Origin of the sequence: Bradyrhizobium sp. YCK136 (genome assembly GCF_044570075.1) — a bacterium.
Classification (GTDB): Bacteria; Pseudomonadota; Alphaproteobacteria; order Rhizobiales; family Xanthobacteraceae; genus Bradyrhizobium; species Bradyrhizobium diazoefficiens.
This window is the reverse complement of sequence record NZ_CP172424.1, coordinates 8,093,929-8,206,690: the sequence shown is the minus strand read 5'-3', so window position 1 is coordinate 8,206,690 and position 112,762 is coordinate 8,093,929. Positions and strand designations below refer to the sequence as shown.

The 112,762-nt window shown below is 60.8% G+C and carries 103 protein-coding genes and 15 pseudogenes (1 of these 118 cut by a window edge); 58 read left to right on the top strand and 60 right to left on the bottom strand.

The window, feature by feature from the left end; all coding sequences use genetic code 11:
* Window positions 1-200 precede the first annotated feature (200 nt).
* The 7 genes and pseudogenes from ACFLEY_RS39650 to ACFLEY_RS39620 form a co-directional block, all read right to left on the bottom strand.
* Window positions 201-434 carry a hypothetical protein gene (locus ACFLEY_RS39650; protein WP_396604402.1) on the bottom strand — a complete coding sequence of 78 codons (234 nt, stop codon included), beginning with the start codon at window positions 432-434 and terminating at the stop codon, window positions 201-203.
* 247 nt (window positions 435-681) lie between these two features.
* Complete coding sequence (locus ACFLEY_RS39645; protein WP_060912888.1) at window positions 682-978, bottom strand: DUF736 domain-containing protein; 297 nt, start codon at window positions 976-978, stop codon at window positions 682-684.
* A gap of 478 nt (window positions 979-1,456) precedes the next feature.
* Complete coding sequence (locus tag ACFLEY_RS39640; RefSeq protein ID WP_060910363.1) at window positions 1,457-2,467, bottom strand: tyrosine-type recombinase/integrase; 1,011 nt, start codon at window positions 2,465-2,467, stop codon at window positions 1,457-1,459.
* A 117-nt stretch (window positions 2,468-2,584) separates the two neighbouring features.
* Window positions 2,585-3,385 (bottom strand): annotated as a pseudogene (locus tag ACFLEY_RS39635) (tyrosine-type recombinase/integrase); the annotation flags it as partial.
* On the bottom strand, window positions 3,379-4,221 hold the full coding sequence (locus tag ACFLEY_RS39630; protein ID WP_249163667.1) for a tyrosine-type recombinase/integrase: 843 nt from the start codon (window positions 4,219-4,221) through the stop codon (window positions 3,379-3,381). The gene ACFLEY_RS39630 and the pseudogene ACFLEY_RS39635, both read right to left, overlap by 7 nt.
* 93 nt (window positions 4,222-4,314) lie before the next feature.
* Window positions 4,315-5,583: an IS256 family transposase gene (locus ACFLEY_RS39625; RefSeq protein WP_038952271.1), complete on the bottom strand. Its 1,269-nt coding sequence runs from the start codon at window positions 5,581-5,583 to the stop codon at window positions 4,315-4,317.
* Between the two features lie 37 nt (window positions 5,584-5,620).
* Window positions 5,621-5,995 (bottom strand): hypothetical protein, encoded by a 375-nt coding sequence (locus ACFLEY_RS39620; protein ID WP_396604401.1) that lies wholly within the window; start codon window positions 5,993-5,995, stop codon window positions 5,621-5,623.
* 500 nt (window positions 5,996-6,495) lie between these two features.
* On the opposite strand from ACFLEY_RS39620, the gene ACFLEY_RS39615 reads away from it, so the two are divergent.
* On the top strand, window positions 6,496-6,795 hold the full coding sequence (locus ACFLEY_RS39615) for a DUF736 domain-containing protein (protein WP_060910365.1): 300 nt from the start codon (window positions 6,496-6,498) through the stop codon (window positions 6,793-6,795).
* 36 nt (window positions 6,796-6,831) lie between these two features.
* Here ACFLEY_RS39615 and ACFLEY_RS39610 read toward each other — a convergent pair whose 3' ends face one another.
* Together ACFLEY_RS39610 and tnpC (ACFLEY_RS39605) are read right to left on the bottom strand one after the other, a co-directional pair.
* The gene (locus tag ACFLEY_RS39610; protein WP_396604400.1) at window positions 6,832-9,270 is read right to left on the bottom strand and encodes a TOTE conflict system archaeo-eukaryotic primase domain-containing protein; all 2,439 of its coding nucleotides are present in this window, start codon (window positions 9,268-9,270) and stop codon (window positions 6,832-6,834) included.
* A 176-nt stretch (window positions 9,271-9,446) separates the two neighbouring features.
* On the bottom strand, window positions 9,447-10,916 hold the full coding sequence (tnpC, locus tag ACFLEY_RS39605; RefSeq protein WP_396604399.1) for an IS66 family transposase: 1,470 nt from the start codon (window positions 10,914-10,916) through the stop codon (window positions 9,447-9,449).
* A 507-nt stretch (window positions 10,917-11,423) separates the two neighbouring features.
* On the opposite strand from tnpC (ACFLEY_RS39605), the gene ACFLEY_RS39600 reads away from it, so the two are divergent.
* Complete coding sequence (locus ACFLEY_RS39600; RefSeq protein WP_060909278.1) at window positions 11,424-13,529, top strand: recombinase family protein; 2,106 nt, start codon at window positions 11,424-11,426, stop codon at window positions 13,527-13,529.
* Here the strand turns inward: ACFLEY_RS39600 and tnpB (ACFLEY_RS39595) are convergent.
* A complete protein-coding gene (tnpB, locus tag ACFLEY_RS39595) occupies window positions 13,483-13,785 on the bottom strand; it encodes an IS66 family insertion sequence element accessory protein TnpB (protein WP_060909277.1) in 303 nt (100 codons plus the stop codon). The two genes, ACFLEY_RS39600 and tnpB (ACFLEY_RS39595), sit on opposite strands and share 47 nt — an antisense overlap.
* Window positions 13,782-14,180, bottom strand: coding sequence for a transposase (locus ACFLEY_RS39590; protein ID WP_026192391.1), 399 nt, complete (start codon window positions 14,178-14,180; stop codon window positions 13,782-13,784). Before ACFLEY_RS39590 ends, tnpB (ACFLEY_RS39595) begins: the two co-directional genes overlap by 4 nt.
* A gap of 548 nt (window positions 14,181-14,728) precedes the next feature.
* Here ACFLEY_RS39590 and ACFLEY_RS39585 point away from each other — a divergent pair.
* Window positions 14,729-16,072, top strand: a complete 1,344-nt coding sequence (locus ACFLEY_RS39585) for an IS1380-like element ISBdi2 family transposase (protein ID WP_060910105.1) — start codon at window positions 14,729-14,731, stop codon at window positions 16,070-16,072.
* Window positions 16,073-16,229: 157 nt separating this feature from the next.
* Here the strand turns inward: ACFLEY_RS39585 and ACFLEY_RS39580 are convergent, their stop codons facing one another.
* On the bottom strand, window positions 16,230-16,877 hold the full coding sequence (locus ACFLEY_RS39580) for an FkbM family methyltransferase (RefSeq protein ID WP_060909076.1): 648 nt from the start codon (window positions 16,875-16,877) through the stop codon (window positions 16,230-16,232).
* Window positions 16,878-17,826: 949 nt separating this feature from the next.
* On the opposite strand from ACFLEY_RS39580, the gene ACFLEY_RS39575 reads away from it, so the two are divergent.
* From ACFLEY_RS39575 to tnpB (ACFLEY_RS39560), 4 genes are all read left to right on the top strand, one after another.
* Window positions 17,827-18,141, top strand: coding sequence for a co-chaperone GroES (locus ACFLEY_RS39575; protein ID WP_011084856.1), 315 nt, complete (start codon window positions 17,827-17,829; stop codon window positions 18,139-18,141).
* Window positions 18,142-18,223: 82 nt separating this feature from the next.
* Window positions 18,224-19,864, top strand: a complete 1,641-nt coding sequence (groL, locus tag ACFLEY_RS39570; protein WP_396604398.1) for a chaperonin GroEL — start codon at window positions 18,224-18,226, stop codon at window positions 19,862-19,864.
* Window positions 19,865-21,216: 1,352 nt separating this feature from the next.
* Entirely contained in the window at window positions 21,217-21,645 is a 429-nt protein-coding gene (gene tnpA / locus ACFLEY_RS39565) for an IS66-like element accessory protein TnpA (protein ID WP_396604397.1), read from the top strand.
* Window positions 21,642-21,947 (top strand): IS66 family insertion sequence element accessory protein TnpB, encoded by a 306-nt coding sequence (tnpB, locus tag ACFLEY_RS39560; RefSeq protein ID WP_060909074.1) that lies wholly within the window; start codon window positions 21,642-21,644, stop codon window positions 21,945-21,947. Before tnpA (ACFLEY_RS39565) ends, tnpB (ACFLEY_RS39560) begins: the two co-directional genes overlap by 4 nt.
* Here tnpB (ACFLEY_RS39560) and ACFLEY_RS39555 read toward each other — a convergent pair.
* The 3 genes and pseudogenes from ACFLEY_RS39555 to ACFLEY_RS39545 all read right to left on the bottom strand — a co-directional run.
* Window positions 21,935-22,447 carry a hypothetical protein gene (locus tag ACFLEY_RS39555; RefSeq protein ID WP_171901084.1) on the bottom strand — a complete coding sequence of 171 codons (513 nt, stop codon included), beginning with the start codon at window positions 22,445-22,447 and terminating at the stop codon, window positions 21,935-21,937. The two genes, tnpB (ACFLEY_RS39560) and ACFLEY_RS39555, sit on opposite strands and share 13 nt — an antisense overlap.
* Window positions 22,444-22,923, bottom strand: a complete 480-nt coding sequence (locus ACFLEY_RS39550) for a hypothetical protein (RefSeq protein WP_396605011.1) — start codon at window positions 22,921-22,923, stop codon at window positions 22,444-22,446. The genes ACFLEY_RS39555 and ACFLEY_RS39550 overlap by 4 nt, the downstream gene beginning before the upstream one ends.
* A gap of 25 nt (window positions 22,924-22,948) precedes the next feature.
* Window positions 22,949-23,008: pseudogene (locus ACFLEY_RS39545) on the bottom strand (hypothetical protein); the annotation flags it as partial.
* 168 nt (window positions 23,009-23,176) lie between these two features.
* Between ACFLEY_RS39545 and ACFLEY_RS39540 the strand changes: the two are divergent.
* Window positions 23,177-23,356 (top strand): annotated as a pseudogene (locus ACFLEY_RS39540) (integrase core domain-containing protein); the annotation flags it as partial.
* A gap of 258 nt (window positions 23,357-23,614) precedes the next feature.
* Here the strand turns inward: ACFLEY_RS39540 and ACFLEY_RS39535 are convergent.
* On the bottom strand, window positions 23,615-24,637 hold the full coding sequence (locus ACFLEY_RS39535; RefSeq protein ID WP_038945046.1) for an IS110 family transposase: 1,023 nt from the start codon (window positions 24,635-24,637) through the stop codon (window positions 23,615-23,617).
* 79 nt (window positions 24,638-24,716) lie between these two features.
* Here ACFLEY_RS39535 and ACFLEY_RS39530 point away from each other — a divergent pair.
* Together ACFLEY_RS39530 and ACFLEY_RS39525 are read left to right on the top strand one after the other, a co-directional pair.
* Window positions 24,717-24,988 (top strand): annotated as a pseudogene (locus ACFLEY_RS39530) (transposase); the annotation flags it as partial.
* 88 nt (window positions 24,989-25,076) lie between these two features.
* Window positions 25,077-26,148, top strand: a pseudogene (locus tag ACFLEY_RS39525) (IS110 family transposase).
* A gap of 1,689 nt (window positions 26,149-27,837) precedes the next feature.
* Here the strand turns inward: ACFLEY_RS39525 and ACFLEY_RS39520 are convergent.
* From ACFLEY_RS39520 to tnpC (ACFLEY_RS39510), 3 genes and pseudogenes are all read right to left on the bottom strand, one after another.
* A complete protein-coding gene (locus ACFLEY_RS39520) occupies window positions 27,838-29,106 on the bottom strand; it encodes an IS256 family transposase (RefSeq protein ID WP_038952271.1) in 1,269 nt (422 codons plus the stop codon).
* Window positions 29,107-29,248: 142 nt separating this feature from the next.
* A pseudogene (locus ACFLEY_RS39515) lies at window positions 29,249-29,689 on the bottom strand (IS3 family transposase); the annotation flags it as partial.
* 156 nt (window positions 29,690-29,845) lie between these two features.
* Window positions 29,846-30,991 (bottom strand): annotated as a pseudogene (gene tnpC, locus ACFLEY_RS39510) (IS66 family transposase); the annotation flags it as partial.
* Window positions 30,992-31,100: 109 nt separating this feature from the next.
* On the opposite strand from tnpC (ACFLEY_RS39510), the gene istA reads away from it, so the two are divergent.
* Together istA and istB are read left to right on the top strand one after the other, a co-directional pair.
* Window positions 31,101-32,858: an IS21-like element IS1631 family transposase gene (istA, locus tag ACFLEY_RS39505; RefSeq protein ID WP_129557385.1), complete on the top strand. Its 1,758-nt coding sequence runs from the start codon at window positions 31,101-31,103 to the stop codon at window positions 32,856-32,858.
* 4 nt (window positions 32,859-32,862) lie between these two features.
* Window positions 32,863-33,630 carry an IS21-like element IS1631 family helper ATPase IstB gene (istB, locus tag ACFLEY_RS39500; RefSeq protein ID WP_038952109.1) on the top strand — a complete coding sequence of 256 codons (768 nt, stop codon included), beginning with the start codon at window positions 32,863-32,865 and terminating at the stop codon, window positions 33,628-33,630.
* On the opposite strand, the gene ACFLEY_RS39495 is transcribed toward istB, so the two are convergent.
* Window positions 33,627-34,106, bottom strand: coding sequence for a hypothetical protein (locus ACFLEY_RS39495; protein ID WP_396604996.1), 480 nt, complete (start codon window positions 34,104-34,106; stop codon window positions 33,627-33,629). The genes istB and ACFLEY_RS39495 overlap by 4 nt on opposite strands.
* Window positions 34,107-34,694: 588 nt before the next feature.
* Between ACFLEY_RS39495 and ACFLEY_RS39490 the strand changes: the two genes are divergently transcribed.
* A complete protein-coding gene (locus ACFLEY_RS39490; protein WP_396604396.1) occupies window positions 34,695-36,833 on the top strand; it encodes a recombinase family protein in 2,139 nt (712 codons plus the stop codon).
* On the opposite strand, the gene tnpB (ACFLEY_RS39485) is transcribed toward ACFLEY_RS39490, so the two are convergent.
* Entirely contained in the window at window positions 36,749-37,033 is a 285-nt protein-coding gene (tnpB, locus tag ACFLEY_RS39485; RefSeq protein WP_060909737.1) for an IS66 family insertion sequence element accessory protein TnpB, read from the bottom strand. The two genes, ACFLEY_RS39490 and tnpB (ACFLEY_RS39485), sit on opposite strands and share 85 nt — an antisense overlap.
* A complete protein-coding gene (locus ACFLEY_RS39480) occupies window positions 37,030-37,428 on the bottom strand; it encodes a transposase (protein ID WP_082757285.1) in 399 nt (132 codons plus the stop codon). The genes tnpB (ACFLEY_RS39485) and ACFLEY_RS39480 overlap by 4 nt, the downstream gene beginning before the upstream one ends.
* Before the next feature lie 702 nt (window positions 37,429-38,130).
* Between ACFLEY_RS39480 and ACFLEY_RS39475 the strand changes: the two genes are divergently transcribed.
* Both ACFLEY_RS39475 and ACFLEY_RS39470 read left to right on the top strand, forming a co-directional pair.
* Window positions 38,131-39,282: a GFA family protein gene (locus ACFLEY_RS39475; protein ID WP_014497805.1), complete on the top strand. Its 1,152-nt coding sequence runs from the start codon at window positions 38,131-38,133 to the stop codon at window positions 39,280-39,282.
* Window positions 39,267-39,944, top strand: coding sequence for a 2OG-Fe(II) oxygenase (locus ACFLEY_RS39470; RefSeq protein ID WP_060909070.1), 678 nt, complete (start codon window positions 39,267-39,269; stop codon window positions 39,942-39,944). Before ACFLEY_RS39475 ends, ACFLEY_RS39470 begins: the two co-directional genes overlap by 16 nt.
* Window positions 39,945-40,487: 543 nt before the next feature.
* On the opposite strand, the gene ACFLEY_RS39465 is transcribed toward ACFLEY_RS39470, so the two are convergent.
* The 8 genes and pseudogenes from ACFLEY_RS39465 to trpD form a co-directional block, all read right to left on the bottom strand.
* Window positions 40,488-40,955 (bottom strand): hypothetical protein, encoded by a 468-nt coding sequence (locus ACFLEY_RS39465; protein WP_060909069.1) that lies wholly within the window; start codon window positions 40,953-40,955, stop codon window positions 40,488-40,490.
* A gap of 467 nt (window positions 40,956-41,422) precedes the next feature.
* The gene (locus tag ACFLEY_RS39460; protein WP_304566497.1) at window positions 41,423-41,530 is read right to left on the bottom strand and encodes a hypothetical protein; all 108 of its coding nucleotides are present in this window, start codon (window positions 41,528-41,530) and stop codon (window positions 41,423-41,425) included.
* A gap of 138 nt (window positions 41,531-41,668) precedes the next feature.
* Window positions 41,669-42,508, bottom strand: a pseudogene (locus tag ACFLEY_RS39455) (IS630-like element ISRj1 family transposase); the annotation flags it as partial.
* 756 nt (window positions 42,509-43,264) lie between these two features.
* A pseudogene (locus ACFLEY_RS39450) lies at window positions 43,265-43,543 on the bottom strand (hypothetical protein); the annotation flags it as partial.
* Between the two features lie 317 nt (window positions 43,544-43,860).
* Window positions 43,861-44,640 carry a hypothetical protein gene (locus tag ACFLEY_RS39445; RefSeq protein ID WP_249163536.1) on the bottom strand — a complete coding sequence of 260 codons (780 nt, stop codon included), beginning with the start codon at window positions 44,638-44,640 and terminating at the stop codon, window positions 43,861-43,863.
* Complete coding sequence (locus ACFLEY_RS39440; RefSeq protein ID WP_171901141.1) at window positions 44,637-44,900, bottom strand: hypothetical protein; 264 nt, start codon at window positions 44,898-44,900, stop codon at window positions 44,637-44,639. Before ACFLEY_RS39440 ends, ACFLEY_RS39445 begins: the two co-directional genes overlap by 4 nt.
* A 612-nt stretch (window positions 44,901-45,512) precedes the next feature.
* Window positions 45,513-45,698 (bottom strand): hypothetical protein, encoded by a 186-nt coding sequence (locus tag ACFLEY_RS39435; protein WP_249163537.1) that lies wholly within the window; start codon window positions 45,696-45,698, stop codon window positions 45,513-45,515.
* A gap of 239 nt (window positions 45,699-45,937) precedes the next feature.
* Window positions 45,938-46,951 carry an anthranilate phosphoribosyltransferase gene (gene trpD / locus ACFLEY_RS39430; protein ID WP_060909067.1) on the bottom strand — a complete coding sequence of 338 codons (1,014 nt, stop codon included), beginning with the start codon at window positions 46,949-46,951 and terminating at the stop codon, window positions 45,938-45,940.
* 422 nt (window positions 46,952-47,373) lie between these two features.
* Between trpD and ACFLEY_RS39425 the strand changes: the two genes are divergently transcribed.
* Window positions 47,374-48,717, top strand: coding sequence for an IS1380-like element ISBdi2 family transposase (locus tag ACFLEY_RS39425; protein ID WP_039183842.1), 1,344 nt, complete (start codon window positions 47,374-47,376; stop codon window positions 48,715-48,717).
* Between the two features lie 911 nt (window positions 48,718-49,628).
* On the opposite strand, the gene ACFLEY_RS39420 is transcribed toward ACFLEY_RS39425, so the two are convergent.
* Window positions 49,629-50,693, bottom strand: coding sequence for an IS630-like element ISRj1 family transposase (locus tag ACFLEY_RS39420; RefSeq protein WP_026192128.1), 1,065 nt, complete (start codon window positions 50,691-50,693; stop codon window positions 49,629-49,631).
* A gap of 218 nt (window positions 50,694-50,911) precedes the next feature.
* Here ACFLEY_RS39420 and ACFLEY_RS39415 point away from each other — a divergent pair.
* Window positions 50,912-52,248, top strand: a pseudogene (locus ACFLEY_RS39415) (IS5 family transposase).
* 169 nt (window positions 52,249-52,417) lie between these two features.
* On the opposite strand, the gene tnpC (ACFLEY_RS39410) reads toward ACFLEY_RS39415, so the two are convergent.
* Complete coding sequence (gene tnpC / locus ACFLEY_RS39410) at window positions 52,418-53,962, bottom strand: IS66 family transposase (RefSeq protein ID WP_224517700.1); 1,545 nt, start codon at window positions 53,960-53,962, stop codon at window positions 52,418-52,420.
* A 588-nt stretch (window positions 53,963-54,550) separates the two neighbouring features.
* On the opposite strand from tnpC (ACFLEY_RS39410), the gene ACFLEY_RS39405 reads away from it, so the two are divergent.
* Window positions 54,551-56,740, top strand: coding sequence for a recombinase family protein (locus ACFLEY_RS39405; RefSeq protein WP_396604395.1), 2,190 nt, complete (start codon window positions 54,551-54,553; stop codon window positions 56,738-56,740).
* Here the strand turns inward: ACFLEY_RS39405 and tnpB (ACFLEY_RS39400) are convergent.
* The 3 genes and pseudogenes from tnpB (ACFLEY_RS39400) to ACFLEY_RS39390 form a co-directional block, all read right to left on the bottom strand.
* Window positions 56,684-56,911, bottom strand: a pseudogene (gene tnpB, locus ACFLEY_RS39400) (IS66 family insertion sequence element accessory protein TnpB); the annotation flags it as partial. The gene ACFLEY_RS39405 and the pseudogene tnpB (ACFLEY_RS39400) sit on opposite strands and share 57 nt — an antisense overlap.
* The gene (locus ACFLEY_RS39395) at window positions 56,908-57,306 is read right to left on the bottom strand and encodes a transposase (protein ID WP_026193420.1); all 399 of its coding nucleotides are present in this window, start codon (window positions 57,304-57,306) and stop codon (window positions 56,908-56,910) included. The pseudogene tnpB (ACFLEY_RS39400) and the gene ACFLEY_RS39395, both read right to left, overlap by 4 nt.
* Before the next feature lie 93 nt (window positions 57,307-57,399).
* A pseudogene (locus ACFLEY_RS39390) lies at window positions 57,400-57,564 on the bottom strand (transposase); the annotation flags it as partial.
* A gap of 84 nt (window positions 57,565-57,648) precedes the next feature.
* Here ACFLEY_RS39390 and tnpA (ACFLEY_RS39385) point away from each other — a divergent pair.
* From tnpA (ACFLEY_RS39385) to tnpC (ACFLEY_RS39375), 3 genes are all read left to right on the top strand, one after another.
* A complete protein-coding gene (gene tnpA, locus ACFLEY_RS39385) occupies window positions 57,649-58,089 on the top strand; it encodes an IS66-like element accessory protein TnpA (RefSeq protein ID WP_035693717.1) in 441 nt (146 codons plus the stop codon).
* Window positions 58,070-58,327: an IS66 family insertion sequence element accessory protein TnpB gene (gene tnpB / locus ACFLEY_RS39380; RefSeq protein WP_396604394.1), complete on the top strand. Its 258-nt coding sequence runs from the start codon at window positions 58,070-58,072 to the stop codon at window positions 58,325-58,327. Before tnpA (ACFLEY_RS39385) ends, tnpB (ACFLEY_RS39380) begins: the two co-directional genes overlap by 20 nt.
* Before the next feature lie 195 nt (window positions 58,328-58,522).
* Window positions 58,523-60,121, top strand: coding sequence for an IS66 family transposase (gene tnpC, locus ACFLEY_RS39375; RefSeq protein WP_018270215.1), 1,599 nt, complete (start codon window positions 58,523-58,525; stop codon window positions 60,119-60,121).
* Window positions 60,122-60,132: 11 nt separating this feature from the next.
* Here the strand turns inward: tnpC (ACFLEY_RS39375) and ACFLEY_RS39370 are convergent, their stop codons facing one another.
* On the bottom strand, window positions 60,133-60,270 hold the full coding sequence (locus ACFLEY_RS39370) for a hypothetical protein (protein WP_396604393.1): 138 nt from the start codon (window positions 60,268-60,270) through the stop codon (window positions 60,133-60,135).
* A gap of 176 nt (window positions 60,271-60,446) precedes the next feature.
* Entirely contained in the window at window positions 60,447-61,688 is a 1,242-nt protein-coding gene (ltrA, locus tag ACFLEY_RS39365; protein ID WP_060912726.1) for a group II intron reverse transcriptase/maturase, read from the bottom strand.
* Window positions 61,689-62,259: 571 nt separating this feature from the next.
* Here ltrA and ACFLEY_RS39360 point away from each other — a divergent pair.
* A protein-coding gene (locus tag ACFLEY_RS39360) for an IS3-like element ISRj2 family transposase (protein ID WP_396604974.1) occupies window positions 62,260-63,389 on the top strand; the annotation gives its coding sequence in 2 pieces (ribosomal slippage) (window positions 62,260-62,512 and window positions 62,512-63,389; 1,131 coding nt in all).
* 1,174 nt (window positions 63,390-64,563) lie between these two features.
* Here the strand turns inward: ACFLEY_RS39360 and ACFLEY_RS39355 are convergent.
* On the bottom strand, window positions 64,564-64,797 hold the full coding sequence (locus ACFLEY_RS39355; RefSeq protein WP_014497799.1) for a hypothetical protein: 234 nt from the start codon (window positions 64,795-64,797) through the stop codon (window positions 64,564-64,566).
* Window positions 64,798-65,027: 230 nt separating this feature from the next.
* On the opposite strand from ACFLEY_RS39355, the gene ACFLEY_RS39350 reads away from it, so the two are divergent.
* Together ACFLEY_RS39350 and tnpB (ACFLEY_RS39345) are read left to right on the top strand one after the other, a co-directional pair.
* Window positions 65,028-65,426, top strand: coding sequence for a transposase (locus tag ACFLEY_RS39350; RefSeq protein ID WP_026192391.1), 399 nt, complete (start codon window positions 65,028-65,030; stop codon window positions 65,424-65,426).
* On the top strand, window positions 65,423-65,731 hold the full coding sequence (gene tnpB, locus ACFLEY_RS39345; RefSeq protein ID WP_060907863.1) for an IS66 family insertion sequence element accessory protein TnpB: 309 nt from the start codon (window positions 65,423-65,425) through the stop codon (window positions 65,729-65,731). The genes ACFLEY_RS39350 and tnpB (ACFLEY_RS39345) overlap by 4 nt, the downstream gene beginning before the upstream one ends.
* A 278-nt stretch (window positions 65,732-66,009) precedes the next feature.
* Here tnpB (ACFLEY_RS39345) and ACFLEY_RS39340 read toward each other — a convergent pair whose 3' ends face one another.
* The 4 genes from ACFLEY_RS39340 to ACFLEY_RS39325 are packed head-to-tail and all read right to left on the bottom strand — an operon-like array spanning window position 66,010 to window position 70,334.
* A complete protein-coding gene (locus ACFLEY_RS39340; RefSeq protein WP_038952271.1) occupies window positions 66,010-67,278 on the bottom strand; it encodes an IS256 family transposase in 1,269 nt (422 codons plus the stop codon).
* 37 nt (window positions 67,279-67,315) lie between these two features.
* Window positions 67,316-67,609, bottom strand: coding sequence for a hypothetical protein (locus ACFLEY_RS39335; protein ID WP_396604392.1), 294 nt, complete (start codon window positions 67,607-67,609; stop codon window positions 67,316-67,318).
* Between the two features lie 35 nt (window positions 67,610-67,644).
* A complete protein-coding gene (locus ACFLEY_RS39330) occupies window positions 67,645-68,709 on the bottom strand; it encodes an IS630-like element ISRj1 family transposase (RefSeq protein WP_026192128.1) in 1,065 nt (354 codons plus the stop codon).
* Entirely contained in the window at window positions 68,706-70,334 is a 1,629-nt protein-coding gene (locus ACFLEY_RS39325) for a recombinase family protein (protein ID WP_396604391.1), read from the bottom strand. Before ACFLEY_RS39325 ends, ACFLEY_RS39330 begins: the two co-directional genes overlap by 4 nt.
* A 588-nt stretch (window positions 70,335-70,922) precedes the next feature.
* Here ACFLEY_RS39325 and tnpC (ACFLEY_RS39320) point away from each other — a divergent pair.
* Window positions 70,923-72,467: an IS66 family transposase gene (tnpC, locus tag ACFLEY_RS39320; protein WP_224517700.1), complete on the top strand. Its 1,545-nt coding sequence runs from the start codon at window positions 70,923-70,925 to the stop codon at window positions 72,465-72,467.
* Window positions 72,468-72,859: 392 nt separating this feature from the next.
* On the opposite strand, the gene ACFLEY_RS39315 is transcribed toward tnpC (ACFLEY_RS39320), so the two are convergent.
* The gene (locus tag ACFLEY_RS39315) at window positions 72,860-73,846 is read right to left on the bottom strand and encodes an AraC family transcriptional regulator (protein WP_271612777.1); all 987 of its coding nucleotides are present in this window, start codon (window positions 73,844-73,846) and stop codon (window positions 72,860-72,862) included.
* Window positions 73,847-74,081: 235 nt separating this feature from the next.
* On the opposite strand from ACFLEY_RS39315, the gene ACFLEY_RS39310 reads away from it, so the two are divergent.
* From ACFLEY_RS39310 to ACFLEY_RS39300, 3 genes are all read left to right on the top strand, one after another.
* Window positions 74,082-74,261: a hypothetical protein gene (locus ACFLEY_RS39310; protein WP_396604390.1), complete on the top strand. Its 180-nt coding sequence runs from the start codon at window positions 74,082-74,084 to the stop codon at window positions 74,259-74,261.
* Window positions 74,262-74,435: 174 nt separating this feature from the next.
* Window positions 74,436-74,792, top strand: coding sequence for a hypothetical protein (locus ACFLEY_RS39305; protein WP_396604389.1), 357 nt, complete (start codon window positions 74,436-74,438; stop codon window positions 74,790-74,792).
* 185 nt (window positions 74,793-74,977) lie between these two features.
* Window positions 74,978-76,321, top strand: a complete 1,344-nt coding sequence (locus ACFLEY_RS39300; RefSeq protein WP_060910107.1) for an IS1380-like element ISBdi2 family transposase — start codon at window positions 74,978-74,980, stop codon at window positions 76,319-76,321.
* A 229-nt stretch (window positions 76,322-76,550) separates the two neighbouring features.
* On the opposite strand, the gene ACFLEY_RS39295 is transcribed toward ACFLEY_RS39300, so the two are convergent.
* Together ACFLEY_RS39295 and ACFLEY_RS39290 are read right to left on the bottom strand one after the other, a co-directional pair.
* Complete coding sequence (locus ACFLEY_RS39295; protein ID WP_060909064.1) at window positions 76,551-77,555, bottom strand: methyltransferase; 1,005 nt, start codon at window positions 77,553-77,555, stop codon at window positions 76,551-76,553.
* Between the two features lie 606 nt (window positions 77,556-78,161).
* A complete protein-coding gene (locus ACFLEY_RS39290) occupies window positions 78,162-79,226 on the bottom strand; it encodes an IS110-like element ISBj4 family transposase (protein WP_011087397.1) in 1,065 nt (354 codons plus the stop codon).
* Between the two features lie 185 nt (window positions 79,227-79,411).
* Between ACFLEY_RS39290 and ACFLEY_RS39285 the strand changes: the two genes are divergently transcribed.
* The 3 genes from ACFLEY_RS39285 (at window position 79,412) to ACFLEY_RS39275 (ending at window position 81,569) form a co-directional block, all read left to right on the top strand.
* Window positions 79,412-79,690, top strand: a complete 279-nt coding sequence (locus ACFLEY_RS39285) for a hypothetical protein (RefSeq protein ID WP_396604388.1) — start codon at window positions 79,412-79,414, stop codon at window positions 79,688-79,690.
* A 71-nt stretch (window positions 79,691-79,761) separates the two neighbouring features.
* Window positions 79,762-80,975 (top strand): IS3 family transposase gene (locus tag ACFLEY_RS39280; protein ID WP_244433177.1). Its coding sequence is split into 2 segments (ribosomal slippage): window positions 79,762-80,038 and window positions 80,038-80,975, totalling 1,215 coding nucleotides; the frame shifts between segments, so codons are not numbered across the junction.
* A 99-nt stretch (window positions 80,976-81,074) separates the two neighbouring features.
* Window positions 81,075-81,569: a hypothetical protein gene (locus tag ACFLEY_RS39275; RefSeq protein WP_396604387.1), complete on the top strand. Its 495-nt coding sequence runs from the start codon at window positions 81,075-81,077 to the stop codon at window positions 81,567-81,569.
* Window positions 81,570-82,167: 598 nt separating this feature from the next.
* Here the strand turns inward: ACFLEY_RS39275 and ACFLEY_RS39270 are convergent.
* The 3 genes from ACFLEY_RS39270 to ACFLEY_RS39260 form a co-directional block, all read right to left on the bottom strand.
* On the bottom strand, window positions 82,168-83,232 hold the full coding sequence (locus ACFLEY_RS39270) for an IS630-like element ISRj1 family transposase (protein WP_026192128.1): 1,065 nt from the start codon (window positions 83,230-83,232) through the stop codon (window positions 82,168-82,170).
* A 97-nt stretch (window positions 83,233-83,329) separates the two neighbouring features.
* Window positions 83,330-83,539, bottom strand: coding sequence for a hypothetical protein (locus ACFLEY_RS39265; RefSeq protein ID WP_082757128.1), 210 nt, complete (start codon window positions 83,537-83,539; stop codon window positions 83,330-83,332).
* Between the two features lie 368 nt (window positions 83,540-83,907).
* Window positions 83,908-84,351, bottom strand: coding sequence for a hypothetical protein (locus ACFLEY_RS39260; RefSeq protein WP_236842143.1), 444 nt, complete (start codon window positions 84,349-84,351; stop codon window positions 83,908-83,910).
* Here ACFLEY_RS39260 and ACFLEY_RS39255 point away from each other — a divergent pair.
* The gene (locus tag ACFLEY_RS39255; protein WP_011090390.1) at window positions 84,350-85,012 is read left to right on the top strand and encodes a phytochelatin synthase family protein; all 663 of its coding nucleotides are present in this window, start codon (window positions 84,350-84,352) and stop codon (window positions 85,010-85,012) included. The genes ACFLEY_RS39260 and ACFLEY_RS39255 overlap by 2 nt on opposite strands.
* 620 nt (window positions 85,013-85,632) lie before the next feature.
* Here ACFLEY_RS39255 and ACFLEY_RS39250 read toward each other — a convergent pair.
* A protein-coding gene (locus tag ACFLEY_RS39250; RefSeq protein ID WP_129557324.1) for an IS3-like element ISRj2 family transposase occupies window positions 85,633-86,762 on the bottom strand; the annotation gives its coding sequence in 2 pieces (ribosomal slippage) (window positions 85,633-86,510 and window positions 86,510-86,762; 1,131 coding nt in all).
* A 413-nt stretch (window positions 86,763-87,175) separates the two neighbouring features.
* On the opposite strand from ACFLEY_RS39250, the gene ACFLEY_RS39245 reads away from it, so the two are divergent.
* The 6 genes and pseudogenes from ACFLEY_RS39245 (at window position 87,176) to ACFLEY_RS39220 (ending at window position 90,336) form a co-directional block, all read left to right on the top strand.
* The gene (locus tag ACFLEY_RS39245) at window positions 87,176-87,397 is read left to right on the top strand and encodes a hypothetical protein (protein WP_028175774.1); all 222 of its coding nucleotides are present in this window, start codon (window positions 87,176-87,178) and stop codon (window positions 87,395-87,397) included.
* 302 nt (window positions 87,398-87,699) lie between these two features.
* On the top strand, window positions 87,700-87,840 hold the full coding sequence (locus ACFLEY_RS39240; protein ID WP_166466004.1) for a hypothetical protein: 141 nt from the start codon (window positions 87,700-87,702) through the stop codon (window positions 87,838-87,840).
* A 724-nt stretch (window positions 87,841-88,564) separates the two neighbouring features.
* Window positions 88,565-88,750 carry a hypothetical protein gene (locus tag ACFLEY_RS39235; protein ID WP_396604386.1) on the top strand — a complete coding sequence of 62 codons (186 nt, stop codon included), beginning with the start codon at window positions 88,565-88,567 and terminating at the stop codon, window positions 88,748-88,750.
* A 70-nt stretch (window positions 88,751-88,820) separates the two neighbouring features.
* Window positions 88,821-88,988: a DUF1259 domain-containing protein gene (locus tag ACFLEY_RS39230; RefSeq protein ID WP_082755529.1), complete on the top strand. Its 168-nt coding sequence runs from the start codon at window positions 88,821-88,823 to the stop codon at window positions 88,986-88,988.
* A pseudogene (locus ACFLEY_RS39225) lies at window positions 88,961-89,119 on the top strand (DUF1259 domain-containing protein); the annotation flags it as partial. The gene ACFLEY_RS39230 and the pseudogene ACFLEY_RS39225, both read left to right, overlap by 28 nt.
* A 575-nt stretch (window positions 89,120-89,694) precedes the next feature.
* Window positions 89,695-90,336 carry a hypothetical protein gene (locus ACFLEY_RS39220; protein ID WP_060909061.1) on the top strand — a complete coding sequence of 214 codons (642 nt, stop codon included), beginning with the start codon at window positions 89,695-89,697 and terminating at the stop codon, window positions 90,334-90,336.
* A gap of 216 nt (window positions 90,337-90,552) precedes the next feature.
* Here ACFLEY_RS39220 and ACFLEY_RS39215 read toward each other — a convergent pair whose 3' ends face one another.
* Entirely contained in the window at window positions 90,553-90,741 is a 189-nt protein-coding gene (locus ACFLEY_RS39215; RefSeq protein ID WP_039184865.1) for a hypothetical protein, read from the bottom strand.
* Here ACFLEY_RS39215 and ACFLEY_RS39210 point away from each other — a divergent pair.
* From ACFLEY_RS39210 to ACFLEY_RS39195, 4 genes are all read left to right on the top strand, one after another.
* Window positions 90,714-91,736, top strand: coding sequence for an IS630 family transposase (locus ACFLEY_RS39210; RefSeq protein ID WP_082755528.1), 1,023 nt, complete (start codon window positions 90,714-90,716; stop codon window positions 91,734-91,736). The genes ACFLEY_RS39215 and ACFLEY_RS39210 overlap by 28 nt on opposite strands.
* 90 nt (window positions 91,737-91,826) lie before the next feature.
* On the top strand, window positions 91,827-92,189 hold the full coding sequence (locus tag ACFLEY_RS39205) for a PRC-barrel domain-containing protein (protein ID WP_060909060.1): 363 nt from the start codon (window positions 91,827-91,829) through the stop codon (window positions 92,187-92,189).
* Between the two features lie 74 nt (window positions 92,190-92,263).
* Window positions 92,264-92,641, top strand: a complete 378-nt coding sequence (locus ACFLEY_RS39200) for a response regulator (RefSeq protein WP_060909059.1) — start codon at window positions 92,264-92,266, stop codon at window positions 92,639-92,641.
* Window positions 92,642-92,806: 165 nt separating this feature from the next.
* Entirely contained in the window at window positions 92,807-93,484 is a 678-nt protein-coding gene (locus tag ACFLEY_RS39195; protein ID WP_060912725.1) for an HAD family hydrolase, read from the top strand.
* Window positions 93,485-93,506: 22 nt separating this feature from the next.
* Here the strand turns inward: ACFLEY_RS39195 and ACFLEY_RS39190 are convergent.
* Window positions 93,507-94,219 (bottom strand): annotated as a pseudogene (locus ACFLEY_RS39190) (SDR family NAD(P)-dependent oxidoreductase).
* Window positions 94,220-94,415: 196 nt separating this feature from the next.
* On the opposite strand from ACFLEY_RS39190, the pseudogene ACFLEY_RS39185 reads away from it, so the two are divergent.
* Window positions 94,416-94,739, top strand: a pseudogene (locus tag ACFLEY_RS39185) (DJ-1/PfpI family protein); the annotation flags it as partial.
* Between the two features lie 144 nt (window positions 94,740-94,883).
* Here the strand turns inward: ACFLEY_RS39185 and ACFLEY_RS39180 are convergent.
* From ACFLEY_RS39180 to ACFLEY_RS39160, 5 genes are all read right to left on the bottom strand, one after another.
* Window positions 94,884-95,489 (bottom strand): hypothetical protein, encoded by a 606-nt coding sequence (locus ACFLEY_RS39180; protein ID WP_060909058.1) that lies wholly within the window; start codon window positions 95,487-95,489, stop codon window positions 94,884-94,886.
* A complete protein-coding gene (locus tag ACFLEY_RS39175) occupies window positions 95,479-95,781 on the bottom strand; it encodes a hypothetical protein (protein WP_028154436.1) in 303 nt (100 codons plus the stop codon). Before ACFLEY_RS39175 ends, ACFLEY_RS39180 begins: the two co-directional genes overlap by 11 nt.
* A gap of 563 nt (window positions 95,782-96,344) precedes the next feature.
* A complete protein-coding gene (locus ACFLEY_RS39170) occupies window positions 96,345-96,701 on the bottom strand; it encodes a PRC-barrel domain-containing protein (RefSeq protein WP_011090378.1) in 357 nt (118 codons plus the stop codon).
* Between the two features lie 393 nt (window positions 96,702-97,094).
* Complete coding sequence (locus ACFLEY_RS39165) at window positions 97,095-98,207, bottom strand: FAD-binding oxidoreductase (protein ID WP_038967337.1); 1,113 nt, start codon at window positions 98,205-98,207, stop codon at window positions 97,095-97,097.
* A gap of 176 nt (window positions 98,208-98,383) precedes the next feature.
* Window positions 98,384-99,889 carry an FAD-dependent oxidoreductase gene (locus tag ACFLEY_RS39160; protein WP_060909056.1) on the bottom strand — a complete coding sequence of 502 codons (1,506 nt, stop codon included), beginning with the start codon at window positions 99,887-99,889 and terminating at the stop codon, window positions 98,384-98,386.
* Window positions 99,890-100,096: 207 nt separating this feature from the next.
* Here ACFLEY_RS39160 and ACFLEY_RS39155 point away from each other — a divergent pair, with 207 nt between their 5' ends.
* Complete coding sequence (locus ACFLEY_RS39155; protein ID WP_060909055.1) at window positions 100,097-100,612, top strand: ferritin-like domain-containing protein; 516 nt, start codon at window positions 100,097-100,099, stop codon at window positions 100,610-100,612.
* 77 nt (window positions 100,613-100,689) lie between these two features.
* Window positions 100,690-101,205: an inorganic diphosphatase gene (locus tag ACFLEY_RS39150; RefSeq protein WP_060909054.1), complete on the top strand. Its 516-nt coding sequence runs from the start codon at window positions 100,690-100,692 to the stop codon at window positions 101,203-101,205.
* A 1,160-nt stretch (window positions 101,206-102,365) separates the two neighbouring features.
* Here the strand turns inward: ACFLEY_RS39150 and ACFLEY_RS39145 are convergent.
* Complete coding sequence (locus tag ACFLEY_RS39145; protein WP_028175741.1) at window positions 102,366-102,776, bottom strand: hypothetical protein; 411 nt, start codon at window positions 102,774-102,776, stop codon at window positions 102,366-102,368.
* 307 nt (window positions 102,777-103,083) lie between these two features.
* On the opposite strand from ACFLEY_RS39145, the gene ACFLEY_RS39140 reads away from it, so the two are divergent.
* The 6 genes from ACFLEY_RS39140 (at window position 103,084) to ACFLEY_RS39115 (ending at window position 106,180) form a co-directional block, all read left to right on the top strand.
* Window positions 103,084-103,284: a hypothetical protein gene (locus ACFLEY_RS39140; RefSeq protein WP_028175742.1), complete on the top strand. Its 201-nt coding sequence runs from the start codon at window positions 103,084-103,086 to the stop codon at window positions 103,282-103,284.
* 17 nt (window positions 103,285-103,301) lie between these two features.
* Window positions 103,302-103,706 (top strand): hypothetical protein, encoded by a 405-nt coding sequence (locus ACFLEY_RS39135; RefSeq protein WP_038967338.1) that lies wholly within the window; start codon window positions 103,302-103,304, stop codon window positions 103,704-103,706.
* A gap of 106 nt (window positions 103,707-103,812) precedes the next feature.
* Window positions 103,813-104,022 carry a hypothetical protein gene (locus ACFLEY_RS39130; RefSeq protein ID WP_028175743.1) on the top strand — a complete coding sequence of 70 codons (210 nt, stop codon included), beginning with the start codon at window positions 103,813-103,815 and terminating at the stop codon, window positions 104,020-104,022.
* Between the two features lie 131 nt (window positions 104,023-104,153).
* The gene (locus ACFLEY_RS39125; protein ID WP_011090372.1) at window positions 104,154-105,287 is read left to right on the top strand and encodes a glycosyltransferase family 4 protein; all 1,134 of its coding nucleotides are present in this window, start codon (window positions 104,154-104,156) and stop codon (window positions 105,285-105,287) included.
* A gap of 18 nt (window positions 105,288-105,305) precedes the next feature.
* The gene (locus ACFLEY_RS39120; protein ID WP_060909053.1) at window positions 105,306-105,530 is read left to right on the top strand and encodes a hypothetical protein; all 225 of its coding nucleotides are present in this window, start codon (window positions 105,306-105,308) and stop codon (window positions 105,528-105,530) included.
* A gap of 140 nt (window positions 105,531-105,670) precedes the next feature.
* The gene (locus ACFLEY_RS39115) at window positions 105,671-106,180 is read left to right on the top strand and encodes a PRC-barrel domain-containing protein (protein ID WP_011090371.1); all 510 of its coding nucleotides are present in this window, start codon (window positions 105,671-105,673) and stop codon (window positions 106,178-106,180) included.
* 250 nt (window positions 106,181-106,430) lie between these two features.
* Here the strand turns inward: ACFLEY_RS39115 and ACFLEY_RS39110 are convergent, their stop codons facing one another.
* Window positions 106,431-106,658: a hypothetical protein gene (locus ACFLEY_RS39110; RefSeq protein WP_060909052.1), complete on the bottom strand. Its 228-nt coding sequence runs from the start codon at window positions 106,656-106,658 to the stop codon at window positions 106,431-106,433.
* Between the two features lie 229 nt (window positions 106,659-106,887).
* Here ACFLEY_RS39110 and ACFLEY_RS39105 point away from each other — a divergent pair, with 229 nt between their 5' ends.
* The 3 genes from ACFLEY_RS39105 (at window position 106,888) to ACFLEY_RS39095 (ending at window position 108,326) form a co-directional block, all read left to right on the top strand.
* A complete protein-coding gene (locus ACFLEY_RS39105) occupies window positions 106,888-107,598 on the top strand; it encodes a hypothetical protein (protein WP_306421940.1) in 711 nt (236 codons plus the stop codon).
* Complete coding sequence (locus tag ACFLEY_RS39100; protein ID WP_396604385.1) at window positions 107,562-107,972, top strand: DUF1236 domain-containing protein; 411 nt, start codon at window positions 107,562-107,564, stop codon at window positions 107,970-107,972. Before ACFLEY_RS39105 ends, ACFLEY_RS39100 begins: the two co-directional genes overlap by 37 nt.
* Window positions 107,973-108,158: 186 nt before the next feature.
* On the top strand, window positions 108,159-108,326 hold the full coding sequence (locus ACFLEY_RS39095) for a hypothetical protein (protein WP_166466005.1): 168 nt from the start codon (window positions 108,159-108,161) through the stop codon (window positions 108,324-108,326).
* Window positions 108,327-108,496: 170 nt separating this feature from the next.
* On the opposite strand, the gene ACFLEY_RS39090 is transcribed toward ACFLEY_RS39095, so the two are convergent.
* Complete coding sequence (locus ACFLEY_RS39090) at window positions 108,497-109,840, bottom strand: IS1380-like element ISBdi2 family transposase (protein ID WP_060907971.1); 1,344 nt, start codon at window positions 109,838-109,840, stop codon at window positions 108,497-108,499.
* A 445-nt stretch (window positions 109,841-110,285) separates the two neighbouring features.
* Here ACFLEY_RS39090 and ACFLEY_RS39085 point away from each other — a divergent pair, with 445 nt between their 5' ends.
* Complete coding sequence (locus ACFLEY_RS39085; RefSeq protein ID WP_028175746.1) at window positions 110,286-110,513, top strand: hypothetical protein; 228 nt, start codon at window positions 110,286-110,288, stop codon at window positions 110,511-110,513.
* Window positions 110,514-110,607: 94 nt separating this feature from the next.
* On the opposite strand, the gene ACFLEY_RS39080 is transcribed toward ACFLEY_RS39085, so the two are convergent.
* Entirely contained in the window at window positions 110,608-110,943 is a 336-nt protein-coding gene (locus ACFLEY_RS39080) for a response regulator transcription factor (RefSeq protein WP_249163482.1), read from the bottom strand.
* A 563-nt stretch (window positions 110,944-111,506) separates the two neighbouring features.
* Between ACFLEY_RS39080 and ACFLEY_RS39075 the strand changes: the two genes are divergently transcribed.
* The 3 genes from ACFLEY_RS39075 to ACFLEY_RS39065 form a co-directional block, all read left to right on the top strand.
* Entirely contained in the window at window positions 111,507-111,971 is a 465-nt protein-coding gene (locus ACFLEY_RS39075) for a hypothetical protein (RefSeq protein ID WP_060909050.1), read from the top strand.
* Between the two features lie 209 nt (window positions 111,972-112,180).
* Window positions 112,181-112,429: a hypothetical protein gene (locus ACFLEY_RS39070; protein WP_060909049.1), complete on the top strand. Its 249-nt coding sequence runs from the start codon at window positions 112,181-112,183 to the stop codon at window positions 112,427-112,429.
* Window positions 112,430-112,453: 24 nt separating this feature from the next.
* Window positions 112,454-112,762, top strand: partial view of a hypothetical protein gene (locus ACFLEY_RS39065; RefSeq protein ID WP_060909048.1) — the 5' portion only. It continues 45 nt past the right edge of the window; only the first 309 of its 354 coding nucleotides appear in the window; the start codon lies at window positions 112,454-112,456; its stop codon lies off the right edge, out of view.

Here is a 112,762-nt window from a genome sequence, read left to right as displayed (position 1 = left end):
CAACGCCTATGAGCGCTCTCGCTGCCTTGAGCTGGTTCCCTGTCGCAAGCATCTGGCATCCTATAAATCTGGGTGTGACACACAGATTTATATTGACCGTCGCTGAATAGCAAATTAGTGTATGAAACACAGTTAATCATGTGTTGTACACAATTGGAGATAGCCTAATGCAGCAGTCCGCTGAACGACCCACCACGCTCTCACAGTTTCTCTACACCCATCGCCGACTGACCGACCTGGCCCGTGGGCCGCTTCCCAGCGAGATCGTTGAGGAGATGACCCACACCGCCTGCGGAATTGCCGAGAAGATCCTTGAGGCGCCCGCCGCAGACTGGCGAGAGCTTAGCAAGAAAGCCGTAAGCGACGTTCGCGTCCCATTCGTCGATCCGGGACTGCGGGTGACCGGTTGCGATCGCTTTGAGCGTCGCTTTCATCCAGACGTAGGGCTCCACGCTGTTGATTTTGCAGGTGGCGATGAGCGAAGCTATGCGCGCCCATGAACGACCACCTTCAACCTTATGTGGTGCACAACATAACGTGGATTATGCGGAGCGTGGCGTTATGCGGAGTAGCGTGATTTGAGCGCAGGTTTTTCAGCGGGTTTTGGATGGCGGCGCTCCGCATAATATCGTTGAGGAGAGCCGCGGCGCCTCGCGCGAGGCGAGACGCCGCAAGCCCAGGTCAGCGCGACCAGACGAGCGCGTAGCCGTCATCGACCGCGACGAGGTTGGCGTAGATCGGCGCCGGGAAGGACGGGTCGTCGAGCTTCACCGAGTGATAGACGGTGTTCTCTTTCGAGGTCCGCTGCCACGCGGCGCCTATCTCAACGTTGCCGGCCATCACGCGCAGGTCCGGCGCCTTCTCGTTGTCGGAGGGTTCGGTCGGTAGGAAGCGTACCTTGATGTTGAGCAAGAGCGTCTTGATGGTGCCGGTGTACGAGCCATCTTCGGCGCGGGTGAAGGTGCCAATCTGAGCCATGGTAATCTCCTGTTGCTGTTTCAAGCCCGCGACCATCGCGGCCTTGATGGCGATCTTTGAGCGCCGCAACGACCGCCCCGCAGCCTTGGCCTGCAGCGTCAGCGGAGGATGGCGGGCTGAGCGATCTTGTTGCCTCGCGAGGAATGCCGCCGTTTGGCGGCAGGGGAAGAAGATCGCGAACGAGCCATTGCGGGTAAAGGTCGGCGAGCGCAGCGAGCGTATTGTGGCGCGTGATCCGCCAGCAAAAGGCCGGTATGGACGTGGGCCCAAGCAGCCTCACAGGAGAGCATCGGCTCACAGGCATCACCAAGGCCAATGACGGCGTCACCGCACCAACCAGATTCGTGCGCAACAAGAGAGTCCTTCTCCGGTTCCAGGATCGAACGGGAGAAGGCTCAACTTGCTGATGCGGCCGGCGTGATCGTGCAGCCGCACCGAACGGACCGAAGGCGTGTCACCGGAGCATGATAATGAAGCCTCACGTCGTGTCGGACGCAGATGCGTTCTCCAACAAAGAGGCGATCAATGCATCCGGCGCCCTGAACCGACCGCGGCGCAGCTCCGGCGGAACGACCGCTTCCACTGCCTCAAGCTTTTCCGAGGGATCCATGCGGAGATAGACCTCGGTTGTGCGGATATCGGCATGCCCAAGCCACAGCGCCACCTTTCGGATATCGTGCGTCGCCTGCAGCATGATCACCGCACAGCTATGCCGAAGCTGGTGCGGAGAGATCGAACGGCTGCGCAACGACGGGCACGCCTCGGCCGCAGCACGAACGTGCTTGTCGAGCACGTACTCGAAGCCCGCACGGGTCATCGGCTCATCCTGTGCGTTGACGAACAGCTCCGGCACGCGGACTGCTCCCCTGACGCTCAACCAGGCGCGAAGGTCGCGCGCGGTGTCCTTCCAGAGTGGCAGGCAGCGTTCCTTGCGGCCCTTGCCCCGGATCGTCACGCTCGCTCCGTGCTGGAGCGATAGGTTTTCGGTCAGAACGCCGACCAGCTCGGAGACCCGCAAGCCCCCGGCGAAGCAGAGGTGCATCATCGCCCGGTCGCGCACGCCGGATCGTGTCGCAAGATCGGGGGCGTTGAGGATCGCGCGAACCTCCTCCATCGTCAGATGGCGGATGAGCTTCTGGTCGTGGCGCTTGACCGGGATGGCATGGACGCGACCGATCTGCTCCAGGGCGGAGGGCACCCGGTGCTCCACATAGCGCATGAACGTCTTGATGGCGGCGAGCCGCAGGTTGCGCGTGGCGGCGCCATTGCCGCGCTCCTGTTCGATGTGGGCCAGGAAGGCGACAATCAGCGGCGCGTCCAGGTCTTCGATCGTCAGCCGTGACGGACGCGTGCCGAGCCGTTTCGCGGCGAAGTCGAACAACAGCTTGAAGCTGAACGCATAGGTCTCGCAGCTTTCCGGACTGTAGCCGCGCTGGCGGGGCATGTAGTCGCGCAGGAAGCCTGTGATGAGAGGGGCGAGCTTCGTCATGCGACGCTCCCTCCAACCCAGCATTTCCGCCGCCGAGGCGATATCCGCCATCATCTCCGGCGTCGCCTGGAGATACCAATAGGTGTTCCGGATGTCGACATGGCCGAGATAGGTCGACAGAGCGACGAAGTGCCGGGCGACCGCGCCACGCTCGACGCCGCATTGTTCGAGCACGCGAGTTGCGAAGGTATGGCGAAGATCGTGGATGCGAGGCTGCTGGCTTCGCTCCGGCGCAATTCCCGCTCGCCGCAAGACGCAGCGGAACGTGTAATTCACGGTCGTCGGGCAGAGCGCCCTGTGCCGGACGGATGGGAACAGCCAATCGCTTGCGCCGGCGTGTTGGCGGCGCGCCTCGAGATAGCGGCCGAGCGCCTCGATGACCGTCGGATGCAGTGGCACGAGCCGGCTCTTGCGGAACTTGGTCTCGCGGACGTGCAGCACACTATCGGGCCCAATGTCGTCAAGCTTGAGCGCGATCGCCTCCGAGACGCGCAGTCCGGTGGCGGCGATCAGCCCGAACAGCATGACGTAGAGCTGGTGACGCAGGGGATTGGGCTTCTGCTGCCGGAGCCTGCCGGCGGCATCGAGGATGCGGGCGATCTCGTCCGCGGTATAGATATAGGGGATCGGTCGCGTTTGCCGGCTTCGCGCGAAGTCGGCGCGCGGGATGTCATGCCGAGGATCTTCGGCATGCAGGAAGCGCGCGAACAGGATCAAGTCCGTTAGGCGCCGCTCGCGTGCGCCCGATGTCCGGGCGACTGTTGCCAGCCAGGCCAGGACGGATGTGGAGCGGATATGCGCTTCGCCCCGCCCGGCGGCGAAGTGCGCGAAGGCACGAAGATGCCGCTCGGCCTTGACCAGCTTGTAGCCGAGCGTGCGGCGAAGAGAGATGTAGCGGTCGGCGTCGTCCCTCAGCATGGCAGCCTCCCACCCCAGGGCTGCGCGATCTCCGACAGGAGGCCGATGTCCACCTTGGCATAGAGCGCTGTGACCGATGGGGAGCGGTGTCGCAGCACGGCGCCGACGCCGGCGAGACTGGCGCCGTTGCGCAGCATGGTCGTCGCGGCGGAGTGGCGCAGAACATGAGCCCCACGATGGATGCTTTTGACGCCAGCCCTGTCGAGGGCACGGCGCACGATGCATTTCACGGCGATGCGGCTGAGCGGCCTGACGGGCGCAGCACTCGTCAGGAAGGCCCGCGCCGTCGCAATGCGTGGCCGTGCCCGCTCGATATAGGCGAGGATGGCATCGCCAATCTCCTGGGTCAGCGGCAGGCGCTCTTCGCGCCGAGCCTTGCCGGCAAGGGTTATTCTACCAGCCACCCAGTCGATCTCATCAAAGGCGAGATTGGCGACTTCGCTTGCTCTGAGGCCCAAGCGGGCAAGGAGCAGGATGACGGCCCGATCGCGCAGCCGATCCTCGCCGTCACAAGCGGCAAGCAGGCGGTCGATGTCGGCTTGCCCGAGGAAGCGTGGCGTCGTCGCCAACTGCCAGTTCGCGAAGCCAGGAACAGCCTGTTCCCGGCCGACCGGGCATTGTCCGGTCGCCACCAGATACTTGAGGTAGGCGCGCGTGGCGACGGTGATGCCCTGCGCCCGTCCGCGTCCGTGCGGCCTCGCGCGATTGAGCACGAAGCCGCGGATCGCGGCCGCCGTGTATGCCGTCGGATCAGCGCCAAGCGACCCCAAGAGGTCGACCAGGATCGCCTGATAGGTGTCGAGCGTGGCGTCTTTGACGCCGCGCTGCTCCCGCATCCAGCTTCGGAACGCGGCCAGCGATGGCCAGGTCTCCTCCAGCGACGGCTGCCGCTCCGGGAGCTATGGCTGATTTTGGGTGACGCGGCCTGATCAGGCGGCGTGGCTTTCAGTGTTCGGAATGACTTCGATTCCGTCGATGAACTTTACACCGGCGATGACTTTCGGCAACTGGTTCGTGCTCTTCAATCGCCGCCAGGTCTTCGATGCGGCGTCGATGAGCTTGAACACCATCAGCTTCGCAGTTTGTTGCGACAGCGATCCCTTGGTCCGCACCGTTCGGTGGCGCACCGTGGCGAAGACGCTCTCGATCGGGTTCGAGCTGCGTAGGTGGATCCAGTGCTCAGCAGGGAAGTCGAAGAAGGCGAGCAGCGCATGGCGATCCTTGATCAGGCACTCCACCGCACGTCCGTATTTGACGTGGTATTTCTCGACGAAGACGTCGATCGCGGTTTCAGCTTCGGCCCGGTGTGGGGCCAGATAGATGTTCCGCAGGTCGTTCTTCATGGGGCCCTGCACGGATTTGGCGACCTTGTCGAGTACGTTGCTCACTTTATGGCACCAGCATCGTTGGTGCCGCGTGCCGGGAAAGGCCTCGTCCAGTGCCTTCCAGAAGCCGAGGGCGCCGTCGCCGATGGCGAGTTGCGGGGCAATCCGTAACCCGCGTTGCCGCAGGTCGATCAGGAGTTCGCGCCAGCTCTGCGCGCTCTCGCGCACGCCGACCTGGAAGCCGATCAGCTCCTTCTTGCCTTCCGGCGTGGTGCCAATCAGCACCAGCATGCATTCGCTGTGATCTTCCATGCGGGCCTGCAGGTACACGCCATCGGCCCAGATGTAGACATAGCGACGCGCCGACAGATCGCGTCTCTGCCAGCGTTCGTACTCGACCTGCCAATCGGCCTTCAGGCCGGCGATCACCGAAGGCGACAGGTTCGGCGCATCCTTGCCGAGCAGCGCCGAGAGCGCCTCCTGGAAGTCGCCGGTCGAGATGCCGCGCAAATAGAGGACCGGGATCAAGGCATCCAGGCTCTTCGTCCGCCGCGCCCATAGCGGCAGGATTGCCGAACTGAAGCGGAGGCGGTCGCCTGGCCCGCTCGCTCCGCGGTCGCGGACCTTGGGACGAGCGACCTCCACCGGACCGATGCCGGTCGCAATCTCGCGCACCGGACCGTGCCCATGTCGGACCAGGCGCGCTCGACCGTCGGGCAGCGTCAGATTGGCCGTGCTGGCCAGAAACGCGCCAACCTCGATCTCGATCGCCCTGGCAAGCAGGTCCCGCGCGCCGGCTCGAACGATATCGGTCAGTGGATCATCAACCGCGGACGGCTGACGGAAAGCAAGAACATTGGTAGTCTCGGTCATGGCGTATCGCTCTCCTCGAGAGGTTCTGGCAGGCTCGTCACCCGCCTCGATACGCCGCCTTCCTCACACCGTCATCACCCAGATTCCGCCATAGCTGCCGCTCCGGCGGCAGGACGTTCTTCTCGCGCAGATAGGCGATGAACAGCGCGGCGGCGCCCTGTGGCGCACGAGTTGTCTTGCCGCCCCGGAACACCGACGCCGATGCGGCGAACCCGGCGGCGAGCGTTTCGACTTCGAAGCCGGACGCGCGGACCCAATCGGCCCACAGCGCGAGCAGGCGCGCCACTTCTGTTATTGTCGCCGGTGTGTACTTCCGCTGCGCGAGCCAGTCCTTGAAGCCATCGACATGCGGTTGCAGCCAGTTGATCCGGACATCGACGCTTCGACGATGTCTGCGCTTTCGTTTTGTCACCACGTTTTCCTTCGAGTTGCTTGTTCACGCCGGGAGCGCCCGGCGCGTCGAGCAAACCGGAGGTTTCGATCCCATTCCATGCGATAGGCGTTTTGCCCACTGGATCCGAACCCGACGTGTCCGTGGAGACCCGTCGGGCGCGGCGTGTGTCGTTGCGTCGGAGCATGGTGGCCGTATTGCCGGAGGGCTGACGCGCCGGCGGCGCCGAACGTGCTGAAGAGGCGCCGACCGCCAACGTCGTTCTCTGCCGACAATGCCGGCGAAGCCCCAGGCGGCCTCTCTTCTGGGCTGTTCTGGCGCCGGTCCGGACTTGGCCTGCAACGGCTCCGCCGACCTTCTTCCCCTGCGGCTGCGCCGCATTCCTCGCGAGGCAACAAGCTCGGCTACCGCCGTCCTCCGCTCACGCTGCGGCCCAAGGGTGCAGTCGTCCGGTCCGTCGCCTCACGACCGCCATCGAGGCCGCATCGGGCGGCTTCGGGCAACTCTCAGGAGATACGACAATGGCTCAGATCGGCACCTTCACCCGCGACGACAACGGCGCCTACGCCGGCACGATCAAGACCCTCACCCTCAACGTCAAGGCTACCATCAAACCCTGCGACCGCGACAACGACAAGGCGCCCGACTATCGCATCACCGCCAACGGTGTCGAGTTCGGCGCCGGCTGGAGCAGGACCGCCCGTGAGACAGGCGCCGAGTACCTCTCGCTCAAGCTCGACGATCCGTCCTTCACGGCTCCGGTCTACGCCTCCCTCGTTCAGGGTGACAAGGGCGAGCACAAGCTCATCTGGTCGCGATGAACCGGCCAAGGGCGCTCCGCTCTCAGCGGGGCGCCACTACTCGATCACGTAGCCTAGCGCGCGATAACCCGCCCGTCGCTTCGCTGCCATCCGGGCCAAAACGGGAACGGTATTATCGACATAGTCGACGACCAAAACGTCTCTCTTGCCATCATGCTGGCGATGCAGACGGCCGACATACTGCGCCAGGGTGCCCTTCCAGGCGATCGGCATCGTCAGGAACAACGTGTCTAATCGGGCGTCATCGAAGCCTTCGCCGATATAGCGACCTGTTGCGAGTATCAGGCGCTCATCATCGTCAGAGACATTCAATTTCGTATTGGCCTGCTTGCGATCCTTCGCGGACATGCCGCCACGCAGCACCACAAGATTTTTCACGAATGGCGAGAATCTCTGCTGAAGATAATCGAGATGGTCTTTTCGTTCCGTCAGAACGATGGGCGAACGCTTGGCTTCAAGCGATTTCAATACATCATCAAAGATAAGGTCATTCCGGCCACTGTCCTGCGCCAGGGCTGCATAGATCGTCGGCATTGACGGGCGTTCGGCCAACGCCAAGGACGGCGGCAATTCAAATTTCGTCGAGCGATCGCGCGCGCGGTGACGAATGCCACGTTCGGCAGCCTGAACTCTTGCATCGACCCGATGGCGAACAGGGCCGCATTGCATGAAGATGATGGGATGATGCCCGTCTTTTCGGGCAACGGTCGCGGACAGGCCGACGACGTATCGCGCTTTTGACCGCCGAGCGACAAGCTCAAAGCTTGCAGCGGACAGATGATGGCATTCGTCGACAATCAGATGACCGTAATTGGCAACGATATCAGCGACCTCTCCATTGCGGACGAGGCTCTGGATGAGCGCCACATCGATGACGCCGGTTGGCTTTCTTTTTCCACCCCCGATAACGCCGATCTGTTTCGGGTCGATGTTCAAGAAGGAACTCAGGCGCTCCACCCATTGAGTGAGTAGTTCCCGGCGATGAACGAGAACCAGTGCGTTGCGGGCGCGATGTGCGATGAGTGCGGCTGCGACAACCGTCTTGCCGAAGGCCGTCGTGGCGGCGAGCACGCCGTTGTCGTAGGCAACGAGAGCATCGAAAGCCCGGGATTGTGGCCCTCGCAGTCCGCCCTGGAACGAGACGCCGGCAGGCAGCGCCGTTCCATCTTCGCGATGATCGTCCAAAATGGCGACCGCCCCGTGACTCTTAATGAGTTCGACAGTTTCGTCGAAGCAGCCGCGAGGCAGAGCAACATGTCGCGGATGGAGCTCGGCGCACGAGACGATCCGAGGCTTGCCGAATGTCGGCAAACGCATTGCTTGCGCGCGATAGAATTCCGGGTTCTGGAACGCTGCCAAGCGAACGAACTGCGCAATCAGGGCCGGCGGAAGTTCTGTCCTGTCGATGTAGACCTGATCAGCGACCACGATCCTGATCTGCTGTGGTATCGCAGCAATGATACGCCGTGGCTCACTACGGCGTGACGGCGACATCTTCCACGGCTCGTCAGCATGTTCGTCATCGACCGGCATCCGGACGCCCAACACCCGTCCCGACAGTTCCGCCTCGTTCGCGATCCCGAAGGCCGCATCAGCTGATAATCTTGGGAGAGACGACAGATACGCCCATTGGTCATCGTAAGGTTGCAGATCTCCGTCGACAAAAACGCTGTTGCCAACTTCGCGAGCTTTTCGTTGGAGGGGAAGTGCAATCAGATTGCCGAAGCCACCAAGTGGCATCGTATCCTGGTTGGGAAAGAACCGATCATAAGAGGAGAAGCCGATCTCGGGACGTTTCTCCATCGTCTCCGTGATCAGGGCCGCCCCCATCTGACGCGCGATCCGCGCCGGGATCGGCTCGCTGAAGAATATCCAGACATGGCCGCCATTTCCCGATCGAGACCGCTCGAGAGCGGCAGCAATGCCCCTGCCGCGGCAGGTTTGCAGGAGCGCCCCGGCGTCCTCCGCCCACGCCTCCTTGTCGAAGTCGGCGGCGAGGAACCAGCATGTTTCGTCCTGGAGCAATGGATATACACCGGCGACAAAGTCACCGGTGCGGGCATCGCCGCCACGAAGGTGCTTTTCGATGATGTCCTCGGAAGGAGGAATGAAAGCCTGATGCGGGCATTCCCCACATTTTACCTTCGGTTTCCCGCAGATTCCTTTCGCCCATTCGTTAGAACAGGCCGGCGAATAACCGGAGCGTCCAGCTTTTCTATTTTCCCATCGCACCGGGAAAACATCAGGACGCCCGGCGAACAGGCGCCGGAACAACTCGATTTTCTCGAGAGACGACGAGTTGTTGGTAACAGCGGCATCGGCAAAAGCGTGCCGTTCGGCCGCACGGCTACCGGAGATCGGCTTTTGCTCAAGCGCTTCCAGTTCACGCTCAAGCTCCGTCCGCTCTGCATTCAGATCAGCTAACCGCCGTCGAATGCGTGCGATTTCCCCCGAAGCGTCATTCTTGTCGACCAACTTTGTAGCCTACGCCTAAATGTTCATGTCGCCCGCAATCATAGACCAAAGACGACCTCCGTTTAAGGCGGACTATGCATCACGACGGCCCAAGGTGTTCGACATTATGCGAAGCAAAATCCGCCAAAACCGGCGGAAATCCAGCCTCACAGGCCAACACTCCGCATAATGCCGCTCTACGCATAATCGTCGTGACCAGCAGATAAACTATTTTTACGCGTCAGAGTCAGCGGCCTGATTTGATTTTCGACGGGATTGGTGTCCATCTCAACGCAACCATCGTCGAGAAACAAGGTGAGGCCATCCCAATGGTTCAGGAGATAGGCGATCGCCTTGCCCATCTCGCTGCCCGGCGACAGGCGAGCGGCTTGCTCGCGCAGAAACCTCTCGAGTTCAGCGACGAGCGGCCGTGATCGCTCGTTACGGGTCGTTTGCCGAGCCGGGGCGTCGGCGCCACGGATCTCCTTCTCGATCGCATAGAGTGCGGCGATGCGCGCGAGAACGGCTTCGGCGATGGGTGAGCCGGCTTTCGGAGTCGCTGCGATGATCTTGCGCCTTGAGTGGGACCAACATGCGGCCAGCCGCAGCGGCACGCCGCCTTTGCGCTTGGGCCGTGCGAGCCGATGATAGCCCTGGTATCCGTCGACCTGAAGGATGCCGTCGAAGCCCTCGAGGATGCGCTCAGCATGGTCACCACCGCGTCCTGGCGCGTAGTGGTAGACCACGATTGGTGGATCAGCGCCGCCGTGGCCGCGATCGTCGCGCAGGACAGCCCACAGATAGCCGGTCTTCGTTCGGCCCCGGCCCGGATCGAGCACAGGCGCCCTGGTCTCGTCTATGAACAAGCGGCCCGATTGCTTCATCACGACGCTCATGCGCTCGACCAGCGGCGCGAGGTGGAAGGCGACCGTTCCCATCCAGTCTGCCAGAACGGCGCGATCGATGAAGATGCCATGCCGAGCCAGAACCTGCGACTGACGATAGAGTGGCATGTGCTCGCTGAACTTGGCGACCGCCACCTGCGCCAGCAGCGCCTCGGTGGGGATGCCACCCTCCACGAGATGGGCGGGCGCCGGCGCCTGAGCAACACCGGTGCAGCCCTTTGCGCAGGCGTAGCGCGGTCGCACCGTCTCGATCACACGATACTGGGCGGCCATGACATCGAGACGGCGGGAGCGATCCTCGCCGATCTGGACCATCCGGCCGCAGCCGCAGGGACACTCGAGGTTCTCGGGTTCGATCACCTGCTCGATGCGCGGCAGGTGCGCGGGAAAGGCACGGGCAGCGCGCCTGGTCCGGCGGCTGGACGGCGCCGTGCCGGCGCGGCGCGCACGATCGTCCTGGCGTTCCTGGACTTCGGCGATGGCAATCTCGATGTCCTCGAGAACCAGTTGCATCTGATCGGGATTGAACTTTTCCGAGCGTTTACCGAAACGTGCGCGCTCGTACTCCTTCACGAGCAGTTCGAGGCGTTCGACGCTCTCTTTGGACGCAGCCAGTTCACTCTCGACATGAAGGCGCGCCGAGCATTCATCGTCTGCGCGACGACGCTCGGCTTCAATCATCGCTTCCTGCGCGCGGAAGAGCGCGCGCAAATCGGCGGGCAGCGCTGCAAGACGGGCGGGATCAATGGGGGACGGCGGCACATCCGCAAGCTATCATCCCAAAGCCCCGCGCGAAACAGGTTGTCGGGTCTGAGTCAGTTCGCCGCAGCTGGCGTCGCGACAATCCGTTCGCCCACTCGCTTCCAGTTCAGCCCTTCAAACGAGGGGATTGAGGAATGTCCCTGATAGTGAGTCTGACGAATCATTTCCGGAGGTGGTCGAGGTTCGGGACCCCCACCATCCTTTGTGGGGGCGCTCATATCGAGTGATTAGGAAGATCGGTCAGCGAGGCCGAGGCATTCCCGCTTCGTATGAAGTTGAGTATCGCGCAGGAAGCAGTCTTCTGATTCAAGCAACCGCAATCGAATATTATGAGCAAGAGGCAAATCAGATTAAGCTGAGTATGGAGGCTCTACTCGAGCTTTTATCGACAGCGGATTGTCCCGACGCACATGAGCATGGATCCAGCCGATCTTTGGTCGACGCTGACGCCCGCGCTCCGACGCCAGATCGTCGAAGACGTCGCCGCAATTTTGGCGGAGATCCCTCATGAAGTCCGAGCTGGTCACACCAAGCCACTTGGCGCGCAAAGCCGTAGTCTACATCCGGCAGTCGACGCCCCATCAGGTCGTAAGCAATCAGGAGAGCCTGCGCCTTCAATACGCGCTTCGCCAGCGCGCCCGCGAACTCGGATGGCGTGAGGCGGCCATCGACGTGATTGATGCCGATCTCGGGTTGAGCGGCGCGTCTATAGCACAGCGTAACGGCTTCAAGGAACTCGTTGGCCGTGTTGGCCTGAGTGAAGTGGGACTCATCCTGTCGATCGACGTGACCCGCTTGGCGCGTAATTGTACCGACTGGTATCCGCTCCTGGATATCTGTGGTCTACGTGGCTGCCTGATCGCCGACCGCGATGGTGTCTATGATCCGGGCACTCCCAACGGACGGTTGCTTCTCGGGCTGAAGGGTTCGATCTCCGAGCTTGAGCTACATACGATCCGCAGCCGGCTGACCGCCGGCCTGCTGGCCAAAGCCGAACGCGGCGAACTTGCGGTTATGCTGCCAATCGGGCTGATGCGGGACCCGAGCGGTGTGGTCGTTAAGGATCCCGACATGGCCGTGCAAGGGCGGCTCGGTCTCGTCTTCCAGTTATTCCTGCAGCTGCGCAGCGTTGCCAAGGTCATGCGAGCGTTGAACGAGCGTGACCTGGAACTGCCGCGTCGTGATCGATATGGCGATTTGTGCTGGACGCGCGCGACGCTGGCTGCCGTCGCGGCGATCTTGAAGAACCCCGCATACGCGGGCGCCTTTGTCTATGGACGAACCCGCTTCCGGCCGCCGAAGCGGGAGGGGGCCCTGCCACAAAAGGCTCCGCGGCCGATGGAGGAGTGGCGGATCGTCGTTAAAGATCGATATCCAGCCTATATCGACTGGCCAATTTATGAAAAAATCCGATCCGTCATCAGAGATAACCGAGCCGAATACATGCGCATCAAAACCCGCGGCGCGCCTCGCAATGGCGAGCTCCTGCTCCACGGCATTGCCTGGTGCGCACGATGTGGCCATAAGATGTACGTCCGCTACAAGGGCGGCGGCGAATATGTATGCAATCACCTGCGTACCCAGGAAGGTCAGCCAACCTGCCAACACATCCGCGCCGCCCATATCGATGCAGCCGTTGGCGACGCATTCCTAACCGCACTAGCGCCGGCCGAACTCGATGCCTTGTCGCGCTCCCGCCGGGTGCAGCAGCAGACGAACAATGCGCTACGCTCCAGTGCAGAACGAGAGCTCGAGCGCAAGCGATACACGGCGGCGCTCGCCGAACGGCAGTTCAACCGAGCTGATCCAGATAATCGGTTGGTCGCCTCGGAACTCGAGCGTCGATGGGAAGCGGCGCTAAACGACGTGCGCGCCGCCGAAGAGGCGCTTGCCCGACAGACGCCGCCCAAAGCCATCACACAAGTGGCCATAAGCAAGGAGCTCAACGACAAGGTCATCAGCCTCACCGGCCGCCTCCCGCAGATATGGGGTGACGAGACTATCTCGGATGCGCATCGCAAGGCGTTGTTGCGATGTCTCATCGAAAAGGTCGTTCTCGACCGCGGTGAGCGCGACTTGGCCCTGGCTAGGATCGTCTGGCGGGGAGGCGCCGTGACGGAGCTCGAAGTGAAGATGAGCGTCAACTCCGTCACCAGATTGACGCGAGGCACAGAGATGCGGGAACGCCTTCTGACGCTCGCTCGCGACGGCGTCCCAGACGACAAGATCGCCACAATCCTTACTCGGGAAGGTCACCGCTCTCCCCGTTGCGCCGATAAGGTGCTGCCTATCACCGTTGGGCGGCTCCGTCGTGCCGCCGCCATCAAGGTAACTGCCCAGCGCAGCCGATGGGAGCATGACGACTCATACCTCAGCCCGCCCGAACTGGCCCGAAGGCTCGAGATTCCAGTAAACTGGCTCTATGTTCAGATCCGAACCAAGCGTTTGCTAATTGATCGCCAGCCCAGCGGCGCCTATCTCTTCCCGAATACACCATCCGTTCTTCACGCCATCGGAGACCTTCGAAACCACGTCATCGCGCAACTTGATCTAAGAATCTGTCAGCCTAACAAGGAGGGGCATCTTCGAACTGCACGCGCGTCAGATGCATGACGCCGTCGCTGATCTGCGGCCACTCGAAACGACCATCGCGGCCAAGGCGCTTGTAGACCAAAACGAGGCCCGTGCCGTCCCATAGCAAAATCTTCAGCCGGTCGGCGCGCTTCGAACGAAAAACCACGATCAGGCCCGAATGCGGATCGAGCCCAAGCGTGTTTTGCACAAGACCGGCCAGCGCGTCGTGCCCGCACCGGAAGTCAACAGGACGCACAGCAAGCACAATCCGCAGTCCCTGCGCCGGAATGATCATGCGCCGCGCTCGATCGCAGTCACGATCTCCGCGATCCGCACCGCCGACACGTCCGCATCCAGGCGGACCGAAACCTTGCCAATCGTAATCTCGACGGGCCCCTCGCTCTTGCCTGACGCCACTGGATCGCTCAGCTCGATCGACACGAAATCCGCCGCGTCGTCCGTGACCAATGCGAGCCGGCCAGCACGCGCCAATCTGCGCCACGTCGTCAACTGCTGGGCCTTCACACCATAACGCCGTGCGACATCACATACCCGGGCGTCGGGCTTCATGCTCTCGAAAACAGCGCGCCCCTTGATCTCCGCAGACCATAACCGGCCTCCAGAACGCGTCCGGCGCGTAAGCTTCCCCACAAAGCCATCAGCTTCGGCTTCCTCCCCCGATTGTTCCATCGCCTTCAGTCTCCTCTCGGCTCTCTGACAAGCCAAGGATCGCAGAGCGAAAGCCGAAGCGAAACCAGTCAATCAAATGGGAGAAAAGCTCCGCTTACGTAGATCCTGGCGACTGCCGGTAGAGCGGAACCGACGAAGCGGCGTCATGAATGTGCGAACGCCTTGCTGCTACATCGGCTATCCGATCGCCACGGCAGCGCCACGGCGCCACGGCCTTAGCTCCTCAGGATCGGATGGACCCGCTGACTGCCATGGCGCTGGCCGCACCCTATGGACCGGCTGGCGTTCACGCCGGCCCGAAACCGCACACCAATCGGGCTAACGATAGCCGCCCGCCGTGACGATCACCGTTGTGCGGGTGCGGCCATCACAGAGTCCGTTGATCAGGCGCGGCATGAATGAGACGCTAGATATGAGTAGCTGCTAGCCTGTCTTATTCGTAAGAGGCGCCCGAGAGGCTGGCGAGCGTGGTGTAAAGCGCTGATACGGCGTAGGATTCGGTTGTGAAGCCAACCCCATCACCTCCAACCGCGAACGCCACGCCCGCCATGACCGACGATACGATTCCGCCCTTCTCGTTTCCAGCCATTCACGCCAAGAAAGTCACAGCTGCCTTCGATGGTGGGCGCCTAACCTCGAACGGGGGCGTGATGCTTCTGGCGATGGCCGAGCGGCGTCTCGGCTTGGCCGACAATCTGGCCCGGGTGTTCCCGGATCGGCGCGATCCGACGCGGGTCGTGCACAGCCTTGTCGATATGTTCCGCGCGCGCATGTTCGCGATCTGCTGCGGCTACGAGGACGCCGACGACCTCGATCATCTGCGGTCCGATCCCGCATTCAAGCTGGCCTGCGGTCGCCTACCGGACACGGGCCGATATTTGTGTTCCCAACCGACGCTGTCGCGGCTGGAGAATGCTCCGCGCCTGCGCGACGTGATCCGACTGACCTACATTTTGGTCGACGCATGGATGGATAGCTACCCGCGCGAGCCGGCATCCGTCACGCTCGACATCGATGATACCTGCGATGTCGTCCACGGCCATCAGCAGCTCTCGCTGTTCAACGCTCATTATGACGAACGCTGCTTCCTGCCGATCCACGTCTACGACACGGAGAAGAGCCGTCCCGTGGCGGTCGTGCTGAGGCCCGGCAAGACGCCGGGCGGCGTCGAGGTGCGTGCCCTTCTGCGCCGCCTGGTACGGCATATCCGGACGCGGTGGCACAACACGCGAATTACGTTCCGTGGCGACGGGCACTATGCCCGGCCGGAGGCCATGGCGTGGTGCGAGACCAACGGCATCGACTACATCTTCGGTCTGTCCGGCACCAAGCCTCTCGCCAGAAAAGTCGACGAGGTCGCCGACGACATCCGCACCCGACGCGCCATCGAGAACCTGCCGGTTCTGCGTGGCTATACCGAGACGCGCCACAAGGCAAAGTCCTGGGATCGCGAACGGCGCACCGTCGCCCGTATTGAGGCGACGATGCTCGGCCTCGACATCCGTTTCGTCGTCACCAGCCTCGATGTCGGCTCGGCCGAGTGGATCTACGACAGCCTGTATTGCGCGCGCGGCCAAGCCGAGAATCTGATCAAGCTGCATAAGACGCAGCTCGCCTCCGACCGCACCAGCTGCCGTTCGGCGCTCGCCAACCAGGTCCGTCTCCTGCTCCATACGGCCGCTTATTGGCTGATGCTGACCGTGCGCGACGCCATTCCCAAAGTCCGGGAATTGGCCGCTGCCGAGTTCGCGACGCTGCGTCTTCGGCTCTTGAAGCTCGCCGCCCGTGTGGTCGAGACCTCGAGCCGCATTCGCCTTGCGTTTGCCGCGGCATGTCCCGAAGCCGACCTGATCCGCTGCTTGCCCGGCGCGCTGCTCCCGCTCGGTCCGTAACCGACCGGGCCTGCGCCCGCTCACCCGCCCCACTCCTCCATCGCCTACAAAACAGCTTGATGTAGAACCCGGTGAGAAAAGGCCGGACGGTCACCCACGCCAGCCGCCAGCCCCCGTCAGACGTCAAGAACGACCGTGCTCTCGTGAATAGATCGGGCTAGACACGCGTATTCCTGAGCAATACATCACCTTCCACTGCGCGCGGATAGTGAGCCGCCACTTCAAATGTTGGCAATAAGCTAAGAATGGCTTGCAGGCTCAACTGCCCTTCGTAGAGCTCGCGATCACTATATTCGGTGTAGATAAAGCGCGTGTTGCTCAAGGTCCGCATACCGCCGGCGATAACGTCGGCTTCGGCTCCCTGAACGTCCATCCAGATGAAATCGACTCCGTCCAATTTGGCTTCGCTGCACCAGTCGTCAAGCCGCCGTGTTTCAACCGAGACAGGCCGATCAAACCGGACCCAATCATACTCGGTAAGATGATTCTTTGGGCGGCGTATTGAACCGGACAGGTCCCAATCTTTCGCATCCCCATCTGCATTACTCGGATGGAAGTCGATCGTCCCGTTTCGGTCACTGATGGCAATTTCTAGCAGCTTCACCTTATTGAGGGATGGACCGAGCTTCTTCTTGAAGCGCGCGATCGCTCGGGGGTCCGGCTCAAAGCAGTAAAGCTCGGGTTGCGGGCACAGCTCGAGGAACTTTTGCGTATCAGTCCCATCATTGCAGCCAATATCCAGGATGACCGGATTCGGCTTCTGCAGAAGTGAGACGATGTGCTTATGTACTTCTACGGACGACACAGATGCTCTTCCATGGTGCGCGGAGATCGGATGAATTTTGACTTGGAAGCCGATCACACGCCGGAAGCAGCTGCACAACGTATATCAAGGTATATTGCTCTTAAATCCGCCAATCCCTTCGATCCTCGACAGCTGTTTGGATGCTATCGACATCAAAAGGAGGGAGTCTATCGAGCACCTCGCGATGCAATTCTCGACCCTATCGCCGGAAAATGCGGCCTCAGTGAGTCAGATCGCCGTCTTGGCTTTTTGCCAGCCGAAAGAACGCCTTGGTTCAAGCGCCACCTGCCGGATATGACTTATGGCACGTGCCGAGCAGAGTGGCCCCTCGTGCATAGCAACAGCCCCTCATCTCGATGACAATTGCGCAAAAATGCGCGCTCTCGGCTCATGGCCGCCATCTCAGATAGTAGCTCCCGGCACTCTCTTCCTCGGAATCGCAGACGAGGAACGCAACCGTGAAAGCACAGCGGTACGCGATGTCCGGCGCAATCAAGCTTTCGCGGCGCGTGCAAATTTCTTCAAGTGCTGCCGGCACGATGACCAGGGTGAATTCAATAGGGTTTGAGCGCCGCCGCTGGACACCGCTTGTGGACCACACGCTTTGTCCGCCACAGCTGCTAGATGGTGCCGTCAGGCGATCACGTGCAATGCCGGCACCGCCGCCAACACGCGCAGTCTTTCGATCTGTCCAACGGCGCCCGGAGCAGCGTTGAAGTGTTCCCGGGATCAAAGCAGTATTCGAAGAAACGCAATGTCATTTTCACGACAGCGGGCGGGCTGGTGCACCTCTACGCGTTTGCTTCTGGACAACACACGCGCAGCCGCTGAATGCTTCAGCGGAACTGGAAGGGCAGATCGCTTAGCGCATTTCTGGCCTGACTCTTGCTACGGGCTGCTTGTCACATTGTGCTTAACTCCAACTTGTTCAGACGCTCAGGAGACCTCTATGAAATTCCGTCCGCTTCACGACCGCGTCGTGGTCAAGCGTATCGACGCAGAAGAGAAGACCGCCGGCGGCATCATCATCCCCGACACTGCCAAGGAAAAGCCATCGCAGGGCGAAGTCATTGCAGTTGGCCCGGGCGGCCACGATGATAGCGGCAAGCTAATTCCGATCGACATCGAAGTCGGTGATCGCGTGCTGTTTGGCAAGTGGTCCGGCACCGAGGTCAAGATCGATGGGCAAGACCTGTTGATTATGAAGGAGAGCGACGTGATGGGTGTTCTCACCGATGTCTTCTCCAAGAAGAAAGCCGCCTAATTCACAGCTCAGCTCACCCCTCCTGAGGAGAGCCCATCGGGCGCGCCAAAGGATGAATTAATAGGGACTGAAGGAATTTTCTATGTCAGCCAAAGAAGTGAAGTTCGGAGTAGACGCGCGGGACCGTATGCTGCGCGGTGTCGACATTCTCGCCAACGCCGTGCAGGTCACGCTCGGTCCGAAAGGCCGCAACGTCGTGCTCGACAAGTCGTTCGGCGCACCTCGAATTACCAAGGACGGCGTTGCCGTCGCCAAGGAGATCGAGCTCGACGACAAGTTCGAGAACATGGGTGCCCAGATGGTGCGTGAGGTCGCTTCGAAGGCTGCGGATGCTGCTGGCGACGGTACCACCACCGCGACCGTCCTGGCCGCTGCGATTGTGCGAGAAGGCGCCAAGTCGGTTGCCGCCGGCATGAACCCGATGGACCTCAAGCGCGGTATCGACCTTGCGGTCGAGGCTGTGGTTGCGGACCTTCAGAAGAACTCCAAGAAGGTCACCTCGAATGAGGAGATCGCCCAGGTCGGCGCAATTTCGGCAAACGGCGACCGGGAGATCGGCAAGTTCCTCGCCGACGCGGTGAAGAAGGTCGGCAACGAGGGTGTCATCACCGTCGAGGAAGCCAAGTCGCTCGAGACCGAACTTGACGTCGTCGAGGGCATGCAGTTCGACCGCGGCTACATCTCGCCCTACTTCGTCACCAACGCCGACAAGATGCGCGTTGAGATGGACGACGCCTACATCCTCATCAACGAGAAGAAACTCTCCTCGCTCAACGAGCTGCTCCCGCTGCTCGAGGCCGTGGTGCAGACCGGCAAGCCGCTGGTCATCGTCGCCGAGGACGTCGAAGGCGAAGCGCTTGCGACCCTGGTCGTGAACCGTCTGCGCGGTGGTCTGAAGGTCGCGGCCGTCAAGGCTCCGGGCTTCGGCGATCGCCGCAAGGCCATGCTGCAGGACATCGCGATCCTGACCGGCGGCCAGGCGATCTCGGAAGATCTCGGCATCAAGCTCGAGAACGTCACGCTCAACATGCTCGGCCGCGCCAAGAAGGTGATGATCGACAAGGAGAACACCACGATCGTCAACGGCGCCGGCAAGAAGGCCGACATCGAGGCGCGCGTGGCCCAGATCAAGGCGCAGATCGAGGAGACCACCTCGGACTACGACCGTGAGAAGCTCCAGGAGCGTCTCGCCAAGCTCGCTGGCGGCGTCGCGGTGATCCGCGTCGGCGGCGCGACCGAGGTCGAGGTGAAGGAGCGCAAGGATCGCGTTGATGACGCGATGCATGCGACCCGCGCGGCGGTCGAGGAAGGCATCGTCCCGGGCGGCGGTGTCGCCCTGCTCCGTGCTTCCGAGCAGCTCAAGGGTCTGCGCACCGAGAACGACGACCAGAAGACCGGCGTCGAGATTGTGCGTAAGGCGCTGTCCTGGCCGGCCCGCCAGATCGCGATCAACGCCGGCGAGGACGGTTCGATCGTGGTCGGCAAGGTCCTCGACAACGAGCAGTACTCTTTTGGTTTCGACGCCCAGACAGGCGAGTACAGCAACCTCGTTTCCAAGGGTATCATTGACCCGGCCAAGGTCGTGCGCATCGCGGTCCAGAACGCCTCTTCGGTGGCCGGGCTGCTGATCACGACGGAAGCGATGGTTGCCGAGCTGCCGAAGAAGGCTACGGCTGGTCCAGCAATGCCTGCGGCCCCCGGCATGGGCGGTATGGACTTCTGATCGGCCTCCTTAAATTCTCGATGGCATGCAAAACCCTGGCGATAATGTCAGGGTTTTTTGCAGCGAGCGGTCTGTAGCCTGCCAGTCGACGAAGAATACAGCCCATGGGCCTATCGGCCTATCCATGTGCGCGGCGGCAGGCCCCGGCTCAACTTGCTTGTGACCGTTCCTTGGCGGCGACAGGACCGCGTCCGGTACGACGCGCTGAGGGGATGGAATGTGTCTATGCTAACGATATTTTACGTTAGTCGTCCACTAGGCAGATGGCTGGGTGCTAGGCAGCAGGGCATGAACCCGCGCAGGCGCTTTCGCCGGATGCATGCCGTCGGGTTCGTCAGCTTTTGGACAGCTATTCGGTGTACAATGACTCTTGAAGTTAGCGGCGCGTGGTAGGGACAGCGCTCGCCCCGAGTATGCGTGGGGATTTCGGCGCCGAGTCACGCTCCTGCTAACTTCAACCAGTCACGCATGCGCGGCAGAGACAGCGTCTGATCCATCCACCCGACCAGCGCCCCCGCTGCTTCCCGCGTAATCGGATCCACTCTACCGGGCGCCGGTCATCCGAATTAGCTAAATACACCCCATGCTAGCGCTCCGCGCAGGAACTCCTCGTCCAAACTTCGCGATGTCACTCGCACTATTCGGCACTTTAATCCGTGAAAGAGTGCTCCAGCTCGGCGCACAATTCCATTGAGAAGCTTGGAACAACACAGCGCTGCAATATCACTGAGTCAGATCGCGGATGAGGTCCTCACCGAAGCCGTCAATCAAGTCCAGCGACGAGAGAAGGCGGATTGTCGCGGAGCTCGTGGCGAGCGATGACTGGCTTTGAGGCGCCGGTGCGACGGCAAGCCGATGCCCCCGGCAGCAGCTATTTGGTTGGTGAGCTCACTATAAAAGCGGCTGGCGGTGATTCCGAAGCAGATCGACTCCAGCTAGTGCCGACTCTGTGGATGCTTGGTTGCCGACCGGCCCCCTGAGCGCGATTGGGCGTCGGGTAACGCAACCCTACGAGGAGGTTAGCCTAACGGGCCGCCGGTCCGGCCTGAGAGGAAGCGCAGGCGATTGCTCTGACACGCGATGGCGCGGGGCTCACAAACCTCAGTGACCGGCGAACCTATGTCGCTAAACATTCCCCTCTCTGCATTACTTCCAGAGAACTTCCATCGAGAGCATCGATTGAACATCCACAGAAACCGCGGCGGGTGAAACAAGGCGGGCGATGCAGCTGCCTCGTGTCTACCGATGAGGTTCCGCGCGCGGGAATAGGGCAAGGTCCGTTGCATTGGGATGCCCATACCTGATCCTTTGTGTATCCGTCCGCTGAAGGCCGCCTTGCCGAATGAGGCGTGTTGTTGAGAACTGTCCTTATGGACAGTGATAGGCGCAGTGCCCAAGTCGAACGGCTTGAGGTGGTGGACAGAGGCCGGCGGCGGCGCTGGTCAGAGGACGAGAAGCTCAAGATCGTCCTGGAGAGCTTACAGGCGCCGCGCCAGGTCGCGGCGACGGCGCGGCGGTACGGCGTTTCGCGCTCATTGCTGCTGCGATGGCGACGATCGTTTCGGCCTGAGCCGAAGGATGCGGCCCATCAACCTGGCTTCGTACCGGTGATGGTGGTCGCGGAATCCGGGCCGGCGCCTTGTCCAGTCGCGCCGGCAAGCAACGGCGGGTCGATCGAGATCGAGTTTGCTGCCGGGGTTCGGACGCGGATCACGGGTACGGTCGACGCGGCGACGCTGAAGGCCGCCGTGGCGGCGCTGGCAGATGGACGCCTCCCGTGATCCCCATTGCGTCGGGCGTGCGGGTGTGGATTGCGACCGGCCACACCGATATGCGTCGCGGCATGAACTCGCTGGGCTTGCTGGTGCAGGAAGCCTTCAAACGAGACCCGCACGGCGGCGACCTCTATGTGTTCCGTGGCAAAAGCGGCAAGCTGATCAAGATCCTTTGGCATGATGGGCTGGGCATGTCGCTCTATGCCAAGCGGCTGGAGCGCGGCCGCTTTCTCTGGCCGTCGTCGGCTGATGGCGTGGTGACGATCACCCCAGCCCAGCTTGGCTACCTGCTCGATTACGCATGTTGATGCCCCTCCTCGTGAGGCTCAGTGATTCTGAGATCGAGCTGATCGAGTTCATGATTGCGTAGTTTTCGAACAGCCTCAATCACGCGCGACGTGTTGGAGAACAGATGTGCGCCGGAAGGATGACGATCGATCAAAAGGCGCCCTTGCCTGATCTGGACGTAGAGCCAGTTCACGGGAATGTTCAATACGCCTGCAAGTTGCTGTGCGCTGAGCAAGTCGGTTGAATGCCGCCATCGTGTACGTTGCTCGGTAAGCCCCTTGAGGCCGGCGTGCAAGCGAATGCGCTGAACGGTGATCGGCAGCACCTTGTCGGGGCAATTTGGTGACCGGTGTCCTTCGCTCGTCAACTTGGCAGCGATCTCGTCGTCGTGCATCTTGGCGCGGGCGAGCTCAAGCACGCGTTCTCGCATCTCCGCGCCTTGGGTAAGATCGGCTACTGAGTTGACGCGCATCTTTACCTCGATGTCGGTGACGGCTCCGCCGCGCCAGACGATCCTCATTCTGACGACGTCGTGCTCGCCGCGGTCGAGGTCACCTTGTCAATAAGACAGCGCAGCAGCGCCTTGCGTTTCGCGTCGGTCGTGCCCGGGTCCGTCCAGATCTCAGGCAGACGGCCGGAGAGGCGGACGACTTTGTCGTTCAGCACCTTGTTGCCGACGGTGATCTGAGCGATAGCCTGGGGAGACTTCAAACGGGCCAGGGCCTCCTCTGCCACTCGGACCTCCTTCAGAGCCACCTCCCAACGGCACTCGAGTTCGGCGGCGACAAGCCGGTTGTCAGGATCGACGCGGTTGAACTGACGTTCGGCGAGCGCTGCTTCATAGCGCCGGCGTTCGAGCTGCTGCTCGGCACCGCTCTGCATTGCTTTGTACGCCTGTTGCTGAGCGCGACGAGCGCACGACAATGCGTCGGATCTCGGCCGGCGCCAGCGCTGTGAGGAACGCTTGCGCCACGGCGGCGTCGACGCGGCGAGCACGGATGTATTGACATGCCGGCAGCCCTTGATGCGAATGCAAGTGATTGCAGACGTACTCGGCTCCCCCCTTGTAGCGAGCGTACATCTTGTGACCGCATCTTCCGCACCATGCGATGCCTTGCAGCAGTAGTTCGCCCTCACGTGGAGCACCCCTGGTCTTGTTGCGCATGTATTCTGCTCGGTTGTCGCTGACGATGCCCCTGATCTTCTCGTAGCTTTGCCAGGCGATATAGGGAGGATAGCGGTCCTTGACGAGGTGGCGCGGGAGCTGGACCGGCTGATCATCGAGCGCGGCAAGCCCAAAATGGTGGTCAGCGACAACGGCATCGAATTGACCAGCAACGCCATCCTGACATGGGCCGACCAGAGCCGTGTCGACTGGCATTACATCGCGCCCCGCAAGCCGACGCAGAATGCCTTCATCGAAAGCTTCATGTATAGACGGCCCCGCGGATGCAAGGGATTTCAGCAGCACTTTGGATTCCGGTCGGGTGCGTTCATGTATCCGGCCTGTTAGTGCGACCGATGCCATGGCCGCTGGCCCTGATGGAGATCGCGGATCGAGGCCTCATCAACGGGTCGCGCTTGTTGCGCTTAAAGCTCTTCGGGCTTGCTCGATCCCCAGCTCCGCCGGTGTCCATCATGCTGTCATTTGCCCTCACACCATAAGGTGGCCAACATACGCGGAAAGTCAGGCCGCGAGCTTAGGCCGATAGAATTCCCCGGTCGTCATCATCGCCCAGACGATCCGGGCCAACTTGTTGGCAACGGCGATGGCGACGACCATCGGCCGACGCCGTTCAAGCAGGGCTTCGATCCAGCCGCCTCCAACCCGGGAGCGAGCCTTTGGGTACCGAACGACGTTACGTGCCCCGATGACAAGCAAGTGCCTGAGATAGGAATCGCCCTGTTTCGTAATCCGGCCGAGCCGATCCTTCCCGCCGGTGGAATTCTGCTTAGGCGTCAGGCCAAGCCAGGCCGCGAACTCCCGCCCGGAGCGGAACATTGTTGCGTCCGGTACGGTCGCGGCGAGAGCCGTGGCCGTTATGGGACCGATCCCGGGAATTGTGGACAGCAACTTCGCCATCGGATTTACTCGCTGGATCTGAGCTATCTCGCGCTCGATGGCCTCGACCTGCCGGTCCAATTCCTTCAGTTGGTTCACAAGGACGGCTAGTGCGATACGGGCGTGGGCCGGTAGCGTCAGTTCCTCGTCATCCAACAAGTCCACCAGACCATCCACCCGTTGCCGGCCTTGCCCGACAATGATTCCGAACTCAGCAAAGTGAGCCCGAATCGCGCAGGCTGTCATGGTTCGTTGGCGGACCAACAAGCCTCTTGCACGATGAAGCATCAAGAAGCCCTGGTTCTCAACGCTCTTGATTGGAACGAACCGCATATTGGGACGGGTGACCGCTTCGCAGATCGCGGCCGCGTCAGCGGCGTCATTCTTGGCTCCTCTTCGTAGGTAGGGTTTAACATAGGCTGGCGGGATCAATCTCACATCGTGTCCAAACTGCCGAATCTCCCGCGCCCAGTGGTGAGCAGTCGCACAGGCCTCAATGCCGACTAGGCAAGGTGCGAGCGAGGAGAAGAACGACACGATCTCGCCTCGCCGGAGGCGTTGGCGACCGGCCACTTGGCCTTGGCCATCAACTGCATGGATGTGAAATACGTGCTTCGAAATATCCAACCCAATTGTCGCGATTTCCATGGTGAATTGCTCCTGTTAGCGGGTTCGTCCATCGCCAGTATATCGCCGGCGCCGAGGGAGCGGGGCCGTCTTCCCCATCAATGGCCGTCTCCGAGACGAATTGTTGAACGAGACGCTGTTCACGTCGCTGGCCCAGGCCCGCGTCGAACTCGGACATTGGCGGGCCGACTACAACGATATGCGACCTCACTCGCAACTCGGATGGAAAACACCATCGGAGTTTGCCTTCACCTGCCACCCGCGCCCCGGGAGCTGGCGCTGCGCTATGCCGAGGGCTCCGCGCCAGCTCCCGCCGCTGCCACCGCCCAACCGAGCAAATCCAACAGCCGGGGCGAACTCAGGACCGGATAAAACTTGATGTGGTGGAACGGCCCGCTCCAACAGCATCAAGTGCTAGAACGTGGTCGTTGTTCGAACGCCACAAAGGAGGGACCGTTCCGTGAAACAGGTTATCACCATCGGGCTGGATCTGGCCAAGCACGTTTTCCAGGTTCACGGGGCGGATGCCGAGGGCTCACCCGTGTTCAACCGGAAGCTACGGCGCAGCGAAGTTCTGCGTTTCTTTGAGAAGCTGCCAGCATGCCTGGTGGGGATGGAAGCATGCGGTAGCGCCCACTATTGGGCGCGCGAGATCGCAGCTCTCGGTCATGAGGTCCGGCTCATTCCGCCGGCTTATGCCAAACCCTTCGTCAAGCGTGGCAAGACGGATGCGGCGGACGCTGAGGCCATCAGCGAAGCGGTGACCCGAAAGACCATGCGCTTCGTGCCGATTAAGACGGCTGAGCAACAGGCTGCCGCGATGGTGCTGAAGACCCCGCGCTCTTCTAGTGCGGCAGCGAACGCAGTCGGTCAACGCGTTGCGCGCGCATCTGGCAGAATTGGGGATCATCGCCACCGCCGGCCTGGCAAAGGTTGAGGCGCTGGTCGCAATCATACGGGATGAGACAGATGCACGCCTGCCCGCAGCAGCGCGCTTCGCGCTGATGGCTATTGCCGACGAGATTGAAGCTTCAGCCGACCAGATCGAGAGGCTCGAGCGCGCAATCGTCGCGGAGGCCAAGCACGACGAGGACATGCGTCGGTTGACCACGATCCCTGGCGTCGGCGCCATTACGGCGGCGACCATCAAAGCGCTTGTGCCGGATCGCGATCGGCTGGAACGCGCACCGGATCCCGGCGGGTTCAAGTCGGCTCGCCACTTTGCCGCCTGGCTGGGATTGACGCCGCGGCCTCATTCAAGCGGAGGCAAAGAGCGGTTGGGACGAATATCGAAGATGGGAAATCCAGAACTCCGCTCTCTCCTCGTTGTCGGGGCAACGGCCGTCTTGCGGCTTGTCCGAAACGACGTTCGGGCGCGGCCGTGGCTGAAGGCGCTTCTCGCCAGACGCCCCTTCAAGGTTGCCGCCGTCGCGCAGGCCAATAAGACGGCGCGGATCATCTGGGCGCTCCTGGACAAGGGCGGAATTTATCGGCGTCCCGACCCATTGGCACATTGGCGATTGCCGCGGTGACGCAGTGACCGCCAAAACGATCTGACCGGCGCAGGCCGGCAGAGGGCGAGGTGCAACAACAGGCGATGAACCCATGGGACGAAATCCCGAAACGAGTGAAGCTACTGCCCCCAATGCGCTCAAGCGCGTAAACTTGATTTAGCTCCTCGTTCCGCGGATCTCATCGAGGCCAGCGGCCATATTGTGCCGCGCGCAAAGGCCGGACATATGACCGCACCGTTCCAATGTGTGAAATCGACTGAAAAAGCTCTTGCCTCGCGGGCCGTTCCACATATGGGGGCAAGGTCACGTAGCCAACGCGTTAAGGGCCGCATCTTAGTGAGGCCTATAAATCGAGCGATATTTGCAGTGGCAGCCAATGAGATCGGTTAATCATTGTTCCTGACCGTTAGCTGACGATCGAGGTCGCAGCGGTCCGCTGGATGTGCCAGCTAAGAAGTGCATTCCAGACGTCTGCGGCTATGTACGAGCCGATTTGGACGCCATAAAACTGAATGGTTTTCACATAATTGACGCATTAGGACTGTTCAGCCTTTGCGAGAAGGCCGCAAGGGATCAAGTACACTCCCGCAGAAGCAGCAATGTCGCCCGGAGCTATCTGGTGCGGCAACTGCGAGCATCATGAAGTCTGGATTCCGCCGCCAATAGGAGAGCATGGCATGATGAGGGACAATTCATTGAAGACGAGGTGAGGCCTCAAGAGCCGCCGACTTCGCATGCTCAAGCGTGATGTGCGCTCTGCCGGCGATGAGCAGTGAATGCCTGGCACCGATCAAGACTGCTTCGCCGCGGAGAGGCTCAATGGCGGACTTACATAAGTAGCGGGAAGATTCGATCGGCGGGTCGCCTAACTCAACGTACAGATCGTGCCACCGCCCGTCCTCAGGCAACCGGCGGCACCGAGCGCAATTCGAGCACCAGAGGCATAACTAGAGGAGCGTGAGTGATGATAGACATCTACCGCTTTTGCGGATGGTGCGTTGTAGAGTGGTTCAGGAAAGCTGGGCCGAGAATCGCGGAGGTTGACTTGTTGCGCGACAACGTCATCTACGTAGAGTTCAGGGCTATCCGAGAGGCAAAGGAGCGGGCGTGCGAGCGCAGGTGGTAGACAAGCTGGAGGCGGGCCGGGTGCAGCATGGCCGGTTCGCGACTGCTCCGGGATCAGGCCCTTGCGGTCTCTTCTTTGTGCAGGGGCCTTGCGGGTGTGAACTAAAGATAAGTGCATTTGTCCGTCCTGGGTGGGAGCATGTCGCTGTTTCGACACCGCGGCGTTGTCCAAACTGGGAGGAGATGTGCTTTGTCAAAGACATGTTCTGGGATGAAGAAGAGTGCGTCATGCAACTGCATCCGCCACATTCGCGTTATGTGAATAACAGCCGATATTGCCTTCATTTGTGGAGACCCATTTATCGAGACATTCCGATGCCGTCTCCGAGCTTCGTAGGCGTCGTTGGATTGAGTCCCTCAGATGCGGCAACGTTGTTCGCGCGGATGAGCGCGACAGCATGACGGACTGAGTTTACAATATCCGAGCACATCTCGCTCGCTGATAGCCGATCACGGGGCGAACTGGGGACGCGAATTGCGCGCTCTTTGGAGGCGAAGTTTTGGGCGCCGGGCGGCGCGGGCACGATGAGGGTGAGATCGATCTCAAGCGAGCTATGGCTGATTTTGGGTGACGCGGCCTGATCAGGCGGCGTGGCTTTCAGTGTTCGGAATGACTTCGATTCCGTCGATGAACTTTACACCGGCGATGACTTTCGGCAACTGGTTCGTGCTCTTCAATCGCCGCCAGGTCTTCGATGCGGCGTCGATGAGCTTGAACACCATCAGCTTCGCAGTTTGTTGCGACAGCGATCCCTTGGTCCGCACCGTTCGGTGGCGCACCGTGGCGAAGACGCTCTCGATCGGGTTCGAGCTGCGTAGGTGGATCCAGTGCTCAGCAGGGAAGTCGAAGAAGGCGAGCAGCGCATGGCGATCCTTGATCAGGCACTCCACCGCACGTCCGTATTTGACGTGGTATTTCTCGACGAAGACGTCGATCGCGGTTTCAGCTTCGGCCCGGTGTGGGGCCAGATAGATGTTCCGCAGGTCGTTCTTCATGGGGCCCTGCACGGATTTGGCGACCTTGTCGAGTACGTTGCTCACTTTATGGCACCAGCATCGTTGGTGCCGCGTGCCGGGAAAGGCCTCGTCCAGTGCCTTCCAGAAGCCGAGGGCGCCGTCGCCGATGGCGAGTTGCGGGGCAATCCGTAACCCGCGTTGCCGCAGGTCGATCAGGAGTTCGCGCCAGCTCTGCGCGCTCTCGCGCACGCCGACCTGGAAGCCGATCAGCTCCTTCTTGCCTTCCGGCGTGGTGCCAATCAGCACCAGCATGCATTCGCTGTGATCTTCCATGCGGGCCTGCAGGTACACGCCATCGGCCCAGATGTAGACATAGCGACGCGCCGACAGATCGCGTCTCTGCCAGCGTTCGTACTCGACCTGCCAATCGGCCTTCAGGCCGGCGATCACCGAAGGCGACAGGTTCGGCGCATCCTTGCCGAGCAGCGCCGAGAGCGCCTCCTGGAAGTCGCCGGTCGAGATGCCGCGCAAATAGAGGACCGGGATCAAGGCATCCAGGCTCTTCGTCCGCCGCGCCCATAGCGGCAGGATTGCCGAACTGAAGCGGAGGCGGTCGCCTGGCCCGCTCGCTCCGCGGTCGCGGACCTTGGGACGAGCGACCTCCACCGGACCGATGCCGGTCGCAATCTCGCGCACCGGACCGTGCCCATGTCGGACCAGGCGCGCTCGACCGTCGGGCAGCGTCAGATTGGCCGTGCTGGCCAGAAACGCGCCAACCTCGATCTCGATCGCCCTGGCAAGCAGGTCCCGCGCGCCGGCTCGAACGATATCGGTCAGTGGATCATCAACCGCGGACGGCTGACGGAAAGCAAGAACATTGGTAGTCTCGGTCATGGCGTATCGCTCTCCTCGAGAGGTTCTGGCAGGCTCGTCACCCGCCTCGATACGCCGCCTTCCTCACACCGTCATCACCCAGATTCCGCCATAGCTCATCTCAAGCCCACGACCGAGCCTGGTTTGGTGAAGGCATCGTCTAACGCAGCCCCCGGGAGCCCGACAGCGAGGTGTCGGCCACCAACGCCAGGCATTCGCGCGTGCACTCGTCGACCACGGTCAGGATGCGGAAGCGGCGGCCATCGGTGAGCTGGTCCGAGACGAAGTCGAGCGACCAGCGGTCATTCGGCGCTATCGGCACCACCATCGGCGCCCTGGTCCCGAGCGCCCGCTTGCGGCCACCACGGCGACGGACCGCGAGCCTCTCTTCCCGGTAGAGCCGGAACAGTTTCTTGTGGTTGACCAGATAGCCCTCCCGCCTGAGCAGAACATGCAGGCGCCGATAGCCGAAGCGACGGCGCACCTCGGCAATCGCTCTCATGCGTTGGCGTAGGGCCGCGTCGTCCGCCCGGGTCGTCCGATATCTGATGGTCATGCGGCAACAGCCGATGGCTTTACACGCCCGCCGTTCGCTCATCCCGTGGGCGTCCACGATCGGCCAAAAGCCGCTTCAGCCGCGTGTTCTCAGTAAGCGACGTTCGCGTCCCATTCGCAAAGGTTTGGCGTGGGGATTGCAGTCTGTTGATCAACGTGTTTGCAAATCGTTGGCGGGGGGTATGGAGGCGGCAACGACGGAGAATTACGAGGTGCGGCCGAACGACCAGGGCAGGAGCTCGTCGATCCGGGACTGCGGGTGACCGGTTGCGATCGCTTTGAGCGTCGCTTTCATCCAGACGTAGGGCTCCACGCTGTTGATTTTGCAGGTGGCGATGAGCGAAGCTATGCGCGCCCATGAACGACCACCTTCGTCGTGACCAGCAAATAAACTATTTTTACGCGTCAGAGTCAGCGGCCTGATTTGATTTTCGACGGGATTGGTGTCCATCTCAACGCAACCATCGTCGAGAAACAAGGTGAGGCCATCCCAATGGTTCAGGAGATAGGCGATCGCCTTGCCCATCTCGCTGCCCGGCGACAGGCGAGCGGCTTGCTCGCGCAGAAACCTCTCGAGTTCAGCGACGAGCGGCCGTGATCGCTCGTTACGGGTCGTTTGCCGAGCCGGGGCGTCGGCGCCACGGATCTCCTTCTCGATCGCATAGAGTGCGGCGATGCGCGCGAGAACGGCTTCGGCGATGGGTGAGCCGGCTTTCGGAGTCGCTGCGATGATCTTGCGCCTTGAGTGGGACCAACATGCGGCCAGCCGCAGCGGCACGCCGCCTTTGCGCTTGGGCCGTGCGAGCCGATGATAGCCCTGGTATCCGTCGACCTGAAGGATGCCGTCGAAGCCCTCGAGGATGCGCTCAGCATGGTCACCACCGCGTCCTGGCGCGTAGTGGTAGACCACGATTGGTGGATCAGCGCCGCCGTGGCCGCGATCGTCGCGCAGGACAGCCCACAGATAGCCGGTCTTCGTTCGGCCCCGGCCCGGATCGAGCACAGGCGCCCTGGTCTCGTCTATGAACAAGCGGCCCGATTGCTTCATCACGACGCTCATGCGCTCGACCAGCGGCGCGAGGTGGAAGGCGACCGTTCCCATCCAGTCTGCCAGAACGGCGCGATCGATGAAGATGCCATGCCGAGCCAGAACCTGCGACTGACGATAGAGTGGCATGTGCTCGCTGAACTTGGCGACCGCCACCTGCGCCAGCAGCGCCTCGGTGGGGATGCCACCCTCCACGAGATGGGCGGGCGCCGGCGCCTGAGCAACACCGGTGCAGCCCTTTGCGCAGGCGTAGCGCGGTCGCACCGTCTCGATCACACGATACTGGGCGGCCATGACATCGAGACCCCCGTGGGTCGGTCAAAATCCCCCGGGTATGGTCACTTGAAACTCCCCCACCTGATGATCGCCGTCAGCGCCGCTGAACAGCAGTAGCCGGTCAGGCAGGACGTTTATGTTCGACCCCTTTAGCCAGCAAGGGGCCGGGGAGTTGAACGTCTTGAAGCGACATCTGCAAAGCACCGTACTTACATTACTTGATCGCAACACCAGCCAGCGCGAGATTCACCGGCTGACGGGTGTCGATCGCAAGACGATCCGGCGTTATCAGGCGCTGCGGGCCGGTGCGGAGGCAAATTCCCCCGGGGAAGTGACCACCGGCTCGGTGAGCGCGGACGGCCAAATTCCTCCACCCCGACCACCGGCTTTTGGGACATCGGAAGCGACGGTCACCAGCAGCCTGGCCCGTTCGGCTTGCGAAGCGCATCGGACGTGGATCGAAGAACAGGTCCGGCTGAAGCGGAACGCGCAGGCGATTTACCAGGACCTGGTTGATCAATTTGGCTTTCCGTCCAGCTACCAGAGTGTCAAGCGGTTTGTGCGCCGGTTGCGGTACGCTGATCCTGAGCAGTTTGATCGTCTTGAGTTCCTCCCCGGCGAGGAAGCTCAGGTCGACTATGGCGAGGGCGCGCCGACGGTTGATCCGAAGAGCGGGCGGTACCGTCGTCCCCGCCTGTTCGTGATGACGCTACGCTACTCGCGGCGCAGCTTCCGGCGGGTAGTCTGGAAGTCCAGCCAACAAGTCTGGGCGCAGCTCCACGAAGAGGCGTTCCGGTATTTTGGCGGGGTCCCCAGCTATGTCGTGCTCGACAACCTGAAGGAAGGCGTCCTCAAGCCGGATTTGTACGAGCCCCAGCTCAACCCGATTTACAGCGCGATGCTGGCTCATTACGCCGTGGTCGCCGATCCCGCGCGCGTGGCCGATCCAAATCGGAAAGGATGCGTCGAGAATGCGATTCAACATACCCAGGGCACTGCGCTGGCCGGACGGCGCTTCGAGACGCTGGAGGCGCAAAACGAGTTCTTGAGGCACTGGGAGGAGAACTGGGCTTCCAAACGCATCCACGGCAGCACGCGCCGTCAGGTCGAGGCGATGTTCCAGGAAGAGAAGCCGCACCTGCGGCCGCTGCCTGTCGCTCCCTTCCGCATCTTCACCGAAGTCGTCCGGACTGTCTGCGACGACACCACCGTACGCGTCGACAACAGCTATTACGCCGCGCGGCCCGCGCCGATCGGCAGCCAGGTCGTCGTGCGCATCTACACCACCACGATCGAGATCCGTGATCGCCACACCCGTGCGCTGCTGCGTGTTCATTCCCGGATGGCGCACCCCGGTTCTGTCGTCCTGCCGACCAGCGAACGGCCGTTCAACCCGTCGCGGCAAACCGCCGTGCTGCTGGCGAGCGCCGAGCGCATCGGACCGCAGACCAGGGCCTTGTGCCAGCAGGTGTTCGACACCGAAGGGCGCCCCGGACAGCGCGCGATGTGGGGCATTGTCGGGCTGGGCCGGAAGTATCCGGCGCGGCTGGTCGAGCAGGCCTGCGCGCACGCCATCGACAACCGCATCTACCGCTACAAGCACGTGCGTGCGACCGTCGAGCGGTTGTTCGAACAGGCGATCGAGCAGGTTGGAGTGACGCCACAGCCGGCATCGCCGCTCACCCAGGATCATCCGCTGATCCGTACCCCCGCGGAATACGGCGACCTCTTCAGCCGCGCTGTGCGGCGCGACGCCGACGACAATGGTCGGCAGGCCGAGGCTCACGACGATCACGCCACGGCAATCCGCGCTCGTGTCGCCTGCGCAACCCCGGCCAACTCCGGCGCCACGAGCGCTCCCGCTGCACCTTCTCACCTTAAACTGGAGACCTAGCCACATGATGACCATGCCGGAAATTGAGCGTTGCCTACGACAGCTGCGCCTGTCGGGTGTCCGCGACACGCTGCAGACGCGCGTGCTCCAGGCGCAGGGCGCCAACCAGCCCTTCCTCGAGACCTTCTCCCTTATCCTGCAGGATGAACTGGACCGTCGTCAGTCCCGTCTTATCGAGCGGCGATACCAGCAATCCGGGCTCGACGAAAAGCTGACGCTCGCCGAGTTCGACTGGTCCTTCAATCCCAAACTGCCACGTCAGACCTGCTTCCAGCTCCACACCCTGGCGTTCATTGCCGCTGGCGAGAACGCTCTGCTTGTTGGCAAACCTGGCACCGGGAAGTCGCACATCGCCAAGGCGATTGCCTATCAGGCGATCCTGCAAAGCCACAAGGTCCAGTATCTTGAGACCGACGACTTCTTCCACCGCTACGCCCTGAACTCTCCGGCACAACGCGAGGTCCGGCTGCGAACCATCATCGACTGCGATCTCCTCGTGCTGGACGATCTATTCCTCGCACGCGCCATCCCCGACGACGCCGGCACTTTGCTGCAGACCCTGATCCATCAGCGTTACAAACTGCGCCGCAGCGTCATCGTCACCTCCAATCGCGTCGTGCAGGATTGGGGGGCATACCTTGGGGACAACACTATGAGCACGACGATCCTCGATCGCCTTATGCATCATTGCCATCTGCTTGAGTTCGACGGACGCAGCTATCGGCTCAAAGAAGCCGCTGAAGCTCTTGCCCGGGAAACAAACTCAAACTAACAGTCCCTTGTCCTGCCTCGCGGGTGGAGGAATTTGACTGACCACACCCGGAGGAATTTGAAGTGACCCGCGGGGAGACGGCGGGAGCGATCCTCGCCGATCTGGACCATCCGGCCGCAGCCGCAGGGACACTCGAGGTTCTCGGGTTCGATCACCTGCTCGATGCGCGGCAGGTGCGCGGGAAAGGCACGGGCAGCGCGCCTGGTCCGGCGGCTGGACGGCGCCGTGCCGGCGCGGCGCGCACGATCGTCCTGGCGTTCCTGGACTTCGGCGATGGCAATCTCGATGTCCTCGAGAACCAGTTGCATCTGATCGGGATTGAACTTTTCCGAGCGTTTACCGAAACGTGCGCGCTCGTACTCCTTCACGAGCAGTTCGAGGCGTTCGACGCTCTCTTTGGACGCAGCCAGTTCACTCTCGACATGAAGGCGCGCCGAGCATTCATCGTCTGCGCGACGACGCTCGGCTTCAATCATCGCTTCCTGCGCGCGGAAGAGCGCGCGCAAATCGGCGGGCAGCGCTGCAAGACGGGCGGGATCAAAGGGGGACGGCGGCACATCCGCAAGCTATCATCCCAAAGCCCCGCGCGAAACAGGTTGTCGGGTCTGAGTCAGTTCGCCGCAGCTGGCGTCGCGACAATCCGTTCGCCCACTCGCTTCCAGTTCAGCCCTTCAAACGAGGGGATTGAGGAATGTCCCTGATAGTGAGTCTGACGAATCATTTCCGGAGGTGGTCGAGGTTCGGGACCCCCACCATCCTTTGTGGGGGCGCTCATATCGAGTGATTAGGAAGATCGGTCAGCGAGGCCGAGGCATTCCCGCTTCGTATGAAGTTGAGTATCGCGCAGGAAGCAGTCTTCTGATTCAAGCAACCGCAATCGAATATTATGAGCAAGAGGCAAATCAGATTAAGCTGAGTATGGAGGCTCTACTCGAGCTTTTATCGACAGCGGATTGTCCCGACGCACATGAGCATGGATCCAGCCGATCTTTGGTCGACGCTGACGCCCGCGCTCCGACGCCAGATCGTCGAAGACGTCGCCGCAATTTTGGCGGAGATCCCTCATGAAGTCCGAGCTGGTCACACCAAGCCACTTGGCGCGCAAAGCCGTAGTCTACATCCGGCAGTCGACGCCCCATCAGGTCGTAAGCAATCAGGAGAGCCTGCGCCTTCAATACGCGCTTCGCCAGCGCGCCCGCGAACTCGGATGGCGTGAGGCGGCCATCGACGTGATTGATGCCGATCTCGGGTTGAGCGGCGCGTCTATAGCACAGCGTAACGGCTTCAAGGAACTCGTTGGCCGTGTTGGCCTGAGTGAAGTGGGACTCATCCTGTCGATCGACGTGACCCGCTTGGCGCGTAATTGTACCGACTGGTATCCGCTCCTGGATATCTGTGGTCTACGTGGCTGCCTGATCGCCGACCGCGATGGTGTCTATGATCCGGGCACTCCCAACGGACGGTTGCTTCTCGGGCTGAAGGGTTCGATCTCCGAGCTTGAGCTACATACGATCCGCAGCCGGCTGACCGCCGGCCTGCTGGCCAAAGCCGAACGCGGCGAACTTGCGGTTATGCTGCCAATCGGGCTGATGCGGGACCCGAGCGGTGTGGTCGTTAAGGATCCCGACATGGCCGTGCAAGGGCGGCTCGGTCTCGTCTTCCAGTTATTCCTGCAGCTGCGCAGCGTTGCCAAGGTCATGCGAGCGTTGAACGAGCGTGACCTGGAACTGCCGCGTCGTGATCGATATGGCGATTTGTGCTGGACGCGCGCGACGCTGGCTGCCGTCGCGGCGATCTTGAAGAACCCCGCATACGCGGGCGCCTTTGTCTATGGACGAACCCGCTTCCGGCCGCCGAAGCGGGAGGGGGCCCTGCCACAAAAGGCTCCGCGGCCGATGGAGGAGTGGCGGATCGTCGTTAAAGATCGATATCCAGCCTATATCGACTGGCCAATTTATGAAAAAATCCGATCCGTCATCAGAGATAACCGAGCCGAATACATGCGCATCAAAACCCGCGGCGCGCCTCGCAATGGCGAGCTCCTGCTCCACGGCATTGCCTGGTGCGCACGATGTGGCCATAAGATGTACGTCCGCTACAAGGGCGGCGGCGAATATGTATGCAATCACCTGCGTACCCAGGAAGGTCAGCCAACCTGCCAACACATCCGCGCCGCCCATATCGATGCAGCCGTTGGCGACGCATTCCTAACCGCACTAGCGCCGGCCGAACTCGATGCCTTGTCGCGCTCCCGCCGGGTGCAGCAGCAGACGAACAATGCGCTACGCTCCAGTGCAGAACGAGAGCTCGAGCGCAAGCGATACACGGCGGCGCTCGCCGAACGGCAGTTCAACCGAGCTGATCCAGATAATCGGTTGGTCGCCTCGGAACTCGAGCGTCGATGGGAAGCGGCGCTAAACGACGTGCGCGCCGCCGAAGAGGCGCTTGCCCGACAGACGCCGCCCAAAGCCATCACACAAGTGGCCATAAGCAAGGAGCTCAACGACAAGGTCATCAGCCTCACCGGCCGCCTCCCGCAGATATGGGGTGACGAGACTATCTCGGATGCGCATCGCAAGGCGTTGTTGCGATGTCTCATCGAAAAGGTCGTTCTCGACCGCGGTGAGCGCGACTTGGCCCTGGCTAGGATCGTCTGGCGGGGAGGCGCCGTGACGGAGCTCGAAGTGAAGATGAGCGTCAACTCCGTCACCAGATTGACGCGAGGCACAGAGATGCGGGAACGCCTTCTGACGCTCGCTCGCGACGGCGTCCCAGACGACAAGATCGCCACAATCCTTACTCGGGAAGGTCACCGCTCTCCCCGTTGCGCCGATAAGGTGCTGCCTATCACCGTTGGGCGGCTCCGTCGTGCCGCCGCCATCAAGGTAACTGCCCAGCGCAGCCGATGGGAGCATGACGACTCATACCTCAGCCCGCCCGAACTGGCCCGAAGGCTCGAGATTCCAGTAAACTGGCTCTATGTTCAGATCCGAACCAAGCGTTTGCTAATTGATCGCCAGCCCAGCGGCGCCTATCTCTTCCCGAATACACCATCCGTTCTTCACGCCATCGGAGACCTTCGAAACCACGTCATCGCGCAACTTGATCTAAGAATCTGTCAGCCTAACAAGGAGGGGCAATGCATGACGCCGTCGCTGATCTGCGGCCACTCGAAACGACCATCGCGGCCAAGGCGCTTGTAGACCAAAACGAGGCCCGTGCCGTCCCATAGCAAAATCTTCAGCCGGTCGGCGCGCTTCGAACGAAAAACCACGATCAGGCCCGAATGCGGATCGAGCCCAAGCGTGTTTTGCACAAGACCGGCCAGCGCGTCGTGCCCGCACCGGAAGTCAACAGGACGCACAGCAAGCACAATCCGCAGTCCCTGCGCCGGAATGATCATGCGCCGCGCTCGATCGCAGTCACGATCTCCGCGATCCGCACCGCCGACACGTCCGCATCCAGGCGGACCGAAACCTTGCCAATCGTAATCTCGACGGGCCCCTCGCTCTTGCCTGACGCCGCTGGATCGCTCAGCTCGATCGACACGAAATCCGCCGCGTCGTCCGTGACCAATGCGAGCCGGCCAGCACGCGCCAATCTGCGCCACCTCGTCAACTGCTGGGCCTTCACACCATAACGCCGTGCGACATCACATACCCGGGCGTCGGGCTTCATGCTCTCGAAAACAGCGCGCCCCTTGATCTCCGCAGACCATAACCGGCCTCCAGAACGCGTCCGGCGCGTAAGCTTCCCCACAAAGCCATCAGCTTCGGCTTCCTCCCCCGATTGTTCCATCGCCTTCAGTCTCCTCTCGGCTCTCTGACAAGCCAAGGATCGCAGAGCGAAAGCCGAAGCGAAACCAGTCAATCAAATGGGAGAAAAGCTCCGCTTACGAAGAACAGGCGAGCGGCATGCCACGAACGACCTGAGGCCCTGTGAGGTCGGTAGGCACGAATTGGATTTTACAATGCTGTACCAAGTTGACAGCGGTTCGATGAAATGGCGGCAGCAGCAACCGCGAGGGCTTCATTCATTTGCTCAGGCAGCCAAAGCTGCACCGCGCGACTAGGCGTGTCATTCGCGCATGCGGCATTAGCATCAGAATGGCATGCGCGGCGAAGTATCCAAGACGATTCTCCGCGCGCATGCTCGCCGTGGCTGCCATTGCGGCATCGGATTGCTGCTGGACTGGAAGCCAACCGGATCCTCGCCGCTCCCTCAATGAACGAAGTCCCTTCGATGCGCATGACCAGGACAGAGAAGACCGCAATCTGCCGCGGCCAGGAGAACGACGAAAGTTTGCGTGAAAGGTGAACGCAACATTAGGTCCTTTGAAGCCAATGAACTCAGCGCGGTCAATAGTCGGCCCGGACATGAAGGTAGCTTCGTCAAGGACCGTTTCGCTTCTCATCTGCAGGGAGTCAAATGATATCTCAAGCGTCTCGATTTGCACCGGATCAGCCTCCGAAGTTATCCTGCGAGTACTTGACTGAGCGAGTGCGAGCCTTGTTCGGCCCGCATCCGTTCGCCTCCCAGATGTCCGGAGACCAGGTCGCCAGCCTGCTGCCTGAATACCTAGCGATGTCACAGGCGTTCCCGTACCTGCAGGCAGGGTCGCAAAGGGACCTCATATTCGATGCAATGCATCAAAATCGGGACATTGGGAGGGACATTGAACTGACCAGCGTGGTCGCGAATTTTATCTGCTGGGATGAGACCGGTGGCCATGGCGGGATTCTCCGGGGCGGCAAGGCGGCGTTGCCCGATATTCTTTTGACAGAAAACTTTCACTCCAACCTCTTGAGAAAGGATGCTGCACGACTACTCGGCAGAGCGATAAGGCCCAACTATAGCGACAGGACGAAGCAGTACCTGCATTCTCTCTATGCCGGATTGTCATCGAAAGACCCCCTGGTTCGTTGCGCCTACATGGTCGCCTTTGAGCTCCATGCTGCAGACATGATCCAGTCGCTGTGGACCACTCTGGTCAAAACCTTCAAGGCGCGGCCGGACGATCTTGAGTATTTTCGCGGCCATGTCGGCGGAGAAGATCCCGCGGAGAAGTACCACGGAGAAATGACAGGCCGGCTGATTGGTGAACTTGTGCAGCCTGGCCTTAATGATCGCTTTTTGAATGAATTCGGCCGAGCCTATCGGCTCAGCGTCCAGTGGTGTCGCGATCTGCTCGGAACGGCGGCGCGTACGGGAGATGATCACTCCGAGATGCAACATCATGGCCGTTGTCATTGCGGCGCTATCAAATTCTACGTCAATGCACCTCGAGAGCTCTCTGCAGTTCGATGCAATTGCTCAATTTGTCAAATGTCTGGATTTGTCCACTTGCTCGTACCTGGCGATAAGCTGCGCATCGAGTGCGGCGAAGAGTTCCTCACGACATACCAGTTCAACAAGAATATTGCGCGGCACACGTTTTGCCGGCTTTGTGGCGTAAAGCCATTCTATAGGCCGAGGTCGAATCCCTCCGGGTACAGCGTGAATATCCGATGTCTGGATAGAAAGACCATCGAGCACTTAAGAATATCTGAGTTCGATGGCGCGCATTGGGAGCAAGCATTCCTGTCAATGCAGCAGGACCCGGAGTCATGCTTCGAAGATCAAAGGAGTGAGCTCGAATGGCGCGCGCAATGAAAGATAAATCCTGTCTTCTTTCAGAAGAAGTCCTGACAAAGTACCGGATTGAGCTGCTAGTAAAGGGGTCCGTCGTAATCGCCCCGCAAATGTTATTCACTCAAGACGACTTAGCCAGGATCGATCAGCTGCAGGCTGAGATTCCGGAAGAAGAAGTGCGGGAGGGAGATGCGGGCGACTTGCACAGCGTCTTTGTCCAGCGCGTGAGGGTAGACCCGCCCGGCCACGCGCCTAGCAACGTGAGTGGTACTGCTTCGGGTCAGATCATGGAGCTGCTCGAAAGTAGAGATCGCAGCTTCGCGCTAAGAAAGATCTTCGGAGCATCCGCAGATTACGTGGTTCGCCGATGCCAGATGCATCGTATGCCGCCGGGGTCCTTTATCGGCATTCATTTGGATGCGGCGAGTGATCCGGATTTCGAGTACTCGGTGATTGTGCAGCTAGCGAGAGACTTCGACGGCGGTGAATTCGTGGTATATCCAACCGGGTACGAACAACACGTATTCCGGCCGCCATTTGGCGCTGTGCTTGTCACAACCTGTAAGGTCCGGCATGAGGTAAAGCCGGTATCAAGCGGGGAGCGCCGATCCCTCGTATACTTCTGTTCAAAACGCAGCGGCGTGAACCGCCGGATCATCGAGGGTTCTAACGCTCGGCCCTAGCGTGCCGCGCCTGGTATGGGTCTCTGCAAATCGTGGGCTGAGCGAGCTCTCCGGGGAATTGATGGCTTTCCCATCTTGCGGGGCCTTCGTGAGGTCCGACACGAGTCTGGTCGCAAGCGATGGCTTACATTGATCGTACGCGTCCGGTGACGGCCCCTAGTTGGGCGTCTTGAGCGGATGGCCGACCTCGCTCATGGGGCATGAGCGACGTTCTGAGGTTGCCAATTCCGGGCGTGAGTTCGTGGACGCGCTTGGCGAGATGATCCAGCAGGCAGGCCAGCACAAGCCTGTGGATCTAGGGCTTGGCTGTGGCGATGAAGTGATCGCTTTGGTCGTGTCATTGTTACTCCAAGCTCTGCGCCCCGATCCGGGCCTTTTCCTCGCCCGTCCATCGTCGGCGACGATCCCAGTGATCACCTCGACGCGACGATCACCTTCCTACTGGCTCGAGCATGGTATTTGCCATCGTTCCTCCTCCACGGATCCGCTCATGCCGAGCTGTATCGCGGGCGCCGAAAGGGGAGCGGTTGGGGCCTCACGCCGCTACAATGGGCCGAATATTTCCACCACAATCACCACAATCACGAGGAGAGTGGTCGCAAAGGCCATGATGACCATTCCGCTGCCCGCAGGTAGGAGGCTGAGAGGCGAGGCGATGGGATTGCAGATCGACGGCATCACACGGGGCGGGAGATTGAGCCTCTCAGTGCTATCGAAGATATAGCTAGTCGGGCGTCGGGACTCACGGACCACACATCCAAAGCTGGGTTGCATCCCCGCGGAATTGTCAGCCAGCTGGTCCCGACCGGGGTTGTCCGGCGGCTGCCCGAGAACGAGCGGCGTTTGGCTGTAGTAGGGACCACCATGCTTGGAGCTCGGTGCCACCTCGCGCAGAGCAGTCTGCCTGACAAATGCGGAACTTGCGCCAGCGGCCACATTCATGGCCTTTGCAACTCCAGATGCAAGCAGAATCAAAGCCAAGTCGAACAAGATCAATCGGATCAGCCTCATTGGGGCTCCGAAGATAGCTGCTGCGGCCGCGTTCTTTGCGGCAACTCCTGCTCCTATACAGCAATTTACGTGCCGGCAAAGTGCGGTCTTTTGGGGCCGCTTATTTCATAGTGAAACTCGCATAAACCCAAGCCAGCGAGTGCAATCGCCCATCGTATTGTCGAGTTTCAACGTAGGCGTCGCAAATCGGCCAAGCAGGACGTGCAATGCGATTAGCTTTTGGGGTCGGCAACTGCGCTGGCAGCCTTACGCCATGACGCTCGTCGCTGTACAAGCTTCGGCGCACCGCTGGTCTCGTCCGGGCCGAACAAGAGCACTCTCATAGGGCCACCATTCATCGTCCGACCAAAGCTTGCTCGGTGATTGGGGCACCTTCGTCGCCACGTGAAGGAAGGGAGGCGCGCGTTCCCGGTGCGCGATGGTGTCCCAGGCTTCGAAGCGATGAATTGAGCGGCTGACGATGTTTGCTACGACTTCAATAGTCGGTGTTGCTGATCGTGGGCCGCGGGCCTGTTCGGCGCAATCACAACGCACTCCACAGTGCCAGCCTTTTCATCGGCAGCAAGCGGGATCACGCCCTCCTTACGTGTGTGGTCGAATATAAGTCCATCCTTGACGAGACGATCATGCGCCGCCCGGAAGGATGCTGATCGCACATTTCTCACAGATAAAATAACGTTACAGCCGAAATAGTCGACGCCTAGTACCCGGAATCAGAGCTGAGTGATACGGCGGCCTTTGAAACGGCGTTGACGGACCTTTTTCTTGGTCCAGACGAAGGGCTCGGCTCTGTCGTTGTATGCGTTGACGTAGGCATCGATGTGTTCCTGAAGCTGCTTGAGGCTCGTGAAGGAGGTGCCGCTGAGCGACTGCCCCTGCAAGATGGAAAACCATACTTCGACCTGATTGAGCCATGACGCACTTGTCGGCGTGAAATGAAATTGCACGTTGGGGTGGGCCTTGAGCCAGTCCTCGTTCTTTTTATGGGTGTTGAGGTTGTCGAGGATGACGTGAAGCTTGCGGTTCGGAAAAGCCGCGGTGACGCTGTTCATGAAATCGAGAAACTCGACGCGGCGCCGGCGTTTTGAATGGGTCGCGATGATCTTTCCGGTGGCGACTTCGAGCGCCGCAAACAATGTTGTGGTGCCATGCCGCTTGTAATCGTGGCTTTGGCCGGTCAAGGCGCGGCCATTGGGCAACTTCAGATAACCCTGCGCTCGCTCCAAAGCCTGGATCGAGGGCTTCTCGTCCACGCACAGCACAATGGCCTTCGCCGGCGGCGCGACATAGAGGCCGACAACATCGGCGGCTTTGGCCGTAAAGTTCGGGTCGTTGCTCTCGCACCAGGACTTGCGAGCCACCAGGTCAATCTTGTGGCTGCGCAGGAACCGCCAGACATATTGGACATCGACATCGCCCAGCGCCTCGGCCAGCAGGGGGCCGGTCCAGCGCGCAAACCCTTGCGGTGGCGGCTTATCCAGCAGCTTCAGAATCCGCTTGTCGGTCGTCTTCGTATAGATCGGCTGCTTGCCAGGCCGCGGCTTGGGTACTAGCAGCCGGACGGCAATGTTGTGTAACACCGAGCCGCCACCCCAGCGGCCGTTCGCTTCATTGAACAGCAACCGCCCGTCTTGTGCGAAAATGGCGTCGATGTTGATCATTCCGCGATACCCCAGGTCTCGCGCGAGTGCCACAAAACGGTAGGCATGGGCCTGGGCAGCTAACAATTGCTCGTCCTCCAAGTCGCTTGGAAGCTCAAGTCCCGTCCAGATCAGAGCTCTTTCGGATCGGTCTGCGCTTTTACGCAGACGTATGCTTCCACTATTGACAAAAGCGATTGATGCATCATCCTGGATTGTATACTCGAGATAGAATAAAGATCGGGCCAAGTGGTACGATTCCACGACCAGCGTCTTACACGAGGCTGTTGTCATCTCAGACCACAATGCTTCGGGATCAAACGACGGCCACGAAACCCACCGAGTATCTCTGGCTCCAGGTAGCGGATCGCTCTTATTGCTGGTCAGGATGACGTTTCCAACTCCACCAGCTCCATTATCCAACTTTACAATGACCCTGCCGGTCTCGGATTTGAGGGAGGTGACGGCTTTGAACAGTCCATTTGGGTCTGTCGCGACTGATCCATGGGGGAGCGGAAGTGCAACGCTTGTTGCCAATTGACGGAAGTGGCTCTTGCGATTCAACAGATCAGGCCCGCGCTGCAAAGCGAAGTCGTCACCGGTCTTCGGTATGCCTAGAATGGCCGCCAAGCGTGCGACGCCTTCAGTAGAGTAGCAGGGATACAATTGCCAGTCTGATTTCTGGCGAATATGTCTTTTGAGCCGCTCGACAGCAGTTTTGGACAGTAACGTACAATCATCGAGGATTGTCGATTGGCGGCTCGCAGGTACAAGCAGGCGAAGAGTCGATGAATGGAAATTGAGCGTTCCGCCAATGAAGGATAACAGATCGGCCGGGATCACTACCGGAGAGACTATCAGGTCGCCCTCCTGAGCAAACCACGCTGAACGAAATGCCGAGTTGGCGGCCAGCGAAAGTTGAGCTTTTGTTAGGTGGGCGCCCGACATCTGAGGCGTACCGGCATTCATAATCAGGATTCGCGGCATTCTCGACCTCCGGACATCTGGTCGTGATCAGGATGGGATCGTCATGGCAACCACGAAGTCGTTGCCATGCCGTGGCAAGGCTCTGGGAGAGGGGAGAATTTGCGCCATCTCGATGTCACCTGCGATGCAGCGGGAGAGAACGGCCCGCCTCGAATCTGCCGATCTCAATTTATGGCTCGGCCGCGTATGAAATGATCTCGCAGAGCCCGATAAACGGGCTCTGACCAAACATGGGCGATCAGCGCTTGCGCCTCGATCCGGCAGTCGCCGCCGCTTGGTCACATAAGCGGCGGGCGCGTCTTCCCATCGAGCAACGGCTCGACCGACCAGCATTCGGCTACATTTGGATGTTCCGTAAGCACTCGCTCTATCTTGCTGGATAGATATTCTCGCTTGAAATAATCGAGAGTTGTTTTGCCGCGGTGAAGCGGAAGAGATCCATCGGCCTCGCAGTGTCCATTGTCGCCGGCGAGGCTGGGGATCTCGAGTCGGGCTCCTCTCAGGGCACCAAACTGGCTCTCCAAGGCGCGAGCGATCCGCTCAATGTATCGATTGAGGATGACATAGCTGGACGGCTTCCGTTCGAAATGAATCGCGGTCTTGTCAAAGGTATAGGTAGCGCTTCCCTCGGCCGGGGTGGAAAAATTCAGCTTGCTATTCATGCGTGTCAGGTCCGCGCATTCTGTTTGCGCCACCCGCAACGGCCCCCCAAATCCTGACGAGGCCCCGGTCATATGCTTCGGCTGGCGCTTGTACAGGCTGTGCTCACACGGTCTTGGCGGAAGCCTGCTTTTAATGGCTGTCATGGGGTGCGAACGATGGATATCGCTCGAGGGAAATCTGCCGATCGATCGATCACTCCGCTCAGCTGCGGTGTGCATCTTCCGGTAGTGATCGGCACACCACGAAGAGGTCTTCTTGCCGCGTTTTTGATATACAGGCTCGCCGCACATATAGGCCGCTCTCATATCTCCATCTTTGAAACCGATGATGCAACGGCACTGGCCTTCAACATGATGAACTAACAGGACCTTCTTAAGGCCATCGCGGTCTTTCAACTTGCTGCTCCAGCCTGCCAAACAATTTCTTCCGATGCCGCGCTGGTCACGCGGAGTCGCCCGCGCGGGCCACTCGTCGAAACCCGCGCGGGCTCACCATCTGCCAAACCTTGCACGATCGAAACGCCTTGCCAGGTGCGGAAAGGAGCTTGAAGGTGGCGGGTTCGGCGAACTGAGTTTTGTGCGTTGCTGCGCGAGACGAGCAGCTTCAGGAAGCGGGCGCCACCTAAGCGCTTCCGATAGACTTCCACGTCGATCAATTCTGACCTTATCGGCTCCCGTGGCGAAGTGGCCGCCGGCGGCCATATTGTCAGGATCAGAAATGCCGAACCATTTAGAGCTACGTGCGAGCTCTGGCGCCGCGATCGGAACTCGCTGCACAGCCCTCCCGAGCGAGGGACTATAGACAATGAGGAGCATGACCGGCCATCGGTCAGCGGATATGACCAGCTGAGGCATTCGTAGTCCCTCACACGATAGGTGCCACGCCCGAGAGCGTACGATTTAACGTTACGTCAGATTCAAGCCCCTTTTTTGCGGCCTATGAAAACGTGACCAAGGTAATGCTGGCCCAAGCAGTCCCCCAAGGGGCTATCGCGAACATCTAGCGCCGCCGTGAGGGGGGCGAGCCCCAGTTAATGAGGGCCATTGAGGAGAGATCCAGCGAACGCGTCGGCGGCGTACCCAACGCACGTCGCCGCTCGCTTCCGGCGAAATTTGGAGTTGCTCAGGGGGCGTATGCGGGAATCACCATCGGCGGTCAGTCTGAGAAGGCGAGATATCGAAGCCAAGCTTGGCAAGTGTTTTTGGCGTTTGCGTAAAGCGCCACGCTGGCCTGCCAGTCTCTCGGCATGTAGGCGGCAACGGCGCACCTAATGCGCTCTCAGCAGAACACGTCGTTTTGTCTCGAAAAGATGCTCATCCAGGGTATCGTGCAGCGCACGCCGCAGCTCTGGCGGGATGGAGCTATCTGTATCGATCAATTCCCGAAACTTCCGGATGATGTGTTCTATTGTTGCGATCGTTCCCAGTGTTTCCATCCTCTGCCAGGGCATCATCCATTGTCTCCTTTGGCGCGTAACGCACGTTGCGCCGCGGGTCCTCACCTCAGAAACCGGGCCGAGAACAGCCTCTAGTCGGCAAAGGGGTGGCTGTCGGACACCTGCTCAGCGCGAGTTGTTTCGTCAGCGGCGCTCACTCAAATTCCGCAGAAGTGGCGCGCATTTGCAGCTGCAATATTCTTGCGCACGTAAGCTGCACTCTTGATCGCATTAGTCGAGCCTCAGCCAGCTCAGCTTTAGGCGTTTGAAACCGCAATCAAGCGAGTCAGCCGGGCGGCTGCAGCGCCGTGATCAAGTGATTCTTGGCCAAGTGCCACGCCTTGCTGTAGGTTCGAGGCTCGACCGGCCACCACCAGTGCCGCCGCCGCGTTCAAAAGTGCGGCATCACGAAAAGGGCCTGGGAGGCCGTCGAGCACTTTCTCTAACGCAATGGCATGAGACTCGCAATCACAGCTCTCCAGCGCATCGGCGCGGTAGCGGGGGAGCCCGGCTTCTTCCGGCGTCACTTCGAACGTGCGGACTGTACCGGCCTCGACCGCAGCAACAAAGCTTGTCCCGGCGAGGGATATTTCAGCGAGCCCGTCCGAGCCATGAACAACCCATACCGAATCGGCACCCAGGTTCTTCAAGACGTACGCCAATGGCTGCACCCATTTGCGAGCGAAAACTCCAAGGATCTGCCGCTTGACGCCGGCCGGATTAGACAAAGCCTCGATCAGATTGAACATTGTGTGGGTTCCAAGCACGCTTCGGATCTGGCTGATGCGCTGCATCGCAGGATAGCCGGCTGACGCAAACATGAAGCCAATGCCGGCTTCGTGCACACAACGTGCGATCGCATCAGGCTTGAGATCGACCTTTACGCCTAGACTCGCCAACACGTCTGCGGTGCTTGAACGCAAAGTCGCAGCGCGGTTAACATACTTGGCGACAGGAACGCCGGCCCCGGCGACGATGAAGGAAGCGCACGTCGATACGTTGAGCGGACGCATCGCCCCGTCGCTCGCACCAGTGATATCGATGGGGTCGCATTGCATTTCCACCTTGGGCATTAAATTCCGCATTGCGGACGCGGCGCCGGTGACTTCTTCGACTGTTTCGCCGCGGACTCTCATCCCAATCAACAAGCCACCGATCTGCGAGGGAGTTGCGTCACCCGACATCATGCTGTCGAACGCTGACGCAGCCTCCTCGCGCGTCAGTATGGCACCCGTGGCAACTTTCGCGATGATCGACTTGAGCGGTTCCATCGAACTGTGCACGTCCCTTGTCCAATCTGAGCTCCGACCGTTCAGCCAGACGTCTTTGCAGCCGAGTGCCTTGTTGCAGCTGCCTGTCTATTCGCACTCGCTATGCCGCACTTGTCCAACAGGCGGCCGACAGATGAAACGTGAGCATCTGTGGCGACGCTACAACCTGACGCTACGTGAGGGTCAAGCCCTCTCCATTCGATGGTGCCCTCGATAGGACGCCGGCGGCTGGTCAGAGGACTGCAGTCGCTTGATACCAGAACAATAGCGTCGTCTCGAGCCTGCTTGCCGGCGATATTAGCCTGTCTTATTCGTAAGAGGCGCCCGAGAGGCTGGCGAGCGTGGTGTAAAGCGCTGATACGGCGTAGGATTCGGTTGTGAAGCCAACCCCATCACCTCCAACCGCGAACGCCACGCCCGCCATGACCGACGATACGATTCCGCCCTTCTCGTTTCCAGCCATTCACGCCAAGAAAGTCACAGCTGCCTTCGATGGTGGGCGCCTAACCTCGAACGGGGGCGTGATGCTTCTGGCGATGGCCGAGCGGCGTCTCGGCTTGGCCGACAATCTGGCCCGGGTGTTCCCGGATCGGCGCGATCCGACGCGGGTCGTGCACAGCCTGGTCGATATGTTCCGCGCGCGCATGTTCGCGATCTGCTGCGGCTACGAGGACGCCGACGACCTCGATCATCTGCGGTCCGATCCGGCATTCAAGCTGGCCTGCGGTCGCCTACCGGACACGGGCCGGGATCTGTGTTCCCAGCCGACGCTGTCGCGGCTGGAGAATGCTCCGCGCCTGCGCGACGTGATCCGACTGACCTACATTTTGGTCGACGCATGGATGGATAGCTACCCCCACGAGCCGGCATCCGTCACGCTCGACATCGATGATACCTGCGACGTCGTCCACGGCCATCAGCAGCTCTCGCTGTTCAACGCTCATTATGACGAACGCTGCTTTCTGCCGATCCACGTCTACGACACGGAGAAGAGCCGGCCCGTGGCCGTCGTGCTGCGGCCCGGCAAGACGCCGGGCGGCGTCGAGGTGCGTGCCCATCTGCGCCGCCTGGTACGGCATATCCGCACGCGATGGCACAACACGCGAATTACGTTCCGTGGCGACGGGCACTATGCCCGGCCGGAGGCCATGGCGTGGTGCGAGACCAACGGCATCGACTACATCTTCGGTCTGTCCGGCACCAAGCCTCTCGCCAGAAAAGTCGACGAGGTCGCCGACGACATCCGCACCCGACGCGCCATCGAGAACCTGCCGGTTCTGCGTGGCTATACCGAGACCCGCCACAAGGCAAAGTCCTGGGATCGCGAACGGCGCACCGTCGCCCGTATTGAGGCGACGATGCTCGGCCTCGACATCCGTTTCGTCGTCACCAGCCTCGATGTCGGCTCGGCCGAGTGGATCTACGACAGCCTGTATTGCGCGCGCGGCCAAGCAGAGAATCTGATCAAGCTGCATAAGACACAGCTCGCCTCCGACCGCACCAGCTGCCGTTCGGCGCTCGCCAACCAGGTCCGTCTCGTGCTCCATACGGCCGCTTATTGGCTGATGCTGACCGTGCGCGACGCCATTCCCAAAGCCCGGGAATTGGCCACTGCCGAGTTCGCGACGCTGCGTCTTCGTCTCTTGAAACTCGCTGCCCGTGTGGTCGAGACCACGAGCCGCATTCGCCTTGCGTTTGCCGCGGCATGTCCCGAAGCCGACCTGATCCGCGGCTTGCCCGGCGCGCTGCTCCCGCTCGGTCCGTAACCGACCGGGCCTGCGCCCGCTCACCCGCCCCACTCCTCCATCGCCTACAAAACAGCTTGATGTAGAACCCGGTGAGAAAAGGCCGGACGGTCACCCACGCCAGCCGCCAGCCCCCGTCAGACGTCAAGAACGACCGTGCTCTCGTGAATAGATCGGGTTAGGAGGGTCACAAGGCTTTTGGCTTTCCGGCGCCGCCGTGGCGGGGGCCGCCGGTTAACCTTCGTGCGATGTGCTGCACGTGAGCTGGGACGACTTCTGGTAAGGAGCCGGGCGGACAAGTCGTAGCACCTTCACTTCGATCTGCTGCTCTGATTGCCGATGTCCCGCCCGGAGATCACGTATCGGCATTGCTGACTGAGGCGATCTTGCTTGGATCTGAGGCAGACAGTGATAGCAAAGCGATCTGGTATGTGACTACTACAAAGGCGTAACACGTCTTCCATACAGGCCTCTTTCTCCTCTGCGGTCGGCGCTTGATCAAGCGCGTTGGCTGGCGCGAGCATGACCGGCCAAGAGCGATGGCGCCGTAGCGGAGTCCGAGGTCCGAAGCCAACTTAGTTCGTTGTTTCTGAATCATAACATTCCTTCAATTCGGGTGGGGTGACGTTTTGTTCTTGCTGTGTGCGGAGCGCATCATCTGCCAACCGGAAAGCTGCGGATCTGCTTAGCTGGCTGTCGGCAAGCTCGTTATTCTACTTTGCGGTTCTCATTGTACGGAGCCCGTCATCCGCCGGGAATGGCATTCGATGAATCGGGGGTAGGCCTGCACCGGATGGTGTTAGGCTCTCTATTTCGTCGTCCTGGGCTAGCGTACATATTTGAAGCATTCGCAAATGACGTGATGTCAGGAATCCCCTGGCTCTCAGTGGTGATCCCCACTTGTCCCAACTCGTACAATCTAGTACCCGGAATCAGAGCTGAGTGATACGGCGGCCTTTGAAACGGCGTTGACGGACCTTTTTCTTGGTCCAGACGAAGGGCTCGGCTCTGTCGTTGTATGCGTTGACGTAGGCATCGATGTGTTCCTGAAGCTGCTTGAGGCTCGTGAAGGAGGTGCCGCTGAGCGACTGCCCCTGCAAGATGGAAAACCATACTTCGACCTGATTGAGCCATGACGCACTTGTCGGCGTGAAATGAAATTGCACGTTGGGGTGGGCCTTGAGCCAGTCCTCGTTCTTTTTATGGGTGTTGAGGTTGTCGAGGATGACGTGAAGCTTGCGGTTCGGAAAAGCCGCGGTGACGCTGTTCATGAAATCGAGAAACTCGACGCGGCGCCGGCGTTTTGAATGGGTCGCGATGATCTTTCCGGTGGCGACTTCGAGCGCCGCAAACAATGTTGTGGTGCCATGCCGCTTGTAATCGTGGCTTTGGCCGGTCAAGGCGCGGCCATTGGGCAACTTCAGATAACCCTGCGCTCGCTCCAAAGCCTGGATCGAGGGCTTCTCGTCCACGCACAGCACAATGGCCTTCGCCGGCGGCGCGACATAGAGGCCGACAACATCGGCGGCTTTGGCCGTAAAGTTCGGGTCGTTGCTCTCGCACCAGGACTTGCGAGCCACCAGGTCAATCTTGTGGCTGCGCAGGAACCGCCAGACATATTGGACATCGACATCGCCCAGCGCCTCGGCCAGCAGGGGGCCGGTCCAGCGCGCAAACCCTTGCGGTGGCGGCTTATCCAGCAGCTTCAGAATCCGCTTGTCGGTCGTCTTCGTATAGATCGGCTGCTTGCCAGGCCGCGGCTTGTCTTGCAGCCCTTCAAGGCCATGGTCGGCATAGCGATGCCGCCAAAGGCTGACAATCCGCGGCTGGACCCCAACTTCCTTGGCGATCGACCGGGTGCTGCGCCCATCCGCCGCCAACAGAACTATCCGCGCCCGCTTCAAATCGCGCTGCAACGTCACCGGTGAGCGACAGCACGCCTCAAGCACCTTGCGATCTTTCCTCGAAAGGTGGACTTCTCTTGCTTCGGGTATCATCCCGACCTTGAATCACGACTCACGTTCCAAGAAAAGTGGGTACTAGTCGTCCGTGAAGAATGCAGATCGGCCTGAGAGATAGGCAGAAGTTGTCTCGATAAAGTATTCGATTTTGCAGGAAAGCCGGGTGTTGGGCCGCGGTTTCTTGCGTTTTGGGATTTTGCTTTCGAGCGATTCGTGATTCCCTGACGGACGGGTCATCGGCATTGGGGACGGCGATGAGCAAACCGCGGGATGATCGCCAGAAAGACCTGTTGCTTCCGGCGCTCGATCAAATCATCGACATGGGCCACCCGCTGGTGCGGTTGGCGGCGCTGATCGACTGGAAGTTTCTGGATGACCGCTTTGGTTCGGTGTGCCAAACCGGGCCGGGGCAGCCTGGCCTACCGACGCGGCTTGTCGCCGGCCTGTTCATTCTGAAGCACATGCACACAATCTCTCGGATGAGGTGCTGTGCGCCCGCTGGATCGAGAACCCTTATTACCAATACTTCTGCGGCGAGTTAAGCTTCTGCCACCGGCTGCCGTTCGATCGATCGTCGATGACGCGCTGGCGCCAGCGGCTCGGCGAGGAGCAGCTCGTCGCGTTGATCCAGGAAAGTCTGTCGGTGGCACACAAGACTGGCGCCATCGGTCCCAAGGACCTGGAGCGAGTGGTGGTCGATACCACGGTGCAGCCCAAGGCCGTTGCCCATCCGACCGACGCGCGGCTGATGCATCGGGCCATCACCAAGCTCGTCGGGCTTGCCAAGCGCAACCGTGTGCCGCTGCGCCAGAGCTATCTGCGCCTGGCCAAGCGCGCCGCCATCATGGTCGGCCGCTATACCCACGCTCACCAGTTCAAGCGCGCCCGGCGCCAACTCAAGTTCCTGCGGACGCGGCTTGGCCGGATCATCCGCGACATCCGCCGCAAGATTGATGGCGATGCGGCGCTGGAAGCGCGCTTCGGCCCGCTGCTCGATCTGGCGCAGCGGGTGCGCAGCCAGGATCAGCATCAGCGCGGCCCCAAGGTCTATGCGTTGCATGCGCCGGAGGTCGAGTGCATCGGCAAGGGCAAAGCCCGCGCGCCTTACGAGTTCGGCTGCAAGGTCAGTATCGCCACCCCCGTGACGTCCCCGAAGGGTGGACAGTTCGTGCTCCATACCAAGGCGCTGCACGGCAATCCCTTTGACGGCCACACGCTCGGCCCCGTGGTCGCCGACATGGAGAAGCTCACCGGCGTGGAGGCTCGTCGTATCCACGTCGACAAAGGGTACCGTGGCCACAACTACCCGCACCGGTTCAGGGTCTGGATCTCGGGTCAGGTTCGCCGCGTCACGGCTTCCATCCGGAGCGAGATGAAGCGTCGCGCGGCTGTCGAACCCGTCATCGGTCACGTCAAGGCCGAGCACCGCATGGACCGCAACTATCTCAAAGGCAGCGTCGGTGACCGCATCAACGCCGTCCTCGCCGCGGCCGGCTACAACTTCGGCCTGCTCCTGCGATGGCTCGCAGAACTCTTGCGTGCCATCATCCGCGCCTTCGCCGAAACTGTCCCGGCTCAAAAGATCGCTTAAATCAGCGCTCGTCCGCGTTCTTCACGGAGGACAATCTAACGCTGCATGCGATTCAAAGTAAGCGACGTTCGCGTCCCATTCGCAAAGGTTTGGCGTGGGGATTGCAGTCTGTTGATCAACGTGTTTGCAAATCGTTGGCGGGGGGTATGGAGGCGGCAACGACGGAGAATTACGAGGTGCGGCCGAACGACCAGGGCAGGAGCTCGTCGATCCGGGACTGCGGGTGACCGGTTGCGATCGCTTTGAGCGTCGCTTTCATCCAGACGTAGGGCTCCACGCTGTTGATTTTGCAGGTGGCGATGAGCGAAGCTATGCGCGCCCATGAACGACCACCTTCGTCGTGACCAGCAAATAAACTATTTTTACGCGTCAGAGTCAGCGGCCTGATTTGATTTTCGACGGGATTGGTGTCCATCTCAACGCAACCATCGTCGAGAAACAAGGTGAGGCCATCCCAATGGTTCAGGAGATAGGCGATCGCCTTGCCCATCTCGCTGCCCGGCGACAGGCGAGCGGCTTGCTCGCGCAGAAACCTCTCGAGTTCAGCGACGAGCGGCCGTGATCGCTCGTTACGGGTCGTTTGCCGAGCCGGGGCGTCGGCGCCACGGATCTCCTTCTCGATCGCATAGAGTGCGGCGATGCGCGCGAGAACGGCTTCGGCGATGGGTGAGCCGGCTTTCGGAGTCGCTGCGATGATCTTGCGCCTTGAGTGGGACCAACATGCGGCCAGCCGCAGCGGCACGCCGCCTTTGCGCTTGGGCCGTGCGAGCCGATGATAGCCCTGGTATCCGTCGACCTGAAGGATGCCGTCGAAGCCCTCGAGGATGCGCTCAGCATGGTCACCACCGCGTCCTGGCGCGTAGTGGTAGACCACGATTGGTGGATCAGCGCCGCCGTGGCCGCGATCGTCGCGTAGGACAGCCCACAGATAGCCGGTCTTCGTTCGGCCCCGGCCCGGATCGAGCACAGGCGCCCTGGTCTCGTCTATGAACAAGCGGCCCGATTGCTTCATCACGACGCTCATGCGCTCGACCAGCGGCGCGAGGTGGAAGGCGACCGTTCCCATCCAGTCTGCCAGAACGGCGCGATCGATGAAGATGCCATGCCGAGCCAGAACCTGCGACTGACGATAGAGTGGCATGTGCTCGCTGAACTTGGCGACCGCCACCTGCGCCAGCAGCGCCTCGGTGGGGATGCCACCCTCCACGAGATGGGCGGGCGCCGGCGCCTGAGCAACACCGGTGCAGCCCTTTGCGCAGGCGTAGCGCGGTCGCACCGTCTCGATCACACGATACTGGGCGGCCATGACATCGAGACGGCGGGAGCGATCCTCGCCGATCTGGACCATCCGGCCGCAGCCGCAGGGACACTCGAGGTTCTCGGGTTCGATCACCTGCTCGATGCGCGGCAGGTGCGCGGGAAAGGCACGGGCAGCGCGCCTGGTCCGGCGGCTGGACGGCGCCGTGCCGGCGCGGCGCGCACGATCGTCCTGGCGTTCCTGGACTTCGGCGATGGCAATCTCGATGTCCTCGAGAACCAGTTGCATCTGATCGGGATTGAACTTTTCCGAGCGTTTACCGAAACGTGCGCGCTCGTACTCCTTCACGAGCAGTTCGAGGCGTTCGACGCTCTCTTTGGACGCAGCCAGTTCACTCTCGACATGAAGGCGCGCCGAGCATTCATCGTCTGCGCGACGACGCTCGGCTTCAATCATCGCTTCCTGCGCGCGGAAGAGCGCGCGCAAATCGGCGGGCAGCGCTGCAAGACGGGCGGGATCAATGGGGGACGGCGGCACATCCGCAAGCTATCATCCCAAAGCCCCGCGCGAAACAGGTTGTCGGGTCTGAGTCAGTTCGCCGCAGCTGGCGTCGCGACAATCCGTTCGCCCACTCGCTTCCAGTTCAGCCCTTCAAACGAGGGGATTGAGGAATGTCCCTGATAGTGAGTCTGACGAATCATTTCCGGAGGTGGTCGAGGTTCGGGACCCCCACCATCCTTTGTGGGGGCGCTCATATCGAGTGATTAGGAAGATCGGTCAGCGAGGCCGAGGCATTCCCGCTTCGTATGAAGTTGAGTATCGCGCAGGAAGCAGTCTTCTGATTCAAGCAACCGCAATCGAATATTATGAGCAAGAGGCAAATCAGATTAAGCTGAGTATGGAGGCTCTACTCGAGCTTTTATCGACAGCGGATTGTCCCGACGCACATGAGCATGGATCCAGCCGATCTTTGGTCGACGCTGACGCCCGCGCTCCGACGCCAGATCGTCGAAGACGTCGCCGCAATTTTGGCGGAGATCCCTCATGAAGTCCGAGCTGGTCACACCAAGCCACTTGGCGCGCAAAGCCGTAGTCTACATCCGGCAGTCGACGCCCCATCAGGTCGTAAGCAATCAGGAGAGCCTGCGCCTTCAATACGCGCTTCGCCAGCGCGCCCGCGAACTCGGATGGCGTGAGGCGGCCATCGACGTGATTGATGCCGATCTCGGGTTGAGCGGCGCGTCTATAGCACAGCGTAACGGCTTCAAGGAACTCGTTGGCCGTGTTGGCCTGAGTGAAGTGGGACTCATCCTGTCGATCGACGTGACCCGCTTGGCGCGTAATTGTACCGACTGGTATCCGCTCCTGGATATCTGTGGTCTACGTGGCTGCCTGATCGCCGACCGCGATGGTGTCTATGATCCGGGCACTCCCAACGGACGGTTGCTTCTCGGGCTGAAGGGTTCGATCTCCGAGCTTGAGCTACATACGATCCGCAGCCGGCTGACCGCCGGCCTGCTGGCCAAAGCCGAACGCGGCGAACTTGCGGTTATGCTGCCAATCGGGCTGATGCGGGACCCGAGCGGTGTGGTCGTTAAGGATCCCGACATGGCCGTGCAAGGGCGGCTCGGTCTCGTCTTCCAGTTATTCCTGCAGCTGCGCAGCGTTGCCAAGGTCATGCGAGCGTTGAACGAGCGTGACCTGGAACTGCCGCGTCGTGATCGATATGGCGATTTGTGCTGGACGCGCGCGACGCTGGCTGCCGTCGCGGCGATCTTGAAGAACCCCGCATACGCGGGCGCCTTTGTCTATGGACGAACCCGCTTCCGGCCGCCGAAGCGGGAGGGGGCCCTGCCACAAAAGGCTCCGCGGCCGATGGAGGAGTGGCGGATCGTCGTTAAAGATCGATATCCAGCCTATATCGACTGGCCAATTTATGAAAAAATCCGATCCGTCATCAGAGATAACCGAGCCGAATACATGCGCATCAAAACCCGCGGCGCGCCTCGCAATGGCGAGCTCCTGCTCCACGGCATTGCCTGGTGCGCACGATGTGGCCATAAGATGTACGTCCGCTACAAGGGCGGCGGCGAATATGTATGCAATCACCTGCGTACCCAGGAAGGTCAGCCAACCTGCCAACACATCCGCGCCGCCCATATCGATGCAGCCGTTGGCGACGCATTCCTAACCGCACTAGCGCCGGCCGAACTCGATGCCTTGTCGCGCTCCCGCCGGGTGCAGCAGCAGACGAACAATGCGCTACGCTCCAGTGCAGAACGAGAGCTCGAGCGCAAGCGATACACGGCGGCGCTCGCCGAACGGCAGTTCAACCGAGCTGATCCAGATAATCGGTTGGTCGCCTCGGAACTCGAGCGTCGATGGGAAGCGGCGCTAAACGACGTGCGCGCCGCCGAAGAGGCGCTTGCCCGACAGACGCCGCCCAAAGCCATCACACAAGTGGCCATAAGCAAGGAGCTCAACGACAAGGTCATCAGCCTCACCGGCCGCCTCCCGCAGATATGGGGTGACGAGACTATCTCGGATGCGCATCGCAAGGCGTTGTTGCGATGTCTCATCGAAAAGGTCGTTCTCGACCGCGGTGAGCGCGACTTGGCCCTGGCTAGGATCGTCTGGCGGGGAGGCGCCGTGACGGAGCTCGAAGTGAAGATGAGCGTCAACTCCGTCACCAGATTGACGCGAGGCACAGAGATGCGGGAACGCCTTCTGACGCTCGCTCGCGACGGCGTCCCAGACGACAAGATCGCCACAATCCTTACTCGGGAAGGTCACCGCTCTCCCCGTTGCGCCGATAAGGTGCTGCCTATCACCGTTGGGCGGCTCCGTCGTGCCGCCGCCATCAAGGTAACTGCCCAGCGCAGCCGATGGGAGCATGACGACTCATACCTCAGCCCGCCCGAACTGGCCCGAAGGCTCGAGATTCCAGTAAACTGGCTCTATGTTCAGATCCGAACCAAGCGTTTGCTAATTGATCGCCAGCCCAGCGGCGCCTATCTCTTCCCGAATACACCATCCGTTCTTCACGCCATCGGAGACCTTCGAAACCACGTCATCGCGCAACTTGATCTAAGAATCTGTCAGCCTAACAAGGAGGGGCATCTCGAACTGCACGCGCGTCAGATGCATGACGCCGTCGCTGATCTGCGGCCACTCGAAACGACCATCGCGGCCAAGGCGCTTGTAGACCAAAACGAGGCCCGTGCCGTCCCATAGCAAAATCTTCAGCCGGTCGGCGCGCTTCGAACGAAAAACCACGATCAGGCCCGAATGCGGATCGAGCCCAAGCGTGTTTTGCACAAGACCGGCCAGCGCGTCGTGCCCGCACCGGAAGTCAACAGGACGCACAGCAAGCACAATCCGCAGTCCCTGCGCCGGAATGATCATGCGCCGCGCTCGATCGCAGTCACGATCTCCGCGATCCGCACCGCCGACACGTCCGCATCCAGGCGGACCGAAACCTTGCCAATCGTAATCTCGACGGGCCCCTCGCTCTTGCCTGACGCCACTGGATCGCTCAGCTCGATCGACACGAAATCCGCCGCGTCGTCCGTGACCAATGCGAGCCGGCCAGCACGCGCCAATCTGCGCCACCTCGTCAACTGCTGGGCCTTCACACCATAACGCCGTGCGACATCACATACCCGGGCGTCGGGCTTCATGCTCTCGAAAACAGCGCGCCCCTTGATCTCCGCAGACCATAACCGGCCTCCAGAACGCGTCCGGCGCGTAAGCTTCCCCACAAAGCCATCAGCTTCGGCTTCCTCCCCCGATTGTTCCATCGCCTTCAGTCTCCTCTTGGCTCTCTGACCAGCCAAGAATCGCAGAGCGAAAGCCGAAGCGAAACCAATCAATCAAATGGGAGAAAAGCTCCGCTTACTGTTCTCATCCTCCAGCGTCCTCAGCCGCTTGGCCTCCGAGACCTCCATCCCGCCAAACTTGGCTTTCCATTTGTAGATGCTGGCATCGCTGACGCCGTGCTTCCGGCACAGATCGGCAACCGACACGCCAGCTTCGTGCTCCTTCAAAATCCCGATGATCGTAAGCGCTCCTTTCTACGCACCTATGCAGTTGAGCGCGGGGATGGGATGAGGTGTCCACCATGAACGAGGTGGACACCATCGATGATCACTCCAGAAGAACTTTTGAGACTTGAGACGGTCGGCGTGTTGCGCAATGGGCGGCGTCGCTATGATCCGGCCAGCAAACAGCGGCTGGTCGAGGCCTGTCTGCAGCCTGGCGTGTCGCTGGCGGGGCTGGCGTTGCAACACGGCGTGAACGCGAACCTGCTGCGCAAATGGGTGGCCAAGCGACAACGTCAGAACGGGGATGGCCAGCCGGAGGCGCCGATTGCGCCAGCCTTTGTTCCGGTTCGCGCGCCGTCGCCGTCGCCAACTCGATCTGCTGGCGCGATCGCGGTTTGCGCGACGGAGCGATCCTGTGCAGGGCGGCTGACGGCATCGATGCCCAACGGCGTGACGCTTTCGCTGGAAGGCGGCGACGCGCAGTTGCTGTCGGCGGTGATTGAAGCGCTGGGGCGTTGCGATGTTCCGGCTGGCGTCTGATCTTCGGGTCTACCTTCACCGCGAACCGATTGACTTCCGGGCGGGCATCAACAGCCTGGCGATCGTGGTCGAGCAGTCGATGGGGCTGGATCCGTTCCAGCGCGCGGTGTTCGCGTTCTGCAATCGTCGCCGCGACCGGATCAAGCTGCTGATTTATGACCGGTCAGGATTTTGGATGCTGCTGAAGCGGCTGGAGGCCGACAGATTCCACTGGCCCGAAGTCAGGAGGCGGTGCTGACGCTGACGACGGAGGAGCTGCACTGGCTGCTTGACGGCATCAACATCGCGGCGGTGCGTCGTCATCCGGTGCGGCAATATCACAGCGTGGGCTGAGCGTGTTCGATGCGGGCGGCGTCATCAGCGCTATCGGATGACGCCGGCCACCGCATGGAACTCGGTTGACGCGGCGGCATGACTTCGATTCAAGACTACGATGAGTCGCAGGCCCACGACGCACGAGCTGGAAGCCTTGATCGCGGCGCACGCGGCCGAGCTCGCGGCGCTGAAGGCGGAGAACGAGAAACTCGCGCAACGCGTCCTGCATCTTGAGGAGCAGTTGCGCCTGGAGCGCTTGCGCCGCTACGCGCCGAAGAGCGAAAAGCTCAAGGAGCGCATCTTCAACGAAGCCGAGCAGGCCGCCGCTGAAAGCCGGGACGACGACGATGTCGAGGCGGTCGCCGTGCCGGACACGGGATTGCCGGAGGCTCCAAAGCCGGCACCGAAGACACGCGGCCGCAAGCCGCTGCCTGACGATCTGCCGCGCCAACGCGTCGAACATGATCTGGGTGAGGATCAAAAGGACTGTCCGTGCTGCCGCAATCGGATGCATCGGATGGGCGAGACCGTCACCGAGCAGTTGCACGTCGAGGTGAAGGCGTCAGTGCTGCAACATGTGCGGTTCAAATATGCCTGCCGTCACTGCGAGCGCACCGCGCTGAACACCCCGATCGTGACCGCGCCGATGCCGGCGCAGCCGCTGCCGGGTAGCGTCGCCACGCCATCGACGCTGGCGCTGGTGCTCGCCAACAAATACGTCGACGGCACGCCGCTGTACCGTGTGGCGGACGCGCTGGGGCGCGCCGACGTCAGCATCAGCCGCGGGACGCTGGGCAACTGGGTGATCCGGGCGAGCGAGTTGCATCTGCATCGGGTCTATGACGCGCTACAGCAAAAGCTCAGGTCGCAGCCCCTGGTCCACGGCGACGAAACCTGGGTCCAGGTTCTGAAAGAGGACGGCCGGGATGCGCAGGCCAAATCCTTCATGTGGGCCTATCGCAGCGGCCAGGACTGCGCGCAGCCGGTCGTGCTGTTCGATTACCAGCCCGGTCGCGGCCAGGAACATCCTCAGGCCTTCCTGGCCGGCTATCGTGGCTTGTTGATGAGCGACGGCTATGACGCCTGGGGCACGCTGACAGGCGCGACCCATCTTGGCTGTATGGCGCATGCGCGCAGGAAATTTACCGATGCGCTCAAGGCCAGGAAGACGCCCGGCGGTCCGCCATTGCAGGCGCTCAAGTTCTTCGAGGCGTTGTATGAGGTCGAGAGGGTGGCGCGCCAGACGCCGCCCGACGACGAAACGCGCGCCGCATACACCTTGCGGCTGCGCCAGCAGCATAGCCTGCCGGTATTGGCCGCCTTCCGGACCTGGCTCGACGACCAGGCGCCGAAGGTCCTCCCCGAAAGCTTGACCGGCAAGGCGATCGCCTATGCGCGCAACCAATGGGATTATCTGACCCGTTACACCAGTGACGGTCTCGCCCCGATCGATAACAATGTTCTGGAGCGCGACATCAGGCCGTTTTGCACCGGACGAAAAAGTTGGCTGTTCAGCGACACCGTTGCCGGCGCCAAGGCAAGCGCCGTGATCTACAGTTTGGTGCTGACATGCCGGGCATGCGGCGTCGATCCCTATGCATGGCTACGTCACGCGCTCACCGAATTGCCCCAGCGCGCGCCAGACGCCGATATCGAAGATCTGTTGCCGTTCAACTGCACCGCTCAAAAAAACCTGCCAGCTGAGAATAGCGGCTGACGTTCGAACGCTCAGGTCAACCAAGCCGTTCCGATGACACTGCTGGGGCCCGGCGTCACGCGACGCCGCGGCCAGCCGCGCGCGTAGCCTGTGCGGTAAAATACGCGCTTACCGATGATCTGCTCTTCCGTAAAGCGGCTGCGCTTCATGCTCTGGTCCTCATATCGGCCAGAGCGAACTTCAATCTGGATTAAGTCCACGGGGCAAGGTCATACGGCATGACGCTCGCGAGGCGCTCACCTTTTGCTGTCGAGTAGGCCGAGGGAGTTTCACCCTCGGCCGCTCACAGATCCGGACGTGATACTCTCGCATCATCCGGCTCCTGTTATCCAACCGTAGCCCGTCCAAGCTTTTGCCAATGGACAAAGAGCTTTGGATTTTGCTTCGCCATCTCGTTGAGTTTCCGCAACGACCGTCCCCGATGGCCCTTCAGTTGCTTGTACTTGCACCGAAGCCACGCGCCGAGGCGCTCATCGAAGTACTCATAGAGCCTACGCAGTTCCGTCGGGTAGAATCGCCCGTAGTATTGATCCCAGCCCCGAAGGACGGGGTTGAGACTACGCGCGATGTCTTCAAGCGGAAGCGGCGAGTGCTGAGGCAAGCGCCATCCTCGAATGCGAGCCCTCATCCCCTTGAGAGAGTTCGGACTCACGCCCGGAAGGAAGCAGGTGAAGATCCTGCCCCACCGGTTCTTCGCCATACGGGGGCGGAAGCTAAAGCCCAGGAAGTCAAAATGGATCTGCGGGTAGGACCGCCGTCGATTGCTGTCAGCGCAGTAGACCACTTTAGACTTCTCCGGATGCAGCAATAAATGGCAGTCCGCAAACCGTCGTTCCAGCGCCGATTTAAGCTCCTCCGCTTCCTGCCGCGTGCGGCAATGGCAGATGATGTCGTCGGCGTAGCGTTCGAACGGAATGTGGGGATAAGACCCCTTCATCCAAACGTCGAACACGTAGTGCAGGAACAAGTTTGCCAGGATTGGACTGACCACACCCCCTTGGGGCGTGCCTGTCGTCCTCGCCCGAACCGATCCATCGGGCATCTCGACCGGAGCCTTAAGCCACCGCTCAATGTAGAGCCGGATCCAGTCAGTGTGTCGATAGACCGCGCGCATCAAGAGTTCATGATCGATCGTGTCGAAAAAGCTCTTGATGTCGAGATCTACGACCCAGTCGTGCTGCCAGCACCGCTTACGCGCCTGCTCTATGGCCTGATGGGCCGATTTTCCGGGCCTGTAGCCGTAGGAGTCCGGATCAAATTCTCCATCCAACACCGGCTCCAGACACCGTTTGACCACCATCTGGGCGATACGGTCCGCGACCGTCGGTATGCCAAGAGGACGAATCCCACCGCCGGCCTTAGGAATCTCGACCCGCCGCACTGGTGGCGGGAAGTAACTTCCTGACGCCAACCGATTCCACAGCCGGTAGAGGTGGTTCTCAAGATCGCCGGCAAAGTCTTCGAGACTCTGGCCATCGACGCCCGCCGCCTTTCCCTTCTTCTTCACAAGCTTATAGGCTTCCCACACCATCCGCTTGGTGATGGGCAACGGTTTGCCGGAGTTCACCGTGCTCCTCCCGGTCTTCCCGGTTGGCGCAGTGACGCCGGCAGGATAACGCAACCCCTTTGCTCTACGGCCATTACAGCCGCTTCCTCACTATTACGGGTTGCTCCGCCCCTGACGCATTGCGTCCGGTTCCCACGTTCCGTGTTGAAGCCTGTGACGAGATCATGCCGCCTATGCACCGGCTGCCGCGTGGGCCGTAAACAGGCTCCGCCCACACTCCTCCGAGCGCTACTACCCCACGCCCGTCTTGACAGCATCTTGAACCCATTTCGATACGTCATCGGCGGTTCGCTTGCACTCATCTTCTTGTCACTTACCTGACGGTTTCATTCACCGCCTTTTTCCTCATCGCTCACCACCGCGCCTTTTGAACGCGGCAGCATGAGGTGGTTTGAAGCCTGCCCCTGAAGGCCGGCTCCGGGAGGCCAAACTCCCATCTTCAACACAGCATCACCGGCGTCGCCGCCGGTGTTCGTTGCACACAGAGCTGGCCCCGCAAATTCGGACAGTAGCTTGAGTGGATTTTCTGCCTGACAGCGGCGAGGATTCTTGCTGCGAATCAGGAGCGAAGATGACGAAGAAGAGCCGCCGGACGCATTCTCCGGCATTCAAGGCGAAGGTTGCTTTGGCTGCGGTCAAAGGCGACAAGACACTGGCGGAGCTGGCGCAGCTGTTTGATGTTCATCCGAACCAGATCACGATCTGGAAAAACCAGCTCCTGGAAGGCGCCGCCGGCGTGTTTGGGCATGACAAGACATCGGCCGAGACGCCGGTCGATTTGAAGGCGTTACATGCCAAGATCGGCGAGCTGGCGTTGGAAAACGATTTTTTGTCCGGCGCGCTCACCAAGGCGGGCCTGCTGAGCGCAAAGCGATGATCGACCGCGATCATGATCTTTCTATCGTGCGCCAGGCGAAGGTCCTGAAGCTGGCTCGCAGCACGGTCTACTATGAACCTCGGCCAGTTTCGGCCGAGGACCTTGCCTTGATGCGTCGGCTCGATGAGCTGCATCTCGATTATCCCTTCGCGGGAGCGCGTATGCTGCGATCGTTGCTGCGGCGGGAGGGCGTATACGCCGGTCGCCGCCACATCGCGACGCTGATGAAGCGCATGCGGATCGAGGCGGTCTATCGTCGCCCGAACACGAGCAAGCCGGCTCCGGGTCACAAGATCTACCCGTACCTGTTGCGCGGATTGAAGATCGAGCGGCCCGACCATGCGTGGGCAATGGACATCACCTACATTCCGATGCGGCGTGGCTTCGTCTATCTCGCGGCGGTCGTCGATGTGTTCAGCCGACGGGTCCTGGCCCATCGCGTCTCGATCACAATGGAGGCGGCCTTCTGCGTCGAAGCGGTCCAGGAGGCGTTGGCGAAGCACGGCAGGCCCGAGATTTTCAACACGGATCAGGGCAGCCAGTTCACCAGCCTCGAGTTCACCGATGTGCTGCTGGACGCGAAGATCGCCATCAGCATGGACGGCAAGGGCGCCTGGCGCGACAACGTGTTTGTCGAGCGGCTCTGGCGCACGGTCAAATACGAAGAAGTTTATCTCCGCGCCTACGACAGCGTGTCCGAGGCGCGAGCGTCAATTGCCAAGTATCTGGCCTTCTACCATCAGGGACGCCCTCACTCGAGCCTTGACGGGCGCACGCCCGACGAGGCTTACTTCGGCACGCAAGCTATGGTGATGGCCGCATGACCGTCGCCGACGGTTTTGTCGTCGCTCTGGTCGGGCTACGCCCTCCCGACGCAACGACAAAACCGTAAAGCCCCGCGTTCAGCATAACCCGGCAGGAATCCACTTAAATCCAGCGGGGCGCTGTCCAAACAACCGGGGCCAGCTCTCACGGTAATGCGGGTTTTGTTTCCGACAGGAATGTCGCGACTCCGACGTCGCGCAGCGGCTCCGTTTGACCAACCCATCAAATGAAAGGCGCTGCCGACAGTTCTACCTTCTGGCATGTAGCTTGCTGCGTGGGCCGAACGCGACCTTGCCGTTCCGAAGATACACGAGCAATCAATCGGCCGAGTGGTCGCGACGCAACGAACATCGTTTCTCCTACCGCCCTATGAAGAGAGGACTGCTAGCTTATGAGTGATAGGAGGCATGCAAAGCTTGGCATATTTCTGTTGGCCGGCGCTCAGCGCAATGAGACGTACATTCGCGCGCAACAAAGCCCCCAATGATCAAGCATTTCGGCGCCGATCGTCCCTTCTTGCAACCGCAGAGAAGGTGGAACTGGGAGCTCCTCGTCGCACTTCTCATAAATGCGGTGCTTTGGGCTGGAATCTACTTGGTCATCACAGCCTTCTTCTGACAGCCTCCCGTGCATGGCGACCGCGCGAGGCTTCTAGGGCCTATCGCATGCTGCAGCCGCCACGGCTGCGAATAACCTGATGCCGGCGCGCAATTCGCGCTGCGACCTGGATTTAGAGTGCGCTGTTCCGGCGACCGCAATAGGAATTCCGACGTATAACCCAGATGTCTGAAATGAAAGACACTGATATGCCGTTGCGGCCGCGGCTAAGTGCCAAAAATGACCAGTAGCAGCTCGACGTACCGCGCAGGTGGCATCCGGGCTTCCTCGTTAGGCGCAACGGATTGACTGCAAGTGAGAACTGGTACTCCGCATTACCGTTATGTGAAAGCTAGCTTTCGAGAAGCTGACGAAGCAAAGAGACCTGAAGGAACGTTGGGCAAGCGGCCGGCTCCGCCCTCACGTCCTATGGCATAGGACGGCCCGGCCGCCTCGCCCCTCGCTCCCGCAACGCTCGGAGCAGGCGGGATTGACATGCTTGTTGAGCGATATCAGCCTCGCCCTTGGGTTGGGTATAGTTCAAAAGGCTGAAGCCTTGATTGGCCGTAGCAGCGCTTACAGCTCTTGCTCAGGCCACGTATCGTCCTCATTTTTGCGCATCCGCCACACGAGGGCGCGCTGCGCTAACTTGTCGTATTCGAAGGCAATCTTAAGCAACCTGTCTTTTGCTTTCCCGTCAACGAGCGCTGCCGCCTTCTTTCGCGTTGCTTGCGCGCGGCCTCGCCAGTGATCGGGTTGGTAGAGTTTGCTTTTCGGATTCATGCCGAGAGCATGCAATTCGTAGATCAAACAATTGCGACACCTACGCTCCGTATCATCACGTAGGAGCGACGCTCGTGGCTCGGCTGCCGAAGCGGTCGATCCCTAGTCCACAGCCCCCGACAGCTTTAGACCATCGGTCTTATGAAGAGACTTTGAATCGTAAGCGGAGCTTTTCTCCCATTTGATTGACTGGTTTCGCTTCGGCTTTCGCTCTGCGATCCTTGGCTTGTCAGAGAGCCGAGAGGAGACTGAAGGCGATGGAACAATCGGGGGAGGAAGCCGAAGCTGATGGCTTTGTAGGGAAGCTTACGCGCCGGACGCGTTCTGGAGGCCGGTTATGGTCTGCGGAGATCAAGGGGCGCGCTGTTTTCGAGAGCATGAAGCCCGACGCCCGGGTATGTGATGTCGCACGGCGTTACGGTGTGAAGGCCCAGCAGTTGACGACGTGGCGCAGATTGGCGCGTGCTGGCCGGCTCGCATTGGTCACGGACGACGCGGCGGATTTCGTGTCGATCGAGCTGAGCGATCCAGTGGCGTCAGGCAAGAGCGAGGGGCCCGTCGAGATTACGATTGGCAAGGTTTCGGTCCGCCTGGATGCGGACGTGTCGGCGGTGCGGATCGCGGAGATCGTGACTGCGATCGAGCGCGGCGCATGATCATTCCGGCGCAGGGACTGCGGATTGTGCTTGCTGTGCGTCCTGTTGACTTCCGGTGCGGGCACGACGCGCTGGCCGGTCTTGTGCAAAACACGCTTGGGCTCGATCCGCATTCGGGCCTGATCGTGGTTTTTCGTTCGAAGCGCGCCGACCGGCTGAAGATTTTGCTATGGGACGGCACGGGCCTCGTTTTGGTCTACAAGCGCCTTGGCCGCGATGGTCGTTTCGAGTGGCCGCAGATCAGCGACGGCGTCATGCATCTGACGCGCGTGCAGTTCGAAGCGCTGTTCGATCACCCATGTTGATGCCCCTCCTTGTTAGGCTGACAGATTCTTAGATCAAGTTGCGCGATGACGTGGTTTCGAAGGTCTCCGATGGCGTGAAGAACGGATGGTGTATTCGGGAAGAGATAGGCGCCGCTGGGCTGGCGATCAATTAGCAAACGCTTGGTTCGGATCTGAACATAGAGCCAGTTTACTGGAATCTCGAGCCTTCGGGCCAGTTCGGGCGGGCTGAGGTATGAGTCGTCATGCTCCCATCGGCTGCGCTGGAGCTATGGCTGATTTTGGGTGACGCGGCCTGATCAGGCGGCGTGGCTTTCAGTGTTCGGAATGACTTCGATTCCGTCGATGAACTTTACACCGGCGATGACTTTCGGCAACTGGTTCGTGCTCTTCAATCGCCGCCAGGTCTTCGATGCGGCGTCGATGAGCTTGAACACCATCAGCTTCGCAGTTTGTTGCGACAGCGATCCCTTGGTCCGCACCGTTCGGTGGCGCACCGTGGCGAAGACGCTCTCGATCGGGTTCGAGCTGCGTAGGTGGATCCAGTGCTCAGCAGGGAAGTCGAAGAAGGCGAGCAGCGCATGGCGATCCTTGATCAGGCACTCCACCGCACGTCCGTATTTGACGTGGTATTTCTCGACGAAGACGTCGATCGCGGTTTCAGCTTCGGCCCGGTGTGGGGCCAGATAGATGTTCCGCAGGTCGTTCTTCATGGGGCCCTGCACGGATTTGGCGACCTTGTCGAGTACGTTGCTCACTTTATGGCACCAGCATCGTTGGTGCCGCGTGCCGGGAAAGGCCTCGTCCAGTGCCTTCCAGAAGCCGAGGGCGCCGTCGCCGATGGCGAGTTGCGGGGCAATCCGTAACCCGCGTTGCCGCAGGTCGATCAGGAGTTCGCGCCAGCTCTGCGCGCTCTCGCGCACGCCGACCTGGAAGCCGATCAGCTCCTTCTTGCCTTCCGGCGTGGTGCCAATCAGCACCAGCATGCATTCGCTGTGATCTTCCATGCGGGCCTGCAGGTACACGCCATCGGCCCAGATGTAGACATAGCGACGCGCCGACAGATCGCGTCTCTGCCAGCGTTCGTACTCGACCTGCCAATCGGCCTTCAGGCCGGCGATCACCGAAGGCGACAGGTTCGGCGCATCCTTGCCGAGCAGCGCCGAGAGCGCCTCCTGGAAGTCGCCGGTCGAGATGCCGCGCAAATAGAGGACCGGGATCAAGGCATCCAGGCTCTTCGTCCGCCGCGCCCATAGCGGCAGGATTGCCGAACTGAAGCGGAGGCGGTCGCCTGGCCCGCTCGCTCCGCGGTCGCGGACCTTGGGACGAGCGACCTCCACCGGACCGATGCCGGTCGCAATCTCGCGCACCGGACCGTGCCCATGTCGGACCAGGCGCGCTCGACCGTCGGGCAGCGTCAGATTGGCCGTGCTGGCCAGAAACGCGCCAACCTCGATCTCGATCGCCCTGGCAAGCAGGTCCCGCGCGCCGGCTCGAACGATATCGGTCAGTGGATCATCAACCGCGGACGGCTGACGGAAAGCAAGAACATTGGTAGTCTCGGTCATGGCGTATCGCTCTCCTCGAGAGGTTCTGGCAGGCTCGTCACCCGCCTCGATACGCCGCCTTCCTCACACCGTCATCACCCAGATTCCGCCATAGCTCGCTGCGCTGGGCAGTTACCTTGATGGCGGCGGCACGACGGAGCCGCCCAACGGTGATAGGCAGCACCTTATCGGCGCAACGGGGAGAGCGGTGACCTTCCCGAGTAAGGATTGTGGCGATCTTGTCGTCTGGGACGCCGTCGCGAGCGAGCGTCAGAAGGCGTTCCCGCATCTCTGTGCCTCGCGTCAATCTGGTGACGGAGTTGACGCTCATCTTCACTTCGAGCTCCGTCACGGCGCCTCCCCGCCAGACGATCCTAGTACCCGGAATCAGAGCTGAGTGATACGGCGGCCTTTGAAACGGCGTTGACGGACCTTTTTCTTGGTCCAGACGAAGGGCTCGGCTCTGTCGTTGTATGCGTTGACGTAGGCATCGATGTGTTCCTGAAGCTGCTTGAGGCTCGTGAAGGAGGTGCCGCTGAGCGACTGCCCCTGCAAGATGGAAAACCATACTTCGACCTGATTGAGCCATGACGCACTTGTCGGCGTGAAATGAAATTGCACGTTGGGGTGGGCCTTGAGCCAGTCCTCGTTCTTTTTATGGGTGTTGAGGTTGTCGAGGATGACGTGAAGCTTGCGGTTCGGAAAAGCCGCGGTGACGCTGTTCATGAAATCGAGAAACTCGACGCGGCGCCGGCGTTTTGAATGGGTCGCGATGATCTTTCCGGTGGCGACTTCGAGCGCCGCAAACAATGTTGTGGTGCCATGCCGCTTGTAATCGTGGCTTTGGCCGGTCAAGGCGCGGCCATTGGGCAACTTCAGATAACCCTGCGCTCGCTCCAAAGCCTGGATCGAGGGCTTCTCGTCCACGCACAGCACAATGGCCTTCGCCGGCGGCGCGACATAGAGGCCGACAACATCGGCGGCTTTGGCCGTAAAGTTCGGGTCGTTGCTCTCGCACCAGGACTTGCGAGCCACCAGGTCAATCTTGTGGCTGCGCAGGAACCGCCAGACATATTGGACATCGACATCGCCCAGCGCCTCGGCCAGCAGGGGGCCGGTCCAGCGCGCAAACCCTTGCGGTGGCGGCTTATCCAGCAGCTTCAGAATCCGCTTGTCGGTCGTCTTCGTATAGATCGGCTGCTTGCCAGGCCGCGGCTTGTCTTGCAGCCCTTCAAGGCCATGGTCGGCATAGCGATGCCGCCAAAGGCTGACAATCCGCGGCTGGACCCCAACTTCCTTGGCGATCGACCGGGTGCTGCGCCCATCCGCCGCCAACAGAACTATCCGCGCCCGCTTCAAATCGCGCTGCAACGTCACCGGTGAGCGACAGCACGCCTCAAGCACCTTGCGATCTTTCCTCGAAAGGTGGACTTCTCTTGCTTCGGGTATCATCCCGACCTTGAATCACGACTCACGTTCCAAGAAAAGTGGGTACTAGCCAGGGCCAAGTCGCGCTCACCGCGGTCGAGAACGACCTTTTCGATGAGACATCGCAACAACGCCTTGCGATGCGCATCCGAGATAGTCTCGTCACCCCATATCTGCGGGAGGCGGCCGGTGAGGCTGATGACCTTGTCGTTGAGCTCCTTGCTTATGGCCACTTGTGTGATGGCTTTGGGCGGCGTCTGTCGGGCAAGCGCCTCTTCGGCGGCGCGCACGTCGTTTAGCGCCGCTTCCCATCGACGCTCGAGTTCCGAGGCGACCAACCGATTATCTGGATCAGCTCGGTTGAACTGCCGTTCGGCGAGCGCCGCCGTGTATCGCTTGCGCTCGAGCTCTCGTTCTGCACTGGAGCGTAGCGCATTGTTCGTCTGCTGCTGCACCCGGCGGGAGCGCGACAAGGCATCGAGTTCGGCCGGCGCTAGTGCGGTTAGGAATGCGTCGCCAACGGCTGCATCGATATGGGCGGCGCGGATGTGTTGGCAGGTTGGCTGACCTTCCTGGGTACGCAGGTGATTGCATACATATTCGCCGCCGCCCTTGTAGCGGACGTACATCTTATGGCCACATCGTGCGCACCAGGCAATGCCGTGGAGCAGGAGCTCGCCATTGCGAGGCGCGCCGCGGGTTTTGATGCGCATGTATTCGGCTCGGTTATCTCTGATGACGGATCGGATTTTTTCATAAATTGGCCAGTCGATATAGGCTGGATATCGATCTTTAACGACGATCCGCCACTCCTCCATCGGCCGCGGAGCCTTTTGTGGCAGGGCCCCCTCCCGCTTCGGCGGCCGGAAGCGGGTTCGTCCATAGACAAAGGCGCCCGCGTATGCGGGGTTCTTCAAGATCGCCGCGACGGCAGCCAGCGTCGCGCGCGTCCAGCACAAATCGCCATATCGATCACGACGCGGCAGTTCCAGGTCACGCTCGTTCAACGCTCGCATGACCTTGGCAACGCTGCGCAGCTGCAGGAATAACTGGAAGACGAGACCGAGCCGCCCTTGCACGGCCATGTCGGGATCCTTAACGACCACACCGCTCGGGTCCCGCATCAGCCCGATTGGCAGCATAACCGCAAGTTCGCCGCGTTCGGCTTTGGCCAGCAGGCCGGCGGTCAGCCGGCTGCGGATCGTATGTAGCTCAAGCTCGGAGATCGAACCCTTCAGCCCGAGAAGCAACCGTCCGTTGGGAGTGCCCGGATCATAGACACCATCGCGGTCGGCGATCAGGCAGCCACGTAGACCACAGATATCCAGGAGCGGATACCAGTCGGTACAATTACGCGCCAAGCGGGTCACGTCGATCGACAGGATGAGTCCCACTTCACTCAGGCCAACACGGCCAACGAGTTCCTTGAAGCCGTTACGCTGTGCTATAGACGCGCCGCTCAACCCGAGATCGGCATCAATCACGTCGATGGCCGCCTCACGCCATCCGAGTTCGCGGGCGCGCTGGCGAAGCGCGTATTGAAGGCGCAGGCTCTCCTGATTGCTTACGACCTGATGGGGCGTCGACTGCCGGATGTAGACTACGGCTTTGCGCGCCAAGTGGCTTGGTGTGACCAGCTCGGACTTCATGAGGGATCTCCGCCAAAATTGCGGCGACGTCTTCGACGATCTGGCGTCGGAGCGCGGGCGTCAGCGTCGACCAAAGATCGGCTGGATCCATGCTCATGTGCGTCGGGACAATCCGCTGTCGATAAAAGCTCGAGTAGAGCCTCCATACTCAGCTTAATCTGATTTGCCTCTTGCTCATAATATTCGATTGCGGTTGCTTGAATCAGAAGACTGCTTCCTGCGCGATACTCAACTTCATACGAAGCGGGAATGCCTCGGCCTCGCTGACCGATCTTCCTAATCACTCGATATGAGCGCCCCCACAAAGGATGGTGGGGGTCCCGAACCTCGACCACCTCCGGAAATGATTCGTCAGACTCACTATCAGGGACATTCCTCAATCCCCTCGTTTGAAGGGCTGAACTGGAAGCGAGTGGGCGAACGGATTGTCGCGACGCCAGCTGCGGCGAACTGACTCAGACCCGACAACCTGTTTCGCGCGGGGCTTTGGGATGATAGCTTGCGGATGTGCCGCCGTCCCCCATTGATCCCGCCCGTCTTGCAGCGCTGCCCGCCGATTTGCGCGCGCTCTTCCGCGCGCAGGAAGCGATGATTGAAGCCGAGCGTCGTCGCGCAGACGATGAATGCTCGGCGCGCCTTCATGTCGAGAGTGAACTGGCTGCGTCCAAAGAGAGCGTCGAACGCCTCGAACTGCTCGTGAAGGAGTACGAGCGCGCACGTTTCGGTAAACGCTCGGAAAAGTTCAATCCCGATCAGATGCAACTGGTTCTCGAGGACATCGAGATTGCCATCGCCGAAGTCCAGGAACGCCAGGACGATCGTGCGCGCCGCGCCGGCACGGCGCCGTCCAGCCGCCGGACCAGGCGCGCTGCCCGTGCCTTTCCCGCGCACCTGCCGCGCATCGAGCAGGTGATCGAACCCGAGAACCTCGAGTGTCCCTGCGGCTGCGGCCGGATGGTCCAGATCGGCGAGGATCGCTCCCGCCGTCTCGATGTCATGGCCGCCCAGTATCGTGTGATCGAGACGGTGCGACCGCGCTACGCCTGCGCAAAGGGCTGCACCGGTGTTGCTCAGGCGCCGGCGCCCGCCCATCTCGTGGAGGGTGGCATCCCCACCGAGGCGCTGCTGGCGCAGGTGGCGGTCGCCAAGTTCAGCGAGCACATGCCACTCTATCGTCAGTCGCAGGTTCTGGCTCGGCATGGCATCTTCATCGATCGCGCCGTTCTGGCAGACTGGATGGGAACGGTCGCCTTCCACCTCGCGCCGCTGGTCGAGCGCATGAGCGTCGTGATGAAGCAATCGGGCCGCTTGTTCATAGACGAGACCAGGGCGCCTGTGCTCGATCCGGGCCGGGGCCGAACGAAGACCGGCTATCTGTGGGCTGTCCTGCGCGACGATCGCGGCCACGGCGGCGCTGATCCACCAATCGTGGTCTACCACTACGCGCCAGGACGCGGTGGTGACCATGCTGAGCGCATCCTCGAGGGCTTCGACGGCATCCTTCAGGTCGACGGATACCAGGGCTATCATCGGCTCGCACGGCCCAAGCGCAAAGGCGGCGTGCCGCTGCGGCTGGCCGCATGTTGGTCCCACTCAAGGCGCAAGATCATCGCAGCGACTCCGAAAGCCGGCTCACCCATCGCCGAAGCCGTTCTCGCGCGCATCGCCGCACTCTATGCGATCGAGAAGGAGATCCGTGGCGCCGACGCCCCGGCTCGGCAAACGACCCGTAACGAGCGATCACGGCCGCTCGTCGCTGAACTCGAGAGGTTTCTGCGCGAGCAAGCCGCTCGCCTGTCGCCGGGCAGCGAGATGGGCAAGGCGATCGCCTATCTCCTGAACCATTGGGATGGCCTCACCTTGTTTCTCGACGATGGTTGCGTTGAGATGGACACCAATCCCGTCGAAAATCAAATCAGGCCGCTGACTCTGACGCGTAAAAATAGTTTATTTGCTGGTCACGACGAAGGTGGTCGTTCATGGGCGCGCATAGCTTCGCTCATCGCCACCTGCAAAATCAACAGCGTGGAGCCCTACGTCTGGATGAAAGCGACGCTCAAAGCGATCGCAACCGGTCACCCGCAGTCCCGGATCGACGAGCTCCTGCCCTGGTCGTTCGGCCGCACCTCGTAATTCTCCGTCGTTGCCGCCTCCATACCCCCCGCCAACGATTTGCAAACACGTTGATCAACAGACTGCAATCCCCACGCCAAACCTTTGCGAATGGGACGCGAACGTCGCTTACAAAGCAACAATAGCCTTCGCGGCTAGATGGGAGTCACCTTTCCCTCTCCGCACAGAACCTCGCCGCGCGGCCCCTCCGGGCGGAGTTTGCTTCTGAGAGGTTGCTTACGTCGGCCGAGACGTACACCGACGCTTTTGACCCCATGCGGAATACCGAGATTGAGCCAGCCGTGCGGTCGGGGACGGCCCCGGCGCGCAGTTACAACTCGAATTTCGGCTCGGCAGAGATGCTGAGCGGCGGCGCGAAATGCCGCCCCATCTTGATTACATGCGTTCGGACTCTACCTCGCTCGCTGTGCTCGCGCGAAAACTTCGGAGGGAAGCTCTCCGAACATTTGCCGGAAATCACCGGCGAAATGGCCCAGATTGCCGAAACCGCATTTGAAAGCGATTTGGGAAACGGAAGTTTTCGGATTCCCTTCCAGGAGCATCTGCCTTGCACGTCGCAAGCGCACGGTTTTTGCAAATCTCATCGGCGAGTACCCCCGGTATTTCTTGAAAGCCGCGTAGAGGCTACGGATGCTGGTGTTCGTCTGTGATGCCAGCTCCTCAATGGTAATAGCGCGAGCCCAATTTGCTTCGACGTATTCTTCAGCCAAGCGGACTACGAGCGGCGCCGGTTCCGTGGCGGAACTCTCCAACAGTTCGGTGAAGTTGTGCCGGTGAGCCGAGAGAAACGAGACGATTAGCGCTTGCTCAAGCTCTTGGAGCATCGACTTGGGCAACTGCGCTGCCGTTGAATTTAGCTGATTGGCTAGGAACATGATCAGCTCACGCAACAGCTGAGCAGTCGGCGGCTTCGGAGGCGCCGTCGGGTCGAACACCAGCGATCCCCGAGGTTTTGCGCCGAGCAGTGTTGTTAAAGCGTTCTCCAGCGCCCCGGTTTTTATGCGAAGGATCAGCTGCTCGAACCCAGGTTCAAACACAATGGTTGTTGGCTGTCCCGGCGGCGTAATGCCGGGCTGCTGCTCATTCACGGGGATCGTCGCGGTGCTGCCTAAAATGACCCCTGCCTTCCCCTTGAGGCCGATTTGTAATCTTGCGAAATCGCCTTCAGGAAACTCGACGACTGTCTTCGCACCATATCCACAAAAGCCAAGCCCGATCTTGGACAATAGTAGGTAATTTGCCACTCCTTCGAAGTCGGCTGGTTTAGCGACCGCAAATCCAGTTGCCCCATACACCGTAAACAGCGCATTCCTCATCGTCTCCGGATCGCGGGTGCGAACGACCGGAGATCGACTGAGCGGGTATTCAAGAAGATCCATGATCCAAATCGACCGGGACCTCGTCACATCATTGTGCCGAGTAGGAAATCGCTACATCGGGAGATGGATGAGAAACTGATCCAGATCAATACCCAGTCTGGCTCAAAATCCGCAAGGAACACTCAATTTGTGATGACCCAGATTGAGCAATGTCTGCAGGATTTGGCCGTTGAAAATCATTCTTGCTCGCGCACCGCGTACCGTATGAATGAGTGCGTGAGAAGGCGAGGCTCGAATGACTGACTTGGAAAGCTTCATCGTCAGCCAGAACCCAGTTCATTACAAGAAGCTCCTGCGAGAGGAGACGCACCCGGACAAGCGCAGCATATTGCTCTGGTTGCTCGAGAACGAAATTGGGAAACTACCCCCCTCTGCGAAGCGCGTCGAGATGACTAAGATGTCCGGCTTTCAATGACCTAACTATATTGGTTCGTCGGTGTGGCAGCCCCCCCAAACGCTCACCACGTCACACCGAACGAATTGGGCCGTCGAATGTTGGGTTCGACGGCCTCTTTTTTAAAGAGCGAGGCGGGCGAGCGAAGTTCAGCAGCAATTCTTGTTTGTAGGTAGTCTCTCTGTGGAGTAGCTGATGGCGCCGACGAAGAGCGAGTGGTCGCACACTTATCCTCGTGCCGTATTGCGAGGTATCCTGGCGAATGCTGCAGAGACGCTGCCCGAAGCAAGGCGAACCCCTTCATTGATGGCATGCCTCGCCGAGAAGATTTTGATCCTGGCTGCTGACGGTCAAAAGAACCCGATCGATCTCCGTCGGGTCGCGATCAAGAGGGTGCAGGACTCTTGTCCTGACTGCCGCGCATGCGACGGGTTGCAATTGACTCAAAACAGGGTGACTCCTCTGCAAGCTGATAGTCTCGTTTCCGCCTGTGGCCCGAAGGCGAAGATCGCAACGGCTATCCGCGCGTCCGTTCGCGGCCAAGATCTGTAATTGGCCCTTTTCCGAAGTAGCGTCTGGCCTCGCGGATGTCCGCTTACTGAGGCATGGGGACTAGCCTGTCTTATTCGTAAGAGGCGCCCGAGAGGCTGGCGAGCGTGGTGTAAAGCGCTGATACGGCGTAGGATTCGGTTGTGAAGCCAACCCCATCACCTCCAACCGCGAACGCCACGCCCGCCATGACCGACGATACGATTCCGCCCTTCTCGTTTCCAGCCATTCACGCCAAGAAAGTCACAGCTGCCTTCGATGGTGGGCGCCTAACCTCGAACGGGGGCGTGATGCTTCTGGCGATGGCCGAGCGGCGTCTCGGCTTGGCCGACAATCTGGCCCGGGTGTTCCCGGATCGGCGCGATCCGACGCGGGTCGTGCACAGCCTGGTCGATATGTTCCGCGCGCGCATGTTCGCGATCTGCTGCGGCTACGAGGACGCCGACGACCTCGATCATCTGCGGTCCGATCCGGCATTCAAGCTGGCCTGCGGTCGCCTACCGGACACGGGCCGGGATTTGTGTTCCCAGCCGACGCTGTCGCGGCTGGAGAATGCTCCGCGCCTGCGCGACGTGATCCGGCTGACCTACATTTTGGTCGACGCATGGATGGATAGCTACCCGCGCGAGCCGGCATCCGTCACGCTCGACATCGATGATACCTGCGACGTCGTCCACGGCCATCAGCAGCTCTCGCTGTTCAACGCTCATTATGACGAACGCTGCTTCCTGCCGATCCACGTCTACGACACGGAGAAGAGCCGTCCCGTGGCGGTCGTGCTGAGGCCCGGCAAGACGCCGGGCGGCGTCGAGGTGCGTGCCCTTCTGCGCCGCCTGGTACGGCATATCCGGACGCGGTGGCACAACACGCGAATTACGTTCCGTGGCGACGGGCACTATGCCCGGCCGGAGGCCATGGCGTGGTGCGAGACCAACGGCATCGACTACATCTTCGGTCTGTCCGGCACCAAGCCTCTCGCCAGAAAAGTCGACGAGGTCGCCGACGACATCCGCACCCGACGCGCCATCGAGAACCTGCCGGTTCTGCGTGGCTATACCGAGACGCGCCACAAGGCAAAGTCCTGGGATCGCGAACGGCGCACCGTCGCCCGTATTGAGGCGACGATGCTCGGCCTCGACATCCGTTTCGTCGTCACCAGCCTCGATGTCGGCTCGGCCGAGTGGATCTACGACAGCCTGTATTGCGCGCGCGGCCAAGCAGAGAATCTGATCAAGCTGCATAAGACGCAGCTCGCCTCCGACCGCACCAGCTGCCGTTCGGCGCTCGCCAACCAGGTCCGTCTCGTGCTCCATACGGCCGCTTATTGGCTGATGCTGACCGTGCGCGACGCCATTCCCAAAGTCCGGGAATTGGCCGCTGCCGAGTTCGCGACGCTGCGTCTTCGGCTCTTGAAGCTCGCCGCCCGTGTGGTCGAGACCTCGAGCCGCATTCGCCTTGCGTTTGCCGCGGCATGTCCCGAAGCCGACCTGATCCGCTGCTTGCCCGGCGCGCTGCTCCCGCTCGGTCCGTAACCGACCGGGCCTGCGCCCGCTCACCCGCCCCACTCCTCCATCGCCTACAAAACAGCTTGATGTAGAACCCGGTGAGAAAAGGCCGGACGGTCACCCACGCCAGCCGCCAGCCCCCGTCAGACGTCAAGAACGACCGTGCTCTCGTGAATAGATCGGGCTAGACTTGCTCAGGTGAATTCTTCGCGTTGTGACCCGGAACGCACCGGAGGCCGGGCGGGCCGCCTTGTGCTCAATATGGCCGGGCCTCGATGACGTTGATTCTACCCGCTGGCACAACGCGCGTCAGCTCGAAGCCAGATTTGGCAAGCAGGTCAGAGAACTCGTCGCGGGTCCGCTCCCGCCCACCGGGCAAAGCCAACATGTGGAGGTCCATGAATTTTGTCGCCGGTACTTCGTTCGCAGGCGCGATAATTCGCTCGATGAGAACCAACTTCGCCGTCTCCCGCATCGCACGCCGGCACGCCTTCAAAATGGCGATCGCTTCGTCGTCGTCCCAATCGTGGATTACTACCCGCATGACGTAGGCATCTCCGCCTTCAGGTACCGATTCGAAGAAACTTCCGCTCACCATTCGGCAACGGTCGACGACGCCGTGCGCTTCCAGAACCGCCTCGGCTCCGGCAATGACCCCTGGCTGATCAAACAACGTGCCCTGCATCCTGGGATGAGCGGTCAGAATGGCTGCCAGCATTAAACCGCGTCCGCCACCCACATCCACAACATGATGGAAAGCGGAGAAATCATACGCGCCGATAACGGCTTCAGCGCCGCCGCTCGAAAACTCCGTCATAGCGCGATCGAAGACCGCGCTCTCCTCCGGACGTTCGGCGCGATAATTCCAAATGTCCTTACCGTTGAGACTTTGAAAGGCATTCTCGCCGGTTCGAATGCTGTGCAGCAGATGGCCCCATGTGCTCCAAACGTAGGGACTTCCGACGCACTCCGCCCACGCGCCGATCGGTGTCGCGGAGTCAGTGCGCAAACAATCTCCCATTGGTGTCAGCGCAAACCTTCGGTCTTCATCTTCCTCAAAAACGCCCACTGCGGCGAGCGCCCGCAGCAGTCGGTAGAGAGCGCCTGGATGGCTTTGCGTTAAGGGCGCCAACTCCACTGCCGAACGAGAGCCGCCTTTCAGATGGTCTGCGATACGAAGAGTTGACGCGACATGAATTGCCTGTGTGACCTGGAAGCCGTTGATCAGTCCGAGGAGAGTGAGCCAAGGGTTGGATGTCACGGAAGAACCTCCGTAGGAGAGGAAGCTAAGACGCTAGTTACTGTGCTCGGCGGATGTCCGTTGAACAAGTCTCTCTTATGGCCCTTTTGCGAAGTGGCCGCCGACGCCGGGTCCGTCCGATTAGCGGTGCAGACCGGAAGTGCGCGGGCCGTAGCCAAAACGGCGCTTTTGACCCACATGTATGGTCCGGCCGTGCGTAGCAGGAGGTTCGTCGATCAGGTGGTGTGGTCTTGCATCAATGTATCCGGCCTTTGATTGGAGCATTTTCTCCGGGCCATCATGGATATCAGCGCGCGTGCGTTCTCATTAGCGGACAGGCCTCGATTGGGCCATTTGGGTCACCAGTGTTCGCATGCGCCGGGAAGACCGAACCTCCATCTCGTCTCATCCTCTCGCAGACCTCGGCTGGAACCTGTTGATGGGGTTACGTCATCGCTTGCTCCTCCTACCTCGCAGTTCCTGTGTTCGAGCCATCCTTCGTCCCGGCCCGCAGGACGTGCGTCGCGTCGCGCGCACGGGCGGTCAAGGCCGGCCGTTGCGCTTTGCTTGCGGCTGGCTCCGGCGTTGCCAGGCCGCGCCTTGACCGCGCCGAGCACGGCGCGACGATCAAGCGGGTCGGACGCCTGCATCGTTGGTCCTTGTCAGCTCGAAGGCGCGTCCTTTAGCCAGCACCGCCCAGGCGATGCGGGCAAGCTTGTTGGCGAGTGCGATCGCCAGCACGTTGTGGTGCAATCGCTTCTTGGCGGCTTCGATCCAGGATCTGAGTCCGTAACGTTCCCAGTTCTTGATCCTGACCAGCACCACCCATGCCGCCTGGACGAACAGAACGCGGAGGTAGCGATTGCCGCGCCTTGAGATTTTGCCGAGGATCGTGCGGTCTCCCGTCGAGATCTGCTTGGGCACCAGCCCGAGCCAGGCGCCGAAGTCACGGCCTTTGGAGAAGACGTCTCCAGTGCCGATCGCGGCCACCATGGCGCTCGAAATGATCGGCCCGATGCCAGGCACCGTCATCAGGCGCGAACATGCCTGATCTTGACGGGCCAGTGCTTCGATCTCGCCGGAGAGCCTATCGATGCGCTGATCCAGCCGACGCCAGTCGCCTGCCAACTCCTCGATGACACACAACATGCGTGGCGACAGGGCATCGGTGCGCGTCGCAAGGATGGTGGGCAGTTCTGTGCGCAGGAAGCCGATACCCTGGCGCACCGCGATCCCGCGTTCCAGCATGAAGGCGCGAATCTGGTTGATGATGCCGGTGCGTTGCGACACCAGCCGCTCGCGCACCCGATGCAGCGCCTGCAGATCCAGTTGCTCCGCGGTCTTGGTCGCCACGAACTTCATCGTCGGGCGCTGCACGGCTTCGGCAATCGCTTCGGCGTCATTGAAGTCGTTCTTCGGTCCTTTGCTATAAGGGCGGACATATTTGGCCGGCATCAACCTGGCATCGTGACCTAACGATGCGAGTTTGCGGCTCAAATGATGTGCGCCGACGCAGGCTTCCATGCCGATCAGGCAAGGCGGCATATTGGCGAGCCGCGCCTCGACCTGGCCACGCGACCACTTTTGCCGCAGCACGACGGTGCCGCGCGTATCGTGGCCCACGACGTGGAACGAGTTTTTGCCGATATCGATGCCGATCACGGCGATCGCGGTACTGGGTGTCTGGGACATGGCGTGCTCCTTGTCTTGGCGCCCCTGGCCAGCTTATCGCTGGCGGGGCAGGAGCACGGCCGGACCATCCCATTAGCGGACCTCGCTGTTCATGGAAAATTGAGTAATTGCCCGGCTCTTGGTTGACGACCGACGAACTGCAACCAAGAAAGTGTGCCTCAGTGGGGGCGAGCCGAGCAGGGAACATGCCCGAATTTGGACGTAGGCAATACCGCGAGACCCGCGCCGAAACATCCGACAAGATGAAGTGGGTCATTTCTTCCGCGGTCGCGGTGCTGATAGCTGGCCTATTCTTCAGTTACCGATTGCTCATTCATCCCGGCAATCCAGATCCACTTTTGAATAAACGGGGGTCATTTGCAGAGATGGTACAACGGAATGCATTTAGCGCAGATCAACTACTTGAGCATCCGTCCATTAGCACCGCGGTGGTTTCGATCCGTTTTGGCAACAAGGTATACTGAAATGGACCCCGGTTTTGGGACCAGAGGCTAAGTTGGAAAAGGGCCGCTCCGTTTGATAGACGGAGGGCATGATGACGAAGAAGACACGACGGAAGATCGACGCGGCGTTGAAGGCAAAGATCGCGCTGGAAGCGGTGCGGGAGCAGGCGACGGTGGCCGATCTGGCCCAGCGCTATGAGGTTCACCCGAACCAGATCTATGCCTGGAAGAAGCAGCTGCTGGACCAGGCGGCCCGGGCTTTTGACGCGGGTGTCGGGCGCGAGAGCGAGGAAACGCGCGAACGCGAGATCGAGAAGCTGCACGCCAAGATTGGACAACTGACAGTCGAGCGCGATTTTTTAGCGCGGAGGTCCGGAAGATGAGCACGCCGGACCGTCGAGGAATGCTCGATCGCGCCGACCAGGCGCTGTCGATCCGCCGGCAATGCATGTTGCTTGGCATCGCCCGTTCTGGGGTCTACCGGCCGCCACAGCCGGCCAACGACAACGACCTTGCCCTGATGCAGCGGATCGACGAGCTGTTCACCGCCTGGCCATTCCTGGGCTCGCGGCGAATGACCGCGATGCTGAAGGCTGAGGGGCTTCAGGTCAATCGCAAGCGCGTGCAGCGGTTGATGCGCAAGATGGGCATCGCGGCGCTGGGACCGAAGCCGAACACGACAAAGCCGGCGCCGGGCCACAAGATCTATCCCTATCTGCTGCGCAACATGACGATCGACCGGCCGAACCAGGTGTGGGCGGCCGACATCACGTATCTGCCCATCGGCCGCGGCTTTCTCTATCTCGTCGCCATCATCGACTGGGCGAGCCGTGCGGTTCTGGCGTGGCGGTTGTCGAATACGATGGACGTCTCGTTCTGCGTGGCGGCTCTGGAAGAGGCGCTGGCGACGTACGGCACGCCGGAGATTTTCAACACCGACCAGGGCAGCCAGTTCACCAGCGTGGCCTTCACCGGCGCGTTGGTGGGCGCAGGGATCAAGATCTCCATGGATGGCCGCGGTCGTTGGATGGACAATGTCTTCATCGAGCGGCTGTGGCGGTCGCTCAAGCATGAGGACATCTATCTCAAGGGCTATGCCGACGGCCGCGAGGCCAAGGCAGGGATCGCGAGCTGGATCGCCTTCTACAACGATCGTCGCCTTCATCAGTCCCTCGGCTATCGCACGCCGATGGCGGTCTGGCGCGAACGGATGCAGGCCGCGCAGGCTGTGGACATGGTGGACAACGCTGACGCGTTGACCACATGCCCACAGCAATTCCAGCAGACAGAGTCTCTGGCTGCGTGATAGAAAGGGATCAGGAGCGATCCGTTTCCAACTAACAAACCGGTTCAACCGGTCCCGCTCCGCGGGTCCATTTCATACAGGGTGCCGCGCAATTACCTCGTGGATCTTGATCGATCAGCTGTCGCCCCCAATCCTCGAACGACGACGTTCGAAATTCACGTCCTGCTCCCCGGCTTGACGCCTAGGAACGCGAACAATGCTGATAGATTTATCGAGCATCCATATCGCGACGGCTTCCATGATCAGGTGAGCGCAACGATCCGAGGAGGACAGGAAGAGTTGGATTTTTCCGAGCGAAAGGGACAGTGGGAGCGTCGGTGTGAACAGAAAGGCCAAGGCGAGTTTCGAGAGGTCGAATCCGGCTACAAGCTATGCCAGGCGGATTCCGATCTATTTATGAGAGGTACGACCGAGGGGCCTCTGATTTTTGCCTGCAACAAGATCTCCGACAAGAATCCTTATTGCACTCTCGCCGAGCACACCGGCGCGGAATACGGCGTTCTGAATTTGGAATTTAGTCGCAAATACGTTTACCAAGCGGACGAGATCAGGAAACGGTTTCGTGCGCTCCTCGACTCTTTCGCCGAGAACTAAGGTTGTTTTCAATAACGCCTCACAGGCGCGATGGGTGCCCGGCATGGAAGTACACACAGCAAGGCCTCTCTTCAAGACGATCGGCTTAGTATTCGGGTTGTTTCTGTCTTCTTATGACCTATGCTTCGGGCGTTCGTCTTTACGAACACGTGCTCGGGGGCCGATCCATCCCACAGCACGGGGTAAGCCTTGTGTTGGACATCGGCGGGAATGTCCTCCTTTTAGGCATGAGTTGCTTCGGAGTGATTGCGGTATTGCTTATTGGTCGAAGGGGGTTGGACGGAGTTGTCGGAAACTGGCCATATGTCCTTCCTATTGTGTTAGTCGCTGTATTTTGCGCTGCGATAGCCGCTGCGTTCGGCGCCAGAAGAATGACCTGGGTTCTTCCTGCGGCCAGTTTGTTCGGCCTCGTCGGGTTATGGGTCGGATGGAGTGGTCTTAGACAGCATGGATTGTCCATCACTACCCGCGTCTCGGATATGTCTCTGATCCGAAGACAAAACGAGACCAGTCAGTGACGAGACATCCCGCACCTATGTCCGCTTGTGGCCCTTCGCGGACCGGCATGACCGACAATTTGCCGGTCGAGTACCCGGAATCAGAGCTGAGTGATACGGCGGCCTTTGAAACGGCGTTGACGGACCTTTTTCTTGGTCCAGACGAAGGGCTCGGCTCTGTCGTTGTATGCGTTGACGTAGGCATCGATGTGTTCCTGAAGCTGCTTGAGGCTCGTGAAGGAGGTGCCGCTGAGCGACTGCCCCTGCAAGATGGAAAACCATACTTCGACCTGATTGAGCCATGACGCACTTGTCGGCGTGAAATGAAATTGCACGTTGGGGTGGGCCTTGAGCCAGTCCTCGTTCTTTTTATGGGTGTTGAGGTTGTCGAGGATGACGTGAAGCTTGCGGTTCGGAAAAGCCGCGGTGACGCTGTTCATGAAATCGAGAAACTCGACGCGGCGCCGGCGTTTTGAATGGGTCGCGATGATCTTTCCGGTGGCGACTTCGAGCGCCGCAAACAATGTTGTGGTGCCATGCCGCTTGTAATCGTGGCTTTGGCCGGTCAAGGCGCGGCCATTGGGCAACTTCAGATAACCCTGCGCTCGCTCCAAAGCCTGGATCGAGGGCTTCTCGTCCACGCACAGCACAATGGCCTTCGCCGGCGGCGCGACATAGAGGCCGACAACATCGGCGGCTTTGGCCGTAAAGTTCGGGTCGTTGCTCTCGCACCAGGACTTGCGAGCCACCAGGTCAATCTTGTGGCTGCGCAGGAACCGCCAGACATATTGGACATCGACATCGCCCAGCGCCTCGGCCAGCAGGGGGCCGGTCCAGCGCGCAAACCCTTGCGGTGGCGGCTTATCCAGCAGCTTCAGAATCCGCTTGTCGGTCGTCTTCGTATAGATCGGCTGCTTGCCAGGCCGCGGCTTGTCTTGCAGCCCTTCAAGGCCATGGTCGGCATAGCGATGCCGCCAAAGGCTGACAATCCGCGGCTGGACCCCAACTTCCTTGGCGATCGACCGGGTGCTGCGCCCATCCGCCGCCAACAGAACTATCCGCGCCCGCTTCAAATCGCGCTGCAACGTCACCGGTGAGCGACAGCACGCCTCAAGCACCTTGCGATCTTTCCTCGAAAGGTGGACTTCTCTTGCTTCGGGTATCATCCCGACCTTGAATCACGACTCACGTTCCAAGAAAAGTGGGTACTAGAGCGATCAAGACGCGTGGCGATTACGCCACGCGCCTTCGAGCAACGAGCCGTCAACGTTTAGCGGGCGGGCCGCTCTTGTTTCCCGGCAGACCTTTGATATTCGATGAGTCCTGTTGCTGGGTCGACGTGTTCTGACCGACAGTACCTTTTGGAGAGGGGCCGCTTTTGCCACCCGGTGCTCCGGCAATTGCTGCTCCGGAATTTTGAGCGCTAGGTGCTGTTGTCGTGGAATCGGCGCGACCTGAGCTACTGCCCGGCATTTGCGCTGCGGAACCTGGTCTGTCCTGTTCACCGACGTAACCCGACCCACCGGAGTTTTGAGTCTTGATGCCTTTATCGGCTTCGTTTTGCATGTTTGGCGAGGTCTGTTGAGCCACCATTGGCGTCAAGCCAGCGGCAAGAACGATTGCTGCAAGTGCGATTCGACGCATGCTTTCCTCCTCAGGTTGTTTGCTCAACAACGTGAGAAGGACCCGCTGTTTCCTAAGTTCCTGTAATTCTTTGAAGATCGATCGCACCCAAGTTTCACGAGGGCGTCGTTCTGTCCCGGTAGTCTTCGAGTTTCCTGATCGCATTCGCGGCCAGCACGCCGCCACGCGCGAGGTACAGATCAATCACCTTCTGCGCCTTATCGACGCTCCAGCATAGCGCCTCGGCGATCTCCGGCGCCGGCTTCGGCGAGCAGCGTCGCGGCCGTGCCGCGGTTCTCGTGGAAATTAAGGTCCGCCGTTTTGACGTATTCGGCGTTTTTGCCGTTGGCCGCGGTTTCAGCATTGATCGCGTCGACCTTGTCGCAGTCCTCACGCCAGTGCTCGTTGAAATAGCGCTTGGTGTAAGCCCTTCCTGTCGGCGTCAGCATCACCAGCGCGCCGGCCTTCGTTTCTTTAGCTTGTCGAGGTGCGCCTTCAGCTCGGGCGTTGCGGGGATCCGGGACTGGCTGACTGCCGCCATCGAGAGCGGCTGTTGCCCCCATGGGACGCTCACACAATATCTCTCGATATCTCTCGCCAGTTAGCTTGAAAACATAATCTTGCCGGCCAATATCGTCATTGCCGCTAAGGTTCTGATCCATGAAGCGATGGCGCTACGCCAGTATCAGCAGCACGGTTATCGCCGTGGGTCTGGTTTGTGCCGGTGCCCTGGTGGTCGGTCAATCGCACGTGCCATCAGACGCCATAGCGTCATCGGTAACACGTGCTCCGGAGCTTATGGAGCGTGCGTGGCACCTGCCCGTGGCAGCCACATTCCAAAGACACGTTGACTGGCAGTCAAATGGCTCTCGCTGCGGACCTGCAGCTGTTGCGAATGCCTACCGGTCGCTTGGCGAGGCGGCACGGACGGAGGGCAAGGTGTTGGCCGGTACATGGAGCTGCTGGACAGGCGTGTGCATCATGGGTCTCACGCTCGACGAGCTGGCCAAAGTCGCCCAGACCAACACGAGCCGGAAAGTCACGGTCTTACGCGATCTCAGCGAGAACCAGTTTCTGGAGCATCTCCGTCGCGCCAACGATCCGGGCCGACGCTACATCGTGAATTTCGATCGCGCTCGAATTTTTGGTGCTGGTAGCGGACATCACTCCCCAATTGGGGGCTATTTCGAAGCCGAGGACCTCGTTTTCGTGCTCGATGTCAATTTCAACTTCCAGCCATGGCTGGTCGAGCGGAAGCGGCTGTTCGACGCTGTAAATACGCTCGACGGCGATAAGAAGCGGGGGCTGCTGTTGATAGAGTAATATCCCACTGCATGTCGCCTATTGGGCCCATCTGCGACCTCGGGGAATGTTCGCTCTTCAGCCACTGTTGGGGGTTGACCGGACATCAGTCGGCCAGCCGCTCATAATGAGTGCATGCTCTAGGATTGCGGGATGCGCCGCCGCGTGGGACGTGGGTCCGGTAAATGCCAGCGGGCCGTTTACCGCGATTTACGCACGCGGTCGCGTCCCACACAGCCCTCACTTGGAAACGCGCGAGTGGCGCACTCTAGCAAACTAAATTCGAAAATCGTCCGGGTGAAATGCGCCGAAAAGGTGCGGTCTCACGTCCCCGCACTTCAAGGGCCCTTTCGGAGAGCCCGCGAAAGCGCTGACACAAATTTCGAGAGTAGCCGGGATGGCGCACCGCTCCGGCGATCCGGCGCGGCCGATGGGGCGTCGCCATCCAAGTCGGTCAGCCGCTCCACCATGCCTTGCAGTCGCAATGGTAGCGGGAGAGCTGGCCCCGGTTGTTTGGACAGCGCCCCGCTGGATTTAAGTGGATTCCTGCCGGGTTATGCTGAACGCGGGGCTTTACGGTTTTGTCGTTGCGTCGGGAGGGCGTAGCCCGACCAGAGCGACGACAAAACCGTCGGCGACGGTCATGCGGCCATCACCATAGCTTGCGTGCCGAAGTAAGCCTCGTCGGGCGTGCGCCCGTCAAGGCTCGAGTGAGGGCGTCCCTGATTGTAGAAGGCCAGATACTTGGCAATTGACGCTCGCGCCTCGGACACGCTGTCGTAGGCGCGGAGATAAACTTCTTCGTATTTGACCGTGCGCCAGAGCCGCTCGACAAACACGTTGTCGCGCCAGGCGCCCTTGCCGTCCATGCTGATGGCGATCTTCGCGTCCAGCAGCACATCGGTGAACTCGAGGCTGGTGAACTGGCTGCCCTGATCCGTGTTGAAAATCTCGGGCCTGCCGTGCTTCGCCAACGCCTCCTGGACCGCTTCGACGCAGAAGGCCGCCTCCATTGTGATCGAGACGCGATGGGCCAGGACCCGTCGGCTGAACACATCGACGACCGCCGCGAGATAGACGAAGCCACGCCGCATCGGAATGTAGGTGATGTCCATTGCCCACGCATGGTCGGGCCGCTCGATCTTCAATCCGCGCAACAGGTACGGGTAGATCTTGTGACCCGGAGCCGGCTTGCTCGTGTTCGGGCGACGATAGACCGCCTCGATCCGCATGCGCTTCATCAGCGTCGCGATGTGGCGGCGACCGGCGTATACGCCCTCCCGCCGCAGCAACGATCGCAGCATACGCGCTCCCGCGAAGGGATAATCGAGATGCAGCTCATCGAGCCGACGCATCAAGGCAAGGTCCTCGGCCGAAACTGGCCGAGGTTCATAGTAGACCGTGCTGCGAGCCAGCTTCAGGACCTTCGCCTGGCGCACGATAGAAAGATCATGACCGCGGTCGATCATCGCTTTGCGCTCAGCAGGCCCGCCTTGGTGAGCGCGCCGGACAAAAAATCGTTTTCCAACGCCAGCTCGCCGATCTTGGCATGTAACGCCTTCAAATCGACCGGCGTCTCGGCCGATGTCTTGTCATGCCCAAACACGCCGGCGGCGCCTTCCAGGAGCTGGTTTTTCCAGATCGTGATCTGGTTCGGATGAACATCAAACAGTTGCGCCAGCTCCGCCAGTGTCTTGTCGCCTTTGACCGCAGCCAAAGCAACCTTCGCCTTGAATGCCGGAGAATGCGTCCGGCGGCTCTTCTTCGTCATCTTCGCTCCTGATTCGCAGCAAGAATCCTCGCCGCTGTCAGGCAGAAAATCCACTCAAGCTACTGTCCGAATTTGCGGGGCCAGCTCTGGGGTGAGATCGTCCGTGAGGGTGCCGCGAAGTCGCTCACCAATCTCGTTGCAGATCGCCCGGCGATGATCCGGATGATCTAAATTTGGCGGATGGACCACGGGCGCGGTCGAAGGGGTATCTGCCATGGCTGCCACCGTTGGCCTTGACGTGCACCGCCTCCTTGCCATGCACGGATATCCTGCCGCCGCCGTAGTAACGTGCGAGATGCCACCTTGATCCCAGCTTCGCGCTGATACCGCTGCTCCGAGCTTCCGAAGTTTTCAATCGCCAACGGGGTTCGCGTGCTATCCTGCTCTCCCGCGTGGGCTTGGGGAGGCAAGAAGTGTCTACCTACCTGCGATTACAAACCGCCAATTTAAAGCCGGAAATGGTCAGCCGCATCACGGCAGCTTACGAGCAGGCACTCCATACGCTTTGTGTCCAAGACCGCGACGATCCGCTCACGGAAATGGTCGCGAGCAAGATAATCAAGATCGCGCAAACGGAGGTCTTCGCCCCGGCAGAAATTGCGGCTTTGGCGATCAAGGAACTCGAGATGCGTTAGGCATCTTGTGGCTAACGCGCTTGGACCTGAAACATTCCCGACTTCGGCGGGTTGGCTATTGGGCTTCGGGGCTTCGCAATATGCGAGGCACGCTATGACCCCTCTACCACCGGGCGAAGCAATTCTCACTGTCGGCATCATGGGCCTCACTGTCCTAATCGAGGTTGCGCTTTTCGCCTTGATCGGAATGTTCTGAGAGATCCGCGTATGGCGGTTGGCCGGGTGGACGCCTCAATTCCGGCCAAACTTTTTGACCGTCCACGCAACCATGGACCTCGTTCGCGTCAATTGCGGGGCGCGTTATGAACGACGACGAGGAGCTTCAAGATCAGATCATGCGCTACCGCATGATGGAGCGCGACGTCACTAATCCGCTTGCACTGGGCCTGTTGCTCGACATCGTTGCAGAATTGGAGGCGGCTCTGCGAGCGGATCACGAGTAGTCGGTCGCCGCAGCCAGAAATGCGGTGGCCAATCGCCCGCAAGCGGGTCCAGTTACCGTGAAAGGGTGAAGGGCATCTAGCCATCAGCACTGTCATATGTGGAATGGCCACGGCCCCGACGTACCCTCTCATCACCGTCGCCGTTTCTTTTCGCTGTGGAACTCTTTCGGAGCGCCCGCAGCGGAACCAATTTTGAGCGAACACAATTGTCTTGTCGTCAGCGATGGAGGATCGCCATGAGGATAAAATATCTCTCTGCGATTGTGATAGCTGTTCTTGCCGCTGGTGCTGGGCTGGCAATCAACTCCATCGGCTCGCTGCCCACCGAAGGGCAGTCCACGCCTAAGATGCAAGTGGCAGACCGACTAGCTGCCTCGGTCGATCCATTCTTGCTTCGGTCCGGAGGCTAACAGGCGGCGTTGCAGCCAAGGGTACTTGCATCCAGTGGTAAGTTATTTCGCGCTGTAGTTGGATATTTATTCGCGGAGCAGCGCTCTTAAGTTGTTTGACGAAGTTATGCGGAAACAGAAGGCTGCTATAATATTTTTTTAGGTAATCAGCCCTGTTCCTTTTGCACCGACCTGCAAGCCAGCCAATCGTCCTTTGAGTTTTTGAATTGGCTCGGCCTGTAAATGGTCACATCGGACAGCCATCGCCGGGGCAACGATTATCCGAATCCGTGGTGGAAGTTATCTCTAGCGATACTCAAACGATGGGGGTATCCATGCCCGCCATATTCGACTTGCTCTACCGCGAATATTGCCGCGCCCGCCTCGCCGAAATGCGGAAACAGCTTCTGATCGCGCGTGAAACTCCTCAAGTCCTGCAACCGGATTATGATCCTGCTGATCAGGGTAGCGTTGGTAGGACAGACACGCGGCACGAAATCAGTCACGGCGCACCAAATTGAAGCGGCAGCGCGACATTGGCCCTCCTCGACGCCGCAATAACTAAGCAGGCGGCGATGGCTCGGGAGGCAAATGTTATACTGGGATGATCGCTTGCGGCGCGAAAGACCGGCTGGTGGTCCGCCACCGTACAGCGCCGTGCACAACCATCCCCTGTGCGCGAGCCCTGCGACGTTCTACATGCACGTCGCCGGACATGGCGACCCCGTCAAGCGCTACGTACCCACGGCATCGATGTGACCGCGCTTCATAGCCGCATGCTGGACAAGCAGCCACGGCTTTTCTTCCTGCACTTCTGGGCGAACATGACGCGGTCAAGCTCGCAGAAAGCTTGCGCGGCACTCGATAAGACGGCCAGCACGAAGAGTTGAGGCAGAGGTCGCAAGACCGAGGCCGAGTTCCGAGCTTCAGAACAACTACGGCGGCGCGGCGAAGCGGCTCAACGCGATCAGCGCGCATCTCGCAATCCCTTGCTTAACGCTGCGACCCTGCGATGTCTGCCCGCTCCAGTGGTCCTGCCGCAATGAAGGCCACGTATGTACGTTTCTCACCACTTCAACGTGCGACTTCCTGCATCGCAACTGCACCGTATTATTCCAGAGACTCCTGCACATAGGACGCATTACCACTGCGGCATGGGAAGACCGTACCCGCGCGGCGACCGTTCACTATCGCTGCCGTTTGCTGGTCTCCCATCACCAATCCGCGTCGAGAACGCAAGCCGCGAACGCCTCCCAAAATAGCCCGCCGCAGCGGGTCATGTTGCCGTAGGCTTCGCCGGCCGCGATCTCGTCAGCCACGTGGGCGAAGTCGGTGAGGAGGAGGATAGCAGTTCAAGTTTGCCGGGGCTGCACACGCGCGTGTAACGACGTGCGGTCTTCACGAAGCATCCGCGATCCTCGTTGTTGAGCATGATGATGCCCTTCCTGAACGACGAGCAGGGGTCATGGCGTCGACGGCTTCGAGGAAGATGGATCCGGACGAAGCAGGCAATCCACTGTTCGCGGAGGGCGACCGCAGGCGCCGGTACCTGCTGCAGCCCTATTTGATCTGTCTGCTGATGAGCAAAGGCGTTCCGATGCTCTGGCAAGGCGAGGAGTTTGCGGAGAACTATTTTTTGCCCGATTTCGGAATGGGCCGGGTATCGCTGCTGCGGCCCATGCGTTGGGACTTTTTCTACGATGAGTCAGGCCGGCCGATCGTGAGCCTGGTGCGCAGGCTGCTGCGCATTCGGCGGCAGAGAGAGAACATTCGTCAAGGCACATACTTCTTCTTCAATGATTGGGATCGGTATCAGCAGTTCGGCATCCTGCTGTTCGCGCGTCACGACGGCGCTCAGTACACCTTGATCGCCACTAATTTCGGCGACACCGACCGGACCGTTCCGTTCTGGTTTCCTAAGGCCGGCAACTACGTCGAAGAGCTGCATGGGGTCGCTCTAGATCTGAAGAATGTTCCTGCGCTGCAGCAGGTCTGGCTGGACATTCCCTCGCACTACGGACTGCGAGGCCGCGGCGGCAGTTGTCGGAGCTTCTCGTTACATGCCGGACGCGATGCCAACTTCGACGATTCGGGGGCGTTTCTCTAACCTGTGAGGCGGCCTCGGCCGATGGCTAAGTTCTGCAGGATCTTGGATACGACGATATCGTTCCTCCGGACTTGAGGTCTCTAGGGTGCCGCCGCGGCATTCCGCTGCCTCGCAGGAACCTTGGACCTGGGCCGCGCTTGCAGGCAAAGCGTTGCGGCCGAGGTCATCCGATCGATCGTTCAGCCGGGAACGGAACCTGAGATTCCCGAATCGCGTTTACGCGGCCGCCGCTCGCCCCGCGTCAGTGATCCGGTATTCGATATCGCCGGATGGAAGCGGTTCGGTTTCCACGAGACCGAGCTCCACCAGCCGGGCCACGATCTCATGGTCGAACATCGGCGGGCTGACCCAGGATTCGCCGAGCAGCTTCCTCAGAAATTCGCGCTCCAGCTCGGTCAGTTCCATGCTCGAACTCCGCTCATCCAAAACTGAAGCGGGCGCGGATAGTTCTGTTGGCGGCGGATGGGCGCAGCACCCGGTCGATCGCCAAGGAAGTTGGGGTCCAGCCGCGGATTGTCAGCCTTTGGCGGCATCGCTATGCCGACCATGGCCTTGAAGGGCTGCAAGACAAGCCGCGGCCTGGCAAGCAGCCGATCTATACGAAGACGACCGACAAGCGGATTCTGAAGCTGCTGGATAAGCCGCCACCGCAAGGGTTTGCGCGCTGGACCGGCCCCCTGCTGGCCGAGGCGCTGGGCGATGTCGATGTCCAATATGTCTGGCGGTTCCTGCGCAGCCACAAGATTGACCTGGTGGCTCGCAAGTCCTGGTGCGAGAGCAACGACCCGAACTTTACGGCCAAAGCCGCCGATGTTGTCGGCCTCTATGTCGCGCCGCCGGCGAAGGCCATTGTGCTGTGCGTGGACGAGAAGCCCTCGATCCAGGCTTTGGAGCGAGCGCAGGGTTATCTGAAGTTGCCCAATGGCCGCGCCTTGACCGGCCAAAGCCACGATTACAAGCGGCATGGCACCACAACATTGTTTGCGGCGCTCGAAGTCGCCACCGGAAAGATCATCGCGACCCATTCAAAACGCCGGCGCCGCGTCGAGTTTCTCGATTTCATGAACAGCGTCACCGCGGCTTTTCCGAACCGCAAGCTTCACGTCATCCTCGACAACCTCAACACCCATAAAAAGAACGAGGACTGGCTCAAGGCCCACCCCAACGTGCAATTTCATTTCACGCCGACAAGTGCGTCATGGCTCAATCAGGTCGAAGTATGGTTTTCCATCTTGCAGGGGCAGTCGCTCAGCGGCACCTCCTTCACGAGCCTCAAGCAGCTTCAGGAACACATCGATGCCTACGTCAACGCATACAACGACAGAGCCGAGCCCTTCGTCTGGACCAAGAAAAAGGTCCGTCAACGCCGTTTCAAAGGCCGCCGTATCACTCAGCTCTGATTCCGGGTACTAGGGCCACCGAGGCTTTCAGCCAGGAACGGCGCCATCGTCCTCCCGTTGACTCCAGAAGACAACATTCGGGAGGTCAACATGGCCATGGAAGATCGCGAGACCTTCAGCCTGATCGGAAGCGACAACGTCGAGGGTACGAATGTCTACGGGGCCGACGGCGAAAAGGTCGGCTACATCGAGCGCGTCATGATCGACAAGGTCAGCGGCAAGGTATCGCACGCGGTGCTGAGCTTCGGCGGCCTGCTCGGCATCGGCGACGTTCACTATCCGCTGCCTTGGCAGGCGCTGAAGTACGACACCAATCTCGGCGGCTACGTCACCGGCATTACCCAGGACCATCTCCGCAGCGCCCCCAAATACGCCGACGAGAGCAGTTGGAATTGGAGCGATCCCGCGACCGCACGCTCCGTGAATGCCTACTACGGTGTGCCGGTGGCTTGATCCAGCACGGCCTCGCCACGCAACGCACCCGCCACGCCAGACGACCCGCATCGGTTGTCGAGGAGACTTGAAAAGTGAGTAATGCCGTTCGTGTTCTGGTCGTGGAGGATGAAGCTCTGATTTGCAGCTTCATCGAGGACGCCTTGTCGGACGGCGGCTTCGAGGCCTGCTCGGTCCATTCGGGAGAGGCGGCGATGTCCACCTTTCGGGACGGCCGGGAGCAGTGTCGGGCGCTGCTGACGGACGTCAACCTGGGTGACGGCATCAGCGGATGGGAGCTGGCGCGGCAAATCAGGGAAATCACGCCTGGGTTTCCTGTGGTCTACATGACGAGCGCCAGCGCGCCAGACTGGAAATCGCAGGGCGTCGATGGCAGCCTCCTGATTGAGAAGCCCTTTGCGCCGGCGCAATTGGCTGCCGCCGTCTCGCAGCTACTGGATACCCGGGCCTAGCCGGGTCGAACCGGGATCGTTGTGAAACTCCGATCCTTCGATCAAGCCCGCAATGGTCGCCGGCGGATCCGCGTAGTGGCGATGCCTTGGCCGTGCATGCTCAACCGGCGCATAGCGAAGAACACGCTCTAGCGGATTGGTGCGCATCGCTTGGTCGTGATGGACATGGAGGACAGCGAATTGCCTAAAGCAGCCATTTTCGATCTCGACGGCACGCTTCTGGACTCGGTAGATCTCCACGCGCTCGCCTGGCAGGAAGCGATGGTGGAATTTGGTCACGACGTCACCTTCGAGCAGGTGCGCAGCCAGATCGGGAAGGGCGGGGATAAGCTCATCCCGGTTTTTCTGTCCGATGAACAGCAGCGAGAACACGGCAAGCATTTGGAGGAGTGGCGCGGCAACCGCTTCAAGTCGACTTATCTACCGCTCATCCGTCCCTTCTCGGCGGTCTCACAACTCCTGCAGCGCGTCCGCGAGGCCGGTCTCCGCATCGCTGTAGCATCCTCGGCGAAGGAGGACGAACTCAAGAAGTACCTCGACATCGCTGCCATCTCCGATCTGGTAGACGTCGCTACGTCCTCCGAAGACGTCGATGAATCCAAACCGGCCCCGGACATCTTCGAAGTCGTGCTGAAGAAGCTTGGCATCAAGGGGTCTGAAGCGGTCGCGATCGGCGACACGCCCTACGATGCTATCGCGGCCCGCAAGGCGGGCGTCTCGGCCATCGGCGTCCTCTGCGGCGGATTCACCGAAAACTCGCTGCGGGAAGCTGGGTGCGTCGAAGTGTACCCCGGTCCAGGCACCCTTTACGCTCGGTTCGGCAATACAGCGCTCACAAAATAGGACCGCGACCGGCGCTCTACGGCTATTCCTGCGGCGGTTGCCCATTGGAGGCGGATACGCCCCCGTCCACCGCTACGTTGGCGCCGGTCATGAAGCTCGCGTCTTCGCTTGCCAGGAACGCAATCACGGCGGCAACTTCCTCTGGTTCGCAGACGCGGCCCAACGGAATCCGCTCGGCGAACTTCGCGAGCAGTTCCTTGTCGTCCATCATGTCTTCCGTAATGCCCGTACGCGTCAGGCTAGGACAGACCGCGTTCACGCGGATGCCCTTCTTGCCGAGGTCCAGGGCAAGGGCGCGCGTCAGATTGACGACGGCGCCCTTCGCCGCGTTGTAGGGGCTCATGCCCCAATCGCCATCGGTCCCGGAGACTGACACCCTGTTCACGATCGAGCCCCTGGTCTTTTCAAGGTGGGCAGTGCCGCGCGGCAGCCATAGAACGCGCCGTCGACGTCAGTCGACATTACCGTCCGCCATTTCTTGTCGGTGATGGAAGCGGGGGCGCCCCCTTCATGGACGCCCGCGTTGTTTACGACAACGTCCAGCCGTCCGAAGCGGTCGACAACCGCCGCGACCATTTCGTCGATGGCGCTCGAGTCCGACACGTCGGTGGCTTGGACCATCACCTGGTCGGCGGGCAGACTCTTGGCGACTTCTTCCAGTAAGGCTCTATTGCGGTCGACGAGGGCTGCCTTCGTGGCCTCTGTAACGAAGCGGCGAGCTGTCGCTTCTCCGATGCCGGAAGCTGCTCCTGTGACGATGACGACTTTGCCATTGAACCTGCCAGCGATGCGAGGCGCTCCTGCTGCTTCTAACCCCTGATAACCGTCGTCTCGGCGGTCGAATCCTAACTCTCGACCGAGCTATCTCTTCAGGAACGATGTTCGAGACGATCGATTGTTGGACAAAACCCCGAAACGAAGGATTGGACCCATGGATCTGACCGGCAAAAGGATCGCCATTCTCGCCACGAACGGCTTCGAGCGGGCCGAGTTGGAAGTATCGCAGGATCGCTTGAAGAAGGCTGGCGCAACGGTCGATGTCGTCTCGCTCGCCGCCGGCGAGATCAAAGGCTGGGACAAGAAGGATTGGGGGCGGCCGGTGAAGGTCGACAAGGCGCTCGAGGAGGCATCGGCCCCCGACTACGACGTGATTGTGTTGCCCGGCGGGCAGATCAATCCGGATCTTCTGCGAGTCGAGCCCAAGGCGCTTTTCATCAAGGATATCTTCGATGCCAAGAAGGTCGTCGCGGGCATCTTCTCGAAGGAAAGGTTCGACCGACGCTCGAGTTGGTCGTCGCGGACACGCCAGCTCATCTCAGGCGGAGGAAGAAGCCAGATATAGGCATAGCGCTGATCGATATCGGGACATGAAAGACGTGACGAGTTTGTCGGCGTCAGATTAGGCCATTCCAGGATGGGCTCTGACGTCGCCCGCGAAACGGTTAGTCGTCGTGGTCAATGTCTCTAGGAGAGGTCGGAAGATCCAGCGTGCCGCCTTCACCATGCTCGTGATCGCGGTTCGCACCTCCGTCTTGTCCGCGTCCTTGATGATGGACCCGCGCATCTCGCGCAGTGTCGTTGCGGGGCTCGGGAAGGTGACAGCGACATAAGGGACTCCATGGTTGTTCGATGATGAGGATGGGTGTTTGACGATGAGGTCACCTTGAACATGGAACTTGGGTTGAGCCGTCCAGCGTGAGGTCGCTGGCTGGCCTATCGCCCTGCCGGAGATTTTTGAGAACAGGCGATAAGCTTCGACGACTATTCGGTAGAGCGCCGCGGATTTGGAGCGCGTCCTAGCCAATATCGAAGTCCCGATCGCGTCGCGCCAGGTTTCGTTCCTTCGGTACCTCTCGCGCGTAACGTTTTCGGCCACGCGATCCAACGCGCGGTTTGGATAGTGATAGCTGAGGACGCCATAGATCAGCGCCGTGAGGAGTACAAACGCTCCAAGGAAAAGACGGCTTCGAGACCCGTCTTCCCTTTCGATGACTTTACGCAGCACGTCGTTTTCTGGTCTTGGCCGCCTTTTTGGCGGACCTCGAACGCTCCGATGCCGGCCGCTTGGCCGACGCCGCGCCGCCCAATCTGCCACCTTTGCGGGACGGCGAATGGTCTTCCTCAGTGCCTCGACCCGAGCCGCTCTTCTTCCCGCCGTGGGTCTCCTTGTTTACGGTCGCCCAGGCGCGCCGCTCGGCTTCCTTCTCCGGGACGCCACGGTGTTCATAGCCTTCCTCGATATGCTCAGCCTGTCGCTTCTGCTTGTCGGTGTAACTTGACTTGTCGCCACGAGGCATGACGCTCCTCCCGTCGTTTGGAAATATTCGGTTCAAGATCGGAAAAGCCTGTAGGTTCCATCGCGGTGCGGATACAACGGCCGCCATCGGGGTGAGCCGCGATAATGCGGAATGGCTGTCAACATGATTGAGTCGCCATGGCATACGGGCAGAGTCGAAGGCATGCGTATTAGCCGCACAGATTTCGCGGATTTTGCCAGTTTCGTTGCGTTTCGCCGCGCTCGCGAAGCATCGCAGCTTTCGCCGACCCAATGAACAGCGAACCCGGCAAGGCCGGGCGCGACCGGCATGCCTGCGCATACCGCGATGGAATCAATCCGCTCCAGGATCCCGTGCGCAGATGGACAGAAAGCTCGCTGAGGCCGTCCGATGGCTCGAGCACTCTAGAAGCGGGACCCGGAGGGCTTAGGCGCCGGGCCCCACCACCGTAAGAGCATGTGAGTGCTAACGCCACTCGGTACAACTCCAAGTCTGGCCTTGCTTCGCCTTGACCCATTTCAACTTCGCGTGCGGCACCAGCCGGAAGCGCGCTCGCGACAAAAGGGCCTCGACCGCCGGCAAGGCTAGAAGCCGGAATAGTAGTCGTTCACCGCTCTCGCTCGCGTTGGGTCGTCCCAATTCCAGTCGTTATCGTTGCCGTAGTGCGGCGCTCCTTGCAGCCTGTCGGCGCTGAGATTGGTCCGATACCCGCCAAGGTTCGTGTCGTACTTCAGTGACTGCCATGGAAGCGGGTAGTGGTCGTCGCCGATGCCTAAGAACCCGCCGAAGCCGAGAACCGCATACGACACCTGCCCGCTCACCTTGTCGATCATCACGCGCTCGATCGACCCGATCTTCTGGTCACCCGCGCCGTATACCGCCGTGCCTTCGACCTTGTCGCTGCCGATCAGCGTTCCCGTTTCACGTCTTTCCGTTTCCATCGTCGTCCTCCTCCTGAAAAGATTGATGCAAGACAAGTGAGATCGGCAGGTGCTCGTTCCTGCGATTTCTCAGCGCGTGTGGCCGCCGACCTGTTCGCCGCACCGGCGGGAGCACCGCGCTGGCGCGCCGGAATTCACGATATTCGAAGCTGAAACCATCGCGTCCCTGCGCGCGGTCCTCTCCGGCGCGCCGTAAGTCGTCAATCCTACGGTCCAAGCAAAAATTGCAGCACCACGACGCACGCCCCCGCGAGGAGGCACGAAATGGCTTCCAGGGTCCAATTCGGTCTCGTGTGCGGCAGAGTTTGGAAGAGGGGCAACCGCCCGGCCGGGCGCGCGCCTTTCTGCGTGATGTGGTCCGGGAGGCCCCACTGCCGTCGCTGCTCGTCGCCTTCATGCTTGGCTATCTGATGGCGCGTCGTTAGCTGGGAGATCGCGGTCGAGCGCAAGAACGTCGAGCAGGGGCGAAGAGCCTCCTGAAAGCAGCGTGCCCAGCAGTTCCGCCGCGAGGAAGCTAAAGGTAATCCCGTTGCCGCCATAGCCGAAGGCGGCAAGGATATTCCTGTAGCCGGGCACAGCGCCAATCAGCGGCAACCCGTCACGGGTGGTATCGAACGCGCCGGACCAGGTGAAGGCCACCTCGGTGGATGCGCGGGGCCAAAGCGCCTTCAGGCGCTCCTTGAGCGCTCTTACCTTTGCCGGCGTCGCGGCAGCGCGAGCTTCGGGATCGATGATGGCATCATCATCTTCGCCACCAAAGATGACGCGGCCATCCGGCGTAGTGCGCGCATAGTGATAGTTGCGGGTCGCTTCCCAGATCAGCGCTTGCTCGGGCCACAGAGCGTTCGGCCGACGTCGGGTCGCGATTGCCCAGCTGGAGGCTGGCTGGTTCGATGTGGAGCCCACAATATTCGGCATCACATAGCCGGTCGCGAGCACGACATGGCGCGCTTCGATCGAAAGCCCGTTTTCAAGGCCGACGGTCACAGTTGACGCCGCGCTGTCGTAGGCAACCGCGTTGGCCTTCAGGAGGCGGGCGCCGCGTTGGAGAGAGACATCAAGTAGGCCACGTGTGAGTCGCACCGGATCGGCGTCGGCTGCGTCCCTTGACAAAAGGGCGCCTGCCCGCGCGATGCCGAAGCGGTTGAGCAGCTCGACACGATCGAGAAACAGTGTCGGCAGATCAGCGCGGCTCCTCAGGGCATATTCATTCCGAACAAGCTTCGGACTGTCATCGACGGCCAAATAAAGCGAAAGACGTGGCCGCATCTGGCAGGCAATTCCGTGATCGGTGACCAGGGCAAGTAAGCCCCGCGCGGCATGGTGGCTAGCCCGATAGCAGCGGACCGCTTTCTCGAAGTTATAGAGCTGCGCGAGTTCAAAGAGAGGACGGTCGGTCTCCCAGAGCAGCATCGCGGTGCTCGCAACTGTGCTGCCGAGGCTGGGAAGCTCGCGATCGATGATGACCACCTGACGACCTTGCCGTGTCAGGCGTTCGGCCACCAGAGCACCCGTTATGCCGGCGCCGATTACCAGAGCATCGCAACGAAAGCTGTCGGCGATAGGCTTTATCGGTGGGGGAGGCAGGGCCGCCCAAGGGGTGCGGGAGCTGCGCAGATCATCCTGCTCGATGTCTTCGTCCTTAAAGATGGAACTCTCCCGAGAGCATAGAAGCAGTTTCGTTAGACCTTTACGGGTCGCAAGGCGGACACGGCTGGTGCATTGATCGGTTGTCCGTTTGGCGCAAAGATCGAGCCGTGGCATGGACAGTCCCAGCAGGTCTCGAAGCTGTTCCAGTGCAGATGACAACCGATATGCGTGCAGCTTGCCGAATGAAGGTGCAGTTCGCCGGCCTTGTCCCTGTAGGCGGCAATCTTTTCGAAGCCCCGCCGTAGGATGGCGCCCTCACCCGGCTCAATCTTCTCAAGGGAGGCAATTTCACCCGGTGCCACATACTCGGCAAGGTTTTGTAGGATGGTCAGGTTCTCGCGCAAGAAATTCCTGGCGGCCGCAAGTGGTGTGCGGCCAGGCGCATATACAGCACTCCAGGGGTTGGGCTCGCCGAGAATAAGGGACGTGTTCAGCATCGCGCCCATCACGCCATGGGTCAGCCCTTGGCCGGAATCCCCCATCGCGAGGTAGATGCGTTCGCTGCCAGGCTCGCGGCCGATGAAGCCGGCATAGTCAATGGTATCGAGAACCTGGCCGGACCAGCGGTGTGTGACCCTGCCAAGGCCCGGGATCAATTCGCGCGCCCAGCTCTCCAATTTGGCAAAGCGCTTCTCGGCGTCATTTGCTTCACCGCTCTTGTGGTCTTCGCCGCCGATAAGGACGACGTCATGATCGTCGGAACCTAGTTGCAGCCGCACATAGTGATAGGGATCCTCGGTATCCCAATAGAGCGCGTCGGGGAGTTCGCCCCGTGCAATCGCGAAAGCGAGCACGTAGGTGCGGTAGGGAGCGACTTTGGAATGCAGTTGATAGCGGTCGGTAATTGAGGCGTTGGTCGCGATCACGGCGTTACCGGCCGTAATCTGCCCTTGTGCGGTTCGGAGCGTAACGTCGCCATCTCCTTGCGCAACCTCTTCGACCGGACTGTTAGCGAAGAAGCGGACGCCGTGGGTCTGGCAAACTGCGGCCACGCCGGCAAGATATTTGAGGGGGTGGAAGGTCGCCTGGCGCGGATAGCGAAGCACATGACGGTTCTCACATCCCTTGAGAGGAACGCCGACCAGCCGATGGACGGGGGCACCGACTTCGCGCACCGCTTCCAGCTCCTCATCGAGCACATCGGCCGGCATGCCGTGGCCCTGAAAGAGATACCCATCGAGACGCCGAAAGTCACAGGCGATGGTTTCGCTCGCCTGGATTTCCTCGATACGATCGACGGCCGCCGCCTGACTTTCGTAGAACAGCTTTGCGATTTCCGGGCCACGCAGCTTCCTGAATTCACTCATCAGATCATCGCAAAGCGGCGCAAGATGCGCCGAGGTGCGCGCCGTCATACCGCTCGCGATGCCCTTACGGTCGATGACAATCACCGACTGATCACGCTTGGAGAGCTCGTAGGCGGTCGACAGACCGGCAATCCCCGAGCCGACAACGGCTACATCGCAATGCACATCACCTTTGAGCGCACTCGCCTCCGGCAATATCTCGGTATCCATCCATAGCGAGGTGCTGACCATGCAAAACTCCGCAAAAAAGCAAAACACCGGCTTGATGCTAGAGTTCCTTCTTGCCACGCGGCCGGCCGCCGCAACTCCGTTCCCCCGCAGCGCGAATCGTCAACCCCGAAGACGCGAGGGGGTCCTTGGGCGGCCGCTGGACGGAGCCGCGGAGGAACAAGGTTCGCAAGCGCGCGTTCCCATGCCTTAAGAACGAGGAGGGAAGCTATGGGATTCTTCACAAGAGACCTCAAAACAATGGATGACTTGCTCCTACACGGCTTGCAGGACATTTATTACTCCGAGCAGCAGATCATAAAGGCGCTCCCGAAAATGATCGAGAAGGCGACCAACCGCGATCTGGTGGCGGGCCTCAAGAACCATTTGGAAGAAACTAACCAGCAGATCGAGCGTCTCGAAAAGGCTTTTGAGAAGCTGGGCAAGGGGCCGAGCGGCACGCAATGTCCCGCTATCGACGGTCTGATCAAAGAAGCGAACGAGACGGCTGGCGAGATCGAAGATAAGACGGTGCTTGACGCGGCGATTGTCGCGAACGCGCAGGCCGTCGAGCATTACGAGATATGCCGTTACGGTACGCTGATTGCCTGGGCGGAAGAACTTGGCCACGACGATATCGTGCGATTTTTGACCACAAATCTGAACGAAGAGAAGGCGGCGAACACCAAGCTCAATACCGTCGCACTGCGCAAGGGCGTCAACAAGAAAGCGTCCACCGCCGCGTGATGTCAGCAGGGGGCCTGACCGACGCGATTTCGTCGGGCCCGTCCCCGTTGTCGGTGCGAAATGCGTGATCTGTTGCGATGACCGATCTGACGAAATTGCCGAGTTGGGCCGACGACGATAATATCTTCGCCGTGGTCGAAACGCCGCGGGGCAGCTCGTGCAAACTTGATTTCGATCCCAAGCTTGGCGTTTTTGCCCTGGCGAAGCCGCTGATGGCAGGTCTGACCTATCCCTACGACTGGGGCTTCATTCCCTCGACGAAAGCCGAGGACGGCGATCCGCTGGATGTGCTGATCCTGCATGACGCGCAGACATACCCCGGTGTCGTGCTGCGCTGTCGTCCAGTTGGCATTCTTGAGGTCGAACAGAAAAGCAAGGGCAAGAAGGAACGAAACGACCGCGTGTTTGCGGTGCCTGAGCGATCACCGCTCGAAACGGATATCAAGGACGTCCGCAAACTGCCTTCCCGCGCGCGCGACGACCTTGAACAATTCTTTCGGGCGACGAATGCGCTTGAGAACAAGGAGCTGGAATTTCTCGGATGGCATGGTCCACGCCGGGCGGCTAAGGCAATCCGGCGTCTGGCCCGCTAGAGGCGTAGGCTTGCTGAACGCAGTCTGATACTGGCTGCAGTCAGGGCTCGTCCGAATCCTTTGTGTGCTTCCGCCTCTTTGGAAGCGCTGAGCGCCCCAGCGCGCCTCTTATATTCCTCAGCCAGCGCCTCGATCTTCGCGGCCGCATCTCGATCATTAATGGATGCGGCCACCCCAGCGTTCGCGCGCTGGGGATTTTGCATCTGCGTGGGGCGAACCACGCCGACGGGCCTATCACGTCGTACTCGTCGAGTCGGTCCCTTATCGGGTCTCCGTCCAATGGCGGCCTTGGCGGCCGCTTCTTGAAATGCCCGCGGATCGGCAGCGGGATCAAGAGACGCTTGCACATCTGATGGAGGGCGTACTCTGAAAGTGGCTTGCTCCAGAGCAGATCGCGGTGCGGCCCGCTCAATTCCTCGATGTCGGTTTCCAGCCATAGGACTGGCGCGGAATTTGGCCAGTGACGTCGATGTCCTTCTCGTCAGAGAGGCGCCAGGCCGCCACTCCAAAGCAGACGGTCAAAATTACCGCGGTAACTAGCAGAAGCGTCGACAGAAACTGGCTCACTCCTACACCCCGGAACGTGGCGCGTGGCTGAGCCACCATGAACTGTCGATTCGGAAAATACAGAAGCGTTGACCTAATGGCAGAATGTCCCCAAGCTTCTGCGAGGGAGAGCGCATGTTGCTCGTGAGTTGCACCGTTAGCCGACGATAACGATGGATATTGTTTCGGTGCGCGCGAAAAGTGCGTCGAACATCATGTTGGCCCATCGCGTCGGTTAGTCCGATGCAGCGGTTTGTCTGGAGTTGGAGGCAAAGCTTCGACACGCGCCTGCGCACCGATGTTCCGAAGATCGCGCGGAGGCTGATCCCATGCCGGAAGAACCGGAGCAATCAGTGGGAGAGGCGATGGCCTCGATGCCTGCAGCACCGCCGTCCGACGCCAAGAAAGAGCCGCCGGCGCGCAAACGCGCAGAAGTCCGCCCGCAGGCGAAGCGGTGGACGAAAATCCGTGAGGAGGCCAGCCGAACCACGGCTGGCGTTCGGCCGGCACGACTTCTTCACCGGCGGATGGTGGTGACCTGCAATATCCTGCTCCACGAAGGCCGCGCCCGTTCGGAGCGCGGCCTGACGGGGGCCTCAAGGGACGGCGCCGTATCACCAGTGGTGATGATGCCAGTGGTGCCGCACGACCGGATAGGCGCCGCGGTAATAGGCGTAGGCGGGCCGGACGACGCGGCGGTACCGGTAGCCATAGGACACCGGCGCGGTGTAGTAGGTCGTGGCGTAGCCGCCGCCCCAGCGGTAGGGCGCATCGTACCCATAGTCATAGGCGTAGGGTCCGCCATAGTATCCGGCGCCGTAGTAGCCCGGACCGTAGTCGTAGTAGCCCGGCCCCCAGGCATACGCCGAGGAGGCAAGCCCGCCGATCACCGCGCCGGCGATCAGGCCGCCGGCTATACCCGGTCCCCAGCCACCTCGCCAATGAGCCTCGGCGGGCGACGTCGCCGCGATCGAGCCGAGACCGAGAGCGCCGACCGTCGCCGCCACCATTGCAATCTTCTTCATCGGATTCCTCCTCTCCACGTTTCTGGCCCGGCCAGACAACGGGAAAAATAGGCAATGGTTGCTGGTTGCCCCGGTGCCGAGGGGCAATGGTGCTCGGCGCCGGGACGTCGTCACTTGAGAGTTTCGAGCTTGGAACACAAACATTTCGACCGAAGACCGGTTCAATCCGCGTGCGGTGCGGCGACTTTTCGGAGCTTGCCGAGCTGGACTTCGAGTGTAGACTTGGCCAGATATTGGGGCGCTTAACACTGTTGATTTCGGCGCCCCCGCGATTGCGCTACGATTATTTCTCCTTTTGGGGCCTCCCATGTTCTATCCGGCAACGACCGCGCTTCTGCGCGCCGTTCTCGACGAAGTCTGCGCAGACGTCTCGCGCTATGAGACCGGCGCACGCAGCTTCGTGGCATCCAGGATTCTGGAAGCCGCCACGAACGGCGACACTTCGCGCGAGAGACTAAAGCAGGTCGGCTGCGAGGCTCTCCACGACGCACCGACGATGTGGCGGTAGCGGAAGGGAGCCGGGGCGTGAACTTCCAGGTCACCGTGCTCAAGATCCTCGTGAGCTATCCCGATGGATTCGCAGTCATGGCGGACCTCAAGCGCGACATGGCGATCCTTGCGACGAGCGGACGTGACTGGGTGGAGCGCACCAAGCGCCTGGCCGCGCGCGTGCCGGATCTGGATATCTTCTCGCAAGGACTGGTCGAGCGACTGAACGGTGGCTGGCGCATAACCGAGAAGGGCCGGGTAGTGCTGGAATTCATGGAAGCGCGGCCTCGCGAACTGGAGCCCACAAGCGAAGGCCTCGGAGCCGAACCTTCATCTCTAGCCCCCGCGCCCCGACCTCACGCCTCCACAACGTCCGGCCGAAGCAACCGACTGCAACGCCGCCGAGCCGCCCGCGAGCGGGCGCGAGGGAGGGCCTCCTGACTCCTCCTCGCGGATCTCCGCCGGTATTTCGAGGCTTCGGGAAAAACTAGAAACTTTCCGAACCCTCTTGAGTTGCCTGCGATTGGTGCGGTCGCCGGAGGTGAAGATGGTCGACGAAGTCGCCTTGATGAGGGCCGCGGAGACCGCCTGGACGGTGTACCGGGCGAGGCACCCCGACGTCGATGCACAGGACAGCCGTCGCTGCCTGCTCGAGCGCCACCTGCAAAGGAGAGGGGATGAGCGAGAGAGCGATGCCGAAGAACTCGCCAGCTTCGGGATAGCCTACCTGCACCGGCTTCCCGAAGACGAATGTTGACGGGGATGAAAATGCTCGCCGCACGCGTGGCTCGCGGAAGCACAAGGCCGAGTTGGACAATGCTCGCGATTTCATCCCTCATTTCCGCGACTATCGTGACGGTCCTGCGGTTCGTGCTCGGGGCCTAGCCGATGCGGATTGCCCAGCTTGCTCCGTTGGCCGAGAGCGTTCCTCCAAAGCTGTATGGTGGCACGGAGCGGGTGATCGCCTGGCTGATGGACGAACTGGTCGAGCTCGGACACGACGTCACCCTGTTCGCGAGCGGAGATTCGAAGACGAAGGGAAAGCTCCACCCGGTGTGGCCGCGCGCACTGCGCCTGGGCCGGAGGGGCGCGGACCCGAGCGCCGCCTGCGCGTTGCTGATAGAAGCCATTGCCGAGCGCGCGAGCGACTTCGACGTGATCCACTCCCACGTCGACTGGTTGCCACTTCCTGTGCTCAGCCGGACCGGGGTGCCTTTCCTCACGACGATGCACGGCCGCCTCGACCTTCCCGGTCTATCGAAGGTGATCGGGGCCTTTCCGAACGCGGGCTTCGTCTCGATTTCCGACAACCAGCGTCGGCCGCTTCCGGATGCGAACTGGATCGCAACGATCCAGCACGGCATGCCCAAGGACCTGTTTCGGCCCTCTTACGACCATGGTTCGTACCTGGCTTTTCTCGGGCGGCTGACGGCAGACAAGGGACCGGAAGCCGCCATACGTATCGCGCGGGCCGCGCGGATGCCGCTGCGGGTCGCCGCCAAGATTCCTCGCGCGGAGACGGCCTACTTCAAGAAGAAGCTCGAACCGAACATCGATGGTGAAGAGATCCGGCTCGTCGGCGAGGTGGACGAAATCAGGAAGCAGCCCTTCCTCGCCGGGGCCGCCGCGTTGCTGTTTCCGATCAATTGGCCGGAGCCCTTCGGGCTCGTCATGATCGAAGCGATGGCGTGTGGGACGCCTGTGATCGCTTACCGGTGGGGCTCGGTGCCCGAAGTGGTGGAAGACGGCGTGACCGGCTTTATCGTCGACAACGAGGAGCAGGCGATCGCGGCGGTGAACGAACTGGGCCGGCTGGACAGAAGAGCAGTCCGCGCCCGGTTCGAGGAGCGCTTCGCCGCGAGCCGGATGGCGAGGGAGTACGAGATCCGATATCGCGAGTTGGTCGATCGCGGAGTCCGCGCAGCCGAGAGTGTTCAGATACCTGGAGGAGACGAAGGATTCGCGAAAGGGGCAGCACAGTCTTCCCGACCTGTCGGAACGGCTTCGGACTCTGGTCGTTGAGTTGGCGATCGAGGACACATGAAAACCATTATTTACGCAACGGCAGCTTTCGTTCTGCTCGCAACGACGGCGGCTCTTGCGGATGAGGCGCCTCCTCCGCAGCCGCAGGTCCAGCCGGCAAGCGATTCCACGAAGGAAGCGGAAGTCTGTTCGAAGCAGGTTTGGCCGCATTTCTCGGAAGCCTGCCTCCGCTCCGACGGTAAGCGCATTCCCGTCCGGCTTGTTACCACCGAACGTCGGTAGCGCACCGGCGTCCGCAGCGCGGATCGAATCCTTCGCGAGAGCACCGTTCTGAACAAGAGTCAATTCAGGAACAAGTGGCAGCCCCGGGCGTTGGCGCCGGCATCTGTACGGATGTTGGCTCACGTTGGAGGAGATAATCGATGAAAAGCTTTCTTGCCGTCGCTCTGCTTGGCACTGCTGTGATCGGCGGCGCTGCGTACGCGCAAACCACTCAGCCGGCCGATCGCGCCGCGCCGGCGGCCACCCACTCGGCCGATGCGAAGATCGCGCTCAAGGGAAATTGGCGCGCCTCGAAGCTCATGGGCCTGAACGTCTACAACGAGGCCAACGAGAAGCTCGGCGACATCAACGAGCTGCTCGTCGACAAGAGCGGTAAGATCAACGCGGTGGTGATCGGCATCGGCGGTTTTTTGGGGATGGGTGAGCACGACATCGCCGTCTCGATGGACAAGCTGAAGTTCGTCGAAGAGCCGGTCCGGACCAGTTCGAGCAGCACCTCGACCACGTCGCGCGACACCACCACCGGCGCCGCAGCGACAACCACCACGAACCGCAGCACGAACGATTGGGTCCCTGACCACGCCGTCATGAGTGGCAACAAGGAGCAATTGAAGGCGCTCCCGCAGTTCAAATACTCAGATTACAACTAAATGGGACGAGAGTTCAGAGATGAGGGCCCCATCACGGGGCCCTTTTTTGTCCGCCGTGAGCCACCGACGGTTGTCGGGAAAAAAAGACCCGCCCGGATCATCGGGCGGGTCGTCGTTCAGTGCATGTGAATTAAGAAATAGCCGAGGCCGCCAATAACGAGGACGGCAGGAACGGCCCACAAAATGAGTACGGCATTTCCTCCAATTGCTGTCCGAACGCTTCCGAGTGGCCGCCTGAAGCCCGCGATATTTACTGTTCGGTGCACACCTTGGTGGTCTTCACCGCGGATTCGGCCTCGACCTTGGTCTTGTAGACGCCGTTGCCCACCACCGTCGTGGTCGTAGTGGTCGGCTTGGTGTCGACGACAGTGCACTTCTTTGTGGTCGCGTCGCGCACGATGTAGAACTCGGCGGCGCTGGCGGCCTGCGTGCCGAGGGCGAAAGCGGCAAGCGCGCCGCACGCAATCAGCTTCTTCATGGTGTGTCCTCCTCAAATGATTCGTAAGTAGTCACTGCCAACGGCGTGGTTTGACTGAAGTTCCGTTTGTTCGCGGCTGCAGCGCCCCAGCGCCATTTCGGCACAACCGCGATCTTGGGTCTACCGGAAGAAATTCACCTCCCGCCGCCACGAGAGCTGCCGGGTTTTCCCGAAAAGGAACCGCGTGCCGCATCGGAGGTTGATCGACATCCGCATTTAGGAGGTTCAGATGGACAAGCGTTTATTCTTGGCTACGACGGCTGCTGTCGCGATCGCGACTTCGGCTCTTGCGCAATCTTCTCCGAGCACGTCGAACTCCAATCCGTCAACTACGCAGCGTCAGCCGGATTCCACCTCGACGACGCCGTCCTCTTCAACACCTTCGGGATCCGCGCAGACCAATCCTTCGACCAATTCGGCCCAGACGCAGTCTCCGTCATCGACCGGCCAGAGCGCTGCAGGCCAAACGACCAATTCCGGTACGGGCACCAACACCACGCAGGCGCCCACCTCGAACAACTCGACCAATCAGGCGCAGACCAGCCAGCCCTCCAACCAGACCAATGCGCCTTCGGACCAGACGCAGACCAACCCGCCTACGGACAACCGGGCGCAGAGCGCGAACCCGCCAGCTTCGGGCGCCAGTCAGGCGCAGTCTCCGACGGGTAGTAACTCGACGAACACGGCCGAGCAGCCGAGCACCCAGCAGAATACGGCCGATCGTTCGTCGAACACGAACGTGAATGCCTCGGTGAACATCAATGATCAGCAGCGGACACGGATCAGCACGTCGATTTCGCACCTCAACGTGCAGCCCCTCAACAACGTGAATTTCTCGTTGTCCGTGGGCACTGCCGTGCCGCGGGATGTCCGTCTGCAGCCGCTGCCGAGGTCGTCGAGATCGTGCCCCAGTACCGGGGCTACAACTTCGTCCTGGTGAAGGACGAAGTCGTGATCGTGGAGCCCTCCAGCTACAAGATCGTCGCGGTCCTGCCGTACTCGGGCCGGTCCACGGCGGCCGCTCCGGCGCGCACCGAGCAGCGGAAGACCACGTTCAGCGATCGTGATCGCGAGGTGATCCGCAAGCACGTCAAGGCGCGTCCCGTCGAGCGCGAGCGGCAAACGACCGGCAGCACAGTGCGAACTGAGATCCGCCGGGGCGAGCGCCTACCGGACGGCGTGGAAATCGATGCCTTCCCCGACGAGGTCTATCGCGAGGCGCCGAGCCTGCGGGAGTACCGATACATTCACCGGGATAGCCGAACCTACATCGTCGAACCGCAGGAACGTCGCATCATCGAAGAGATCGACTGATTTCGCCAAGGAAGGAGAACATTCATGAAGATCATTGCACTGGGAATGCTCGCCGCCTCCCTTTTGGGATCGGCTGCGAGCGCCGCCCCGCTCAGCGGCTTCAGCTTCGGCAACCCGTAGCCGGTTACCAAGAAAGGGCCGCTCTCCGAGCGGCCCTTTCGATACGGTCGACATTGCGGTGATCGGATGTCCGCTCTTGCGAAGCTGCTGGGACAGAAAGAGCAATTGCTGGCGCGGCTTGAAGCCGGACCCGGCGCGAACGAGCGCGCCGAAATCCAGGCGCTCCTCGCCAAGATCGATACGGCGCTGAAGCTTCTCGGGTCCAAGGACTCTCGGAGCAGAGCCGACGGATAGCTAACCCGTCCTATTCGTGAGAGTGCGGCTTTTGGGCCCGATTGATGCGGCCGCACATCTTGTCTGACGAGGCGCACAGGATTGCCTTCGGCTTTTCGCCGCCTGACGACCGGTACTTTGCAACGCGCTTGAGGGATGGGTTGGGCGAACGGGGGCGGACGCCCCGCCGGTCAAGGACCGAGCGGCAGCAGCGCGCCGGGCAAGCCGCAGATCAGGTCGGCTTCGGGACATGCCGCGGCAAACGCAAGGCGAATGCGGCTCGAGGTCTCGACCACACGGGCGGCGAGCTTCAAGAGCCGAAGACGCAGCGTCGCGAACTCGGCAGCGGCCAATTCCCGGACTTTGGGAATGGCCTCGCGCACGGTCAGCATCAGCCAATAAGCGGCCGTATGGAGCACGAGACGGACCTGGTTGGCGAGCGCCGAACGGCAGCTGGTGCGGTCGGAGGCGAGCTGTGTCTTATGCAGCTTGATCAGATTCTCTGCTTGGCCGCGCGCGCAATACAGGCTGTCGTAGATCCACTCGGCCGAGCCGACATCGAGGCTGGTGACGACGAAACGGATGTCGAGGCCGAGCATCGTCGCCTCAATACGGGCGACGGTGCGCCGTTCGCGATCCCAGGACTTTGCCTTGTGGCGCGTCTCGGTATAGCCACGCAGAACCGGCAGGTTCTCGATGGCGCGTCGGGTGCGGATGTCGTCGGCGACCTCGTCGACTTTTCTGGCGAGAGGCTTGGTGCCGGACAGACCGAAGATGTAGTCGATGCCGTTGGTCTCGCACCACGCCATGGCCTCCGGCCGGGCATAGTGCCCGTCGCCACGGAACGTAATTCGCGTGTTGTGCCACCGCGTCCGGATATGCCGTACCAGGCGGCGCAGAAGGGCACGCACCTCGACGCCGCCCGGCGTCTTGCCGGGCCTCAGCACGACCGCCACGGGACGGCTCTTCTCCGTGTCGTAGACGTGGATCGGCAGGAAGCAGCGTTCGTCATAATGAGCGTTGAACAGCGAGAGCTGCTGATGGCCGTGGACGACATCGCAGGTATCATCGATGTCGAGCGTGACGGATGCCGGCTCGCGCGGGTAGCTATCCATCCATGCGTCGACCAAAATGTAGGTCAGTCGGATCACGTCGCGCAGGCGCGGAGCATTCTCCAGCCGCGACAGCGTCGGTTGGGAACACAGATCGCGGCCCGTGTCCGGCAGCCGTCCGCAGGCCAGCTTGAATGCGGGATCGGACCGCAGATGATCGAGGTCGTCGGCGTCCTCGTAGCCGCAGCAGATCGCGAACATGCGCGCGCGGAACATATCGACCAGGCTGTGCACGACCCGCGTCGGATCGCGCCGATCCGGGAACACCCGGGCCAGATTGTCGGCCAAGCCGAGACGCCGCTCGGCCATCGCCAGAAGCATCACGCCCCCGTTCGAGGTTAGGCGCCCACCATCGAAGGCAGCTGTGACTTTCTTGGCGTGAATGGCTGGAAACGAGAAGGGCAGAATCGTATCATCGGTCATGGCGGGCGTGGCGTTCGCGGTTGAAGGTGATGGGGTGGCTTCGCAACCGAATCCTACGCCGCATCAGCGCTTTACACCACGCTCGCCAGCCCTCAGGCGCACTCTTACGAATAAGACGGGCTAAGGACCGGGCCGTTACACGCTACCTCAACACTAGCCTCCTCTCGACACCCGACAACCGAAAGCCCCAGCTCGGGGGCCGGGGTGTGAGCTGAGGCCAATTCGAGCTATCGTTCCTTCCGCGTCCCAGAGACGTTTCGAGTCCAGTCGCCCAGGAAACGCGCGGAGGTCCCCGTTCTCCTCTGCGACGCCTTTCTTCGCCGCCGGCCGCCTGCAAACTCCCTGAACGTAGCAAGCGCAGACTACGGAAGTTAAGATTTGCTGCTAAGATGCAATGCTCCCTCAGCAGATCAGTGCTACGCTGCGCCCTGTAGAGGGATAACAATTGGTCATCTACCGGATACTTCAAAACTCGCCTCTGGGGCCCGAAGAGATCACGCGGCTTTCGAGAGCTTACGAAGAGGCGCTGCGTTCGATTGGCGTACAGGATCGGAACGACCCTCTCACCGAGTTGATCGCCAAGAAGATCATCGAGATCGGTCAGACGGGCCTCAAGGACCCCTCCGAAATCTGCGTTCGGGCCGTAGAGGAACTGGGCCTGCCCAAAGGGTGATTACGCGGCAAAGGGCATGGTGCGCCCAAGCTGCGGATCCTAGGTGGTCCAGGCTGCGGCGATCGCAGGTTAAGCTAGGCCGCGAGTAGACCGGCTAACTCGGCGGCGCTCCCTTTTCCTCGCCAAGCTCTTTGACCATCCGGACGATCTCGTGCGGATGGAAGGGCTTCCACACGATGCGGCTCCCGGGAACGGGACGTGAAGTGGCGGGAGAGAAGCCCGTGGCGTAGATGACCGGCAGTTCCGGATCCTGCTCGCGGAAGCGCTCCGCTAATTGCCATCCATCGACCTGTCCGGGTAGCCTGACGTCGGTGACCAGCACACCCGCGGCGTGGCGCTTGCACCAGGCCAGCGCTTCCTCCCCAGTGCTCGCGTGGATCACGTGATAGCCTGCCTCGCGCAGCGCTTCGACGATGAATTCGCGGATCAAAGGGTCGTCCTCGACAAGAAGTACGCTCGCTGGCGGCTCATATCCGATAGCATTTGTTCTCATGTCGAACGGCCAAAATGCGTAGCCGTTCCTGGGTAGCCCGCCGACGAGTATGACTGGAAGCCGGTTCTGGTGGTCTTATGATGGCTGCGGAAGTCCCCTTGAAGGCGGGCTCGTGGAGGCGTCAGGGTTTCGGAGTTGGTTGCGACGCGGGGCGGGACGGGCTGCGGTGCAGGGCGGTCGCGGGCTGCTGGGGAGGCGCGGCAGACGGCTGATCGTTTCCGCCGTAAGGGACACATGTACCGAGGTTGCTCAGCGGCCGCCCGGAGGTCACGTGCCTTCGGATACTCACGTCGCCGGTCGATGTTTGCTGCGGCCCATCGATCCCCTGCCTCGAACGCGTCAGCGTGGTGCTTTCGCATCTGCTTCTCGGCGGAGAGGCATCGATGGCGAAGGATCAGGCCTCTTGGAACGTAATTGGCCTCGCGGCTTTTCCTGGTATGAAGGGATGCAGCCGGCTCGCTGCCTATGTCTCGGTGGGGGTCTGCGAAGGAGGAGGTTTGATGAAAGCGACAGCTCTGGCGATGGCCATTTTCGCTGTCTCGGCCGCTTCGGTTTCGGCGCAGCCCGTAAGGTGGACGACCTACCGCATTCCACAGACCGGCACGTCGGTCGACTTCCCTTATTCGATCTTCACCGAAGAAGCGGGCCGGCCGGACGGTTACGGGCAACGCTTTCGAACTGCCGACGGCCGCGCCGACCTCACGATACAGGCTGCTCCCAACGTCGGGAGCGATTCGCCCGCTGTTTTCCTCGCGAAAAAAGGACTGCCGGCGCGCATTCAGTACAAGAGAGTGACGCCGCGGTTTTTTGCGGTTTCCAGCTACAAGGGCGACAAGGTCTGGTATGACCGCCGCAACTTCTCCGGCGGGTTGGTCCATTGCGTGCTGATCAATTATCCGGCCAGCGAAGAGCGCGCCTGGGATGGGATCGTTACGCGCATCAGCCTCTCGCTGAATGGCGGGTGATCCATCCGTCTTCGCGTCGGGCGACGGTTTCTGGAATCTTGGGCTCGGCGTTCGGCCAAGCCGGCCAAGAAGCCGGAGAAAGTATCGGCTGGCCAGAAGGAAATGCTGATGTCGATCACCGGGAAGAAGCCGGCGAAGGAAATGGCCGCCAAGAAGCCCTCGGCCAAGCCGCAGCGGAAGTCGGCCTGACCCCCTTGTAGGAGAGCCGCATGGATATGAAAGAAGCTTCGGCAATGACGGAACCCTCCGGGTTGACGGACGCTCAGGGCGGCATCGAGCGGGCATCGGAAGCTGGGCCGAGCGGCCGGGCGGAGCCGCGAGTATTTCAAAGGCACTCACCCCAATCGGACATGGCGGTGCGCTGGGCCGACCAGTTGCGCGAGGTGACCGTGAAAGCCCCCCTGCAGTCGCTCTTCGTCGCGTTCCTGCTGGGTCTCTGGGTCGCGCGCCGGCGCTAGGAAATCCGCGGGCCGGCACGCTCCATGGCCAGGAAGCTCAAGACATTTCGGACCTCGCTGGGCTTCTACGATCTTGCGATCGCGGCGCCCTCGATGAAGGCGCCGCTGGAGGCGTGGGGCGCCGACAGCAATCTCTTCCATCAGGGCGTCGCCAAGGAGACGGACGATCCGGATGTGGTCGCCGCGACGATGTCGAAGCCGGGCGTGGTCCTCACGCGGCCGGCGGGGTCGTCCGGACGTTTTGCCGAGCACTCCGATCTACCAATCAATCTGGAGTCCGGCGAGAACCGAATTCAGCGTGAAAAGCGTCGGCCTAAGCCGGCGAAGCGAACC

Excerpts from the sequence above, each read along its gene's own strand:
- ACFLEY_RS39650 (WP_396604402.1), bottom strand. The coding sequence starts at position 434 with ATGAAAGCGACGCTCAAAGCGATCGCAACCGGTCACCCGCAGTCCCGG.
- ACFLEY_RS39645 (WP_060912888.1), bottom strand. The coding sequence starts at position 978 with ATGGCTCAGATTGGCACCTTCACCCGCGCCGAAGATGGCTCGTACACC.
- ACFLEY_RS39640 (WP_060910363.1), bottom strand. The coding sequence starts at position 2,467 with ATGACGAAGCTCGCCCCTCTCATCACAGGCTTCCTGCGCGACTACATG.
- ACFLEY_RS39630 (WP_249163667.1), bottom strand. The coding sequence starts at position 4,221 with ATGCGGGAGCAGCGCGGCGTCAAAGACGCCACGCTCGACACCTATCAG.
- ACFLEY_RS39625 (WP_038952271.1), bottom strand. The coding sequence starts at position 5,583 with ATGACCGAGACTACCAATGTTCTTGCTTTCCGTCAGCCGTCCGCGGTT.
- ACFLEY_RS39615 (WP_060910365.1), top strand. The coding sequence starts at position 6,496 with ATGGCTCAGATCGGCACCTTCACCCGCGACGACAACGGCGCCTACGCC.
- ACFLEY_RS39600 (WP_060909278.1), top strand. The coding sequence starts at position 11,424 with ATGAAGTCCGAGCTGGTCACACCAAGCCACTTGGCGCGCAAAGCCGTA.
- tnpB (WP_060909277.1), bottom strand. The coding sequence starts at position 13,785 with ATGATCATTCCGGCGCAGGGACTGCGGATTGTGCTTGCTGTGCGTCCT.
- ACFLEY_RS39590 (WP_026192391.1), bottom strand. The coding sequence starts at position 14,180 with ATGGAACAATCGGGGGAGGAAGCCGAAGCTGATGGCTTTGTGGGGAAG.
- ACFLEY_RS39585 (WP_060910105.1), top strand. The coding sequence starts at position 14,729 with ATGACCGACGATACGATTCCGCCCTTCTCGTTTCCAGCCATTCACGCC.
- ACFLEY_RS39575 (WP_011084856.1), top strand. The coding sequence starts at position 17,827 with ATGAAATTCCGTCCGCTTCACGACCGCGTCGTGGTCAAGCGTATCGAC.
- groL (WP_396604398.1), top strand. The coding sequence starts at position 18,224 with ATGTCAGCCAAAGAAGTGAAGTTCGGAGTAGACGCGCGGGACCGTATG.
- ACFLEY_RS39555 (WP_171901084.1), bottom strand. The coding sequence starts at position 22,447 with ATGAGGATCGTCTGGCGCGGCGGAGCCGTCACCGACATCGAGGTAAAG.
- ACFLEY_RS39535 (WP_038945046.1), bottom strand. The coding sequence starts at position 24,637 with ATGGAAATCGCGACAATTGGGTTGGATATTTCGAAGCACGTATTTCAC.
- ACFLEY_RS39520 (WP_038952271.1), bottom strand. The coding sequence starts at position 29,106 with ATGACCGAGACTACCAATGTTCTTGCTTTCCGTCAGCCGTCCGCGGTT.
- istA (WP_129557385.1), top strand. The coding sequence starts at position 31,101 with ATGTTCGACCCCTTTAGCCAGCAAGGGGCCGGGGAGTTGAACGTCTTG.
- istB (WP_038952109.1), top strand. The coding sequence starts at position 32,863 with ATGATGACCATGCCGGAAATTGAGCGTTGCCTACGACAGCTGCGCCTG.
- ACFLEY_RS39495 (WP_396604996.1), bottom strand. The coding sequence starts at position 34,106 with ATGATTGAAGCCGAGCGTCGTCGCGCAGACGATGAATGCTCGGCGCGC.
- ACFLEY_RS39490 (WP_396604396.1), top strand. The coding sequence starts at position 34,695 with ATGAAGTCCGAGCTGGTCACACCAAGCCACTTGGCGCGCAAAGCCGTA.
- tnpB (WP_060909737.1), bottom strand. The coding sequence starts at position 37,033 with ATGATCATTCCGGCGCAGGGACTGCGGATTGTGCTTGCTGTGCGTCCT.
- ACFLEY_RS39480 (WP_082757285.1), bottom strand. The coding sequence starts at position 37,428 with ATGGAACAATCGGGGGAGGAAGCCGAAGCTGATGGCTTTGTGGGGAAG.
- ACFLEY_RS39470 (WP_060909070.1), top strand. The coding sequence starts at position 39,267 with ATGGCGCGCGCAATGAAAGATAAATCCTGTCTTCTTTCAGAAGAAGTC.
- ACFLEY_RS39465 (WP_060909069.1), bottom strand. The coding sequence starts at position 40,955 with ATGAGGCTGATCCGATTGATCTTGTTCGACTTGGCTTTGATTCTGCTT.
- ACFLEY_RS39435 (WP_249163537.1), bottom strand. The coding sequence starts at position 45,698 with ATGATGCCCTGGCAGAGGATGGAAACACTGGGAACGATCGCAACAATA.
- trpD (WP_060909067.1), bottom strand. The coding sequence starts at position 46,951 with ATGGAACCGCTCAAGTCGATCATCGCGAAAGTTGCCACGGGTGCCATA.
- ACFLEY_RS39425 (WP_039183842.1), top strand. The coding sequence starts at position 47,374 with ATGACCGACGATACGATTCCGCCCTTCTCGTTTCCAGCCATTCACGCC.
- ACFLEY_RS39420 (WP_026192128.1), bottom strand. The coding sequence starts at position 50,693 with ATGATACCCGAAGCAAGAGAAGTCCACCTTTCGAGGAAAGATCGCAAG.
- tnpC (WP_224517700.1), bottom strand. The coding sequence starts at position 53,962 with ATGATTGAAGCCGAGCGTCGTCGCGCAGACGATGAATGCTCGGCGCGC.
- ACFLEY_RS39405 (WP_396604395.1), top strand. The coding sequence starts at position 54,551 with ATGAAGTCCGAGCTGGTCACACCAAGCCACTTGGCGCGCAAAGCCGTA.
- ACFLEY_RS39395 (WP_026193420.1), bottom strand. The coding sequence starts at position 57,306 with ATGGAACAATCGGGGGAGGAAGCCGAAGCTGATGGCTTTGTGGGGAAG.
- tnpA (WP_035693717.1), top strand. The coding sequence starts at position 57,649 with ATGATCACTCCAGAAGAACTTTTGAGACTTGAGACGGTCGGCGTGTTG.
- tnpB (WP_396604394.1), top strand. The coding sequence starts at position 58,070 with ATGTTCCGGCTGGCGTCTGATCTTCGGGTCTACCTTCACCGCGAACCG.
- tnpC (WP_018270215.1), top strand. The coding sequence starts at position 58,523 with ATGAGTCGCAGGCCCACGACGCACGAGCTGGAAGCCTTGATCGCGGCG.
- ACFLEY_RS39370 (WP_396604393.1), bottom strand. The coding sequence starts at position 60,270 with ATGAAGCGCAGCCGCTTTACGGAAGAGCAGATCATCGGTAAGCGCGTA.
- ACFLEY_RS39350 (WP_026192391.1), top strand. The coding sequence starts at position 65,028 with ATGGAACAATCGGGGGAGGAAGCCGAAGCTGATGGCTTTGTAGGGAAG.
- tnpB (WP_060907863.1), top strand. The coding sequence starts at position 65,423 with ATGATCATTCCGGCGCAGGGACTGCGGATTGTGCTTGCTGTGCGTCCT.
- ACFLEY_RS39340 (WP_038952271.1), bottom strand. The coding sequence starts at position 67,278 with ATGACCGAGACTACCAATGTTCTTGCTTTCCGTCAGCCGTCCGCGGTT.
- ACFLEY_RS39330 (WP_026192128.1), bottom strand. The coding sequence starts at position 68,709 with ATGATACCCGAAGCAAGAGAAGTCCACCTTTCGAGGAAAGATCGCAAG.
- ACFLEY_RS39325 (WP_396604391.1), bottom strand. The coding sequence starts at position 70,334 with ATGAAGTCCGAGCTGGTCACACCAAGCCACTTGGCGCGCAAAGCCGTA.
- tnpC (WP_224517700.1), top strand. The coding sequence starts at position 70,923 with ATGATTGAAGCCGAGCGTCGTCGCGCAGACGATGAATGCTCGGCGCGC.
- ACFLEY_RS39315 (WP_271612777.1), bottom strand. The coding sequence starts at position 73,846 with ATGGATCTTCTTGAATACCCGCTCAGTCGATCTCCGGTCGTTCGCACC.
- ACFLEY_RS39310 (WP_396604390.1), top strand. The coding sequence starts at position 74,082 with ATGACTGACTTGGAAAGCTTCATCGTCAGCCAGAACCCAGTTCATTAC.
- ACFLEY_RS39305 (WP_396604389.1), top strand. The coding sequence starts at position 74,436 with ATGGCGCCGACGAAGAGCGAGTGGTCGCACACTTATCCTCGTGCCGTA.
- ACFLEY_RS39300 (WP_060910107.1), top strand. The coding sequence starts at position 74,978 with ATGACCGACGATACGATTCCGCCCTTCTCGTTTCCAGCCATTCACGCC.
- ACFLEY_RS39290 (WP_011087397.1), bottom strand. The coding sequence starts at position 79,226 with ATGTCCCAGACACCCAGTACCGCGATCGCCGTGATCGGCATCGATATC.
- ACFLEY_RS39285 (WP_396604388.1), top strand. The coding sequence starts at position 79,412 with ATGCCCGAATTTGGACGTAGGCAATACCGCGAGACCCGCGCCGAAACA.
- ACFLEY_RS39270 (WP_026192128.1), bottom strand. The coding sequence starts at position 83,232 with ATGATACCCGAAGCAAGAGAAGTCCACCTTTCGAGGAAAGATCGCAAG.
- ACFLEY_RS39265 (WP_082757128.1), bottom strand. The coding sequence starts at position 83,539 with ATGCCGGGCAGTAGCTCAGGTCGCGCCGATTCCACGACAACAGCACCT.
- ACFLEY_RS39255 (WP_011090390.1), top strand. The coding sequence starts at position 84,350 with ATGAAGCGATGGCGCTACGCCAGTATCAGCAGCACGGTTATCGCCGTG.
- ACFLEY_RS39260 (WP_236842143.1), bottom strand. The coding sequence starts at position 84,351 with ATGGATCAGAACCTTAGCGGCAATGACGATATTGGCCGGCAAGATTAT.
- ACFLEY_RS39240 (WP_166466004.1), top strand. The coding sequence starts at position 87,700 with ATGAACGACGACGAGGAGCTTCAAGATCAGATCATGCGCTACCGCATG.
- ACFLEY_RS39235 (WP_396604386.1), top strand. The coding sequence starts at position 88,565 with ATGCCCGCCATATTCGACTTGCTCTACCGCGAATATTGCCGCGCCCGC.
- ACFLEY_RS39230 (WP_082755529.1), top strand. The coding sequence starts at position 88,821 with ATGTTATACTGGGATGATCGCTTGCGGCGCGAAAGACCGGCTGGTGGT.
- ACFLEY_RS39220 (WP_060909061.1), top strand. The coding sequence starts at position 89,695 with ATGGCGTCGACGGCTTCGAGGAAGATGGATCCGGACGAAGCAGGCAAT.
- ACFLEY_RS39215 (WP_039184865.1), bottom strand. The coding sequence starts at position 90,741 with ATGGAACTGACCGAGCTGGAGCGCGAATTTCTGAGGAAGCTGCTCGGC.
- ACFLEY_RS39205 (WP_060909060.1), top strand. The coding sequence starts at position 91,827 with ATGGCCATGGAAGATCGCGAGACCTTCAGCCTGATCGGAAGCGACAAC.
- ACFLEY_RS39195 (WP_060912725.1), top strand. The coding sequence starts at position 92,807 with ATGGAGGACAGCGAATTGCCTAAAGCAGCCATTTTCGATCTCGACGGC.
- ACFLEY_RS39175 (WP_028154436.1), bottom strand. The coding sequence starts at position 95,781 with ATGCCTCGTGGCGACAAGTCAAGTTACACCGACAAGCAGAAGCGACAG.
- ACFLEY_RS39170 (WP_011090378.1), bottom strand. The coding sequence starts at position 96,701 with ATGGAAACGGAAAGACGTGAAACGGGAACGCTGATCGGCAGCGACAAG.
- ACFLEY_RS39160 (WP_060909056.1), bottom strand. The coding sequence starts at position 99,889 with ATGGTCAGCACCTCGCTATGGATGGATACCGAGATATTGCCGGAGGCG.
- ACFLEY_RS39155 (WP_060909055.1), top strand. The coding sequence starts at position 100,097 with ATGGGATTCTTCACAAGAGACCTCAAAACAATGGATGACTTGCTCCTA.
- ACFLEY_RS39150 (WP_060909054.1), top strand. The coding sequence starts at position 100,690 with ATGACCGATCTGACGAAATTGCCGAGTTGGGCCGACGACGATAATATC.
- ACFLEY_RS39145 (WP_028175741.1), bottom strand. The coding sequence starts at position 102,776 with ATGAAGAAGATTGCAATGGTGGCGGCGACGGTCGGCGCTCTCGGTCTC.
- ACFLEY_RS39140 (WP_028175742.1), top strand. The coding sequence starts at position 103,084 with ATGTTCTATCCGGCAACGACCGCGCTTCTGCGCGCCGTTCTCGACGAA.
- ACFLEY_RS39130 (WP_028175743.1), top strand. The coding sequence starts at position 103,813 with ATGGTCGACGAAGTCGCCTTGATGAGGGCCGCGGAGACCGCCTGGACG.
- ACFLEY_RS39125 (WP_011090372.1), top strand. The coding sequence starts at position 104,154 with ATGCGGATTGCCCAGCTTGCTCCGTTGGCCGAGAGCGTTCCTCCAAAG.
- ACFLEY_RS39120 (WP_060909053.1), top strand. The coding sequence starts at position 105,306 with ATGAAAACCATTATTTACGCAACGGCAGCTTTCGTTCTGCTCGCAACG.
- ACFLEY_RS39115 (WP_011090371.1), top strand. The coding sequence starts at position 105,671 with ATGAAAAGCTTTCTTGCCGTCGCTCTGCTTGGCACTGCTGTGATCGGC.
- ACFLEY_RS39110 (WP_060909052.1), bottom strand. The coding sequence starts at position 106,658 with ATGAAGAAGCTGATTGCGTGCGGCGCGCTTGCCGCTTTCGCCCTCGGC.
- ACFLEY_RS39105 (WP_306421940.1), top strand. The coding sequence starts at position 106,888 with ATGGACAAGCGTTTATTCTTGGCTACGACGGCTGCTGTCGCGATCGCG.
- ACFLEY_RS39095 (WP_166466005.1), top strand. The coding sequence starts at position 108,159 with ATGTCCGCTCTTGCGAAGCTGCTGGGACAGAAAGAGCAATTGCTGGCG.
- ACFLEY_RS39090 (WP_060907971.1), bottom strand. The coding sequence starts at position 109,840 with ATGACCGATGATACGATTCTGCCCTTCTCGTTTCCAGCCATTCACGCC.
- ACFLEY_RS39075 (WP_060909050.1), top strand. The coding sequence starts at position 111,507 with ATGAAAGCGACAGCTCTGGCGATGGCCATTTTCGCTGTCTCGGCCGCT.
- ACFLEY_RS39070 (WP_060909049.1), top strand. The coding sequence starts at position 112,181 with ATGGATATGAAAGAAGCTTCGGCAATGACGGAACCCTCCGGGTTGACG.